The sequence below is a fragment of the Streptomyces actuosus genome (genome assembly GCF_016921115.1).
Taxonomy (GTDB): Bacteria; Actinomycetota; Actinomycetes; order Streptomycetales; family Streptomycetaceae; genus Streptomyces; species Streptomyces actuosus_A.
This window is the reverse complement of record NZ_JAFFZS010000010.1, coordinates 57672-168413: the sequence shown is the minus strand read 5'-3', so window position 1 is coordinate 168413 and position 110742 is coordinate 57672. Positions and strand designations below refer to the sequence as shown.

Sequence of the window (110742 nt, the reverse complement as noted above, 5' to 3'; positions counted from 1 at the left end):
CGTGCAGCATATGGCGTCGATGCGGGGCGACGGGAAAGGCCCCCGGGATCCCTTAGGTTCTGGTGGTCGTTGCAACACCCCAGTTCAGGGGTGGCGATGGACTTCAAGATCCGGGAGAACCGGAGGCCGCAGGGACCCAGGAAGCTGGTCCAGGAGCGGGAGGCATACTTCCGGCTTGTGGATCAAGGAATGGGTTACTCCGAGGCTGCCGCAGTCATCGGCATCGACGTCCGCACGGGCAAGCGATGGCGGAACGGACGCGGCGCCTCGGGCAGGAACAAGGCGGCACCACCGATCAACGCGGTGGTGCCGCCGCCCGTTGGGACGGGCCCGCCCGCGCCCTCGCGCTACCTGGGTGAGGCGGACCGCGTTCACATCGCCGACCGGCTGCGTGAGAAGGCCACCATCCGGGCCGTCGCGGCCGAGCTGGGCCGCAGCCCCTCAACGGTCAGCCGGGAGATACGCCGCAACCGGCACCCCGTGAACGGCCAGTACCGGCCGCACGCTGCCCAGGCCCGTGCCCTGGCCCGCCGGCCCCGGCCCCGGCCCAAGCCCGGCAAGATCGGCCGGAACCCTGAGCTGCGGGACCTCATCCAGGACCACCTGGCCCTGCACCGGAGCCCGGAGCAGATCTGCCACGCTCCGCGCAGACGCTTTGCCGACCGGCCGGAGATGCACGTGACCCACGAGACCGTCTACCAGGCTCTCTACGTCCAGGGCAGCGGTGAACTCCGTCGTGAACCGACCCGCGCTCTGCGCACCGGACGGGCCATGCGCCGTCCGCACCGCCACGCCGCCAAGCGTCAGCCGCGCTTCTCGCACCCCATGGTGATGATCAGCGAACGACCCGCCGAAGCGGCCGACCGCGCTGTCCCCGGCCACTGGGAAGGCGACCGTGCGACACGAAGCAAACACCAACGGCCGACCTGGACGCCGTCGCCGCCGAACTCAACAGCCGCCCGCGCAAAACGCTCGGCTGGGAAACCCCAGCCGAGCGTCTGTCCACACTGCTCGCGGCTTGATCAACTCACCGCGTGTTGCGACGACCCCTGGAATCCGCCTCCTCCCGAGGGCCTTTCCCGCACACGCGGGGGCCGGCGCCCCGACGGGTCGGGCGGTACGTCACTACACCTGGACGCGGCGCTCCACCACGTCGACGAGCTTCGCCAGCGCCTCGTCGCGGGGGATGCCGTTCTCCTGCGAGCCGTCGCGGTAGCGGAACGAGACCGTGCCCGCGTTCATGTCGTCGTCACCGACGATGATCATGAAGGGGACCTTCTGCTTCTGCGCGGTCCTGATCTTCTTCTGCATGCGGTCGGACGAGGAGTCCACCTCGACCCGCAGCCCCTTGCGCCTGGCCTCCGCGGCGAACTGCTGCAGGTACTCCACGTGCGCGTCGCCGATCGGGATGCCGATCGCCTGTACCGGGGCGAGCCAGGCCGGGAAGGCGCCCGCGTAGTGCTCCAGGAGCACTGCGAAGAACCGCTCGATGGACCCGAAGAGCGCGCGGTGGATCATGACCGGGCGCTGCTTGGAGCCGTCCGCGGCCGTGTACTCCAGGTCGAAGCGCTCCGGCAGGTTGAAGTCGAGCTGGATGGTCGACATCTGCCAGGTGCGGCCGATGGCGTCCTTGGCCTGGACGGAGATCTTCGGGCCGTAGAAGGCGGCGCCGCCCGGGTCGGGCACCAGCGGGAGCCCCTGCTTCTCGGCGACCTGGCGGAGGGTCTCGGTGGCCTCCTCCCAGGCCTCGTCGGAGCCGACGAACTTCTCCGGGTCCTTGGTGGACAGCTCCAGGTAGAAGTCGGTCAGACCGTAGTCCCGCAGCAGGCCCAGGACGAAGGTGAGCGTCTTGTCGAGCTCCTCCGACATCTGCTCGCGGGTGCAGTAGATGTGCGCGTCGTCCTGGGTGAAACCGCGGGCGCGGGTCAGGCCGTGCACGACGCCCGACTTCTCGTACCGGTACACGGTCCCGAACTCGAACAGGCGCAGCGGCAGTTCACGGTAGGAGCGACCGCGCGCGTCGAAGATCAGGTTGTGCATCGGGCAGTTCATGGGCTTGAGGTAGTAGTCCACGCCCTCGTCGAGCTGCATGGGCGGGTACATGCCGTCGGCGTACCAGTCCAGGTGGCCCGAGGTCTCGAAGAGCTTCCCCTTCGTCGCGTGCGGGGTGTAGACGAACTCGTAGCCCTCCTCCTCGTGGCGGCGCCGCGAGTAGTCCTCCATGACCCGGCGGACGATGCCGCCCTTGGGATGGAAGACGGCGAGGCCGGAGCCGATCTGCTCCGGGACGGAGAAGAGGTCGAGCTCGCTGCCGAGCTTGCGGTGGTCGCGCTTCTCGGCCTCGGCGAGGAAGTCCAGGTACTGCTTCAGCTCGTCCTTGGACGGCCAGGCCGTGCCGTAGATGCGCTGGAGCATCGGGTTCTTCTCGCTGCCGCGCCAGTAGGCGGCGGCGTTGCGCATCAGCTTGAACGCCGGGATCAGCCGGGTGGTGGGCAGGTGGGGACCGCGGCAGAGGTCCTTCCAGCACAGCTCGCCCGTCTTGGCGTCCAGGTTGTCGTAGATCGTCAGCTCGCCGGAGCCGACCTCGACGTCCGCGCCGTCGTCGGAGGACGCGGCGCCCTTGAGGCCGATCAGCTCCAGCTTGTACGGCTCGTCCGCGAGCTCCGCGCGGGCCTGCTCGTCGGTGACGACGCGGCGCGCGAAGCGCTGGCCGCGCTTCTGGATCTCCTGCATCTTCTTCTCGACGGCCTTGAGGTCCTCGGGCGTGAACGGCTTCTCGACGTCGAAGTCGTAGTAGAAGCCGTCCTTGACCGGCGGGCCGATGCCCAGCTTGGCCTCGGGGAAGATCTCCTGCACGGCCTGGGCCAGCACGTGCGCGGTGGAGTGCCGCAGGATGTTCAGGCCGTCCTCGGAGGAGATCTCGACGGCCTCGACCTCGTCGCCGTCGGACAGCTGGTACGTGAGGTCCTTCAGCTCACCGCCCACACGTGCGGCGACGACCGAGCGTGCGCCGGCGAAGACGTCGGCGGCCGTAGTGCCCGTCGTCACCACGCGCTCTTCCCGCTCGGAATCGCGTTGGATGATCACACGGACGTCTGACACCGGTCTCTCCTGACTGAAGGCGAAGTGCGGCGCCATACCGGAGCGCACGCATGAAAAGCGATCGTACCGACCCGGGGCCGCCCTCCGCTAAACGAGTAGCGGCGGTCAGGCCGCGCCGTCCCCTCCGCAGGCCTCCTCGAAGAAGTCCAGGTTCTCCTGGAGCTCCTTCAGCAGCCGGTCCCGCTCCGCTTCCTCGACCTGCACGGGGACGACATCGCCGGCCCCGCTGAGGCGGCGGAAGCCGCCCCGGCTCTCCAGCCGCCCGTGCACCCGCACCGGCAGTCCGACCAGGTGGGCATGGCCGGCGACACGGTAGTCCTCCTCACCGAGGGTCAGCCGGACGTGCGGGACGTCGGCCCCCGCGAGGACGTGCAGCCGCACCGAGCCCTCGCCGCGCGGCTGGGAGCGGCGCATCCGCACCACGGTGCCGGTGATCCGCACCGGCACGGACGGCTCGGCACACAGGTAGCGGGCGCCGGCCTCGCGCAGCACGGGCAGGTCACCGGGCGAGAACTCGACGGGCTCGGTGCTCGCCGCACCGTCCTCGGGGACACCGGCGGCCGGCGCCCAGGCGACGCCGACCCGGGCGCCCTCGGTGCCGCGCACCAGGGCGATCAGGGCCTCGGTGAGCTCTCGGCTGACCCCGGCCTCGACGGCGGCGTCGAAGGCGTCCATGCCACCGGTGGCCCGCCGGTAGTCCACGGCCTCGCGGGCGGCGTACAGGGCCTGGTGGAGGCGGACGGCGAGCGGGCGGGCCGTGCCGACGGGCAGGAATGCGGCCAGGTGGGCGCCGCCGTCCGCGGCGCCCACCAGCACGGTCTCCAGCAGCGCGGCGGCGGCCCTGCGGTGCCGGGCGCCGTGGTAGCCGGCGCGGGCGCGGGTGGCGAGGGCGCCCGCGAGGAGCATCCGGCGGGCGGCGGTCCGCAACTGCTCCTCCACGGTCCACGCCGTGACGCCCGCCTGCCCGCCGGGTACGTCCCGCCACCAGCGGATCTCGTCGCTGGGCACCGCGAGCGAGAGCAGCACCTCGCGGGCACCGGGCGCGGAGCTGCGGGCGAGGGCGTCGAGGGCCTCGGCGAGCAGGTCCTCGCTGTCGGGGAAGGCGCTGCTCTCGGGCACCAGCAGGCTGGTGCCGGTGTCGGGGCCGGGCGGGGTCCACCGGCCGTAGCGTCCCGGGGCACCGCCGCGCCGCCGCCAGCCGTGCCGCAGCAGCAGGGCACCGAGGACGGCCGGGTCCACGTCGCCGGGCTCCGGGAGCGGTCGCCGTCCGGTGGCCGGGGCGCTGTCGGCGGGGTGCCCGCCGGCCCGCCCGGCCGGCTGCGGGGGCTCGTGGAGGGGGCGGTGGGTCATGGCCTGCCTCCCGTCCCGACCCGCGTCATGATCTCGCACAGCGCGCGGTCGTCGAAGATGCGTGAGGTCGGGATCCGCACGGTGGTGCGGTACCGGCCGGTGACCGGCTGCCCGGCGAGGTTGACCCAGTAGCAGCAGTGCCGCAGGTCGAGGCGGTCGTGGCTGGCGCGCAGCCAGTCGTCCTGGGACCGGGGCACCAGCATGACCACGAGGATCTTGTGCACGGAGACCGGCGTGCGGGCGAGCTTGCGCAGATGGTCGTTGTCGAGGGTGAAGGAGAAGGACCGGCCCGGAGGGTTGGGCGCGACCTGGTAGGTGGCCTTCAGCTGCACCTTGATGGTGACCTCGTCGTCGACGGTGTGGCCGGGGGCGCTGTGGCTGACGTGCCAGTCGATGCCGTTGTCGGGGAACGGCTGGGACAGCGAGCAGCCCGCGGCCGCCGCGACGGCGTGCAGATAGCCGACCTGCAGTGTCTCCATGCAGGCGGTGGTGGCGAGCGTGCCGCGATGGGGGCCCGTGCGGTCGGGCAGCAGCCCGCCCCGCTCGGGCTGCGCTATCGCCATGTCCAACAGCCTTCCACGCCAGGACTTTCCCAACTTCGGGCCGCTGAACTGCAAAGACCCGTACTCCTGTTGTGTCCTTCCGGCGTACGGCGCAAACAGCCCGGGTATCACCGAACGGGGCAGGGGACGGTACGTCGACTGCCGAAGGTGAACGAGGGGTTGTACGAAGATGACGTGCTGGTTCGAGGGGCCTCTGGCCGCTTTCGACACGGAGACCACGGGTGTGGACGTCGAGACCGACCGGATCGTGTCGGCCGCCCTCGTCGTCCAGGACGGTCCGGGCTACCGGCCGCGGGTGAGCCGCTGGCTGGTGAATCCGGGGGTGCCGGTGCCCGAGGCGGCGACGGCGGTGCACGGGCTGACGGAGGATCACCTGCAGCGCAACGGCCGCTGGCCGGCGCCGGTGATGTACGAGATAGCCGAGCAGCTGGCCGAACAGGCCGTGGCGCGCCGCCCGCTGGTGGTGATGAACGCGCCGTTCGACCTGACCCTGCTCGACCGTGAGTTGCGCCGGCACCGCGCGTCGTCGCTGGGCCGCTGGTTCGAGTCGGTGCCGCTGCTGGTGCTGGACCCCCGGGTGATGGACAAGCACCTGGACCGCTACCGCAAGGGCCGCCGCACCCTGACCGACCTGTGCGCGCACTACGGCGTCACGCTCGACGAGGCGCACGACGCCGCGGCGGACGCGCAGGCCGCGCTGGAGGTGGTACGGGCCGTGGGTCGCCGCTTCGCCTCCCGGCTGGAGCGGCTCTCCCCCGCCCAGTTGCACACCCTTCAGGCGACCTGGCACGCGGCGCAGGCGCGGGGGCTGCAGGCGTGGTTCGCGCGCAGCGGCGTGGAGGAGGCGGTGGACCCGGCCTGGCCGCTGCGTCCGGATCTCCCCGCGGCGGCATGAGGGCGGCGTGCCCTGAGGAACGCCGTGCCATGAGGGGCGACGTGCGGAGGGCGGCATGAAAAAACCGGTCCGCCGCCGCGGACCGGTTCTCCCGGTGGTGGGCGATACTGGGTTCGAACCAGTGACCTCTTCGGTGTGAACGAAGCGCTCTCCCACTGAGCTAATCGCCCGGGAACGCACCGAACAATACAGGTCCCCGCGGCCTTCGTTCAAACCGCTCGCAGCAGGGCCAGCAGACCGCGCCGCCCCGAGCGCATCATCAGCCGGTGGTTGAGGCGGAAGAACGGCCGCCCCGGCACGGCCAGCCGCCTGAGCAGTGGCTTGTGCACGTCGACCTCCTGCTCGTAGCGGGCGAGCGTACCGCCGAGGCCTGTGGCGACCGTCCAGCGCGCCCAGCCGTCGAGGTCGCCGGACATCGCGATCTCCAGCACTCCGGCCACCGGATCGCGGCGCACCAGTCGCGCGGTGAACGTCACGGTGTAGGGCAGCAGCGAGCGGACGGTGATCATGCCGGTGATGTCGTCGAGCGGGGTCACCGTGCGCACCTGGCGCCACCAGAGGGGGTAGTCCTCGGCCCGCTCCAGGACGGCGTAGACCGCGTCGGGCGGGGCCGGGAGGGACCAGAGGCTGCGGAAGCGGTAGTGGGTCCAGTCCATGGGGAGAGTCTGCCCACGCCCCCGTCCGTCGCCGCGGACCTGTGGACATGAGTACGTTCTGAGTACCCGCACTCATGCCGCACGGCGTGATGCGGACCACACTTCCCTGGCATGACCTACTTTCCGCCGCCGCCCGAGGAGCTGCGGCTGATCGACGCCGAGCTCCTGCAACTCGACGCCCGCCGGGCTCATTTGCTGGCACGCCGGGCCTGGCTGCTCGGAGTGCTGCGGGCGGTCCCGCCGGCGCCCGGCCCTCCGCCGGCGCCCGCCCCGCCGGGCCCCGAGGCCGCCGCGCCGCGCGTGCAGAACGTGCTGCTCCTGCTGGGCGGTGTCCTGTTGACGGTCGCGGCGATCGCGTTCACCGTGGTCGGCTGGGGCAGTCTGGGCATCGCCGGGCGGTCCCTCGTGCTCGGCGGGGTCACGACCGCGGTGCTGGCCGCGCCGGTGCCGTTGCGGTCGCGGGGGCTGGGGTCGACGGCCGAGTCGGTGGCGGGGCTGGGGCTGGCACTGACGGTGCTCGACGCGTACGCCCTGCACCGGGTCTCCTTCGCGCAGACCGACGGCACCGCCTACGCGGCGGTCGCGGCGGCCGTGCTGGCGGCCGGCTGGGCGGCGTACGGTCTGCTGCCGCCGGCCGGCGGGCTGCGGCTCCCGCTGCCCGCCGCGCTGGCGGCCGCGCAGTTGCCGCTCCTGCTGTGGGCGGTGGCGGCGGACGCGGGGACGTACGGCGTCGCAACGGCGGTGCTGGTGACGGCCGGCGCCGACACGGCCGCGGCGCTGCGGGCGTCCGCACCCGCCGTGCGGGTGACGGCCGCGCTGGGGGCGTGCGGCCTGGGGGCATGGGGTGCCCTGACGGCGGCCTGGCTGTCCTGGACGGCCCCCGGTCCGGGCGCCGCCGCCCGTGCGGCGGCGCTCCTCCTTCTGGCCGCCGGGATCGCCGTCGCGGCGGCCCGGTGGACGGTGTCCGAGGAGCACGTGGCCGGCCTCGCGGCCACGGCCGGTCTGCTCGCGGTCGCCGCGGTCGGCGGCACGGCACGGTCGGCACTGCCCGCCGTGTGGACGGTCCCGGCGTACCTCGCCTGCGGCATCGCCCTGTCGGCGGCGGTGCGCCAGGGCCGGCTGCCGCAGCCGGCGCGGCGCGGCGCGGCCGTCGCCTCCGGAGCGGTGCAGGGCCTCGCCGTGCTGAGTGCGGTGCCCCTCGTGGGGGTCGCCCTGCTGGGCCCGGCCGGGTGGGTGCCGCGGATCTGGTCCGGCGCGCCGGACGGTGCGCGGGAGGCCGTGACGGCCGGGTTGGTCTGGCCCCCGTACGCGCAGACGGTTCCGCTGGTGACGGCGGCCGTCGCCGCCGTGCTGCTGTTCGCGGATCGGCGGCGGCCCGGCACCGCCACGCGGTCCCGGGCCGTCGCCGGTGCGCTGGTCCTGGGCTGGGCGTCGGTACTGGTCCTTCCCCCGGTCCTGGATGTTCCCTACGCCGCGGACTTGGCGGTGCTCGGTGCCCTGACGGCGGGGCTGCTGGCGGCTGCGGCGTCGATGCGGCCGTCGCCCGCGGAGCCGCAGGGCGGTGCGGCGGTGGCGGCCGTCGTACCGGCGGTGGTCACGTCCGTGCCGCTCGTCCTCACCTCCCTGGCGTCGCGGCCCGCGACCCTGGCCGTGCTGGCCACCGTCACCGTGGTCCTCGCGGCGGCGGCCCGGAGACCGCACCTGTCTCCGGTCACCGCGCCGGCCGCCCTCGCCTGCGGCACCGGTCTGGCGTGTGCGACGGGTGCCGCTGCGGGCTGGGAACCGCAGTACACCGCGCTGCTGGTGCTGGTGGTGCCGGCCGTCGCGGCACTGTTCGCGGCGCCGACCGCGCAGGCGCGGACCCGGGTCCCCGTCGAGGCGGCCGGTGCCGGGGCCGCACTCCTGGCGGTCGGGCTCAGCGCGCGGGACGCGTCGATGCTGTCCCTGGTGCTGACGCTCTGCGCGGTCATCGTCTCCGCCACGGCGGTCCGCACCGACCGCCGCCCCCTCGGCCATGCCGCCGCCGCACTGTTCGTGCTGGCCGCCTGGGTGCGCCTGGCGGCCTGGGACGTGACGACACCGGAGGCCTACACGTTGCCGGCGGCGGTCCCGGCACTCGCCGTCGGGGTCCTGCGCCGGCGCCGCGACCCGCGGACCTCGTCGTGGACGGCGTACGGCCCCGGTCTCGCCGTGGCGTTCCTGCCGAGCCTGGCCGCCGCGTGGGCGGACCCGCACTGGCTGCGTCCGCTGCTGCTGGGCGCGGCGGCGCTGGCGGTCACGCTGCTGGGTGCCCGGCACCGGCTCCGGGCGCCGCTCGCCCTGGGAGGCACGGTGCTCGTCCTGGACGCGCTGCACGAACTCGCCCCGTATCTGGTGCAGATCGTCGGCGCCCTCCCCCGCTGGGTGCCTCCGGCCCTCGCCGGACTGCTGCTGCTCGCGGTCGGGGCGACGTACGAGCGGCGCCTGCGGGACATGCGGCGGGTGCGGGAGGTGCTGGGAAGGATGGACTAGTACAGCACTGGAAGTCCTCCCCCTCGGCGGACCGTGGTGCAGCCGCACGCGGTGTTCCATCGGGCGAATCCGACATCGGTCGGCCGGGGCGGGTGCCGTGCGGCCTCACACGCCCGCACGCCGAGCCGTGCCGCGGCCGGTGCGGAACTCGCCGCCGCGATCGCTGTCGTGGGTGTCGGTGCGGCGGCGCTGGTCGACGGCGCGCCGCCGTCTCGCGGGGGCGAGAGAAGAGGTGCTGCGGTGGATCACGGTCGGCAGCGCCTCCGCCGCGTCTGGCCCGGTGCCGTAGCGGATGCGGCCTCCAGGAGAAGCGGCGACGATGGAATGTGCAGGCACGGCGCGATCACCATCCAAGGGGGCGTGGAGAGTGACATGCCGATTCACAAGGTCCGCTCGGACATCAGCGTCCTGAATGACAGCCTCGAGGTGCCGGGACTCGGTCACCTTCCGGTCAACGCCTTTGTGTTGTTCGCCTCCGAGCCCGTTGTCGTCGACACCGGGCTCGGGCTCCCCGACCGGAACTTCCTGGAGGTGGTCGGTTCCGTGCTGGATCCCGCTGATGTGCGATGGATCTGGCTCACCCACCCGGACCGGGATCACACCGGTGGAATCTTCGATCTGCTGGACGCGGCTCCCGAGGCTCGTGTGGTGACCACGTTCCTGTCCGTGGGGCTCATGTCCTGTGAGCGGCCGCTGCCCCTCGATCGCCTCCATCTGATCAACCCGGGACAGTCCGTGGATGTCGGCGACCGTACCCTCACGGCGTTCAGGCCACCCCTGTACGACAGCCCGAGCACAGTCGGCTTCTTCGACGACCGTACGGGGGCCTGCTTCAGCTCCGACTGCTTCGGTGGGCCGATGGCCGATGCCGAGCTGGCACAGGCCGATGACGTCGGTGCCGTCGGCGAGGAGGATCTGCGCGCCGCCCAACTGCTGTGGGCCTCGGTGGACAGCCCCTGGGCGCAGAACGTGGACACCGAGAAGTTCCTCGGCAGCTTCCGGCCGATACGGGAGAGGGAGCCGGAGGTCGTCCTCTCCGCTCATCTACCGCCGGCCGTCGGGATCACGGGGACGTTGATCGACAGGCTGGGTTCGGCGGCCGGGGCCTCGCCGTGGGTGGGGCCGGACCAGGCTGCGCTGGAACAGATGCTGGCGGGGCTCCAGCCCGGCGGCGGACGGTCGGCGTCCTGAGCCCGGGAAGCCCTCTTCCGGCATCGGGCGGCGGATTGCCGTGCGCGGTCGGGCACCGGCCGGGCCGGAGACAGACATCCGATGCGGTTGGCCAGTCCGGTGGTGGGTAAGGCGGTCTGTTCGTCTCGAAGAGGTCGCTCGGCTCGGCCCCTGTCCCGGCAGGCCGGTGCCGTCATGCGCCCCGTGGATCGGAGCCGGCTGTCGTGTGGGCCGGCGCGTCGCCCGCTTGGGCGGGCGAGGAGTTCGGCTTCAGCGGGACAAGGGCGTTCTCGGGGCAGCAACCGGGCGGCGGAGTCGAGATCGCCACGACCGACCACGGGCGAGCGGCGGCTAATCGGACACGCAGTGGGGGGCGGCGAGCAGGGCGCGCAGCGGCGCGGTGTCGGGAGTGTCGGCGACGGCCGCGTCGATGGCATCGTCCATGCCCTTCTCCCACGACTCGGGGAGAACAAGTCCAGGCTGTCCCGACCAGGCGGGGTCCGGCTTCGCGTGTCCGGACTCGGCGAGGCGCAGGTGGACCATGCCCGCGAGCCCTTCGAAGATCCTCGGCCGAATGAAGTTGCGGGCGGACGGTCCGATCAGTCGCGCCGCCTGATCCGGCTTGGGCATGCGGTCGGCGACCGCCATCCACAGCAGGCCGCGGTCGAACGCGTCGAGTATGTCCTCCAAGCCCGGCAATTGGAGCCCGGCCACCTCCTCGGACGTGGCATCTCGGGGCACGGTCACCGTACTGCCTGCCCTTTGCGCCGATGAGCGAAGCGCCCTGGCCACGGCGAGCCGCAGCGGCCGGGACCAGCCCTCGGCGTCAGCAACCGCGCGGGCCATGACGAGGTCGTCCCAGCTCATGCGCCGCGTTCGCGCCGCCTCCGGCGGCAAGGCAAGGGCCTCCGACGCAGCGAACACCCGGCCCGGGTCGTGCAGCAAGGTCAACGCGACCGGGTCATCGACCGGTCCATCGGCCCGGCCATCGGGTGGCAGCGTCTCGATCAGGGAGATCCGTTCGGCGATCGGCGGGTGCGAGTCGTACCGGTGTGGCCGCGGCGGACGCTGCCCGGCAGAGAGGACAGTGAGCCGCTCCCCGGCTCGCGCTGCGAGCAACCGGCGGAAGCCGCCGTGCACCTCACCCACAGGCGGTAGCGCTCCCAGCGACCTGCCCATCGCGGCATACGTCTCCAGGTAGTAGGTGTATGCGGCGGCAATCAGCGGAAGGACGCGCAGTGCAGAGGCCGTGGCGTCACGGCCCGCGTGCCGGGCGGCCATCCGGTCCGCGGCGAGCTCCTGGTGGCGGGCTGCGGACTGCGAGGTGCCCAGAAACACCCGGGCGTAGGCGACGTACAGGCCACCGATCACATCGTGCGACCGAGTGCTGCCTTCCCGGAAGACCCTCACCGTGTGCAGAACTGCCGCCCGACCGCGCATGGTGACACCGCCGAGCCGAGTGTCGAGGTTGCTGTAATGCCCGAACTCGTGGGCGAGTACGGCTCGCAGTTGCTGGACGGTCAGCCCGGCGAGCAGGGGCAGACCCAGGAGCATACGGCGTCGTCCGGGCAGCAACCCCAGAAGACGGTTCTGTTCTGCAACGCCTGCGTTGACCTCTGCGACCAGGTACAGCTCATCCGGCGTTCGCTGCCCCGTCACTTCTGCGGCGGCTCGTATCTGTTCCCAGAGTTCGGGCTGGTCCTGAGGCATGACCGCCAGCGCGTGTGGGACCGAGCCCAGGCGCCCAGCCCGTAGAAAGACCAGCATGCCCCGCAGAATCGCCGCTGCCAGCAGGACGGTGACGGTCAGGACCATGCCTTCCAACCAGGCCCCCCGCACGGTGAACAGCCGTGTCATCAGCAGCCAGTCGAGCACCGCCATGGCCGACAGCAGAACCACGCCGATCAGATGGAAGCCGACCAGCAGCGTGAGCGCGCGGACAGCGCGCAGCCGAAACGTCATCGAAAGATCCCCCACCCACATGGTTCAACCTTGCCCGAACAGGCCAAAACCGCTCGCGGATAGTACCTGTAGCCCCCCGAACGGTCCGCCGTCCCCTTGGCCAAGGCTGCAATCGCAATCGCAACCCGGAACCCTCGCCCTTCGGTTCAGACGATTCGGGAACCACCGATGCGGTCTGTACGCGGCTCGACGACCCAGGCCATCCGGTCCCGCCGCCACAGCGCCGGAAACCGCGCCTCGCGTGCGGTGGGCAAGCCGACCTCCGAGGATACGCCTGGTGGACGGCGACGGTGGAGTCCGTGTTGCGGGCTCGGATCCGGAAGGCGGCACCGCCGGCCCTGGCATCGGCGGCCGCGACGACATCCCGGCGCCGGGGCCATCGACACAGAGCGGGCCCCGAACGTCGAGGCGTCCGCACCGTCCAGCGGCCGTGTCGGCCGCCCCGCCGGTCGACGGCGTGGCGGCCCCATGAAGGTGGGGTGCCTGGATTCCTGAGGCCGGTAGGGGAGTTGACGACGAGTAGGACTTCTCACCCACCACTCGCAGGGAAAGGGGACGGTGTTCCGGAATATGTCCGGCGAATTTCCGCCCGGAGCCGCATCCGGAACTTCTCCTGGAATGCAAGGAGTCCTGGAAGTCGCCCTTCACGCCGATCTTCCGGAACTGGTTCTCGACGATCCGGATGAACCGGTTGATCCCCTTCTGCCGCCCCTGACACCCACTCGAGTAATGGATCGTCACCGACTCGCCCGACGACAAACACCGGCATCGCCTCCCGGCCCGGCGCCGAGGCGGAGCCGGTGCGACCAGTGGGGCCTCGGCCGCGTGGAAGATCACGCGTCCGTCCGGCCGCTCGTGCACCCCCACCTGCGCCCCCACCTGCGGCCGGGCATCCGTGCAGCATCTCCGCCGTCCGCGATCCGCTTGCGGGCAAGCGCCCGCCGGTGCAGCCGCCGGGGCCGGCCGTGCGTCGACGATGCGGGGGATCTTCCTGTCGGGCGCCGCGGGGGCCGCACACGGGGCCGGGGCGGGCGAGGCGGCACACGGACCGAGGATCCCGGCGGCGCGCACCGGATGGGGGCCGGTCAGGGGCGCTGGGGGGCGACGGAGGCGGGCGGGGCCGTCCGACCGGGGAGGGGGAGCAGGAGTACCGCGGGACCGCGGCGCGGCGGCACTGTACGTGTACGACGACACCGGCCCACCTGCCAGTCGGCAGGTGGGCCGGTGTCTCCGGGTGGGCGATACTGGGTTCGAACCAGTGACCTCTTCGGTGTGAACGAAGCGCTCTCCCACTGAGCTAATCGCCCGGGCGCAGGAAGAACATTACCCCATGTCAGGGGGTGGCCGTGACCATCTCCGGCGGGTGGGGGCGCAGGTGCGGGCGCCGCCCGCCCCGCGGCCGTCGTCCGAGGTCACGGCCGGGCCGGGCGCCGGTCGGCCGGCTCGCCGGTCACTGATCCTCGATCTTCCAGGGCATCACGAGACCGAACTTCCACAGGTAGACACCGACGACGGCGGCCACGATCACCAGGCCGGTCACCGTGAGGATGATGTTGCGGCGTCGCACCTCGGGGTCCAGGGCGCGCTGGGCGGCCTCGGTGACCTTGCGTTTGGTCCAGCGGAGCACCAGCTGGGCCCAGACGAACTCCGTCGCCCAGATCGCCATGCCGCCGAAGATCACGACCCAGCCGGGGCCGGGCAGCGGCAGCATGATGATGCCGGCCACGACGACCGCCAGGCCGACGACGAAGACCCCGACCTGCCAGCTGACGTGCAGCGCCCGCCGCGCCTTGACGAACTCGGGCGCCCGCGAACCGAGCCCCTGCTCGCCGGCCGTCCTGCCGGTCTCGTCCTCGCCCACCTTCGCCCCGTCTGTCGCCACGGCCATCTCGCCCGGCTCGTCACTCCCCGTATTCATACGCCGAAACCCTACCGGAGAGAATCAAGTCACCGGAATGGCCGTAGTGGGCGAACGGGTTCTCGGCCGGAAGAGTTACGTAAAGACAGGCAAAACCCTCAGAGGGGTTTACAACGGCACCGTAGGTGGCATGTCGATTTCGCCGACGTGCGAATCCCCGAGCGCACACTGAGCGAAAGGCCCTGGCGCTTATGAACACCACGGTCAGCTGCGAGCTGCACCTGCGCCTCGTTGTGTCGAGCGAGTCCTCCCTGCCTGTCCCCGCAGGCCTGCGGTACGACACGGCCGACCCCTACGCCGTGCACGCCACCTTCCACACCGGAGCCGAGGAGACCGTCGAGTGGGTGTTCGCCCGCGACCTCCTCGCCGAGGGGCTTCACCGTCCCACCGGCACGGGCGACGTCCGTGTCTGGCCGTCGCGCAGCCACGGCCAGGGCGTCGTCTGCATCGCCCTGAGCTCTCCGGAGGGCGAGGCACTGCTCGAGGCCCCGGCGCGGGCTCTGGAAGCCTTCCTGAAGCGGACCGACGCGGCGGTGCCGCCCGGTACGGAGCACCGCCACTTCGATCTCGACCAGGAGCTCTCCCACATCCTGGCGGAGAGCTAGGGACCGAGACCCACCGAGCCGCCCGGCGCCGTCCACTCGGGGAGACGGCACGGGCTTGGACCATCACATACGGTGAGCGCCGGCGCCGCCCCGCGGGATCTCCGCGGGGCGGCGCCGTCCCGTCTCCGCGACCGGCGGGCAGAAGGCTGCCGGAGGCCCGCCGCGGGAACGCCTGCGGCGTCCGCGGCGTTCTACGGGCATCTGGGCGGGGACTCGCCCGGTGCTCCTCGGCCGCGAGCCACTACCATCGGCCAGCATCGGCGGGCGCCCGCCCGACCCCCCAGGCCAGGGAGCGAATCGTGCTGATCACCCACGACACCCGGTGTGCGCTGGAAGCCGTGGTGGATCTGGTGAACACCGCACCGGAGGACGAGTCGGCGGCCGACGGGCTGCCGGACGTCGCCGCCCTCACGGATTTCGTACAGAACCACCAGGTCAGCGACGTCGGTTCGCTGTCGGAGTTCGACCTGTCGGCCGTCCGCAGGGTCCGCGGACGGTTCGCGGGCATCTTCGCGGCGCCGGACGCACGAACCGCGGCCGGCCTCATCAACGAGCTGATCGCCGCCGCGGGCACCACGCCGCGGCTGACGGACCACGACGGCTACGACTGGCACGTGCACTACTTCGCGCCCGGTGCCTCGGTCGCCGACCATCTGGCGGCCGACTGCGGGATGGCGCTGGCGTTCTTCGTCGTGGCCGGTGAGCAGGAGCGGCTCCGCCGCTGTGAGGCCCCCGACTGCCGGCGGGCCTTCGTGGATCTCTCGCGCAACCGCTCGCGCCGGTACTGCGACAGCCGCACCTGCGGCAACCGGCTGCACGTGGCGGCCTACCGAGCGCGTCGCAAGGAGGCCGCGGGCTGAGGTGTCCGGGCCGCGGTGCGGAAGAGTACGGGGTCCACGAAGGCCCGCCGGCAGGTGGATCGCGGTACCCGGCGGGTGGCGCCGGGGACCGCGGGTACGGCTCACAGAAGCAGCAGGTCGTGCAGCGCACCCATGAGCAGCAGACACCCGATCACCGCAAGGAAGATCATCAGCGGTGGCTGGGAAAGGGCGAAGAGGCATCCGCGCGGCTCGTCCTGAGGTGGCGCGGCGTCGCTCTGTGTCGTGTCCAGCATCTCGCGGGCGATGATGGCGCAATCCCGCCACCGTCCGCGATCAACACGCCCGGAAAGAGCGGGAGTTCGCCGGATTCCGTGATGTCCGATTCATGACGCGATCACGGCGCGATCAGGCCCCGCACCGACCCTGACCCCTTTCGGTACGGCGCGATCCTTCTGTGTCGTCCGGCCGCGGCACCGCCCCTCAGATGCCGTGCTTCTTGAGAATGGCCTCGATGTCGGAGAAGTCGTCCGGGGAGCCCTTGGAGTCCTTGCGTCCTGTGACCGCGGGGCGGTCGGACGCACGATCGCCGGGGCCGAGGGAGGGCGCGGACGCGGCCGGGGCCACGGCGTCGCGCTGCGCCTTGCGGGCCTCCTTGCGCTCGGCGGGGGTGCCGCCGCGGCGGCGCTCGACGGCCCGGGTGGTGGCGAACAGGGCCCAGGACCCACCGAGGACGACGACGCCGGCCCAGGCGGTCGTGCTGAAGGCGGTGTCGGCGGCCCACTCGACGACGCCGGTCATCACCAGGCCGATCGGGATCAGGGAGTAGGCGGCGATGCGGGCGGCGGCGAGGAACCGCTTGCGGTACGCGGTGACCGCCGCGATGCCCAGGCCGGCCGCGGACACGGCGGAACAGACGGTCTCGGCAATCATCCGGTCCTCCAGGCGGGCTCGGTCGAGCGGGGCGCTTCCCCCTCCATCCTGCACCGTTCCCGGCCCTTCGGGCCATGTTCCGGGCGGACATCAGGGACATCTCCGGGTCGCCTCCTCGACCAGTGCCGCCCGAGGGCCCGGGAGTCGGCGCTCGGCGGGGCGGGAGCCGCCCCCGCGCCGCGGGCGGGACGGCCGGGGCCGGGGCCGCGGCCGACCGGAATTGGGTGCTGTCCGCCACGGCTGGAAGACTGGGCGCATGAACGAGTCCTCCCCCCTCTCCTCCTCCGCCGCGCCGTCCGGGCCCGTCGTCCTCGACGTCTGGTGCGCACTGCAGTGCCCGGACTGCCGTGCCGCCCTCGACGACCTGCGTGCGCTGCGGGCCCGCTACGGCGACCGGATGGAGCTGCGGCTGCGGCACTTCCCGCTGGAGAAGCACAAGCACTCCTTCGCCGCGGCCCAAGCCGCGGAGGAGGCGGCGGAGCAGGGTCAGGGCTGGGCGTACACGGAGGCGGTGCTCGGCCGGGTCGAGGAACTGGACAAGCGGGGGGAGTCCTTCCTGGTGGAGGTGGCCGGCGAACTCGGCATGGACGCCGAGGAGTTCGACACCGCCCTGATCGACGGCCGGCACATCCTGATCGTCGACGCCGACCAGGCGGAGGGCAAGGCGATCGGCGTCACCGGCACCCCGACGTACGTCATCGACGGGCAACGGCTCGACGGCGGCACGAGCCAGGAGGGGCTGCGCGAGCGGATCACGGAGATCGCGGACCGGCTGCTGGCCGGGCAACAAGCCTGATCAGGCGCCCGCGCTGCCGGTCACAGCAGCGGTTTGTACAGGGTGCACCGGGTCGTCTCGTAGCCCAACGACGCGTAGAGCCGCTCGGCCGGGGTGTTCCCTGCGTGCACGTTGAGGCCGAGGACGCGCAGGCCGGCGGCGATCGCCTGGCGTTCCGCGAGCAGCATGAGCGTCCGGCCGTGCCCCCTCCCCCGGTGCGCCGCGTCGGCCTCGACGTCGAAGACGTACGCGTCGTCGTCGCGCAGGGCCAGCCAGAGGGTGCCCACCCGGGTGCCCTCGTGCTCCAGGACGCTGAAGAGCATGCCCTCGGTGGTCCGGCCCTGCGGCAGCAGTGTCTCGTGGTCCCGGCGCGCCCTGGCGTACGCCGTGTCCTCGGGCACGCCGCGCTCGACCCACATGCGGGCGTACTCCTCGCGGGAGCGGGTGTGCCAGGGCTCGAACTCGGTCGGCGTCATCGGGCGCGCCCGGCTTCCGGCGGGCAGCTCGGTCGCGGTGCCGCCGAGCCGCTTCTCCATCCCGCGGTTGCGCGGCGCGTACCCGAGCGTCTCGAACAGTCGCAGCGCCGCCGTGGCCCCGGCCGGGACGCTCGTCTCGATCTCCCGGCAGCCCCAGCCCCGCGCCACCTCCTCCGCGGCGAGCGCGGCGACGGTGCCCCGGCCCCGGCGGCGGTCCGGCTCGTCGATCCTCAGGTCGACGATGCGGGCCGTGGCATCGCCGAAGGCAGCGGACGTGCCGAGGTGTATCGCGCCGACCGGACGGCTGTTCACGCACACCTGGTAGTGCCGTGAACGCGTTCCGTCGGCGGCGCGCTGAAGCGGCTCTGCCGGCCGCAGGGTCGTGGTCATCACCGGTGTTCTACCCGTCCGGCCGGGTCCCCGTCATCCGGTTGCGCCGGACTCACGGGTCCAGGTCGGCCCCGGAGCGCTCGTCGAAGATCCGCATGGCCTTGGCGGTCACCGGGCCGGGAGCACCCGGCCGTTCGCGGCCGTCGACGCGGTGGACGGCCTGCACGTCGCGCAGGGTCGAGGTCAGGAAGACCTCCTCGGCCCGGTCCAGGACGTCCATCGGGAGGTCGGTCTCCCGGGCACCGGTCCACTCCACGACCAGCCTGCGGGTGATACCCGCGAGGCAGCCGGAGGCGAGCGGCGGGGTGTGGATCTCGCCGTCGAGGACGACGAAGACGTTGGAGCCGGTGCCCTCGCAGAGCTGTCCGACCGTGTTGGCGAAGAGCGCCTCGGAGGCGCCGTGTTCGTGGGCACGGGCCAGGGCGACGACGTTCTCGGCGTACGACGTCGTCTTCAGGCCGGTGAGCGCGCCGCGCTCGTTGCGGGTCCAGGGCACCGTGATCACGGCGGTGGAGTCGGGGCGGCGGGTCGTCTCGCCGACGGCGACGACGAGGGTGGGTCCGTGCTCCCCGCGGTCGGAACCGAGGGGTCCGTGGCCGCCGGTGTAGGTGATGCGCAGCCGGCCGAGCGGCATCGGGTCGGCCCGCAGGACGGCGGTGCAGGCGCGGCGGACCTCGTCGAGGTCGGGGGCGGGCAGACCGAGGCCGCGCGCGGAACGGGTCAGCCGGTCGAGATGCCGCGTCAGCGCGAACGGGACGCCGTCCACCGCCTTGACGGTCTCGAAGATGCCGTCGCCCACGGTCAGCCCGTGGTCGAGGACGGAGACGCGGGCGGACTCGATGTCCTGCAGGCCGCCGTCGAGCCAGATCTTCACGTGTCCGGTCCCTCTCCACTCACGACACTCACCTCGTATGCCCCCGACGCTACCGCGAGCAGCCGCGCGGCCTTCAGCTCGGTCTCCTGCCACTCCCCCTCGGGGTCCGAGCCCCAGGTGATGCCCGCCCCGGTGCCGAAGCGCAGCAGGCCCGCGGCCCGGTCGATCCAGAAGGTGCGGATGCCGACGGCCAGCTGGCCGGTCCGCCGGTCGGCGTCCACCCATCCGATGCCGCCGCAGTACGGGCCCCGCGGTGCCGGTTCCAGGGCGTCGATGATCCGCAGGGCGCTCGACTTGGGCGCGCCGGTGACCGAGCCCGGCGGGAAGGCGGCGTCCAGCAGATCCGGCCAGCCGGCGCCGTCCCGCAGCTCGCCGTGGACCGTGGAGACCAGGTGGACGAGCCCCGGGTGCTTCTCCACGGCGCACAGGTCGGGCACGGTGACGCTGCCGGTGGCGCAGACACGCGAGAGGTCGTTGCGGACCAGGTCCACGATCATCACGTTCTCGGCGTAGTCCTTGGTCAGCAGGTCCGCCTCGGTGCGCCCGGTGCCCTTGATCGGCCCGGACTCCACGATCCGCCCGTCGCGGCGGAGGAACAGCTCGGGGGACGCGGTGGCGATCTCCACGCCGTGCCCGGGCAGCCGGATCGTTCCTGCGTAGGGTGCCGGATTGCCCCGGGCCAGCAGCGCGGTCAGGGCGTCCACGTCCGCGCCGCGTGCGACGGGCGCGGACAGCACCCGGCAGAGGTTGGCCTGGTAGACGTCGCCGGCCGCGATGTGCTCGCGGATGCGGCGCACGCCCGCGGTGTACGCGGCGCGGTCCAGGGAGGAGGTCCACCCGTCCTCGGCCGGCCCCTGCCACCGGCCCGGCACCGGGGCGGGCACCGGCTCCGGACGCACGTCCCGGAAGCGGGCGCAGGTCAGGCGCCCCTCGAAGTCCGCGGCGACCGCCCAGAAGCCGGTGGAGTCCAGGGCCGCGGGGTCGCTGGTGACGTCGAGGAGGCCGGTGGCGAGACGGTCGCCGAAGCGGGCGAGAGGAGGCAGGTCGAGCACGCTGTCGAGTCTAGGGCGGGGCCCGGGGGCAGGCCGCCGGCCGTCCCCTCGGGGGCCTGAGCAGGTGCCCGAGGGGACGCACCGCAGCACGCTGCACAAACGCGTTTTTGTGCTGGCCCAGGAATCCGCTAGAGTTCATCACGTCGCCGGGACGCGGAAGCGGACCGAAACGACAGGCGGACGTAGCTCAGTTGGTAGAGCGCAACCTTGCCAAGGTTGAGGTCGCGAGTTCGAGCCTCGTCGTCCGCTCGAAGGAAGTAGGGGTCTTCCCGATCCCCTACGCTCCTGGTGGAGTGGCCGAGAGGCGAGGCAACGGCCTGCAAAGCCGTCTACACGGGTTCAAATCCCGTCTCCACCTCCAAGGACGATTAGCTCAGCGGGAGAGCGCTTCCCTGACACGGAAGAGGTCACTGGTTCAATCCCAGTATCGTCCACTGGATCTTCGGATCCCCCGCGCGATTAGCTCAGCGGGAGAGCGCTTCCCTGACACGGAAGAGGTCACTGGTTCAATCCCAGTATCGCGCACGCTCTGTGACCGTGCCGTCACAGTGAGGACGATTAGCTCAGCGGGAGAGCGCTTCCCTGACACGGAAGAGGTCACTGGTTCAATCCCAGTATCGTCCACCGCCCGAAGCCCCGGCCGTCTCGAACGGCCGGGGCTTCGTCGTGTGCGGTCAGCTGGAGAACAACATGTGACCGAAGCCCTTGTGACGGCGGTGCCCGTAGTGACCGCCGTGGTGGCCCCCGTGGTGCGGAGCGCCCCACGCGGGGGCGGGCGGGTACGCCTGCGGCGCGGCGGGCGGGGGCGGGGCCGGCTGCGCGTACTGCGACTCCAGGCGGGTCAGTGCCTCCAGTTCGCCGTAGTCCAGGAAGATCCCGCGGCAGTTGCTGCACTGCTCGATCTGCACCCCGGTGCGGGTGAAGGTGTGCATCGGCGCGTGGCACTTCGGACACTGCATGGTTGGGCTCAACTCCTCGCTGCGGCTTCGCTGTCGCCGGGACAGACTTCCGTCCGGCCCCGGTCGGTTGCACCCTACGTCGGGGAAGTTCGGGGTCAACTGCCGAGGGGGGCCGATGCCATGCGGGCGCAGGCGTCCACCAGGTCCTGCTCCGCCTCGTCCGGCAGGCGGCCCGCCGCGGCGGCCTTGGCGAGTGCCTGGGCCGCGCCCTGCACGGTGAGGGCGCGCGCCGGGACGTCGAGGGCGGGCCAGGGATCGCCGTCCTCGGGGACAGCCGGTCCGCCTGCGGCGCGGTAGGCCGACAGGAAGCGGCTCCACTCGTCGGACGGCAGCAGGCCACAGGCGTACCAGGCCGCCGGACGGGCCAGGTCCCAGGCAGGGGCGCCGAGACCGAGGTCGTCGACGTCGATCAGCAACCAGGGGCCGTCCGGAGCAGGGTGGCGGACCAGCTGGCCGAGGTGGAGATCGCCGTGGCACACGGACGCGGGCCCGGGGGCGGGCGTCTCGGCCCGGGCCCAGGCCGGAAGGGCGGACCAGGCGTCGAGGACGGTGCGGGTCGCGGCGCGGTGCGCGCCGGTCCGGCCGACGGCGGCCCGGAGGCGGGCGACCGCCCGGGCCGCCTTGGCCGGGCCGCGCATGAGGGGCAGGCCGGGCGCGGGGGACGTGCGGTGCAGCCGGGCGAGCAGGGCGGCGGCGGCTTCCCAGGGGGCCGCGTCCGGGTCGTCGGGGTCCACGGGGGTGCCGTAGGGCCAACAGGTCACGAGGCGGCCGTGGACGTCGGCGGGGTCCGTGGCGAAGGGGGGCAGCAGGACATCCGGCAGGCGGGCGGCCGTGGCCAGGCGGGCGGCGAGTTCGGCGCGGTCGGTGCCGGGGGCGTGCGCCTTGGCGACGACGCCGGAGTGCCGGACGACCGTGGCGTCCGGGCGGTCGGCGAGGGTGACGGCCGGTCCGCAGGCGATGCACGACGCACCGTCCGAGTGGGCCGCGCTGCCGGCCCGTGCGGCAAGGGCGGGAAGGAGCTCTGGGGGCATGTGTCCTCTGCGGGGCGCGGCGGTGGCGTCGGGGCGAGGGTACGGGGTGCGGGGCGGACGGCGGTGCGGCGGGGACACGGCGAGCGGGGCCGGTGCGGATCAAGGGCGCCGGGGCCAGGGCGTACGGCGTGGCCGGGGCGGGGTGAGGCCGGAGGCTCGAACGAGGGACGGCGGGCCGCAGCCACGCGGACGCCGAGGCGCACCCCCTGCGCGCCGCGGGGGGGGCAGGCACCGCGGGCACGCGGCACGGCACAGGTGGGCACAGAGCAATGCCGGCGCAGCTCCCCAGCTGCGCCGGCATCTGTGCCGTCCGCCGCACCCCCGTCCCCACGGGGTTTCATGGGTGGATGTCCCCGCCCGGACCGCTCTTCCGGGCCTGGGGTCACCGCTCAGCGCCCCAGCACCACACCCACGGACGACGCCTGTGTGACCACTGCCTCCCAACCGCCGAAGGCGTATGCGAGCAGGGCCGCCAGGGGGAGGACCATCGCGGTCGCCACCAAGGGGTGGCGACGGCCCGTACGACGGGGACGGAACGCCGCGCGTCCCGGCCGGCGGAACGTGCTCCGCGGTGCCGTGTGGGCCATGGTCCCTCTCCTGACCGTTGTCGGTTGTCGTCGGGAGCGGCGGGCGTCGGACCTCGGGGGACGAGCTCTCCACCCGCCGCTCGACCTCAAATCTAGGTCCGCGGCGGGGGCCGGGCGTCATGCCCTCGTACCGATTGCCGGGCCTCCCGGAGGATGAGCCGACACCGGCGGAGTACTCCCCTGGGTGGAGACGGAGGGCCGGGCCTCGGGGTCATCCCGGACGGGGCGCGCGATCCGTCCCCCGACCGCCGGACCCTGCGCACCGCTCCCCCGGGTCCGGCGCGCGGAGCGTGCCGGGGACGGCACGAACGGCTCATCGCTTCGAGTGATCTCGCTCACGCGCACCCCGGTCCGGTGCCCCCGCGACGTCGCCGCCGGCACCGTCCCGCCGGGCCTCGCCTCCCGGGTCCGCGTCGCGTTCCCGGCAGCCGGGCCACACGCCGCGCGGTCGCCGCGCAGCGGTCCAACCCCGGCACGAAGAACGGTGGTTGGGAGGCGGGGCGGAGCCGGGTACACCAGTTCGCAGAGCTGCTGACCCCTCTTCAAGTCTCCTGCCCCGCAACGGGAACCGATCCGGACGAGAGGGCGCGGCCTCTGCGCGCGAGCGGCCGGGGACTCGTAAGCTGTGGCACGTCACACGGACCGGGCAGCGGGGATGAACATGGCGATGATGCGCCTGAGGCGCGAGGACCCGCGCGTCGTCGGCTCGTTCAGGCTTCACCGGCGGCTCGGCGCGGGCGGCATGGGTGTCGTCTACCTGGGCTCCGACAAGAAGGGGCAGCGGGTCGCCCTGAAGGTGATCCGGCCCGACCTCGCGGAGGACCAGGAGTTCCGGTCGCGGTTCGCGCGGGAGGTGTCCGCCGCGCGGCGGATCCGCGGCGGCTGCACGGCGCGCCTCGTCGCCGCCGATCTGGACGCCGAACGGCCCTGGTTCGCCACGCAGTACGTGCCCGGCCCGTCCCTGCACGACAAGGTCGCCGCGGAGGGCCCCTTGGGGGCCGCCGACGTCGCCGCCATCGGGGCGGCGCTGTCCGAGGGGCTCGTGGCGGTGCACGAGGCCGGCGTCGTGCACCGGGACCTGAAGCCGTCCAACATCCTGCTGTCCCCGAAGGGGCCGCGGATCATCGACTTCGGCATCGCCTGGGCGACCGGCGCCTCCACGCTCACCCACGTGGGAACCGCCGTGGGCTCCCCCGGCTTCCTCGCTCCCGAGCAGGTACGCGGAGCCGCCGTCACCCCGGCCACGGACGTCTTCTCCCTCGGTGCCACGCTCGCGTACGCCTCCACGGCCGACTCGCCCTTCGGGCACGGCAGTTCCGAGGTAATGCTGTATCGCGTGGTGCACGAGGAGCCCCATTTGCACGGCGTACCGGACGCGCTCGCCCCACTGGTCCGGACGTGCCTGGCGAAGGACCCCGACGAACGCCCCAGCACCCTCGAACTGTCCTTGCGGCTGAAGGAGATCGCGACCCGCGAGGCCCATCACGGCGCGGCGGACGTGCGCCCGCCGTCGCCGCGGACGGCGGAGGCGGAGCGGACCACCGGGCGACTGGCCGACGGCAGTTACCCCGAACGCACCCTGCGCCGTACCCAGCCGGGCGGCGCCGGAACCCCGCCCCGGGGCACCACCGGTTCACGGGCCGGCGGGGTTCCGTCACGCGGCGGTGGCGGCACCGGCGGTGGCGGCACTCGCGGCGGGTCCGGAGCGATGCGGGGCGGCGGCCCGACGTCCCGGCCCGGTGCACCGTCCGCACCCGTCCCGTCCCGCGGCGGACGGCGTTCGGGGAGCCGACCCGCGCCGCGCAGCGGCGCCGGACGCCCGGCGCCACGCGGCACGGGGACCGGTCTGCGGCCCGCCAATCCGCGGCTGCTGCGCCAGCGGCTTTTCGTGTTCGTCGTGGTGACCCTGCTGGTCGCGCTCGGCATCGCCGTGGTGCAGGGTTGCCAGGGACCCGCGCGCGGTCTGGGCGGGGGCGACGGCGTCGCCCCCGGTTCGGGGCGGCAGGAGCAGGTCGGCCCCGACCGCACGCCCCCGATCGACGGCGGCCGTCGACAGGAGGCCGGGCCGGGGCCGAGGCCCGGGGCCGGAAGCAACCTCTGAGGCTTGTCCTCGGACCTGACCGCGGAACCCCTTGAGACACACCCCCGAACCTCACCGCGGGACCCCTCGGGGTGCGTCCCCGGCGCCGGGCGGCGGAACCCCGCGACGTCGCCTCCCGAGGGCCGGGGGACAGAGAATCCGGGGCCTCGGAGGCCGGGTCAGGCCGTGGGGCGCCCCGTCGCCACCGCATAGAAGGCGACCGCTGCCGCTGCGCCCACATTGAGCGAGTCGACGCCGTGGGCCATCGGGATGCGGACCCGGTCGTCCGCCGCGGCCAGGGCCCGCCGGGACAGCCCGCCACCCTCGGCGCCCAGCATCAGGGCGACCCGCTCCATGCGGTGGGGGGCCACCTCGTCGAGGGTCGCGGCCCGCTCGTCGGGGGTGAGGGCGAGCAGCGTGAACCCGGCCGCGCGGACCGGCTCCAGGCCCCCGGGCCAGCCGTCGAGGCGTGCGTAGGGGACGGAGAAGACCGCGCCCATGGACACCTTGACGCTGCGGCGGTAGAGCGGGTCGGCGCAGTCCGGGGAGAGCAGTACGGCGTCCATGCCGAGCGCTGCGGCCGAACGGAAGATCGCACCGATGTTGGTGTGGTCGTTGACCGATTCCATGATCGCCACCCGGCGGGCGGACTTCAGCAGGTCGCCGGCGGCCGGGAGGGGGCGGCGCTGCATGGAGGCGAGCGCGCCGCGATGCACGTGGTAGCCGGTGACCCGCTCGGCGAGGTCCGGGGCGACCGTGTACACCGGTGCCGGGAGCTCGTCGATGACGTCGCGCATGGTGTCGATCCACTTGGCCGACAGCAGCATCGAGCGCATGGCGTAGCCGGCGTCCATGGCCCGCCGGATGACCTTCTCGCCCTCGGCGATGAACAGGCCCTCGGCCGGCTCGCGCCTGCGGCGCAGTTCGACGTCGGTCAGACCGGTGTAGTCGTGCAGGCGCGGGTCGTCCGCGTCGTCGACGGTGATGAGCTCGGCCACGGGTGTCACTGCCTCGTCTGGTGCGGTGCCGGCGGCGCGGCACGGTTTCTCCGGCCGTCGTCGGTCACGCGGCGGGCCGTGGGCCCACGGCGACGACCTCGCCGACGACGATGACCGCCGGCGGCTTGACGTCCTCGGCACGCACGGTCTCCTCGACCGTGGCGAGCGTCGCGTCGACCCGGCGCTGAGCGGCCGTGGTGCCCTCCTGCACCAGCGCGACCGGCGTGTCGGGGGACTTGCCGTGCGCGACGAGCGTCTCGGCGATCCGCCCTATCTTGTCGACGCCCATGAGGATCACGAGCGTACCGGTCAGCCTGGCCAGGGACGGCCAGTCGACGAGGGAGCGTTCGTCCTCGGGGGCGACGTGGCCGCTGACGACGGTGAACTCGTGGGCGACGCCGCGGTGCGTGACCGGGATGCCCGCCGCACCGGGGACGGAGATGGAGCTGGAGATGCCGGGGACGACCGTGCAGGGGATGCCCGCCTCGGCGAGGGCCTGGAGCTCCTCCATGCCGCGGCCGAAGACGTAGGGGTCGCCGCCCTTGAGCCGGACGACGGACTTGCCCTGCTTGGCGTGCTCGATCAGGGCGTTGTTGATGGCCTCCTGGGCCATGAAACGCCCGTAGGGGATCTTCGCGGCGTCGATCACCTCGACGTGCGGGGGCAGCTCCGCGAGCAGGTCGCGCGGGCCCAGGCGGTCGGCGATGACGACGTCCGCCTCCGCGAGCAGGCGGCGCCCCCGGACGGTGATCAGGTCCGGGTCGCCGGGTCCGCCGCCGACGAGCGCCACGCCGGGAGTGCGGGTGCGGTGGTGCGGGGCGACGAGGGTGCCGTCGCGCAGGCCCTCCACGACCGCGTCGCGGACGGCGGCGGTGTGCCGGGGGTCGCGGCCCTTGGCGTCCGTGGTCAGCACGGCGACGGTGACACCCTCGCTGTGACCCGTCGCCGGAGTCCAGGCGGTGGCGGCGTCGGCGTCGTCGGAGCGCACGCACCAGACCCGGTGCCGCTCCGCCTCTGCGGAGGCGGAGCGGTTCGCCTCGGTGTCGCTGGTGGCGATCAGGGCGTACCAGGCGTCGGCCAGGTCGCCCTCGGCGTACGGGCGCCGCACCCAGGTGATCTCGCCGGTGTCCGCCATCGCCTCCACCGAGGGCGTCGCCTCGGGCGAGACGAGGAGGATCTCCGCACCGGCCGCGATCAGGGCCGGAAGGCGGCGCTGGGCGACCTGGCCGCCGCCGAGGACGACCACTTTGCGGCCGGTGAGGCGGAGGCCTACGGGGTACGCGGGGTGTTCGGCCATGAGGTGCGGCTCCTCGTACAGCGATGCGGTGGGGGCGCGCTGCAGCTCCGGAGCGGCCCTGACGTGCGGATTTTAGCGGTGAGCGGGGCCGGGGGCACGGGTGGTCCGGCTGCTGGGCACCGGACCGCCCCGCTGTCGCCTCTGCTTCTCGGTGACGCCCGCTACTTCTCGGTGACACCTGCCGAATCGAACGTCGCCACCTCGTGCATCGCCCGGGCCGTGCTCTGTACCAACGGGAGGGCCAGCAGTGCGCCCGTGCCCTCCCCGAGGCGGAGGTCGAGGTCGACCAGGGGGCGCAGGCCGAGCTTGTTCAGCGCCGCGACGTGGCCGGGCTCGGCACTGCGGTGGCCGGCGATGCAGGCCGCCAGCACCTCCGGGGCGATCGCGCGGGCGACCAGGGCGGCGGCGCCGGCGCTGACGCCGTCCAGGATGACGGGGGTGCGCAGGGACGCGCCGCCGAGCAGCAGGCCGACCATGGCGGCGTGCTCGAAGCCGCCGAGCGCGGCCAGGGTGCCGAGGGGGTCGGCCGGGTCCGGCTTGTGCAGGTCCAGGGCCCGGCGGACGACCTCGGTCTTGCGGGCCAGCGTCTCGTCGTTGATGCCCGTGCCGCGGCCGGTGACCTCCGCCGGGTCGGCACCGGTGAAGACGGAGATCAGCGCCGCGGACGCGGTGGTGTTCGCGATCCCCATCTCGCCGGTGAGCAGCGCCTTGTTTCCGGCCGCCACCAGGTCGCGGGCGGTCTCGATGCCCACCTCGACGGCCTTCTTGGCCTCCTCGCGGGTCATCGCGGGGCCGGTGGTCATGTCGGAGGTGCCGCCGCGGATCTTGCGGGGCAGCAGGCCCGGGGTGGCGGGAAGGTCGGCGGCGACGCCGACGTCGACGACGCACACCTCGGCGCCGACCTGGCCGGCGAAGGCGTTGCAGACGGCTCCGCCGCCGAGGAAGTTGGCCACCATCTGGGCGGTGACCTCCTGCGGCCAGGGGGTGACGCCCTGGGCGTGCACGCCGTGGTCGCCCGCGAAGATCGCGACGGCCGCGGGCTCCGGGATCGGCGGCGGGCACTGGCGGGACAGCCCGGACAGCTGGGCGGAGATGATCTCCAGCATGCCGAGCGCCCCGGCCGGCTTGGTCATGCGCTTCTGGCGCTCCCATGCCTCGCCGAGCGCCTTGGCGTCCAGCGGGCGGATCTGCGCGACGGTCTCGGCAAGCAGGTCGTGGGGCTCCTCTCCGGGCAGGGCGCGGCGGCCGTACGTCTCCTCGTGCACGACCCAGGACAGCGGGCGGCGCTTGGACCATCCCGCCTGCATCAGCTCGGGCTCGTCCGGGAACTCGTCGACGTACCCGACGCACAGGTAGGCGATGACCTCCAGGTGCTCGGGCAGACCGAGGGCGCGGACCATCTCGCGCTCGTCGAAGAAGCTCACCCAGCCGACACCCAGGCCTTCGGCCCGCGCGGCGAGCCACAGGTTCTCCACCGCGAGGGCCGCCGAGTAGGGGGCCATCTGCGGCTGCGTGTGGCGGCCGAGGGTGTGCCGGCCGCCGCGGGTCGGGTCGGCGGTGACGACGATGTTGACCGGGGTGTCGAGGATCGCCTCGATCTTCAGTTCCTTGAACTGCTTCGCCCGGCCCTTCGGCAGCGACTTGGCGTACGCCTCGCGCTGGCGCATCGCCAGTTCGTGCATGGCCCGACGGGTCTCGGCGGACCGGATGACGACGAAGTCCCACGGCTGGGAGTGGCCGACCGAGGGGGCATGGTGGGCTGCCTCCAGGACGCGGAGGAGCACCTCGTGCGGGATCGGGTCGTCGCGGAAGCCGTTGCGGATGTCGCGGCGCTCGCGCATCACCTTCAGGACGGCCTCGCGCTCGGCCTCGTCGTATCCGGGAGCGGCCGGACCAGTGGATTCCGGTGCGCCGTCCGCGGCGGCGGGCCGGTCGGCTGCTGCCCGGTCGGCGCGGTCCTCCTGGTCGGCGGCCGTGGTCGGCAGGTCCTCGGCCTGCTGCACGACGTCGGTGCCCGGGTCCGTCTCGTGGCCGGGCCCGGCCGCGTCGGCCTCGCGGGGCGCGGGGACGGCGGCGGGCTCGGGCGCCTGCGGGCCCTCCGCCGGGAGGACCAGGGGGTGCGGCGGGGTGGGGGCGAGGTGCGGGGCGGTCGGCACGCTGCCCTCGACCGGCACGAACTGACCGATCGACTGCTCCGGCCCGCTCCGGGCCGGCATGTCGTGTCCCTCCGGCGGCACCGCGCCGCCGGCGGGCTGTCCGGCCGCGGACTGCGCGGACCGGGCGGCCTCCACGATCCGCGCCGCCAGGTCGTCGGCGGAGGCCACCGCGGCGCCGGGCTGCACCGCCGCGGGCCCCGTCGGGATCTCCTGCGGGAGGTGCGGGTCGGGTCCGGGCTGTGCGTCGTGCATGGGCTCTGTGTCCTGGGGCTGTGCGGATTCCGCGAGTTGCGGCGAGGGGACGCCCGCGGGCGGCTCGACCGCGGCGGAGACGGGGGCCTGAGCCGGAGCCTGCTCGGTCACCCGGTCGGCGGAGGCCGACTCCGGTGCCTGCTGGGCGGCGTCGGGTGCGGGGGCCGGGGTGGCGTCGGGTGCCTGGACCGGCAGCGCTTCGGGAACGGGGACCGCGGTCGGCCGGTCCGGCTCGGCCGTCGCCGCTTCGGCAGCGGCATCCGGGCCCGGCACGGGCATCGGCGGGAACTGCTGCGCCGCGGGCTCACCCGCGCCGGGGTCCGCCTCGGGGGCCGTGGGTGCCTGCGGCGGCGGGTCCCCGGCCGGGGACTCCTGCGGGGCGACGGTCACCGGTGCCGTGGCGTCGGGCGCCACCGCTTCGGGCGCCGCGTCGGCTGCCGCCGCTTCGGGCGCGGGCGGCTCGGCCGCGGGCGCTTCGGCGGCCGGTGCCTCGGGCGCGGGCACCTCCCCCCGGGCCACGGCCGGCGTGGTCGTCGAGGGGACGGACCCGTCCTCCGGCGCGACCGGCTCGTCCGACGCTGCGGGCTCGACGGGATCGGCGGGCTGCGCCGGGGCGGGCCCCGTGGCCTGCTCGGAGGGCGCCACGGAAGCGTCGCCCGGCTCGGCCGCGGTGGCCGGGGCTGCCTCGGGAGCCTGACCGGCCTCGGGAACGGCCACGGCGTCCGGCACGGCGGCGCCCTCGGACCGGGGCTCGGCCTCCGCCACGGGCTCGGCCTGCGCCGCTGCTCCGGCGGCGTCGGGCGTGCCCGGCTCGACGGCGGGGGCGAGCACGGCGTCCGGCTCGACGGCAGCGGGGGCGCCGGCCCCGGAGGCACCCTCGGGTGCGGGCGCCGGCTCGGCGGCAGGCGCCGCCTCGGTGCCGGACACGGCCTCCGCCTCGGGAACGACGGGCTGGACCGGCACAGCGGCCTCGGGGACGGCCTCCGGGGCCGGTGCGGGAGCCTCGGCCGACCGGGTCGGCTGCTCCGTCTCCGGAACACCCACGGCACTGTCGTCCGCCGCCGCGGCCGTCCGGGCGGCGGCCCCGTCTGCGCCGGGTGCGGGCGTCGCGGGCGCCTCGGGGGCCGCCTGGGCGTCCCCGGCGTCCGGCAGCGGGCCGTCCGCCGGCGGCGTCTCCTGGCCGGCCTCCTGAGGCACGCCCGCCCCGGCCTGCGGGGACTGCGGCATGCCCGGCTCGGCGGCCGGAACGGCGGCCTCGGCGGCCGGATGCGTCGCCTCGGTGACCGGCGCGGGAACCTCGGCGTGCGCCGCCGGTGCGCTCTCGCCCGGCTGTCGCGCGCCTGCGCCGTCAGGGCCACCGACCGTCTGCTGCTGCGGAGTCGCGTCCTCCGGAGCCGCCGGCGTGCCGGCCACAGGGGTTCCCGGCGCGCCGGTCTCCGCGTCGGCCGGAGACGGCCGGGGCGGTGCGGCGGGGGCTGCGGGCCGGCCTGCCGCCGCTGCCGCCTCCGTGGTGAGGCGGGCGACGGCGGCCTGGGCCGCGCCGACCGGCTCGGCGTGCGCGGCGGGGACGGCGGCCTGCGGATCGACCGTTTCGGCGGCGTTCCCTTCCGCGGCGACCGGGGCCGGGGCCCAGGGCACGGCGCCCTGGGGCGCCGCCTGGCGCACCGGCGCGACGTCGAGGTACTCGGGGCCGGCGGGCGGTCCCGGCTGGCGTGCGGGGACGCCGGCGGGGCCGCGGTCGGCGAGGGAGCGGACCGGGCTTGCGGAGGCGTCGGGGATCGGCGGGCCGAGGTGCAGCGGCCGGCGGGGGGTGATCGGCGGGATCGGCGCCGTGGGGGCGGTGGGCGGCGTCGGGTTCGGCAGGCGGACACCGCTGAGGTCGACCGAGCCGCTGTCGCGGCCGGACAGCTCGTGGGGGCCGGGCTCGTGCACGGTCTCGACGACCGGCTCGGGCGCGGGCGGCGCCACCTCGTTGCCCCAGGCTCCGCCGGATCCCGGCAGCAGCAGCTCTTCGTCCTCGGCGGTGGTCTCGGAGAGGTGGGTGGGGTACGCGTCGGGCGCGGCGGCGCCCGGCTGCTCCACCGTGCCTGCGTTCTCCGGCAGCCCCTCGCCCGGGACCTGGCCGGTGTCGGTCATGCGTACCCCTCGCCAAATCGGTTGGTGCCTCTACGCCCGGCTCACGCGGAACGGCGCGCCGACCGCCCGCAGTGAAGAACGAGCGTGCGTGCCCGGCGGCACGAACGACCCGCCCGGGAAAGACGACAAAGCCATCGAGTGGCATTGTCGCGGCCGTTGCGCCGTCGCGACAGCGTGATCCGCGACAGCCCGCTGTGGACTGCGCCACGTTGCGCGTCCTCGGGTTCTGCCGTACCACACCCGCCCCAAAACAAGCGCGTTTTCCGGACATTGACCGACGAAGTGACGGACGACCGGATGTGGTGCGACGATCGGCCAGCCTACCGCGCGCAGTACGACGAGAGGATCACGGGGCGCGGTCCGGGAGCACCCCGCTGAGCAGGAAGGCGACGCTCCGCTCCGTCTCCGTCCAGTGGCGGGTGTCGAGTTCCACGGACTGCAGGAGGGAGCACTCGACGTCGTACCCGTGTTCGGTCAGGTCGCGGCCGACGAGCTCGGCCTCGTCGCGGGTGGCGGCGTGCGTGACGATGCGCTGGGGGCGCCGGTCGGCGACCGCCGAGACCACGGGGGCTCCCCCGCCGCCGATGCGGACGACGTCCGGTTCGGGCAGGTTCTCCAGGACGTGCGGGGCGGTGCCCTGGACGATCTGGAGCTGGACGCCGTGGCGGCGGGCGGCGGCGTCGGTGCGGGCGCAGGCCGCCGGGTCCCGGTCGACGGCGAGGACGCCGGCCCCGGCGCGGGCCGCCTCGGTGGCGAAGGCCCCGGAGCCGCAGCCGATGTCCCACACCAGATCGCCGACGCGCGGCCCGAGGCGGGCGAGCTGCGCGGCGCGCAGGGACGGGGTCTCGCCCTCGCCGAGAGGGCCGTCGTAGGCGCGGGCGGGCAGGACCCAGCCGCGGGGGCCGGCGGACGGGTCCCGGCCGGCGATCCAGGCGTCGCCCTCGGCGGCCCCGGCCGGGCCGACGACGATGACGACGTTGGGGTCGCGCCAGGAGTGGTCGGCGGCCTTGTCCGAGGTGACGACGGTGACCTGTTCGCGCTCGGTGCCCAGGGCCTCGCAGATGACGAAGGTGCGGTGGACGCCCTCCAACAGGAGGCCGAGTTCGGCGGGGCCGGCGCCGGGGGCGGTGAGCACCGCGACCTTGGTGTGGGCGCGGCATACGTTCACGGCGCGTCGCAGGGTGCGGCGGTGTGCGACGACCACTTGGGCGTCGTCCCAGGGCATGCCGGCGCGCGCGAAGGCCGCGGCGACCGAGGAGACGCCGGGGACGACCTCGACCTCCAGCCCGAACTCGGGTGCGCGCAGGGTGCGTACGACGCCGAAGAAGCCGGGGTCGCCGTCGGCGAGGACGACCGCGGTGCCGCGGTGGGCGGCGATGCGGCGGGCGGCCAGGGCGAGGCTGCCCAGGCGGATGCGTTCGGCGGTGGCGGGCACCTCGGGCAGCGCCAGGTGGTGGGGGGCACCGGCCACCAGCGTGGTGGCGCCCAGGGCGGCACGGGCCGTCGCGGTCAGCGGCGAGCCGTCCCAGCCGATCACCGTGACCCGGTCGGCCATCGTCGTCAGTCTCCTGGGGGTGTGCGCAGGTCTGCGGATCGTGCCGGGGGGCGGCACGCACCGCGGGCGGGCCCCGTGAGGTTACCCGGCGTGGCCGGGTGGCGCGGCACGGGTGTCGCCCCGCGGGTTCAGTTCCAGTCTCCGTAGGAGGTGAAACCGGTGTCGGCGAGTTCGGCGTCGACACCCTCCAGGTCCTCGGGCAGCAGGCTCCACACGATGAAGTCGGTGCGGACGTCGCTCCAGGTGCCGTCGTCGTCGCGCACGTGCGCTATGCAGGCGTTGCGCAGCACGCCCTCGCTGATGCAGCCGATCTTCTGGGCGACCTGCTGGGAGGCGGCGTTGTCGGCGGCGGTGCGCACCTCGATCCGCTCGAACCTCTGGTCGCGCAGGAGCCACTGCGCGGTGGCGAGGGCGGCCTCGGAGGCGTAGCCCTCGCCACGGGCCCACGGCGCGATGATGTACGACAGTTCGGTGGAGCGCACGTGCCAGTCGGTCCGGCCGAGTTGGACGACGCCGACCAGGCGCTGGGTGAGGAACTCGGTGACGGCGAGGCCGAGTCCGCGGCCGGCCTCCCGCTCGGCGGGCGCGTACCCGGTGATCCAGGTGCGGGCGCCGTCCTCGGTGAACGGCTGGGGCACGTCGGTCCAGGCCGCGACCTGCTCGTCGTTCATCATCGCCGCCAAGGCGGGGACGTCGTCCTCGTCGAGGGGGCGCAACACCAACCGCTCCGTGCTGATGGAGATGTTGGGGAAGGTGCTCGTCATGCGCCACTCCGTGAACTTCAAAGGCCTTCGGACACTTCGGATCGTGCTGAACTGCCCAGCATGCAGCATGAAAGCACTCGACCGCATCACGGGGTCCGCTCGGGCGGGCCGAGCGGACCCCGTGGGGTGGGGCGGGCGGTCGGGCGGGTCAGAAGGAGGCGAGGACGGAGCCGGCGTACGTGTCCTCGATGAACTTCTTCACCTCGGGGGAGGTGAGGAGTTCGGCGAGCTTCTTGACCCGCGGGTCGTTCTCGTCGCCCTTCTTCACGGCGAGGAAGTTGCCGTAGGGGCTGTCCTTCGGCGACTCCAGGACGAGGGCGTCGTCGGCGGGCTTCAGGTCGGCCTCGATGGCGTAGTTGCCGTTGATGACGGCCGCGTCCACGTCGTCCAGGGAGCGCGGGGTGAGCGCCGCCTCCAGTTCCTTGAACGTGAGGTTCCTGGGGTTGGCGGTGATGTCCGCGGGGGTCGCGTCGTTGCCGACGCCGTCCCTGAGGGTGATCAGTCCGCCGGCGGCGAGCAGCTTCAGGGCGCGGGCCTCGTTGACGGTGTCGTTGGGGACGGCGACGGTCGCACCGCTCTTCAGCTCGTCGGCCTTCTTCACCTCGTGCGAGTACAGGCCGAGGGGCTCCAGGTGCACCGTGACGACGGGCACGATGTGGGTGCCCTTCTTCTCGTTGAAGTCGTCGAGGTACGGCTGGTTCTGGAAGTAGTTGGCGTCCACCGAGCCGTCCTCCGTCGCCGTGTTCGGCGTGACGTAGTCGGTGAACTCCTTGACCTCCAGGTCGAGGCCGGCCTTCTCGGCGAGGTGGTCCTTGACGTAGTTCAGGATCTCGGCGTGCGGGACCGGGCTGGCGGCGACGACCAGCGGACCGGTCGCGCCGGAGGCGGAGTCCTTGTCCGAGGCGCAGGCGGTGAGCCCGAGGGCGAGGGCTCCGGCGGCGAGGACGGCGGTGGTGATCTTGGCGGTGTTACGCACGAAAAGTGCCTTTCCTTGGGTGGTGCGACCCCGTCTTGGGTGGAACGGGGAGTCCGTGGGGGCGTCAGGCCGTCCTGCTGCCGGCCGTGGCGGCCTTGAGGAACCTGAGCGCGGGCGCGGGAGAGGATCGGCCGCCGCGCCGGTACAGGGCGCGGGCCGTGCAGTCGCCGGCGAACTGGATGAGGGAGATGACGACGGCGAGGATCGCCACTGTGATCCACATCAGTTGGGTCTCGAAGCGCTGGTAGCCGTAGCGGATGGCGATGTCGCCGAGGCCGCCGGCGCCGACGGTGCCGGCCATGGCGGAGTAGCCGATGAGGGCGACGATCGTGGTGGTCGTGCTGGAGACGAGGGACGGCAGCGACTCCGGGACGAGGACCTTGCGGACCACGGTCCAGGTGTTGCCGCCCATCGCCTGGACCGCCTCCACGAGCCCGCCGTCCACTTCGCGGACGGCCGTCTCGACGAGGCGTGCGAAGAACGGGATCGCTCCGATGGCGAGCGGCACGATGGCGGCGTCGCGGCCGATGGTCGTGCCGGTGATCCACCGGGTGAAGCCCATCAGAGCGATCATCAGGATGATGAACGGCATCGAGCGGGCGACGTTCACGAGCTGGCCGACGACCTTGTTGGCGACGGTGTTGCTCAGGAGTCCGCCCCGGTCGGTGAGCACGAGGAGGATGCCGAGCGGCAGTCCGCCGGCGACGGCGACGAGGGCGGACCAGCCGACCATGTAGAACGTGTCCCGGCAGGCCTGGGTCAGCAGCGGCTGCATCTCGGACCAGTCGGTCGTGCTCACTTGTGTGCACCTTCCTCCACCGGGACGGGCTGCCGGTCCTGTTCGGTGACGACGTCGACCTGGAGTCCCTGCTCGCGCAGGAAGCCGACGGGTACGACGTTGTCCTCGTAGCGGCCGGGCAGTTCGATGCGCATGCGGCCGATCTGGCGGCCGCCGACGGTGTCGACGGCGGCGCCGAGGATGGAGATGTCGATGTTGTAGGTGCGTGCCAGGCGGGAGACGACCGGCTGGGTGGCGCTCTCGCCGCGGAAGGTGACGTCGACGACGGTGCGGTCGGTGCCGGTGGCCTCGCCGCCGACCGGGAACAGGGCGGAGGCCAGAGCGGAGCCGGGGGTGGCCAGCAGTTCGCCGACGGTGCCGGACTCCACGACGCGGCCCCTCTCCATCAGGGCGGCGCTGTCGCAGATCGACTTCACGACGTCCATCTCGTGGGTGATGAGCAGCACGGTGAGGCCGAGCTGCCGGTTCAGGTCGCGCAGCAGTTGGAGGATCGAGCGGGTGGTCTCCGGGTCGAGGGCGCTGGTGGCCTCGTCGGACAGCAGTACCTTGGGGTCGCCGGCCAGGGCGCGGGCGATGCCGACGCGCTGCTTCTGGCCACCGGAGAGCTGGGCCGGGTGGGCGTCGGCCTTGTCGGCGAGACCGACGAGGTCGAGCAGGTCCAGTGCCTTGCGGGAGCGGTCCCGGCCGGACATGCCGAGGATCTCCAGGGGAAGTTCGACGTTGTCCCGCACGGTCCGCGAGGAGAGCAGGTTGAAGTGCTGGAACACCATGCCGATGCGGCTGCGCGCCTCGCGCAGGGCGCGGGAGGCACGGCGGCCGCGGCCGACCAGGGCGGTGAGGTCCTGGCCGTCCACCGTCACGGTGCCGGCGGTGGGTCGTTCCAGCAGGTTGATGCAGCGGATGAGGGAGGACTTGCCGGCGCCGGACTGGCCGATGACGCCGAACACCTCGCCTTCCCGGACATGGAGGTCGACGCCGTCCAGGGCGGTGACCTCGGGGCCGTGGGAACGGTGGGCCCGGTAGGTCTTCGTCAGGCCCGATGTGGTGATCACTGGGGTTTCCGTCACTGTCGGGTGCACGGGCGTGGGTGTGCCCGTGCGGGAGTGCATGCGGTCATGAGCGCGGCACGGTTCTCGCGGTGGCGTGGAACCGGGGGAGAACAGGTGCGCGGTGTCCCCCCGCGCCGTTCAGGCGGTGGGGGCGGGGGCGGACTCACGTACGGTCGGACCCTACGGACGTGCCCGGGTGGCTCGCTTCGGGGCGCGAGGCTCTGGGGTGGTGCAGGGGCCCTCTAGAAGGCGCACATTCGACACATGCGACGAGCACCGGGCGTCATGGTCGCCTCGGTCGCAGGGATGCGGCAGCTCGTCGTGGTCATGCGAGCAGTAAAGCAGACGTACGGTGCTGACCCGCCGCGACCGTCCACATCGTGGACGGCCGCGGACAGGTGCCGGGCGGAGCCGCCCGGCCTCCCCCTTCCGTCCGGTGGCCGCCCGCCGGCCAGTGCGGACAAGGGCGCGGGGCCGGCGGGCAGCCGGGCCGGCGGCCTTGTCACGGGACGGGACAGGCGGCGACGGCTGTGGCCGAAGCCACGGCGGCCGGGCCTGCCGTGGCGCGCCCGGCGACGGCCGGCCCGGGCCCCGGCCGGCCCCCGTCGCGGGGCGGCGACGGGGGCCGGCCGGGGCCGTAATAGGGTCACTGCATGCTTGATGCCCTGACGCTGGTGACCGGTGTCGCCGCGCTGCTGCTCGCCGCGTGGTGCGGCTGGGCGGCCTACCGCGACCAGCCGACGAAGGACTGGCACTTCATCGGAATGGCCGTGGTCACGCTGCTGGCCACCGTCCAACTGGTGACCGGGATCGTGCTGCTGGCGCGGGGCGGGGAGCCGGAGCAGGGCACGACGATCTTCGTGGCGTATCTGCTGGGCGCGTTCGCCTGCATCCCGGCGGCGGGGTTCATGTCGCTTGCCGAGCGCACCCGGTGGGGGTCGGTGACGGTGGCGGCCGGCGGTATCGTCCTGGCCGTGCTCGAGGTGCGGCTCTACGACATCTGGGGAGGCTGAGGTGACCACCGTGGAAGAGAAGCCGAAGCGGCTCATCAGCGGCCCCGGCATGCTGCTGGTCTGGTTCTACGGCGTGATGGTCGTCGGCGCGGTCTCGCGCTCGGTGTACCAGATCGCCACCGAGTTCGACCGTGCCCCGCTGGCGTACTCGCTGTCGGCGGTCGCCGGCCTGGTCTACGGGTTCATCACGTACACACTGGTGCGCGGCGGCGAGAAGGCCCGGCGGGCGGCGCAGGTGTGCTGCGCCGCCGAACTCGCGGGCGTGCTCATCGTCGGCACCTGGACCCTGGTGGAGCCGTCGGCGTTCCCGGACGCGACGGTCTGGTCGGACTACGGCATGGGCTACGTCTTCATCCCCGTGCTGCTGCCGCTGTCGGCGCTGTACTGGCTGCGCCGGAACCGCACGGTCACGCCGTAGCGGCGTACGCCCCCGCCGGCTTCTCCAGGACGATCATCCGTACGCCGTCGGAGCCCTCCATCGTGCCGACGGCCTCGTAGCCCACGCGCCGGTACAGGCGCAGGTTGCCCTCGCTGCGGTGGCCGGCCTGGAGGCGGAACCTCGTGGCGCCGCGCTCCTCGGCCAGGGCGGACTCGGCCGCGCGCAGCAGGCGCGCGCCGATGCCGTGGCCCTGGAGGCGGGGGTGGACGCAGAGGTTGCCGATGGCGGCCGCGCCGTCCTCGCTCACGCGTCCGCGGACGGAGCCGACGACCTCTTCGCCGAGCCGGGCCACGAAGACGCAGTCGGCGGCGACCTCCGCCCGGACGGAGTCGAGGGTCTGGACGAGCGGGTCGATGCGGTAGTTGCCGTACAGCGCCGCCTCGCTCTGGAAGCACAGGTACTGGAGCCTGAAGATCTGCTCCGCGTCCTGCTCGGTCGCCACCGAGATGGTCACGCTCATGCCCATGTGCGCATGCCTCCCGCTCACCTGATCACCGGTTGTCCCCCACTCCTATCCCCGCACTTCGCGAGCCGCAACCTCCGGCGCGAGCAGGCGGCGCAGACATTCCAGGCATCTGGAACGTTCCGGCCCGAGAGAGCCCTGTGAGATACCCAACTCCCCGGCGATCTCGCGGTAGGTGAGGTCCCTCGGCGACAGGAGCGCCTCCAGCAGACCGGGGCAGCGGCCGGGCAGCCGGCGGACGGCCTCGCGCAGGGCGCGGCGGGCGGCGAGGGCGAGGGCGAGGCCTTCCGGGTCCCGGTCGCCGATGTCGGCGGGCTCGGTGCCGTAGGGCCGTTCCAGGCGGCGCGTGCGCCGGGTGCGCCGGGCCTCGAAACGGACGGCGCGCCGGAGCCAGCCGGGCGGGTCGGCCGGCGGGGCGCCGGAGGCGAGCCGCTCCAGCAGCCGGAGCCAGACCTCCTGTTCCAGGTCGCCGGGATCGGTGCCGAGGGCGTGGGCCTCCGCCCGGGCCTCTGCGGCGAGGAGGGGGCGGAGGGCGGCGAGGAGGTCGTGCTTCATGTGCGGCACGACGCGGCCGCGCGGGCGGCGGGTTGCCCGGGCGGCCTGGGGTCACTCCATCGGGTGGGTCAGCCCTTGACGCAGTCCTCGCGGGCCAGCACGGCGGTGTCGGGGTTGTCGGTGAAGACGCCGTCGATGCCGGTGGCGAAGTACGTCCGGAAGGCGCCGAAAGCGTCACCGTAGGCGTCGGCGTCCGTGCCCGCGCGGAAGTCGGCCGGCAGGAAGGGGTTCTCGTTGCGCATCGTCCAGGGGTGCAGGACGAGCCCCACCCTGTGCGCGTCGGCGACGAGCGTGGTGGGCCGGGTCAGACGGCCGTCGGCGTCCCTGGGGATGACGAGGTCCAGGGTGGGGCCGATGCCCTGGGCGTAGCCGGCGATCTCCCGCAGGCCCCTGGGGGTGATCAGGTCGGCGACCGTGCGCGGGTCACCCGCCTCGACGAAGTCCCAGGGGCGGCTGTTCGCCGAGGACAGCAGCACGACCAGCGGGTTGTCGACGAGCCTGTTCAGCCGCTCGATGCTGCTCGGCTCGAAGGACTGCACGATGACCGGCGAGGTCCGGCGGTCCTTGCGGTGCCTGCGCAGCAGCGCGGCGACCCGCTCCTCCAGGGGCAGGCCCAGCTTGCGGAAGTAGCTCGGGTGCTTGGTCTCGGGGTAGATCCACACCGGCCGGCCGCGCCGGCGGCTCTGCTCGTCCTGCCACCGCAGGACCTCTTCGAAGGTGGGGATCTCCCAGCGTCCGTCGTAGAGGGTGTTGTGCGGCCGGTTGGCCCGGATGCGCTCGACGGCCCGCAGCCGCTTCAGTTCCGCGAGGCTGAAGTCCTCGGTGAACCATCCGGTGGTGGGAACCCCGTCGACGACCTTGGTCGTCCTGCGGTCGGCGAACTCGGGGTGGGAGGCGACGTCCGTGGTGCCGCCGATCTCCGGCTCGTGGCGGCACACGAGGTGACCGTCGCGGGTGGGCACCAGGTCGCCGGCCTCGACGATGTCGGCTCCCAGGTCGAGGGCCAGCTGGTAGGAGCCGAAGGTGTGCTCGGGCCGGTATCCGCTGGCTCCGCGGTGCCCGATGACCGTCGGCACGGGCAGGCTCCCGAGCCCGCCGCCGTGCCCGGCGCCCCGGGCCGCGCTCGCGGTGCCGGGCAGCCCGAGGACGGCGCCGCCCGCACCGAGCACCGCCGCGCCGAGCAGTGCCCGTCGCGCGGTCCCGCCCGCGCGGTCCTCCGACTCCTGCGGTACCCGCGTTCCGTCCGTTGCCATGCGCGTCCTCCTGCCGGCCTGCTGGCTGGGTGTTCTGGCGCGCCGATCGTAGGGGCGTGGACATGACGAACGGGAGGCGTCGGCTCGAACGCGCGGATGACGGCGGATGACGCCTGCGCGCCGCGGCCTGACGGCCCGTCGGCTCCACGGTGCGACGCGGCCGCCGGGCGGCGGTTCGCACGCGATGTGCGTCACACCGGATCCGCCGTGCAACGCGCCGTCCACGGCACGGCACCGCAGGTAAACCCGCATCAACAGTGCGTAAGAACTCGGTGAACCCGATGTGCGTCACCAGGGGGGCCGCGAGTATCGTCCTCACCTGCACAGACTCATACCGCAAACCCTTGACACCGGAGGGCCCGTTGTCCCGCTTCGCGATCATCAAGGCAGTGCTCGGCCCGGTCATGCGCCTGATGTTCCGGCCACAGGTGGAGGGCGCGGAGCACATCCCCGGCGACGGTCCGGTGATCCTGGCCGGCAATCACCTCACCTTCATCGACTCGATGATCCTTCCGCTCGTCTGCGACCGGCAGGTCGTCTTCATCGGCAAGGACGAGTACGTCACCGGCAGGGGCCTCAAGGGCCGGCTCATGGCCTGGTTCTTCACCGGTGTCGGCATGATCCCGGTCGACCGGGACGGCGGCCGCGGCGGTGTCGCCGCCCTGATGACCGGCCGGCGGGTGCTGGAGGAGGGCAGGGTCTTCGGCATCTACCCCGAGGGCACCCGGTCGCCCGACGGACGGCTGTACCGGGGTCGCACGGGCATCGCGCGGCTGACACTCATGACCGGCGCACCGGTGGTGCCGTTCGCGATGATCGGCACTGACAAGATCCAGCCGGGCGGGTCGGGGATGCCCCGGCCGCACAAGGTGACGGTCCGTTTCGGCCCGGCGATGGAGTTCTCGCGGTACGAGGGGATGGACCGGGACCGCTATGTGCTGCGAGCCGTGACGGACTCGGTGATGACCGAGGTGATGCGGCTGTCGGGGCAGGAGTACGTGGACATGTACGCGAGCAAGGCCAAGGAGGCGGCGTAGGACCCGCCGCTCCCGTCGCCCCCGCCGCCCCGTCCCGAGGGCACGCCCCACGCCGCCCGGCGTGGGGCGTCGGTGTGTCCGGGCCCCGGTTCGCGCACGTCCGGTACGGGAACCGGGGCTCGGCGAGCCGGGGCGCGGGGACGCGCAGCGGGCGGGAGCCCGGCGCCGGTGGTGGGCACAGGGTCCGGGGGCGGCTCCCCGCGGGCCGGGCGACCCGGCGCGGCCGCGGCTCAGAGCCGCCGGCGACTGCCGGTGGGCGACGGGTCCCGGCGCGGCTCAGCCGTGCCGACGCCCGCCGTCCTGGGGCCTGCCGTCCAACCACTGGCCGCGGAGCATGAACCAGGCTGCCGCAGCCGTGGCCAGCAGGACGGCCGCGCCGACTCCCGTGGCGACGGTGAGGCCGTGGACGAAGGCCTCCCGGGCCGAGGACAGCAGTGCCTCCGCGGTTCGCGGGGACAGGCCCTGTGCCGCCTCCACCGCACCGCCCAGTGACTCGTGGGCCGCGGCCGGGGCACCGGCGGGCACCGGGAAGGCGCGGTAGGCACCCGTCACGATGGAGCCGAGTACGGCGATGCCGAGGGCGGCGCCGAGTTCGTAGGCCGTCTCCGAGACCGCGGAGGCAGCGCCCGCCTGCTCCTTGGGCACGCTGGAGAGGATCACGTCGGCGGTGACGGTGAAGGAGAACCCCGCGCCGACGCCCACGACCAGCAGGGCGGCGCCGAGCAGCGGGTAGCCGGTCGACCGGTCCAGCGTGGTCAGCACGGCGAGCGCCAGACCGATCGCGGCCAGACCACCGGAGACGACGGTGCGCACCGACAGGCGGCGGGCCGCACGACCGGCGACGAGACCGGCCGCCACCGCGCCGATCGCCGCGGGCAGTTCGGCGAGGCCCGCCTCGAACGGGCGCCTGCCCTGGACCAGTTGCAGGTACTGGGAGAGGAAGAAGACCAGGCCCGACAGACCGAAGACGGTGAGCAGGTCGGCGAGGACCGCCCCGCTGAATCCGCGACTGCGGAACAGGCGCATGTCCAGCAGGGGCGCGGGCAGCGTGAGCTGGCGGCGGACGAAGCCGTACAGGGCGGCGGCGCCGAGCAGGCCGGCGGCGAGGGTGCTCCAGGCGAAGCCGTGCGCGGCGGCCTCCTTCACCGCGTACACGAGGCCGATCATCCCGACGAGGGACAGCAGCACACTGGTCACGTCCCACGGGCCGGGATTCGGGTTCCGCGATTCGGGCAGCGTCCTGATGCCGACGAGGACCAGCACCACCATCACCGGCAGGTTGATGAGGAAGACCGAGCCCCACCAGAAGTGCTCCAGCAGGAAGCCGCCGGCGACGGGGCCGACGGCCGTGCCCGCGGAGGCGGTGGCGCCCCAGATGCCGACGGCGAGACTGCGCTCGCGCGGGTCGTGGAAGATGTTGCGGATCAGGGCCAGGGTGGCGGGCATGAGGGTCGCGCCGGCGACCCCGAGCAGCGCCCGGGCCATGATCATCGTCTCGGGCGTGGTGGCGTAGGCGTTGAGCACGGAGATCGCGCCGAAGGCCGTGGCGCCGCCGAGCAGGATCCGCTTGCGGCCGATGCGGTCGCCGAGGCTGCCCATGGAGACGAGCAGGCCCGCGATGACGAACGAGTAGACGTCGCCGATCCACAGCAGCTGGGTGCCGGACGGCTGGAGGTCCTCGCTGATGTAGGGGGTCGCCAGGCCGAGGACGGTCGCGTCGACGGCCACCAGCAGCACGGCGAGCACGAGGACGGACAGCGCGAGCCAGCGGCCCGGGCGCTTCACCGCCTCGCTCGTGCGTGCCGGCTGCAGGGTGCTGGTCATGGTTCCTCTCTTCGGGGTGTGTCCGCGGGTCGGGTACCGGCGCGGAGTGGTTCAGGCGGTGGGGGTGTCCGTGGGGCGGCGCGCGCCGCCCAGCAGCAGTTCGACGATCATGTAGGTGAACTCGCGGGGCGCGACCCGGCCTTCGGCCACCGCCCAGGCGGCGGACGCCAACAGGCCGTACAGCGCCTCGGTCAGCCACGCGGGGGTGAGGTCGATCCGGAACTCCCCGGTCTCCTGACCACGCCGGAACAGATCCGCGATGCGCTCGTCGATGCGGGCCCAGCCCGCGTTCTGCTCCTCCCCCTCGAACAACTGGTTCTCGGTGTAGAGGAAGGCGAGCAGGCCCGCCTGCGGCTCGATCTCGGCAACGAGCCGGCGTACGGCGTCGCCGACCGGGCCTTCGTCGAGCCGGGCGGCGTCCAGGGCGGCCTCGCACTCGGCGATGCCGAGCGCCTCCAGCGCCCGCACGAGCGCGTCGCGGCCGGCGAAGTGCCGGTGCAGCGTGGCACGGCTGATCCCGGCGGCTCTGGCGACCTCGTCCATGGTCGCGGTGGACTTGCGGGTCAGCAGGGTGGCGGCGCTGCGCAGTACGTGGTCAGGGTCGACAGCCATGACACAACCATACCCCATGTGAGACATCCCTGTCTCACTCAAGGCATGTGAGTCTCACCTTGGGGACAGGGGGACACCGACCGGGGTCCGGCGCGTCCTCGCCGGCCGGTCTGGAGGCGGACCCGTCACCCGGACGCGGAGGCGGGCCCGCTCGGCGTGCAGGCGCCTCGGGGACGGGAGCGGGAACGGCCGGCCGCATCGAGCGCAGGCGGTCATGCGGCCGGCCGCATCGAGCCACGGTTCCGTCGGTGTGCCCGCGCCTCCGCACCGCCGGTGCGGCCGGGCCGGCGTGGGCTCAGTGCCAGGGCAGCTGCCCGCGGCGCGCCCAGTAGGCCCCCGGCTCCTCGACGAGGGCGGCGAGTCGGGCCACCTGGTCCTCGTCCAGGTCGACGGCCGGGGCGTGCAGGTTGGAGGCCAGCTGGGCGACGGTCGCGGCACCCGAGAGGACGACGCCGGCCCAGGGCCGGCGCAGCACGAGTGCGAGGGCGACGGCGTCGCAGCTGAGCCCCGTCTCGCGGGCGACGGCCTGCAACGGCTCCGGCGCGTGCGGCCCGGCGAGCCGCCCGTTGGCCATGCCCTCCTTGACGATCACGGTGAGGCCGGCGTCGTGCGCCTCGGCGAGGGCGGCCCCGGCCGATGTCTCCAGGGCGTTGTACGTGGACTGGACGGTGCGGAAGAGGGGCTCTCCGTCGACCGTGACGGCGAGCGCGGCGCGGATGGCGTCGGCCTGCACGGGGCCGCTGGTGGAGAAGCCGACGGTGACGCCCTCGGCGGCCGCCTCGGCCAGCCGGGCGTGCAGTTTGCTGTCGGTGAGGGCGGGACTGTCCGGGGTGACGGAGTGGATCTGGTAGAGATCGAGCCGGTCACCGAGGAGGGTGTCGGTCTCGGCGCGCTGCCGCTCGTAGGTGGCGAGGCCGTGGTCCTTGACCTCGTGGTGCTCGGCGTCGGTGGACCAGCCCGCGGTGTAGGTGTAGCCCCACTTGCTGCCGACGACGACGTCGTCGAGGGCGGGACGCGCGGCGAGCCAGTCGGCGAGGAACTCCTCGGAGCGGCCGTAGGAGCGGGCCGCGTCGATGTACCTGACGCCTTGGGCGTAGGCGGCGTCGAGGAGTTCGTGGGTGCGCTCGCGCAGGGCCTCGACGCTGCGGTCGGGGGGCAGGTCGTGGTCCCGGCCGAGGTTGATGTAGCCGGGGCGGCCGACGGCGGCGAGACCGAGCCCGATGTGGCAGGTCGGCGTCGTGGCAGCGGCGAGACGTGCGAAGGGCATCGACGGCTCCGTTCGGTCGGGTGACCAACGTAACCGCGAACGGGCACTCCGCCGCCACCTGGGCACGCGTCGCCCGCGGTGCCCTCACCGGACCGCGCCCCTCGGGCCGCTCCCCGGCGCCGGCGTGGGCACGGCCGGTCGGCGGGACCGGCGCACCCCGGCGGCGAGCCGGACCTCCGGCGGGAGGGGGCGGTCAGCCGCCCGGGAGTGGAGTCCCCGACCGGCGCGGCACGGCAGGGGCGGCGGCCCCCGGCGTGCCGGCAGGTGTACGGCCGGCGCCCGGCGGCGGGGTCGCGGCCCCGCGGGAAGCCGGTGCGGGCTACTTCTTCGCCCCGACCCACTCCCGCTGCACCGTCAGGTCGGCCTTCACCTCGGCCAGCTGCGTGGCCACGGCATCGGGTGCCGTGCCGCCGCGCCCGTTGCGGGAGGCGAGGGCGCCGGGGACGTGGAGAACCGAGCGGACCTCCGGAGTGAGGTGGGCGGAGATCTCGGCGAACTGCTCGTCGGTCAGGTCGTCGAGCTCCTTGCCCTCGGCCTCGGCGACCTTCACGCACTCCCCGGCGACCTCGTGCGCCACCCGGAAGGGCACGCCCTGCTTCACCAGCCACTCGGCGATGTCGGTGGCGAGGGAGAAGCCGGCCGGCGCCAGCTCCTCCATGCGCTCGCGGTGCACGGTCAGGGTCGCCATCATGCCGGTGAAGGCGGGAAGCAGGATCTCCAGCTGGTCGATGGAGTCGAAGACCGGCTCCTTGTCCTCCTGGAGGTCCCGGTTGTACGCGAGCGGCAGCGCCTTCAACGTGGCCATCAGGCCCGTGAGGTTGCCGATCAGCCGGCCGCTCTTGCCGCGCGCCAGCTCCGCGATGTCCGGGTTCTTCTTCTGCGGCATGATCGACGAGCCGGTGGAGAACGCGTCGTGCAGCGTCACGAAGGAGAACTCCTTCGTGTTCCAGATGATGATCTCCTCGGCGATGCGGGAGACGTCGACGCCGATCATCGCCGTGACGAAGGCGAACTCCGCGACGAAGTCGCGGGAGGCCGTGCCGTCGATGGAGTTGCCGACGCTGCCGTGCTCGAAGCCGAGGTCCCTCGCGACCGCCTCCGGGTCGAGGCCCAGGGACGATCCCGCCAGCGCGCCGGAGCCGTAGGGCGAGACCGCGGTCCGCGCGTCCCACTGCCGCAGCCGCTCGGCGTCCCTGGACAGGGCCTGCACATGGGCGAGGACGTGGTGGGCGAAGAGCACCGGCTGGGCGTGCTGGAGGTGGGTGCGTCCGGGCATCGCGACGTCCGGGTGTGCCTCCGCCAGGCCCACCAGGGCCTCCTGGAGATCGGTGACGAGACCGCCGACGATCCGGGCGTGGTCGCGCAGGTACATGCGGAACAGGGTCGCGACCTGGTCGTTGCGGGAGCGGCCCGCGCGCAGCTTGCCGCCCAGGTCGGGACCGAGCCGTTCGAGCAGGCCCCGCTCCAGGGCCGTGTGGACGTCCTCGTCGGCGACGGTGCCCACGAAGTCACCCGAGGCCACGTCCGCCTCCAGCCGGTCGAGGCCGTCGAGCATCCGGGTCAGTTCGTCCTCCGTGAGCAGTCCCGCCTTGTGCAGCACGCGCGCGTGGGCACGGGAGCCGGCGATGTCGTACTTCGCGAGCCGCCAGTCGAAGTGGACGGACGCGGACAGCTTGGCCAGGGCCTCGGCGGGGCCGTCGGCGAAACGGCCGCCCCACAGCCGGACGTCACCGCTGTTGCTGCTCACTTGCGTTGCTCCTCGGGAGGGTGGGTCGGTGTGACGCGGGAACCTTGCTTGCATGATTATGCGGAGCAATGCATGATTCGTCAATCCTGCCGGTGGACAGGCCGGAACCGGCTTCCCGGATCTCTTCCTCGGGCAGGTGAACGAGGTGGGCCGATAATCGTCACCCATGGGACAAACCTATGAGCGCATCGACGGCAGGCTCCGCTCCTTCATCGAGGCGCAGCCCGTCTTCTTCACAGCCACCGCCCCGCTGTCCGGCGACGGGACGGTCAACCTGTCCCCCAAGGGTCTGCGGGGCTCCTTCGCGATCCTCGACGAACGGACCGTCGCCTACCTGGACTTCGCCGGATCCACCGCGGAGACCGTCGCCCACCTGAGGGAGAACGGCCGCATCACACTGATGTGGTGCGCCTTCCAGGGGCCGCCGAACATCGTCCGCGTGCACGGTCGCGGGGAGCCCGTCTTCCGCGACGACCGGCGCTTTTGGGGACTGCTCGCGCACTTCCCCGACATCGACCCGGGCGCCCACGGGCTCCGCGCCGTCGTCGTCGTCCGTGCCGAACTCGTGCGGGACTCCTGCGGCTACGCGGTGCCCTTCATGACCTACGACGGCGACCGCGATCTGCACGGCAGGCGCTTCGCACGCGAGGACGACGACTCGCTCGGCGCGTACTTCGAGAAGAAGGAGCACATCGCGACCAGCATCGACGGGCTGCCCGGGCTGCCGCTACCGCTGCCGCCCTCGCCCCCTTCGCCCCCGTCCGCCCGGTGAGCCCGGGACGGCCGGGGGAGGCGGTCACCCCGTGCCGAGCCGGACCGTGAAGGTCGTGGATCCGGGGCGGCTGTCCAGCGCCACGCTGCCGCCGTGCGCCTCCACCACGGCCGCGACGATCGCCAGGCCCAGGCCCGCCCCGCCGCCGGTGCTGTCCGTGCGGCGGCGGTGCTCGGCCCGGGTGAAGCGTTCGAAGACGCCCGGCTGGACGTCGGACGGGACGCCCGGGCCGTCGTCGTGGACGGTCAGCACCGCCTCGCCCCCCCTCGCCCCCGTCCGCCCGGTGAGCCCGGGACGGCCGGGGGAGGCGGTCACCCCGTGCCGAGCCGGACCGTGAAGGTCGTGGATCCGGGGCGGCTGTCCAGCGCCACGCTGCCGCCGTGCGCCTCCACCACGGCCGCGACGATCGCCAGGCCCAGGCCCGCCCCGCCGCCGGTGCTGTCCGTGCGGCGGCGGTGCTCGGCCCGGGTGAAGCGTTCGAAGACGCCCGGCTGGACGTCGGACGGGACGCCCGGGCCGTCGTCGTGGACGGTCAGCACCGCCTCGCCCCCCTCGACGGCCAGGGCCACCTCCACCTCGGTGCCCACGGGTGTGTGCAACCGGGCGTTGGCCAGCAGGTTGGCCAGCACCTGGTGCAGGCGGTGGGCGTCGCCGGGCACCGTCACCGGTTCCTCCGGCAGGTCCAGGGTCCAGCGGTGCCCGGGCCCCGCGGCCCGCGCGTCCGTGACCGCGTCGAGCACCAGCCGGGTCAGATCGACCGGGCGCCGCTCCAAGGGGCGTCCCGCGTCCAGGCGGGCCAGCAGCAGCATCTCGTCGACCATCTCCCCCATCCGGGACGACTCCGCCGCGATCCGCTCCAGCGCCCGGGTCACCTCCGGGGGCACCGGCCCGGGATGCAGCAGGGCCAGTTCGGCGTGGCCGCGCACCGAGGCCACCGGGGTGCGCAGTTCGTGGCTGGCGTCGGCCGCGAAGCTCCGCAGGCGCTCCTCACTGGCGTGCCGTTTGGTGAGGGCGTCCTCGACATGGCCCAGCATGCGGTTGAAGGCGGCGGCGACCCGCCCCACCTCGCTGCGCGGGTCGTAGTCCGGGGCCCGGGACGGCAGCGCCACCTCACCGCTGGCCAGCGGCAGTTCGCTGACCCGTTCGGCCGTGGCGGCGACGCGGCTGAGCGGGCGCAGCGACCAACGCACCCACAGCACGCCGGCCACGCCGGTGAGGGCGAGCGCGACACCGAAGACGACACCGGCCACCAGTTCCAGGCGGTGCACGGCCGACTCCACGGGTTCCATGGGAAGCCCGGTGATCAGCACGTCGCCGTCCAGGCCCGAGGCGGCCGTCACCCGATACTCGTCCAGGGCGGACAGGGACACGGTGTGCGGCCTGCCGTCGACGGGGACCGCGGCGAGTTCCTGCTCGTCCCGGGCAGTCAGGTCGACGCCCTCGACGGCGACGGCGGTGCCGGTGGGGACGACGGCGGCGTGGGTGACGACACCGTCGACCAGGCGGGCTCCGAACGTGCCGGCCGCCTGGTGGCGGGTGTCGCCGTGCTCGTCGCCGTCATGGTCGTCGCGCGGTGCGGAGCCGTTCTCCAGGCTGGCCGGGAAGCGGGTCCCGACGTCCTGCAGCTGCTGGTCGACGCGGCCGGTGAGGAAGTGCTCCAGCTCGACCACGGCGGCGACGCCCACCGCCGCGCAGCTGACCGCCAGCAGTACCACGAGCCCGGCGATGAGCCGGCCCCGCAGCGTGCGGGGCCGGGGCAGGCGTCGCAGCTGCCCTGCCGCCCTCATCGGGTGGCCGGCTTCAGCACGTATCCGGCACCCCGCACGGTGTGGATCATCGGCTCGCGGCCCGCGTCGACCTTCTTGCGCAGGTAGGAGATGTACAGCTCGACGACATGGGCCCGGCCGCCGAAGTCGTAGGACCACACCCGGTCCAGGATCTGGGCCTTGCTGAGCACCCGGCGCGGGTTGCGCATGAGGAAGCGGAGCAGTTCGAACTCGGTGGGCGACAGTTCGATCAGCTCTCCGGCGCGGGTGACCTCGCGGGCCTCCTCGTCCATGACGAGATCGCCCACGGTCAGCCGCGGCCCGTCGTCCAGCAGCCGGGCCATGCCCGCGCGGCGCAGCAGGCCGCGCAGCCGGGCGACGACCTCCTCCAGGCTGAAGGGCTTGGTCACGTAGTCGTCGCCGCCGGCGGTGATGCCCGCGATCCGGTCCTCCACGGCGTCGCGCGCGGTCAGGAAGAGCACGCACACGTCGGGCTGCACCGTGTGCAGCCGGCGCAGCACCGCGAAGCCGTCGGTGTCGGGGAGCATCACGTCCAGGACGACCGCGTCCGGCTGGAGCTCCCCGGCCTCCGCGACGGCCGAGGCGCCGTCCCCTGCCGTGCGCACCTGCCAGCCCTCGTAGCGGAGCGCGCCGGAGAGCACCTCCGCGAGATCGGGGTCGTCGTCGACGACGAGGATGCGCAGCGGGGTGCCGTCGGGGCGGGTGAGGGCGGGCCGGCCGGAGCGGGTGGTGTTCATGGCTCCTTCAAGGATCGTGACTTCTCCCAGGATCCCTCCTGACCAGGGTGACGTGCGTCTGAGAAGCCTCTGAGTCTCCTCTGAGTCGCCCCCGGGAGCCGCTTTCTCAGAGCGCTCTGAGAGGTTCGGCGCGCAGAGTTGCGTCCCGGAACGGCGAAAGGACGCGACTGATGACCACCGTGTACGAGCGGCGGACGGCACCGCCCGTGGTGCCGCCGGCCCGGCGCTCCCCGGCAGCCCCGCTGCTGGCCCTGCTGTGGGCCGGTGCCGCGGCCGTGATCGCCCTGTGGTGGGCGGACACCGGCTCCGTGGTCGGGGCGGCGGGCTGGCTGACGGGGGCGGGGCGGATCACGGGGCTGCTGTGCGGCTACGCGTGCGTGGTCCTCGTCGGCCTGATGGCCCGCGTTCCGCTGCTGGAGCGCCGGATCGGCTCCGACCGGGTGGCCCGCTGGCACGCGATGGCCGGCCGCTACACCATGTTCCTGCTGCTGGCGCACGTGGTGCTGATCCTGGCCGGGTACGCCGCCCAGGACCGGCAGACACTGTGGCACGAGGCGGTCACCGTGGTCCTGGACTACCCGGAGATGCTGAAGGCGACCGCGGCCACGCTGATACTCCTCGCAGTCGGCGTCACCTCCGTGCGTGCCGCGCGCCGCCGTACCAGCTACGAGTTCTGGTACTACGTGCACCTCCTCACCTACGCCGCCGTGTTCCTCTCCTTCGGCCACCAGCTGGCCCTCGGCAACGACTTCGCCGGCAGCACCGCGGCGACGGCCGCCTGGTACGCGCTGTACCTGGGTGTGGCGGCGCTCGTGCTGTGGTTCCGCGTCCTCGTGCCGGTCCGGCTCAACCTCCGGCACCGGCTGCAGGTGGAGTCGGTGCACCAGGAGGCGCCCGGCGTGTACTCGGTCGTGGTCCGCGGGCAGCGGCTGGAGGAACTGGGCGCACAGGCCGGGCAGTTCTTCCGCTGGCGGTTCCTCGGGGCCGGGCTGGCCCGGACGTCGACGCCGTACTCCCTGTCGGCCCCGCCGCGCGAGGACCGGATGCGGATCACCGTCAAGGCGCTCGGCGCGCACAGCGCGGGCGTGGCGCTGCTGCGGCCCGGCACCCGGGTGTGGGCCGAGGGGCCGTACGGGTCCCTGACGGCCGGCCGGCAGCGGGCGCCGAAGTCGCTGCTGATCGCGGGCGGCGTCGGCATCACCCCGCTGCGGGCGCTGTTCGAGACGCTGCCGGGCGAGGTGAGCCTGCTGTACCGGGCGCGCCGCGCGGAGGACCTCGCGCTGGGCGGAGAGCTGGAGGCGATCGCGCGCTGGCGGGGCGGGAGGGTGCTGTACGCGCTCAACGGCCCGCACGGGGAGCGCCCCGACCTGACGGCCCGTTCCCTGGCCGCGACCTTCCCGGACCTCGCCGCGCACGACGTCTACCTGTGCGGTCCCCACGGCTTCGCCCGGGACCTGTACCGGGAGCTGCGCGACGCCGGGGTGCCGGACCGCCGTATCCACCACGAGTCCTTCGAGCTGTGAGGTCTGCCCGTGCACGCGTTGAGGAAGAGCCGCCCGCTGCGCCGGATCGTGCTGGCGAGTGCCGCCACCGTCTCCGGGCTGGTGCTGCTGCTGTCGCTGAAGCCGCACACCGCTCCGGCCCTGGCCGTCGGCACCCCCGCGCCGACCAGCAGCTCCAGCAGTGCGGCCGGTTCGGGCGGCACCAGCGGCACGACCGGGAGCCGGACCGTCACCGGCGACTCGGTGGACACCCGCTGGGGCCCGGTCCAGGTGCGCATCACCATCCAGGACGGGAAGCTGACGGAGGTCACCGCGGTCACCTATCCGACGGAGAACCGCCGCGACCAGGAGATCAGCAGCTACGCCATCCCCCAGCTGCGACGCGAGGCACTCGCCGCGCAGAGCGCGAACATCGACACGGTGTCGGGGGCGACGTACACGAGCACCGGGTACCGCCAGTCGCTCCAGTCCGCTCTGGACTCGGTCGGGCTCTGAACACTCCTGTGGCATGGCACGTATCTGTGGGCCAAGGGTCCCGTCCCCACGGAGGAACCGTGACCACCACGCTCGCCGGCGGCCGTGCCGCCCGCCGTCAGACGATGCGCCGCATCCGCCCGCGGCGCTCCCCCGCCGTCCCGCTGGTGCTCGCCGTATGGGCGGGCGCCGCGGGCGTTCTGTGGCTGTGGTGGCGGAACACGCCGTCCATCGCGGACGACACCGGCCGGATCCTCAACGCCGGGCGCATCACCGGGCTCCTCGCCGGCTACCTCATGGCGCTCGTGGTGCTCCAGATGGCCCGGGTGCCCGCGCTGGAACGACGGGTGGGCTCGGACCGGGTGGCCCGCTGGCACGCGATGACCGGCCGCTACACGATCTGCCTGGTGCTCGCGCACGTCTTCCTGACCATGTGGGGTTACGCGCTCCAGCAGGGCCGGTCGCTCGGCGACATCGTCCGGCAGACGATCGACTCGGTCGAGCAGCTGCCGGACATGGGCAAGGCGGCACTCGGCACCGGCCTGCTGCTGCTCATCGGTCTGGTCTCGGTCGGCGGGATCCGCCGCCTGCTGCCGTACGACGCCTGGTACCACATCCACCTGCTGACGTACGCGGCGGTGTTCCTGACGTTCTGGCACCAGATCAGCACCGGCAACGACTTCGCCGTCGAGCCGGCCGCCAGGACCTTCTGGTACGGCCTGTACGGCTCCGTCACCGCGCTGATGCTGTGGTTCCGCGTGCTGACGCCGATCCGGCTGAACCTGCGTCACCGGATGCGGGTCGAGGCGGTGATCGAGGAGACGCCGGGCATCGTGTCGGTACTGATCGGCGGGAGGCGGCTGCACCGGATGGGCGCGGAGGCCGGGCAGTTCTTCCGCTGGCGGTTCCTGGCCCCGGGCATGCGGTTCAGTTCGCACCCCTACTCGCTGTCGGCGGCTCCGCGCCCGGACGTGCTGCGGATCACGGTGAAGGCGATCGGCGACCACAGCGCCCGGTTGCGGGAGCTGGAGCCCGGCACACGCGTATGGGCCGAGGGCCCCTACGGTGCGCTGACCGCGGGGCGCCGCAGCCGCGGCAAGGTGCTGCTGGTCGCGGGCGGGGTCGGCATCACGCCGATGCGGGCCCTGTTCGAGACGCTGCCGGCGGCCTCGGGGGACCTGACACTGCTCTACCGGGCCAACAGCACCCAGGACCTGGCGCTGTGGGACGAGCTGGCCTCCATCGCCGACGAGCGCGGGGCGCGGCTGATGTACGCGGTCAACAGCCCGGACGGGGCACGCCCCGACATCTCGGCGGAGCGGCTGCGGCAGAAACTGCCCGACATCGACGAGCATGACGTGTTCATGTGCGGGCCGCCCGGTTTCGCGCAGTCGGTCTACGAGGCCCTGCGCGGTGCCGGCGTCCCCGCCCGCCGCATCCATCACGAGTCGTTCGCCATGTGAGCGGCAGACCGTCACCACACCGCGTCGAATGCGGTCTTCAGGAGCTGTGGGAGCGATGAGGAAGAGTCACCCCGTGCGGCGCGTCGTGCTCGCGACCGCGGCCACCGTGTCCGGGATCGTACTGCTGCTGTCGTTGAAACCGGCGTCCGGGCCGTCCGCGCAGGCGGCGGGCGGGGCGCTGCCGCAGGCCACGGCGGCGGGACAGGAGTCGCCGCAGGGCGGCGCCCGGGCCGTCGGCGGCGGCACGGTCACCGGCGAGGCCGCCCGGACCCAGTACGGGACGGTGCAGGTCCGGATCACGGTGAGCGGCGGCCGGATCACCCGGGCCGAGGCCGTCGAGGCGCCCCGGGGCGGGCGCAGCGACCAGATCACGGCGATGGCGGTCCCCCGGCTCAACGAGGAGGCGGTCGCGGCGCAGAGCGCGCAGATCGACGCGGTCTCCGGGGCGACGTACACGAGCACCGGGTACCGGCAGTCGCTGCAGTCCGCGCTGGACCGGGCGAAGACGGCCGGCTCGGGCGGTTCCGGTGGCGCCTCGGCAGCCGCCCGGACCGTGACCGGCGACGTGGCGCAGACCCGGTACGGTCCCGTGCAGGTACGCGTCACCGTCAGCGGCGGCCGGATCACCCGGGCCGAGGCGGTCCAGGCGCCCCGGGGCGGGCGCAGCGACCAGATCAGCGACGACGCCCTGCCCCGGCTCGGCCGGGAGGCCGTCGCGGCGGGCAGCGCGGACATCGACGCGGTCTCGGGGGCGACGTACACCAGCACCGGGTACCGGCAGTCGCTCCAGTCGGCTCTGGACCGGATCGGTGACTGAGCCGGTGGAAGGTTCGGAACAGGCTCCCGCCGCGGTACGTCGGGCGGAGGAGGTCATGGGGACGGTCTTCTCCTTCGACGTCCGCGGCGGGGATCCCGATGCGGTACGGGCGGCCCTCGACGAGGCGGTCGCCGAACTGCATCGCGTCGACGAGGTGTACAGCACCTACCGGGAGAACAGCCAGATCTCCCGGCTGGCCCGCGGTGAGCTGACCGTGGAGGAGTGCGACCCCGAGGTCGCCGACGTGCTGGAACTGGCCGCCGAGGCCGAGCGGGTCAGCGACGGCTGGTTCAGCCGGCGCTATGCCGGCCGCCTCGACCCGACGGGGATCGTCAAGGGCTGGGCGGCCGAGCGAGCGGCGGACACGCTGATGGCCGCCGGCGCGGCCGGCGTCAGCGTCAACGGCGGCGGGGACGTCCAGATGGCCGGGATGCCGGGGCCCGGGCGCCCGTGGCGCGTCGGCATCGCCGACCCGCTGCGGCCGGGCGGGCTGGCAGCGGTGATCTCCGCGGCCGGCGTCGACCGGCTGGCCGTCGCCACGTCCGGTACGGCGGAGCGGGGTGCCCACATCGTCGACCCGCGCACCGGCCGGTCCGCCGTGACGGACCTGGTGGCGGTGACCGTGGTGGGCCCCTCGCTGACCTGGGTGGACTGCTGGGCGACCGCGGCGTTCGCGATGGGGTCGCGGGCCGGGCTGACGTGGCTGGAGTCCTTGCCCGAGGTGGAGGCGCTGCTCATCACCGCGGGTGACGAGGTGCGGTGCACGGACGGGTTGGCGGCGCGGCTGGGCTGAACGGCCCCCGGCCCGGGCTGCCGGGCCGACCGGCTGGGCGGTGCGGCCGGGCCGATCGGTGCGGCCGGGCCGGTCCCGGCCGGGACCGCGCCGCCGCGCGGCCTCCGCCCGACCGGGATCGTCCGGCGACCGGGATCGCCAAGGACGGCCGGTCGCCCCGGAGCGCGTACGGGAACCGGCGGAGTGCCTGCGGGGAGGACCGGGAACGCCGGAGGCGTCCGGCCCCGCAACGGGTGCCGCGGTACCGCGGGTGACCCGCGGCACCCCTCAGTGGCTGTTCTGGGCCAGCCGCAGCAGGTGGTCGGCCAGAGCCTGCCCGCCGCTCGGATCACGGCTGATCAGCAGCAGTGTGTCGTCACCGGCGATCGTCCCCAGGATGTCCTGCAGCTCGGCCTGGTCGATGGCCGAGGCCAGGAACTGGGCGGCCCCGGGCGGGGTCCGCAGCACCACCAGGTTGGCGGAGGCCTCGGCGGAGATCAGCAGCTCCTGCGACAGGCGCCGCATCCGCTCTTCCTTCGCCGACCCGCCCAGTGGCGCCCGCGGGGTGCGGAAACCCCCCTCGCTCGGCACCGCGTAGATGAGATCTCCGTCGGTGTTGCGGATCTTCACCGCGTTGAGCTCGTCGAGGTCCCGGGAGAGGGTCGCCTGCGTGACGCTCAGCCCGTCGTCGGCCAGCAGCTTGGCCAACTGGCTCTGGCTGCGCACCGGCTGCCGGTTGAGGATGTCCACGATCCGGCGGTGGCGGGCGGTTCGGGTCTGCGGCACGGCGGGCCCGGACGTCTGCTCGTGGTCCTGCGCCTGGCTCATCGTCTCCCAATCTCCGGATCATCCGTCCCCGTCGGCCACGTCCAGGATGCCGGGCAGCGCCCCGAGGAAGGCGTCCACCGCGTCGTCGCCGATGTTCAGCGCCGGCATGAGCCGGACGACGTCGGGGGCGGGCGCGTTCACCAGGAAACCGGCCTCCTGGGCCGCCTGCTGCACCTGCTGCGCGTGCGGCCCGGTGAGCACGATACCCAGGAGCAGGCCGGCGCCCCGCACATAGTCGATCAGCGGGTGGCCGAGGCCCTCGATTCCCTCGCGGAGCTTCTCGCTCTGCGCCTTGACGTTCTCCAGCAGTCCCTCGCCCGCGATGGTGTCGAGGACGGCGAGCCCGGCGGCGCAGGCGACCGGGTTCCCGCCGAAGGTGGTGCCGTGCTGGCCGGGCCGGAGCAGGTCGGCGGCCCGGCCGAAGGCGACGGTCGCGCCGAGCGGCAGCCCGCCGCCGAGCTGCTTGGCGAGGGTGACGACGTCCGGCAGCACCCCCTCGTGGGCCTGGTACGCGAACCAGTGCCCGGTGCGGCCGACGCCGGTCTGCACCTCGTCGAGCACCAGCAGGGCGCCGGTGGCGGCGGTGATCGCTCGGGCCGCCTTCAGATAGCCGGCCGGCGGGACCACGACGCCGTTCTCGCCCTGGATCGGCTCGATGACGACCAGGGCCGTCTCGTCCGTCACCGCCGCGGCCAGCGCCTGCGCGTCGCCGTAGGGCACGTGGGTGACGTCGCCGGGCAGCGGCAGGAAGGGCTCCTGCTTGGCGGGCTGGCCGGTGAGCGCGAGGGCGCCCATGGTGCGGCCGTGGAAGCCGCCGGTGGTGGCGACCATGTGGGTCCGGCCGGTGAGCCGGCCGATCTTGAACGCGGCCTCGTTGGCCTCGGCGCCGGAGTTGCAGAAGAAGACCCGGCCCTCCCGGCCGAAGAGCTGGAGCAGCCGCTCGGCGAGGGCGACGGTGGGTTCGGCGAGGAACAGGTTGGAGATGTGGCCGAGGGAGCCGATCTGGCGGCTGACGGCCTCGACGACGGCCGGGTGGGCGTGTCCCAGGGCGTTGGTGGCGATGCCGCCGACGTAGTCGGCGTAGGCGCGGCCGTCGGCGTCCCACACCGTGGTGCCCGCACCGCGCACCAGGGGCAGCCGCGGGGTGCCGTAGTTCTCCATGAGCGCGCCCTGCCACCGCGCGGTCAGTTCCCGGTTGCTCATGACTCCCCCTGTGCGGCCGGTACGGCGGCCGCGGTCCCGTCGGGCACGACCATCGTGCCGATGCCCTCGTCGGTGAAGATCTCCAGCAGGATCGAGTGCTGGACGCGGCCGTCGATGACGCGCGCGGTGCGTACGCCGTTGCGGACGGCGTGCAGGCAGCCCTCCATCTTCGGGACCATGCCGGAACTCAGCTCCGGCAGCAGTTTCTCCAGCTGGGAGGCGGTGAGGCGGCTGATCACCTCGTCCGAGTGGGGCCAGTCCTCGTAGAGGCCCTCGACATCGGTGAGGACCATCAGGGTCTCGGCGCCCAGGGCGGCGGCGAGAGCGGCCGCCGCCGTGTCGGCGTTGACGTTGTAGACGTGCCCGTCGTCCTGGGAGCGGGCGATCGAGGACACGACGGGGATCCGGCCGTCGGCCAGCAGCGCCTCGATCGCGCCCGTGTCGATCCCGGTGATCTCACCGACCCGGCCGATGTCGACCGGCTCGCCGTCGATCTCCGGCCGGTGCTTGACGGCGGTGATGGTGTGCGCGTCCTCGCCGGTCATCCCGACGGCCAGGGGGCCGTGCTGGTTGAGCAGTCCGACCAGTTCGCGCTGCACCTGTCCGGCGAGCACCATCCGTACGACGTCCATGGCGTCCTCGGTGGTGACGCGGAGCCCGGCCTTGAACTCGCTGACGATGCCGTGCCGGTCGAGGGCCGCGCTGATCTGCGGGCCGCCGCCGTGCACCACGACGGGCTTGAGGCCGGCGTGGCGCAGGAAGACCACGTCCTGGGCGAAGGCGGCCTTCAGTTCCTCGTCCACCATGGCGTTGCCGCCGAACTTGATGACGACGGTCCTGCCGTGATGCCGGGTCAGCCAGGGCAGCGCCTCGATGAGGATCTGCGCCTTGGGCAGTGCCGTGTGCTTGCGAGTGCTCATGAGGAATAGGCGCTGTTCTCGTGGACGTAGTCGGCGGTGAGGTCGTTGGTCCAGATCGTCGCGGTCTCGGTGCCCGCGGAGAGGTCGGCGACGATGTGCACCTCGCGGTAGCGCATGTCGACCAGTTCCCGGTCCTCCCCGACGGACCCGTTCTTGCAGACCCGGACGCCGTTGATGGCGACGTTGAGCCGGTCGGGTTCGAAGGCGGCCCGGGTGGTGCCGATCGCGGAGAGCACGCGGCCCCAGTTGGGGTCCTCGCCGTGGAGGGCGCACTTGAGGAGGTTGTTGCGGGCGATGGAGCGGCCCACCTCGACGGCGTCGTCCTCGGTCGCGGCGTTGACCACCTCGACCTTGATGTCCTTGCTGGCACCCTCGGCGTCGCCGATGAGCTGCCGGCCGAGGTCGTCGCAGACCTGCCGCACCGCCTCGGCGAACTCGGCGAGCCCGGGGGCGATGCCGGAGGCCCCGGAGGCGAGCAGCAGCACGGTGTCGTTGGTGGACATGCAGCCGTCGGAGTCGACCCGGTCGAAGGTCACCCTGGTGGCCGCGCGGAGGGCGCCGTCGAGCGCGTCGCCGTCCAGGTCGGCGTCGGTGGTGAGCACCACGAGCATGGTGGCCAGGCCCGGGGCGAGCATGCCGGCGCCCTTGGCCATACCGCCGACGGTCCAGCCGTCCCGGGTCACGACGGACGTCTTGTGGACGGTGTCGGTGGTCTTGATGGCGAGGGCGGCCTTCTCGCCGCCGTGCTCGGACAGCTGGGCCGCGGCCGTCCCGATGCCGGCGAGGACCTTGTCCATCGGCAGCAGGACGCCGATGAGGCCGGTGGAGCACACGGCGATCTCGACGGCGCCCCGGCCGAGCACCTCGGCCGCCTTCTCCGCGGTGGCGTGGGTGTCCTGGAAGCCCTGGGGGCCGGTGCAGGCGTTGGCGCCGCCGGAGTTGAGGACGACGGCCGAGACCTGGCCGCTCCTGACGACCTGCTCGGACCACAGGACCGGGGCGGCCTTCACACGGTTGGAGGTGAAGACGGCCGCGGCGGCGCGGCGGGGCCCGTCGTTGACCACGAGGGCCAGGTCCGGGTTGCCGTTCTCCTTGATCCCGGCCGCGATGCCCGCCGCCGTGAATCCCTTCGCTGCCGTGACGCTCACTGCATCTCCTCGTTCTCTCCCCCGCCCGCGCGGTGCGCCGGCGGGGCCTGCGTCGTCGTCCGCGACCCGGTGGCCGCGGAAGCCGGCCCGGTCGCCGCCGGGAGCTGCCCCCGGTTCACGGTGCGACTCCGATCGTGGACAGCCCCGTGGTCTCGTCGAGCCCCAGGGCGATGTTCATGCTCTGGACGGCACCGCCCGCGGTGCCCTTGGTCAGGTTGTCGATGGCGCTGATCGCGATGATGCGGTTCGCGGCTTCGTCGTACGCGACCTGCACCTGAGCGGCATTGGAACCGTGGACGGACGCCGTCGCCGGCCACTGCCCCTCGGGGAGCAGGTGGACGAACGGCTCGTCGGCGAAGGCCTTCTCGTAGGCGGCGCGGACGCTCTCCGCCGTGGTGCCGGCGACGGCGGAGGCGGTGCAGGTCGCGAGGATCCCGCGCGGCATCGGCGCCAGGGTCGGGGTGAAGGACACCGACACCCGCCGCCCCGCCGCCCCGCTGAGGTTCTGGATCATCTCGGGGGTGTGCCGGTGGCCGCCGCCGACGCCGTAGGGCGACATGGAGCCCATGACCTCGCTGCCCAGCAGATGGGGCTTGGGAGCCTTGCCCGCGCCGGACGTGCCGGAGGCGGCGACGATCACGGCCTCGGGCCGGGCGAGGTCCGCCGCGTACGCCGGGAACAGGGCGAGCGTCACGGCCGTCGGGTAGCAACCGGGCACCGCGATGCGCTTGGACCCCTCCAGCGCAGCGCGGGCACCCGGCAGTTCGGGAAGGCCGTAGGGCCAGGTGCCGGCGTGCGGGGAGCCGTAGAACCTCTCCCAGTCGCCGGCGTCCCTGAGCCGGAAGTCGGCCCCCATGTCGACGACGAGGACGTCCGGCCCGAGCTGCTCGGCGACGGCGGCCGACTGGCCGTGGGGCAGCGCGAGGAAGACCACGTCGTGACCGGAGAACACCTCGGCGGTGGTCTCCTGGAGCACCCGGCCGGCCAGCGGCAGCAGGTGCGGCTGGAGCGCGCCCAGCTTCTGCCCGGCGTTGGAGTTGCCGGTCAGGGCGCCGATCTCGACCTCGGGGTGGGCCAGGAGCAGGCGCAGGGCCTCGCCACCCGCGTACCCGCTCGCTCCGGCCACCGCCACACGTACCGCCATGTCCACCCTCCTCTAGAGGGCATGACTATACGCATTGCCGCACGTTTATGCAATCAACATCGGCCCGGCTCCGGCGGCTCTGCGCGACGGAGCCCGCCAGTGGGCGGAGGAGCGCTCCGCGCGGCGGAGCTGCGCATTCTGGTTGGCGGGTCCGCATCCTCCCCGTCGGGACCGGGGGTGGCCTGTACCAGGCCCCGACGGATCGCGATCTCCACGGGTGAGTACGCGCCGTCGGCCCGCTGCAGTTCGTACGGCGCGGCCGGCAGCAGCGGCGGCTGGGCCATGAATCGCGGTCGCAACCCGTGGTGCGGCTGTGCTGCGTGAACCAGGAACGGATGGCACAGGAAGACGTCACCGGGGGAACCGGTGGCGAGAGCGAGCGGCCGGTGACCGGATGCCGCTACGAGGTCTGGCGCGATGGCCAGGCCGCTCGCGCCCTCCTCCCCGTACGGCTCCAGCACCTTCGGCACGTCGAGGTGAGAGCCGACCCGGATCCGAGTAGGGGCGTCCCCTTCCCCGACCTCGCTGAACAGAAACAGCATCAGCAGGGCTCGGCCGCGTGAGCGGAGGTTGGTGAAAGGCCAGGTCTCGCCCTCCACCGCATAGCTGCCCTCGATGTGCCAACCCGCGTCGTCGGGCTCCTCCTCGTGCGGGAAGCGCAGCGGGAAGGTGCCGAGCGAGTAGCGCGGCTCCCAGCGCCCGGCGCCGACCAGGAGGTCGTACGCCCGGTGCAGGGCCGGGGAGTTGGGTGCGGCGGCGAACGGTCCCTGTGTCATCCCGCCGACCCGGTGCACGGGCTGTGTCCACGTCTCCGGGGCGTCCGGGTCGCAGCCCGTCTCCCGCCACAGCAGCCGCGCGCAGCTCGCGGCCACGCGGGGCGCGACGGCGCCCTCCAGCTTGACGAAGCCGTCGCGGAGAAAGCGGGATACCAAGGTCCTGTCGTCCATGCCTCCATCGTGCGGCGCTGCCCGTCCCGTCACCCGACACTTGTCGCACCGCTTTTCTCGGGTGCTCCGGGCAGGGCGGCATCTGATCGAATCGATGGTCGGGATCTTGGAGGCGAGCGTGCTGGAGCGGCTCAATCGGGCCATGGAGCACATCGAGCGCCGGCTCGACAGCTCCGTCGACGTAGGTGAGCTGGCGCGGACCGCGGCCACCTCGGAGTACCACCTGCGGCGCATGTTCTCGGCGCTCGCGGGGATGCCGCTGTCGGAGTACATCAGGCGCCGGCGGATGACCGTCGCGGGCGCGGAGGTACTGGCCGGTGAGCGGACGCTGCTGGAGATCGCGGTGCGGTACGGGTACGGCTCGGGCGAGGCATTCGCCCGGGCATTCCGCGCGGTGCACGGCGTCGGGCCCGGCGAGGCGCGGCGCACCGGCGCGATGCTCAGCTCCCAGCCCCGGATGGCCTTCCACCTCATCGTCGAGGGGAGCAGCAGCATGCGCTACCGCGTCGTCCACAAGCCGGAGTTCAGAGTCGTCGGGGCGAAGGCCCGGGTGCCGCTCGTGCACTCGGGGCCGAACGAGGCGATCATCGATTTCGTCCGCGGGATCGGCGACCAGGCGAAGGAACTGCTGCAGAAGCTGTCCGACCAGGAGCCGCACGGCATCCTCGCGGTCTGCGACGACCTCGATCCCAGCCGGGCGGAGGGCACCGACCTCGACTACTACCACGGGGTCGTCACTTCGGCGTCTGCGCCGGAGGGCACGTCCACGCTGCCTGTACCGGCCGGGACATGGGCTGTCTTCACCACCTCGGGGCCGGCGCCGAAGGCGATCCAGGCGCTGTGGCGGGAGGTGTTCACCGAGTGGTTCCCCTCGAACCCGTATCGGGGCCGTCCCGGGCCGGAAATCCTTCGTATGCGGATGTCGGCGGACGGCAGCGAGGCGGATGCCGAACTGTGGCTGCCGGTGGAACAGGAGGCCGGTTGACTCTCGTCCCCTCCCCGGCCCTGTTTCGCCAGGGCCGACGTGCCGTTGCAGCGGGAAGGCGGACCGCCGCCCGGCTCGCCGGCCAGAACGCTCCGCTCCGCCGAGTGCAGCGCTCATCCGCCAACTGGCGAGCTCAGTCACACTCTGACGGCGATCCAGCGGTGGCCCTCGACGTCGCCTCGGGCGCTGCGGGGGCCGCTCCGTGCGGTTCCGGGCTCGTTCTCCGATCCGGATCGTCGCATCGGCGCGCAGGAGCGGCGGCCGCGGACCGACGCTCCGCGCCTGGCTCCTGTCCCCGGGCGTGCGGCTCTTGACCCTCACGTGGCGTGAGGGTGCACCGTCGGTGCCGTGACGGATCACTGGACCGTGGGACGCGTGGCCGAGTTGGCCGGCGTGAGCGTCCGCACGCTGCATCACTATGACGAGATCGGGCTCGTCCGGCCGTCGGCGCGGACCGCGGCCGGATACCGGGCCTATGCGCCGGGCGACGTGGAACGGCTGCGGGAGGTGCTGGCCTATCGGCGGCTGGGCTTCGGGTTGCGGGAGATCGCCGAACTGGTCGGCGACCCGTCCGCCGACACGGCCGCGCACCTGCGCCGGCTGCGCGGCCTGCTGCTGGAGCGGCGTGATCGCGCCGACGCCATGGTGGCGGCCATCGACAGGGAACTCACGGCACGAGCGAGGGGGCTGAAGGTGACACCGGAGGAGCAACTGGGGATGCTCGGTCCCCGGCTGTACGACGCGATCGGCGGCGCCTACACCGCGACACGGCGAACCGAGCCGCGGATCGCCGCGCAGATCTGGGACGCGCTCGGTGACGCGCAGCAGGTGCTGAACGTCGGTGCCGGCACCGGTTCCTACGAGCCCGCTGATCGCGACGTGACCGCGGTGGAGCCGTCGGCGGTCATGCGGGGGCAGCGCCCCGCCGGAGCGGCGCCGTGCGTGGCCGCCGCCGCGGAGAGCCTGCCGTTCGAGGACCGGTCCTTCGACGTGGCGATGGCCGTCTCCACCGTTCACCACTGGGGGGATCCGATGGCGGGGCTGCGCGAGATGCGACGCGTGGCCCGCCGCGTGGTGGTGCTCACGTTCGACACCGACGAGCCCGGATGGCAGGACCGGTTCTGGCTCACCCGCGACTACCTGCCCGAGTTCGCCGACGTCCTCGCGGGATTCCCCTCCCTCGCCGGGATGGCCGATGCGATCGGCGCCCGCGTGGACCCGGTGCCCGTCCCGTGGGACTGCGCCGACGGCCTGTTCGAGGCGTACTGGCGCCGACCGGGGGCGTATCTGGAGGCTCATGTGCGGCGCGCGACGTCGGTGTGGACGAGGGTCGGGCCGGAGGCCGAGCAGCGGGCGGTACGAAGCCTCGACGACGACCTGGGCTCCGGCCGGTGGGACGAGCGCAACAGCGACCTCGCCGACCTCGACGCGGCCGATCTCGGCCTCCGTCTGCTCGTGGCTTGAGCGCTCGCCCCCTCGCTGCACCGGATCCCGGCGACGGCACCCGGCGATCCCGGCCCGGGCCGGACGGCGTGCGCGTCGGGTTCGTGCCGCCGCCGTGCCTCGTCGACCACGGCGACGGGGGTTCGCCCCGCGTCGGGTCTCCCGGACCGGGCTCGGCCGTGGTTCGGGAGACCCGACGGCCGTGCCGTCCGCCGTCGGTCGACGCCGCGATCACCTGGCGATGCGTCAGAAGGCGTGCCGCCCCTCAGCATGCCCCGCCCACGACGGATCGGGGCTGCTGCGACAGGAGGGGCGAGGATTACTCTTGGGGCCGACCAGTGTTGCCGACGAGGGGGTTCCGAGGAATGACCGGAAGTGTGACGGCGGTCAGCAGCAACGGGGAGTACTCGTTCAGCAAGCCGAACCGGGACAGCATCAGGCTGCTCGCCGGGCTCGGTGTGGAGGGGGACGTGCACGCCGGCGTGACGGTCAAGCACCGCTCGCGCGTCGCGCAGGATCCCACCCAGCCCAATCTGCGCCAGGTCCACCTCATGCACGAGGAGCTCTTCGCCGAGGTCGGCGACGAAGGGTTCGAGGTGGCGCCCGGCGAACTCGGCGAGAACATCACCACACGCGGCATCGACCTGCTCGGCCTGCCGGTCGGCACCTTGCTGCGCATCGGCGACTCCGCGGTCCTGGAAGTCACCGGCCTGCGCAATCCCTGCCTGCAGATCGACGCCTTCCGGGACGGGCTGCTCAAGCAGGTCGTCGGCCGCGACGAGGCGGGGAACCTCGTGCGCAAGGCCGGAATCATGAGCATCGTGCGGCAGGGCGGCGTCGTGCGCTCCGGCGACACGATCGAAGCGGAACTTCCCAGCGGTCCGCACCGTCCCCTGGACCGGGTCTGACCGGTCTCCGGCGCCGGCCGCGACACGGCGACGACGGAGCGGAGCCCCGTAGCGTCAGCCGGCCCGACCCGCTCGGCGGCGTTCCGAGGACACCGTCTCCCCCGTTCCGTGACGCGGCCGTCGTGCCGCGGCCGGATCACGGCGACGGCAACGGGGCCGGGGAAGGCGTGGCGGAGCGTGGTGCGCAGCCGCGCCCACCGGCTGCCACGCTCGGCTCACCGACGGCGGGTCGCTCCCCGCTCGGCGACGCCACCTGCGGGTGCCACGGCCGAGCGGGTGCATAGGATCGCCGCCATGACTCTGCGACCCGTTCTGGTGAACATCAAGGCTGTCGACGACGCGGCGGTCGGCCGGTTCTGGGGTGAGGCGCTCGGCTGGAGTGTTTCGAGCAACGCACCCGGCGAGACCAACGTGGGGCGCGTCGGCTTCGATTGGCGGGACCCGGTCGGCGTACGCGTCGACGTCGTCGCCGTCCCGGAGCCCAAGACGGCGGTGAAGAACCGTGTGCACCTCGATCTCGCCACGACCTCCGCCGCCCATCAGGCGGACCTGGTCGCACGTCTCCGGTCGCTCGGTGCGACGCCCGCGGACGTGGGCCAGGGCGACGTGCCCTGGACGGTCCTCGCCGACCCGGAGGGCAACGAATTCTGCGTGCTGGAGCCTCGGGAGGTCTACCGGGACACCGGGCCGATCGCCGCGGTGGTGGTCGACTGCGCGGATCCGCGGGCCATGGCGCGGTTCTGGGACGAGGCGGTGGACTGGACCCTGCACGAGGTGACGGACGATCACGCGGTGTTCCGCTCGGCCGAGGGTGTCGGCCCGTATCTCGAGTTCCTCCGCACGCCCGGTGCGAAGACCGTGCCGGACCGCGTCCATCTCGACCTGCTGCGGTACCCCCGTGACGATCAGGAGGCGGAGGTGACCCGGTTGCGGGCCCTCGGCGCCACCGACCTCGACGTCGGTCAGGGCGACGTCCCGTGGAAGTGCCTGGCCGACCCGGAGGGCCACGAGTTCTGCCTCCTCGCCCGATCCTGACGCGGGGCCCCGACGTCGCCCCCGACAGACGCCCTGCCCGCACGACGCTGACCGCCCGCAGGCGCCACCGCCGAACGACGGGCGCCCCCTCGGCCGCACGGGCCGACCGCGGCGCCCGGTGCGGGCGGTGACGTGGCGCCGCGGTCGGTGCGGGGGCGGCCCGGTGTTCCGGTTCTGTTCCGTGTCCCTCCGGCGGACGGCGCCGGCCGCCGGAGGGTCAGTGGGCCGGGTCCGCGAAGGCCACGTCGTCCGCGGCGAGCGCGGCCACCACGCCGGCCCGGGTGACGTGGAGCGAGGTCACGGTGAGCAGCGCGGAGCGCTGGAGCGCGGTCTGCCGATCGGACTGCTCCTGCAGCGCCTCCTCGATGCGGCGGGTGAGGGCCTCGGGGGCGGGGAGCCCCAGAACGCGGGCGTCCTTCAGCTCGTAGGAGACCCGGCCGTCCCGCAGCACCGGGCGCAGCGCGACGGTGGCCAGGCCGCCCTGCGCCGTGACGACGAGGGTGCCGGACGCGGGATCGGGCGTCACCGCGGTGACGGGCAGGCGTGCCGAGGTCTGCCGCAGGGCGTCGGCGACGGCGTCCGGGGGGATGGTGATCGTGCCGCGCACATGGTCGGCGCGCGGCGTGCTCCCGAGGTCCACGCCGGTGAGCCGCAGGTCCACGGACGCGCCGGTCAGCCGCCCCAGGCGGGCCTGGTCGCCCGTCACGGTGATCGCGTCGAACCGGCTCCGGGCGAGGCCCGCCAGCGCGAGGCCGTCCACCTCCACGTGCGTGTCGCCCAGCCGGCTCCGGAGCCGGTCGGAGACGCGGTCGGCGACCAGGCCGCGCGCGACGACCTCGGCGGTGCCCGCGAGCAGCAGCGCCAGGATCGCGGCGAGCACGAGCCATGTCGTGCGGCGGCGCGGTCGGCGCGTGCGGCCGGCAACGCCCGGTCCGGACGCGGGCCGGGCGGACGGCCGGGTGACGCGGCCGGAAGGGGCCGTCACCGGGGCTCCGCGGGGGACGGCGCGGCCTTCTGCTCCGGGGCGGGCGATGCTGTCGGTCCCTCCGGTTCGAGGCGGGGCAGCAGCCGGTCCAGCCGGCGCGGCATCCACCAGTTGGCCTGCCCGAGCAGGTACATCGCCGCCGGGACCAGCAGCAGCCTGACGACGGTGGCGTCGAGGACGACACTCACTCCGAGGCCGAGCGCCAGCATCTTGATGACGACGTTGGTCGACAGCAGGAACGCCAGGAAGACGCTGGTCATGATCAGGGCGGCGCAGGTGATGACCCGGGCGGTGCCGGCCAGGCCGACGGCCACGCTGCGATGGTTGTCCCGGGTCTCCAGCCATGCCTCCCGCACCCGGGACAGGAGGAAGATCTCGTAGTCCATGGAGAGGCCGAAGACGATGGCGAACATCATCATCGGCACGTACGACTCCACCGGCACGGTCTCGTCGATGCCGAGCAGCGAGGCCCCCCAACCCCACTGGAAGACGGCCACGAGCACGCCGAAGGACGCGCTGATCGACAGCAGGTTCAGCACGGCGGCCTTCAGGGCGATCACAGGGCTGCGGAACACGGCGAGCAGCAGGACGAAGGCGGCGGCGACGACGAGGCCGATCACCTGGGGAAGCCGGTCGGCCAGGATGTCCCGGAAGTCCTGCTGGGCGGCGGTCGTGCCGGTCAGGTAGCCGGTGGCGTTGCTGGGTGCCAGCGTGTCCGGCAGGACGTCGTCCTCCAGCCGGTGGACGAGGTCGGTGGTCGCCTCGTCCTGGGGGCCGGTGTCGGGGGTGACGGTGGAGACCAGCAGGGCGTCGTCCGGGGTGGGGGTGGGCTCGGTGGCCGAGGCGACGCCGGGAGTGCCGGTGAGAGCGTCGTACAGGTGCCGGGCGAGGTCGGTGCGCTCGTCCGCGCTGGTGGGCCGGTCCTTGTCGAGGGTGACGACGAGGGTGAGCGGGCCGTTGGCCCCGGGGCCGAAGGCGTCCGTGGTCAGGTCGTAGGCCCTGCGTTCGGTGTAGGAGGTGGGGGAGGCGCCGCCGTCGACGTGGCCGAGCCGCAGGGAGGCCACGGGCACGCCGAGGACGCCGAGGACGAGCAGACCGAGGACGAGGAACGTCCACGGGCGGCGGCGGACGGTGGCGGCCCACCGGTGCCAGACGTCGCCGTCGTCGTCGGGTTCGTCCACCGGGGTGCGCACGTGCCAGCGGTCGATCCGGCGTCCGGCCAGTCCCAGCAGTGCGGGGGTGAGGGTGAGGGCGGCCAGCGCGCCGACGACGACGGTGGTTCCGGCGGCGAGCCCGAGCATGCCGATGAAGCCGACGCCGGACGCGAAGAGGCCCGCGAGGGCGGCGGTCACGGTCAACGCGGCCACCAGCACGGCGCGCCCGCTGGTGGACACCGTTCGCCCGGCCGCCTCGGCGGGGCTCTCCGCGGTGTGCAGGAACTTGCGGTGGCGGGTGACGAGGAAGAGCGAGTAGTCGAGGCCGACACCCAGCCCCATCATCGTGGCCAGCGTCGGGGAGGCCGCGGCGAAGGAGAGCTGCGCCGCGAGCAGCCCGAGTGCGCTGAGTCCGGCCAGCAGCCCGACGATCGCGGTGAGCAGCGGGAATCCGGCCGCGGCGACACTGCCGAAGCCCAGCAGCAGCACGAGCACCGCGGTGCCGATCCCGATGGCCTCCGACGTGTACTCGGCCGCGGCGGGGCGGGCGAGCTGCCCGAGCGGGCCCCCGTACGCGACCGTGACGTCGTCGGCGCGCAGGTCGCGCACGGCCTCGTCGACCCGGTCGACGTAGGACTTCTCGAACGTGGCGGGGTTGCGGTCGAAGCGGACGGTGTAGTGGCCGGTGCGGCCGTCGTCGGCGACCGCGCCGGGTGTGTCGAGCGGCCCGGCGGCGAAGACGACGTCGGGGAGTCCCGCGAGGCGCTCCCGGGTGGCGGTGAGTTCGTCCCTGTGCGCGGTGAGCGCGCCGTCGTCCGACCTGACGACGATCTGTGCGGCGACGCCCCGGGTGCCCTGGGCCGCGTGGGCGTTCAGCAGGTCGGCGCCGGTCTGCGACGGGGTGCCGGACAGGTCGAAGTCGTCGGCGTAGGCGCCGCCCCAGGCGCGATCGGCTGCCACAGCCGCCAGCAGCACCAGCAGCCACACGCAGATCACCCGCCACGGGTGGCGGGCGCAGCCCACCCCCACCCGGTGGAGGAGACCGCGCCCCGGCGGGCCCGAGTCCTTCGTAGGGGGCGCGCTGGTGCGGTCGGTGAGTCCCATGGCTTCCTTCCCGAGGGCGTCGGACGGCGGGCGCCCGTGGCGCGCGGCCGAGGACGGCGGGCCCCCGGGGCCCGTGTCCCGCGGCCGGTCGGGCCCGCCGCGGGGCACAAGGCGGCGCCGCCTGCCCCGCGGACCGTGGGCGTCCCGCGTTACGGGGGTCGATCGTGGCCGCCGGAGGCAAGGGGAACGTTGGCACAGTGTTAGGGAACGATGAGGACTGCCCCCCGGGCCCTGGTCAGGTCCTCGGGCGCGGACGCGTTGACTAGCATCGCGGCAGGCACTCGGGCCGCGCGGGCCGGGAACACGACGATGCAGGGAGGCGGGCATGGGCTCCACCAAGGGACTCGTGCTGATCGTCGAGGACGACCGGAACATCGCCTCGATCCAGGAGCTCTACCTGGCCCGGGACGGTTTCCGCACCCAGGTCGAGACCGACGGACTGCAAGGCCTGGACGCCGTGGAGCGGCTGCGTCCGGTGGCGATCGTCCTGGACGTGACGCTGCCCGGCCTGGACGGTGTGACGTTCTGCCGCCGCCTGCGGGAACGGCAGGACTGGACCCCGGTCCTCATGGTCACCGCCCGGGCCGACGAGCCGGACCGCATCCTCGGCCTGGAACTGGGCGCCGACGACTACGTCACCAAGCCGTTCTCGCCCGGTGAGCTGGTGGCCCGGGTCAACACCGTGCTGCGCCGCGCCCAGGGCCCGCCCGGCGGCCGGCCCCACGTGGTGGGCGCCCTGCGGGTCGATCCGGCCCGCCGGACGGTGCACCGGGACAGCGAGGAGGTCGAGCTGACCGCGACGGAGTTCAATCTGCTCGCCCATCTGCTCGACCACCGGGGCCGTGTCTTCACGCGGCGGCAGCTGCTCGCGCACGTGTGGGGCGAGGAGGCCTACCGCGACCCGCGCGTGGTGGACGTGTACGTGTCCCAGTTGCGCGGCAAGCTCGGCGACGCGAGCCCCATCCGCACCGTGCGGGGGGTCGGCTACGGCGCGACGGACCGTCCGGCATGAGGCCCGACCGGATCCGAGGTCCCCGGCGCCGCCGCCCCGGACTCGCCGGGGAACTGGTCCTCCTGACCGCGGCGGTGACCACCGTCACGGTGCTGCTGACCGGCCTGGTGGCCTGGCACACCCTGCGTGGCGCCGCGGAGGCCCAGGAACGCGACCAGCTCGCCCGGCAGGCCAAGGTCCTCGGCCGGGTTCCCGCGCTCTCGGCCCTGCTGTACGCGGGCGAGCAGCGGATCGCCGGCGCGAACGGCGTCGAGCTCGCCGTCCTCGACCGGTCGGGCGTGCTCAGCGGGCCGGCCGCCCCTGTGCTGAGCACCGCCCAGCGGGACGTGCTGCTGTCCGGGAAGTCCCTGTCGTCCAGTGGGGAACTGCACGGCACCGAGGTCCTCGTCGAGGGCAGCCCGGCCCGCTACGGTGGGGCGGTCGTCCTCACCCGGCCGCTCACGGACGTCGACGCGGCGGTCGCCCGCATGCGCCGCGACCTGCTGCTTCCACTCACGGCCGGCCTGGTCGGAGCGGTGGTCGCGGGCACGGCCCTGGCCCGCCGGCTCGCCCGGCCGCTCAGCCGCGCCGCGGAGACGGCGTCGGAGCTGGCCGCCGGGCGACGCGGCGTGGCCGACCCGGACCCGGCCGCGTCCCCGGGCCCTGCGGAGGCGGTGCGCCTGCGGCAGGCCCTGAGCGTGCTCGACGCGGCGCTGGAACGCGGGGAGCGGCAGCAGCGGGACTTCCTGCTGTCGATCTCCCACGAGATCCGCACCCCGCTGACCAGCGTGCTCGGCTACGCGGAGGCCCTGGCCGACGACGCGGTGCCGACCCATCGGCTGCCCGAGGTGGGCCGCATCCTGCAGGCCGAGGCGCGACGCCTCGACCGCTTCCTCGGCGACCTCCTCGACCTCGCGCGCCTGGAGGCCGACGACTTCCGGCTCGACCTGGCGGCGGTGGATCTCACCCTGCTCGTCCGCGAGGCGGCCGCGACCTGGGGCGAGCGGTGCGCCCGGCACCACGTCGACTTCCGGCTGGAGCACCCTGGACGCGCGGTGGTGGTGCGCACCGACGGCTTCCGCGTCCGCCAGCTCGCGGACTGCCTGCTCGCCAACGCCCTGCGCCTCACGCCCCAGGGCAACCCCGTGGTCCTGGCCCTGCGCGCCGGGGACGACGAGGTGGAGGTGGAGGTCCGGGACAGCGGCCCGGGGCTGACCGACGACGATGTGAAGGTGGCCTTCGAGCGGGGAGCGCTGCACGAGCGCTACCGCGACCTGCGGCCGGTGGGCACCGGACTGGGCCTGGCCATCGCCCACCGCCTGGCGGCCCGCCTCGGCGGCACCCTGACGGCCGGGACCGAAGGCCCCGAGGGCGGGGCGGTGTTCACGCTGCGCCTGCCGACGGACGACTCCGGCGCGGCGGACCGGCGCACGACGCACGGACCGGACGGGCGGGCGACCGACGCGGCGGACGGGCACGGCGGGGAGGGATCACGGCCCGACGGAGCACCGCCCCCGGACACACGGGCATGAGGAGGCGCGGGCGGGGACGTCCGGGCCTCCGCACCGGCCCGGCGCCGCGACCAGCACGCCGATCACCGGGCGCGCCCACCACCGCCCGCGCCGGGATCCGCCGCGTGCGGGACGGGACCTGGCGCGACGCCGGGGCGGGACGGGGCCGGCCGGATTCAACCGGCGCCTCCCACCTGCGGTGAAAGGCGCGGCCACCAGGGCGCCGCGAGCCCCGTCCCGCCACGGATCGTGCGACCCGCCTGCGCTCCGCCGCCTTTGGGTCGTGGGGGCCGGGCGTTGACCTGGAGCGCGCTCCAAGGCCTACGGTCCTGTCCTGTCCGGTGCGCCGGCACGTCCGGGGACGGGTGTGCGGGCCGCGGACCGGCGGCTGCCTCCTGCGCGGCCGCACCGCGCGGATGTGACGCACCGTGTCCGGCGGTCGTGCGCGGCGACGGCGCCGCGCGCCGGGAGCGGCGCTGCACCGGGCGGCACGCACGGAACGTCACCATCGAAGCGCCCCGGCCGGACGGCGCGGGGCACCCCCGACGAGGGGCCGCCGCACGTGCGGCGGCCGGGAACGGACGAGAACTCATGAGCGAGAACACCACCGGCTCCACCCGTGAGGAGCGGTTCGCGCACGGCATGGAGGTGCTCCGGTCCGTCGACGGCTCGGCCGGGCAGCGGGTCATCGACTCCCTGGCCGACATCAGCCCCGAGCTGGGGCACCAGATCGTCGCCTGGGGCTTCGGCGAGATCTACGCGCGGCCCGCGCTCCGGCCCCGCGACCGCCAACTGGTGACGTTGGGCATGCTCACCGCGCTCGGCGGCTGCGAGGCCCAACTGGAGGTGCACGTGGGTGCCGCTCTCAACGTGGGCCTGACGCCCGGGGAGATCGTCGAGGCACTGCTGCACTCCTCCGGGTACTGCGGCTTCCCCCGCGCGCTCAACGCCACGTTCGTGGCGAAGAAGGTGTTCGCCGAGCGCGGGCTGCTGCCGCTCGGACAGCAGCCCGCGCAGGAGCCCCCGGCCGCCCCGCCCACCCCGGCCTGACCGGCCGGGCCGTCGGACGGCAGGATGGGGCGGGACGGGGCAGGACAGGCAGAAGCGGCACGTCCGGGGGCGTGCGGCGCGGGCGGGACGGAGAGCCGTAGACGATGGACGGGCTGTGGCCGGTGCCCGACGCACTGGCCTATCTGGCGGGCCGCTGGCGGGTGGAGCGCTCGGTGCGCGACCTGGCGTCGGGTGGCACGGGCGCGTTCACCGGCGCGACGGGCTTCGAGCCGCTGGACGGGGGCGGGCTGCTGCACCGCGAGTCCGGCACGTTCGTCTGGCAGCGGACCGCCCGGCCGGCCGAGCGGACCCTGCGCTTCCTGCCGGGCGGGGCGCCGGGTACAGCGGATGTGCGCTTCGCAGACGGGCGGCCCTTCCACGGTCTGGACCTGACCGCGGGACGGCACGTCGCCGACCACCCGTGCTCCGCCGATCTGTACCGGGGCGAGTTCACCGTGCTGGGCCCGGACCGCTGGCGCACGGTGTGGCGGGTGCGGGGTCCCGCGAAGGACCTGGTCCTGACGACCGACTACGAGCGCGAGGGGGAACGCGCGTCCGCGGGGTGGTGCGTCCGCGCGGACGAGGAGGGTGGACCGCGGCGCGGGTGAGGGCCGGGCGGCGCCCGGCACCGCGGGGGGCGTGCGCTGCTCCGCGAGGGGATACCGGCGGGACCCCGCTACACGGGTGAGGGCTGGACAGGAGCGCCGCCGAGGTGGAGGTGCCAGCGGCCCGCCCAGCCGGCCAGGGTGGTCGTCGACAGCGGGCCGACGTCGATGTTCCAGTACGCCGCGGGCGGCGCCTTCAGCGCGTACACGAGCGCCGCGCGGATCACGGACGGTTCGGCCACGGCGACGATCCGGCCGCCTTCCTGGCCCGGCCGGGTGTCCAGCCAGCCGCCCACCCGGCCGATGAACGTCAGCAGCGACTCGCCGCCGTGCAGGGTGGAGCGCGGATCGGCCAGCCAGGCGTCCACCAGACGCGGCTCGCGGGCCATCGCCTCGCCCAGGGTCAGCCCGCGCCAACGGCCCATGTCGCAGTCCCGCAGGGCGAGCTGCATCAGCGGCTGGTACCCGAGCGCGTCGCCGGTGGACCGGCTGCGCGGGGTGGGCGAGCAGTAGCGCAGGTCGGCGGCGGCCAGGGACAGCAGGTCGCCGGCCGCGTGCTGCAGGGCTTCCCAGCCCGCCAGGTCCAGCGGGCGATCGTCCTCGAAGCGCTCGGCCAGCAGCGAGGAGCTGCGCGCGGCGGCGACGAACGTGACCCGAAGTGGCATGCGGTGATGGTGTGCCGCCTCGGTGCGCAGGTCAAGGGGTGCCGCCCAGCGGCTACCCGGGGTACACGCACCCTCACTCGAAGGTGTGCAGCAGCCACTGGTCCGGGCGGTCCAGCGGCCGGAAGCCGACCTTCTCGTAGACGCCGTGGGCGTCGTGGGTGGCGAGCATGATGCGGCGCAGGCCGTACGGACGCAGGTGCTCGCGCACGGCCGCCACCATCGCGGTGCCGATGCCCTTGCCGCGCACGGCGCGGTCCACGTACACGTCGCACAGCCAGGCGAAGGTGGCGTGGTCGGTGACGATGCGGGCGTAGGCGACCTGCTCGCCGGAGGCGGTCTCGTACACGCCGAAGTTCAGTGAGCGGGCGATGGCCCGGTCCTGCTTCTCGCGCGGCCGGCCGATCGCCCAGTAGGCGTCGGAGGACAGCCAGTCGTGCACGCGGCCCGTGTCGAGGCGGCCCGGGTCGGTGGAGATCTCGTAGCCGTCGGCGAGGCGAGGGAGGTCGGTCATGGCGCGATCCTGGCAGCGGGACGGGACGGCGTCGATCGAACAGTGGCGACGGGCCGACGGGCCGACGGGCCGACGGGCCGACGGCGCCGCCCGCGGACAGGGGCACCCGCGGGGCGGCTCCGCGCCCGGCGCGGTCGGCGGGGCGCCGTCGTGACCGCGGGCCCGACGGGGCGCGCCGCACGCCGGAGCGCCGGGTTCCGGTGCCCCCGACGTCGCCCTGGCATCACGTCAGCACCTCCGTGAACGCGGTGCGCAGGCGCCGTACGCCCTCGGCGATCTCCTCCGTGCCCGCGACGGCGGCGAAGCTCAACCGCAGGTGGGGGGCGGGTGGTTCGGCGCTGAAGTAGGGACGGCCGGGGGCGAGCGCGACGCCGGCGCGCAGGGCGGCGGCGGTCACCGCGGACTCGTCGGTGCCGTCGGGCAGGCGCAGCCACAGACTGTAGCCGCCCGACGGGACGTGCGGCACGGTGACCTCGGGCAGACGCAGACGCAGCGCTGCCGTCGTCACGTCCCGACGCGTCCTCAACTCGGCGGACACGGCGCGGAGATGGCGCGGCCAGGCGGGCGAGCCGACGAGTTCCAGCGCCGCCTCCTGCAGCGGCCGGGGCACGAAGAAGGAGTCCACCACCTGGATCGCGCGCAACCGCTCCAGCACCGGACCGCGCGCGGCCAGCGCGGCGACCCGGAAACTCGGCGAGGTGGCCTTGGTGAGGGAGCCGACGTGGACGACGACGCCGTCCGGGTCGTCGGCGGCCAGGGGCCGGGGCAGCGGACCCGCGTCCTCGTGGACCAGCCGCCGTACGAAGTCGTCCTCGACGACGAAGGCGCCCGCCTCCCGGGCGATGCGCAGCACCTCGCCGCGCCGTGCGGCGGCGAGGACGGCACCGGTCGGGTTCTGGAACAGCGGCTGGCAGACGAACACCCGGGCCCCGGTGGCGGCGAAGGCGCCCGCGAGGAGGTCGGGCCGGACCCCGTCCGTATCCACCGGGACCGGTACCGGGCGCAGTCCGGCGGCCCGGGCGACGGCCAGCATGCCGGGGTAGGTGGGCGACTCGACGAGGACGGGCGCACCGGGCGGTGCCAGGGCGCGCAGCGCCGTGGTCAGCGCGGCCTGACCGCCCGCGGCGACCAGCACCTCGGCGGCGGTCACCGAGGCACCGATGCCGCGTGCGAACCACGCACGCAGCTCCGGGAGCCCGTCCAGCGGCGGCCGACCCCAGGCCCCGGGACGGCGGCCGGCTCGGGACAGGGCGGCGGCCATCGCCCGCTCGGGCTGGAGGCCGGGGTGCAGATAGCCGCCGTTGAACTCGATGACGCCGGGCGGCGGTGCGGCGAGGGAGACCGTGACACCGGAGGCGTCCACGGTGCGGGGGACCGGGTCTGCGGCTCCGTCGGCGCTGAGCGCGACCTCCTGCCAGGAGGTGTCGCCGGCCGGCTCGGCACTCCGGCGGGGACGGGCCCGGAAGGCACCGGCGCCGGGCCGGGTGACGACCAGGCCCTCGGCGGCCAGCTGAGCCAGGGCGCGGGAGACGGTCACCGGACTGACCCGGTACCGCTCGATAAGGGCCCTGCTGGACGGCAGCTTTCCTCCGGGAGAGTAGCGGTGGAGTTCCTGACGCAGGTGATCTGCCAGCTCGGCCACACTGCTACGCTCGTTCATGAGAACACAGAGTAGCGCTACTGCCACGGCTGCGATAGCGGTCGGCACCCCGTCGCCCCGGGCCTCCGCCGGTCTGGCCCAGGCGGCGCTGGGCGTGACGGCCTTCTCCCTCACCTTCCCGGCCACCGCCTGGGCCCTGGAGGGCTTCGGCCCGTGGGCCCTGGTCGCGCTGCGCAGCGCCCTCGCGGCGCTCGTCGCCGGGGGCTGCCTGCTGGCCCTGCGCGTACCGGTACCGGCCCGCGCCCACCGGCCGGGACTCGCGGTGGTGGCCGCCGGGGTGGTCGTCGGCTTCCCCCTGCTGACCACGCTGGCACTGCGGACCTCCAGCACCGCGCACGCCGCCGTGGTGGTCGGCCTGCTGCCGCTGACCACGGCTCTGTGCTCCGCCCTCCGGTTCGGCACCCGCCCCTCGCGCACGTTCTGGCTGGCGGCCCTCGCGGGCGCGGCGGCGGTGGTGGCGTTCACCGTGCAGCAGAGCGGGGGTGCGCTGACGGCCGCCGACGGTTTCCTCTTCGCGGCGCTGCTGGTCTGCGCGGCCGGCTACGCCGAGGGCGGCCGACTGGCGCGGGTGATGCCGGGCTGGCAGGTGATCGGCTGGGCGCTGGTGTTCTGCCTGCCTCTGGCCGCGCCCGCCGCCGCGCTGTCGCTGACGCTGCAGCCGGCGCAGCCGACCGTGCACGGTGTCGCGGGGCTGCTGTGGCTCGCGGCGGGCTCCCAGTTCCTCGGCCTGGTCCTCTGGTACCGGGGCATGGCCGCCGTCGGCGTGCCCAAGGCCAGCCAGTTGCAGTTGGCCCAGCCCCTCCTCACACTGGTGTGGTCGGTGCTGCTGCTGGGCGAGCACCTGACGGTGGCCGCCCCGCTGACGGCGGCTGCGGTGCTCGTGTGCATCGCCGTCACGCAGCGGGCCCGCGGCTGAGCGGGCTACTTCCCACCAGCGCCCGCCGCCGTAGACTCAAGGCCACGGACCGCTGCTCCCGGAGATCGGTGAGGAGGCCGCACAGATGCGCGCAACCGTGGGCGACCAGCTTGTGCAGCACGGCAGGGTGGTCGGTCAGCACGACAAGGTCGGCGAGATCGTCGAAGTCCTGGGCCAGAAGGGCAATCCCCCGTACCGCGTCCGCTTCGAGGACGGGCACGAGGGCTTGTGCTCACCGGGTCCCGACACCGAGATCCGCCACCGGGGCCGGCACGCGCCCCAGTCCCCGTAGGTCAGCGCGGGGGCGCCGCGGGCAGCCGGTAGTGGTCGGCAGTCACCCGCGCCATGGCTCCTGCCGGGTCGGTGGCCACCTCCCGCGCGGCGAAGAACACGTGCCCGCGCGCCTCCGGGTGGTTCCGGGCGAGGGTCAGGTGACGGGACAGCTCGGCCGGGTCGCTCCAGGCCGCGGGCTGCGCGGGGTCCCCCGCCTTGTACAGCGCCTCCCCCAGGTAGAGCCGCGTCCTGCTGCCCCGGGCGGCCTCGGCCCACCAGGGCAGCAGTTTCGCGTAGTCGGCGGCGGCGAAGCCGATGTTCCAGTACAACTGCGGCACGACGTAGTCGATCCAGCCCTCGCGCACCCAGGTGCGGGTGTCCGCGTACAGGTCGTCGTACGTCTGTACCCCGGCCCGCGTGTCGGAGCCGCGCGGGTCGGAGGCGACGTTGCGCCACACCCCGAAGGGGCTGATGCCGAACTGCGTGCCGGGCCGGACCTCCTCGATCCGGGCTGCCGTCTCGAGCACCAGCCGGTCGATGTTGTCGCGCCGCCAGGCGGCCCGGCTCGGGAATCCGCCGCCGTGGCGGTCGTACGCGGCGGCGTCGTCGAAGATCTGCCCGGCGACGGGATACGGGTAGAAGTAGTCGTCGAAGTGGACCGCGTCGACGGGGTACTGCCGGACGGCGTCGAGGACCGCGTCCTGGACGAAGGAGCGGACCTCCGGCAGGCCGGGATCGTAGTAGAGCCTGCCGCCGTAGGTCACCACCCAGTCGGGGTGCCGGCGTGCGGGGTGGGTGGCGACCAGCCGGCCCGGATCGGAGTGGGCGGCGATGCGGTACGGGTTGAACCATGCGTGCAGTTCCAGCCCGCGGGCGTGCGCCTCCGCCACGGCCGTGCCCAGCGGGTCCCAGCCCGGGTCGCGCCCCTGGGTTCCGGTGAGGCAGGCCGACCAGGGCTCGTAGGGGGACGGCCACAGGGCGTCGGCGGTGGGCCGCACCTGGAGGAACACGGCGTTGAGCCCGCGTCGGGCCGCCGTGTCGAGGTGGGCGACCAGCTCCCGGCGCTGTGCCTCGGCCGTCAGCCCCGACCGGGAGGGCCAGTCGCGGTTGCCGACGGTCGCAATCCACATGCCGCGCATCTCGCCCGGCTCCTGCACGCGCCGGCGTTCTCCGCCGGGGGCCGAGGGTCCCATCGCCAGGGTCGACAGAGCCGCCACCGCGAACGCCCGCCGTGTGATCCGCCCCATGCGCGCCCCGATCCGGCCCGGATCCGCTTCCGTCGCGGATCGTTCCGGGCAAGAATGCCCCACCCGGACGATCGATCATCGATACTTCGGAGTAACGTGCACGATCGGAGCAGGCACCGGACAACGGCGGACCTGCCACAGCCGAGAGCGGCGGCGCCCGACGCAGGGCAGCCGCGCATCAGCCGTAGATCAGCAGCGAAAGGGACGATGTGACCGACATCGAACGCGTCGGAGTGGTGGGCTGCGGCCAGATGGGCGCCGGCATCGCCGAGGTCTGTGCCCGTGCCGGACTCGACGTGAAGGTCGCCGAAACCACCGGCGAGGCCCTGGAGATCGGCCGTACCCGGCTGTTCAACTCCCTGGCCAAGGCCGCCGAGCGCGGCAAGATCAGCGAGGAGGAGCGCCGGTCCACGCAGGACCGGCTGAGCTTCACCACCGACCTGGGCGAGTTCGCCGACCGGGACCTCGTGATCGAGGCCGTCGTGGAGAACGAGCAGGTCAAGACCGAGATCTTCCAGGTCCTGGACCAGGTGGTGACCCGCGCCGACGCGATCCTCGCCTCCAACACCTCCTCCATCCCGTTGGTGAAGCTGGCCGTCGCCACCTCGCGCCCGGACCAGGTCATCGGCATCCACTTCTTCAACCCCGCGCCGGTGCAGAAGCTCGTCGAGCTGATCCCCGCGCTCACCACCTCGGAGGGCACGCTCGGACGCGCGCAGCTGTTCACCGAGAAGCTGCTGGGCAAGCACGCCATCCGGGCCCAGGACCGCTCCGGGTTCGTCGTCAACGCGCTGCTGATCCCCTACCTGCTCTCCGCGATCCGGATGTTCGAGTCGGGCATCGCCAGCCGCGAGGACATCGACAACGGCATGGAGCTGGGCTGCGCCCACCCGATGGGCCCGCTGAAGCTGTCCGACCTGATCGGCCTGGACACGGTCGCGTCCGTCGCACAGAGCATGTACGACGAGTACAAGGAGCCGCTGTACGCCGCTCCCCCGCTGCTCCAGCGGATGGTGGACGCCGGGCGGATGGGCCGCAAGTCCGGCTCCGGTTTCTACACCTACGGCTGATCACACACCGTAGTGGGCACGGGCCCGGCACTCCTGGTGAGTGCCGGGCCCGTCCGTTTCACACACCGTGTGCGCCCCGGGCCCGCATATGCCCGGCGCACACGCTCCCCATCCGTCCACCAGGCGGGTTGACTCACCATGCGCATGCAAGGGAGGTACCACCGACACGGAGAGGAGCGGACTCGTGACCACCGGCCCCGAGCATCCGATCGTCCAGGGAGAACTCGCAGAGTTACGCCGCCGGCTCGATGTGGCCCACGCCCGGGTCGAGGGCGGACTGGCACTGCTGAGCCACCGCACCGAGGAGACCGCCAAGGAAGTCGACGACCTGAGCACCCGGATCGTCTCGCTGGAGCACGCCCGCTGGCCGCTGCCCGCCGTCGCGGCGCTGACCGCGCTGGGCGCTCTCGCTGTCGCCGTGTGGCAGGCCCTCGGACGGTAGCGGCCTCAGGGCGCGGCGTCGTGCCCGAGCCTGAGATGGTGCAGCATCAGTAACGCGGCCGCCATGTTGGCGGCCGGGACCTCCCCCCGGGCGACCATGTCGGGGACGAGTTTGAGTGGGACCCACTCCCGGCGGTCGGACTCGAAGTCGTCCACGGGGTGACCGACGTACGCGCCCCGGTCGGCCCAGTAGATGTGGTGCCGGGCGTCCGTGAGCCCGTTGGAGGGCTCCACGCTCATCAGGTGCCGCAGGGGTCCCGGCCGCCAGCCGGTCTCCTCCTCCAGTTCCCGGGCTGCGGCGTGGGCGATGCCCTCGCCGTCCTCGACGACGCCCGCCGCGAGTTCCCAGCCCCAGCTGTCCGTGATGAAGCGGTGGCGCCACAACAGGAGGACCTCGTTGGCCTCGTTCACCACCGTGGCCACGGCGACGGGGCGCAGCCGTATCAGGAAGTGGTCGAGATGCCGGCCGTCCGGCAGCTCGACCTCCGCGAGATTGACGCTGAACCAGCGATTTGAGTACACATTTTGTTCGTTCAGTTTCGCCCACTGCATGGATCTGCCACCTTCCGCTGAGTAAGGGGCAATATCGCAGCAGGAAGGAGCCGGCAGCAGGCGCACACAGGGCAGCGTGCAGCGCGGCGGGCGCACCCGTACGCACCCGGGAGGACGGCCGCGGTGACTACAGCGGCACGCGCAGCGCCCCGTCGATCAGTTCGGCGGCCTCGACGGTGCCGGCGCAGCCGCTGCGCGCCAGGTGCTCACGGACCGCCCTGAGTCTGTCCCGCAGCCGCTGGGACTCCATGCCGCGGGCCTGCTCGGCCATCTGCACGGCCGTGGCCACCGCCTTGTCGGCGTTTCCCTGACGGAGCTCGATCGTGCTGAGCATCGCCAGCCGGTGCACCCGTCCGCGGTCGTGGGCGGGATTGTCCACCGCCGCGGCGGCGTGCTCCTGCGCGGCCCGGAGCTCGCCGAGGCTGAGCAGGGCCTCCGCCACCTGCACGTTGACCAGGCCCGGCTGGACATAGCCGGTCTCGTCGGGTTCGTGTCCGCGCCGGATGCGTTCGGCGGCCGTCTCGGCACGCCGGATGCACGACAGGGCGCTCGTGCCGTCGCCGAGGTGCGCGTACGCCTTGGCCTGCATGGCGTACAGGTCGGAGCCCAGCGCCGGGGTGATGTGCCTGCCGGCGGCGCGCAGCGCGGCCTCGGCGAAGGCGACGGCCTGCCGGTACTCCCCCATGAACAGCGCCTGGTTGACCAGCAGCGCGATGACGTACGCGCCCAGTCCCCGGTCGCCGCTGGCCTTGGCGAGCCGCAGAGCCTGGTGGAAGTAGCGCTGGGCCAGGCCGTGCGCGTCGGAGTCGTACGCGCAGATGCCGGCGATCGCCACCAGGCCGCCCGTGGCCCGGTGCAGCTGGCGGCCCGTCGCGTCGGTGTAGCTTCCCCGCAGCAGCGGGGCGGCCTCGGCGTTGAGGAAGCCGACGATGCGGGCGCGGGTCGCCACGCCGCCGGCCTTGCGGTACAGCTGCTCGTAGTGGGTGCGGGCGGAGCGCAGCATCTCCAGGTCGGCGGGCGTGACCCGGTGCCGGCCGCCGCGGGAGACGTCCACGTCCTCGGGCGGGTTCTCCCACTCCCACACCGGCATCACGGCGGGCGTGCCGGTGACGGCGGGCGCGCCCAAGATGTGCGGCCGCTGCTGCTCGTCGGAGCGCCACAGGGCGGTGGCCCGCTCCACGAACCCGGACAGCGAGGTGCCGTGCGCGGTGGCGGGCTCGCCCGGTACGCCCAGGCCGATGTCGTCGAGGGTGACCGGCCGGTGCAGCCGGGCGGCGAGCACCTCGCAGATCAGGTCGGGCACCTGGCCGCGCGGACGCTGCCCCTTCAGCCAGCGCGCGACGGCGGTGTGCTCGTAGCGGAGCGCCAGACCGCGCGCCCGGCCCGCCTGATTGACGTGTGCGGCCAGTCCCGCATGGGAGACCCCGGCCTCGTCCAGGATCGCGTCCAGCAGAGTGTTGGGCTGCATCGTGCCCCCCGGTGGCTCGGTGGCGGACAGACTAGTGCGTCGCGCTTCACACGGGGTGTGAACCGAGTGCCCGGATCCGTGCTGTGCGCGCGCTGTCGCGGAGAGTTCCCGAAAGGTTGACTGAACTGCCTCGCAAGAGGCCGGCCGGGCCGCCGGCTCCCCCTCGTACAGTGCGGCGGTCCGCTTGCGCGCCGTCCGCCCGGCTGCCTGCCCGACACTCCGTGGCGGGGCGGACGGCCTGCCGGCTGTCGGCCTCACGCGCCCTTGCGCTCCAGGTGGTCGGCGGGCCGTGGGTGCGCGGTGGCCGGCCACGCGCCCAGTGGGGTGCCCTGGGTCGGCAGGCCGTGGCGCTCGTTTCGCAGCACCAGGACGCCCACGTCGACCGCGGTCCGGCCCGCGGTCTGCCACAGCGGCGCCGCCGTCGTCGTGCGCAACACCGACTGCGGGGCCGGGGAGCGGGCGCGGCGTGGCACGCGGAGAGGGGAAGACGCGGCCCCGGCTGTCGCGGGCGTCCTCCGCGCCGTCCGTGAACAGGACCGGCGTCTCCCCCGGTCGCAGCGGTCCGCAGGGCCGGGGCGGGCCACCCTGCGCGGAAGGGGCGCCCTCGTACGTCGCGTACGAGAGCGCCCCTCCCGGCAACCCGTCGGCGGCACCCGGGGCGTGGTGCGGAGGTCCCGCCGGCCCCGCGGTGCCCCGGTGGTCACCGCCCTAGCTGCGCAGTACCGCCCCGGTGCGATCGCCGGCGAGGGCGACGGCCGCGTCGCGGGCGGCCGATGCCTCGTCCACGGTCAGCGTGCGGTCCGCGGCCCGGAAACGGAGCGCGTACGCCAGGGACTTCCGCCCCGCGCCGAGCTGGTCGTCGTTCACGTACACGTCGAACAGCCGGATGGACTCCAGCAGGTCGCCCGCGCCCTCGCGCAGGGCCGCCTCGACCTCCGCGGCCGGGACGGGCCTGTCGACGACGAGGGCGACGTCCTGTGTGGCGACCGGGAAGGTGGAGATCCGCGGCGCCGGCACGGTGTCCTCACCGACCTGCTCCAGCACGTCGAGGTCGAGCTCCATGGCGCACGTACGGGCGGGCAGGCCCAGCGCCTTCAGCACACGCGGGTGCAGCTCGCCGGCATGGCCCACGACCCGCTCCGCGCCGTCGACCGTGACCGCCAGTTCGGCGCACCGGCCGGGGTGCCACGGACCGTACTGGCCCTTGCGGACGAGCAGGTCGGCGCCGGCCTCACGCGCCACCGCGCGCGCCGTCTCGACCGTGTCGGCCCAGTCGGCCGGACGGCCCCGGCCCCACCAGCCGGCCTGCTCGCGGGCGCCCGCGAGGACGACGGCGACGTGGCGCGGCTGCTCGGGCAGCGCGGCGTCGAGTCCGGCGATCTCCTCGCCGGTGGGGCGCCGGTCCACGGGCAGCGCGGCGGCGGTGGGCTGCTCGGCACGCGGGTGGAAGACCAGTCCCGTCTCGAACAGGGCGAGGTCGTGCGAACCGCGGCCGTCGTTGCGCCGCAGGGCGCCGAGCAGGCCCGGCAGCAGCGACGTGCGCAGCGCGGGCTCCTCGTCGTTCAGCGGGTTGGTGAGCCGCACGACGCGGCGGGCCGGGTCGTCGGCCTCCAGCCCGAGCTGGTCGAAGACCTGCTCGGCGATGAACGGGTAGTTCGGCGCCTCGACGTAGCCCGCCCCGGCCAGGGCGCGGCCGACGCGGCGGTGCAGCCGCTGGCGGTGGGTGAGACCGCGGCCGGAGGGCGGCTTGGGCAGCGTGGAGGGCAGGTTCTCGTAGCCCTCCAGGCGGATGACCTCCTCGGCGAGGTCGTTCGGCTCGGCGAGGTCGGGGCGCCAGGACGGGACGGTGACGATCAGCTCGTCCTGCCCGTACACGTCGCAGCCGATCTCCTGGAGACGCCGCACCACGGTCTCGCGGCCGTAGGTCACGCCCGCCACCCTGTCGGGGTGGTCGGCGGGGACGGTGATGGTGCGCGGTCCCGACGGCGCGACGATCTCGGTGACCCCGGCCTCGGCGGTGCCGCCCGCGAGCAGCACGAGCAGGTCGACCGTACGCTGCGCCGCCGCGGCGGCGGCCGCGGGGTCGACGCCGCGCTCGAAGCGGCGGGACGCCTCCGAGGACAGCCGGTGGCGGCGGGCCGTGCGCGCGATCGACACGGCGTCGAAGTGGGCCGCCTCGACGACCACGTCGGTGGTGGCGGCCCCCGCGTCGGCGGTGCCCGCGGCCGGCTCCGCCGGGGGCTGACGGTCGGCGATCTCGGTGGCGGCGCCGCCCATCACGCCGGCGAGGCCGATCGGGCCGCGCTCGTCGGTGATCACCAGATCCTCGGCGTCGAGGGTGCGTGTGACACCGTCGAGGGTGGTCAGCTTCTCGCCCGGCTCGGCCCGGCGGACCCCGATGGCGCCCTGGACCCGGTGGCGGTCGTAGGCGTGCAGCGGCTGGCCGATCTCCATCATCACGTAGTTGGTGACGTCGACGGCGAGCGAGATCGGCCGCATGCCGACCTTCTGCAGCCGGCGCTGCAACCAGATCGGCGAGCGTGCCTCGGGGCTCAGACCGGTGACGGTGCGGGCCGTGAAGCGGTCGCAGCCGGTCGGGTCGCCGACCTGGACCGGATAGCCGAAGGCGTTCGGCGTCGGCACGTCGAGCAGGGCGGGGTCGCGCAGCGGCAGACCGTAGGCGATGGCCGCCTCGCGGGCCACGCCGCGGATGGACAGGCAGTCGCCGCGGTTGGCGGTGACGGCGATGTCCAGCACCTCGTCGACCAGCTCCAGCAGTTCGACGGCGTCCTTGCCGATCTCGGTCTCCGGCGGGAGCACGATGATGCCGCCGGAGCCGTCGTCGCCCATGTTCAGCTCGTCGCCGGAGCAGATCATGCCGCGGGACATCCGGCCGTAGGTCTTGCGCTCGGCGATCTGGAAGTCGCCGGGGAGCACCGCGCCGGGCAGGGCCACGACGACCTTGTCACCGACGGCGAAGTTGCGGGCGCCACAGATGATCTCCTGGGGCTCGCCGGTGCCGTTGGCCTGTCCGACGTCGACGGTGCAGAAGCGGATCGGCTTCTTGAAGTCCGTCAGCTCCTCGACGGTCAGCACCCGGCCGACGGCGAGGGGGCCCTTGAGGTCGGCGCCGAGGTGCTCGACGGTCTCGACCTCCAGACCGGCCGACACCAGCTTGGCCTGGACGTCCCGGCCGGTCTCGGTCACCGGCAGGTCGACGTACTCCCGCAGCCACGAAAGCGGGACCCGCATCAGATCTCCATCCCGAACGGCCGGGTGAACCGGACGTCACCCTCGACCATGTCTCGCATGTCATCGACGTTGTGGCGGAACATCAGCATCCGCTCGATGCCGAACCCGAAGGCGAATCCGCTGTACTTCTCCGGGTCGACGCCGCAGGCGGTGAGCACCCGCGGGTTGACCATGCCGCAGCCGCCGAGCTCGATCCAGCCCTCGCTGGAGCAGGTGCGGCAGGGCCGGTCGGGGTTGCCGACGGACTCGCCGCGGCAGACGTAGCACACCATGTCCATCTCGGCGGACGGCTCGGTGAACGGGAAGAAGTTCGGCCGCAGCCGGGTCTTCATGCCCTCGCCGAACAGGGACTGGACCATGTGGTCCAGGGTGCCCTTGAGGTCGGCCATGGTCAGGCCCTCGTCGACGGCGAGCAGCTCCACCTGGCGGAAGACCGGGGTGTGCGTGGCGTCCAGCTCGTCGGTGCGGTACACGCGACCCGGGCAGATCACGTAGACCGGCAGGTCGCGCCCGAGCAGGGAGCGGATCTGCACGGGCGAGGTGTGGGTGCGCAGCACGGTGCCCGACTCGGTGCCGCCCTCGGGGCCGGCCACGAAGAAGGTGTCGTGCTCGCCTCGGGCCGGGTGGTCCGGGCCGATGTTGAGGGCGTCGAAGTTGAACCACTCGGCCTCGACCTCGGGGCCCTCGGCGACCTCGTAGCCCATGGCCACGAAGATGTCCTCGATGCGCTCCGAGAGCGTGGTCAGGGGGTGGCGGGCGCCGGCCGGTACGCGGTCGTACGGCAGTGTGACGTCCACGTCCTCCTCGATCAGGACGCGGGCGTCCCGCTCGGCCTCCAGTTCGGCCTGGCGGGCGGCGAACGCCTTGTTCACGGCGCCGCGGGCCTGGCCGACACGCTTGCCGGCGTCGGCCTTGGCGTGCGGGGGCAGGGCTCCGATCTCGCGGTTGGCGAGGGCCAGCGGAGAGGTGCCTCCGGTGTGGGCGACCTTGGCCTCCTGGAGCGCGTCGAGGGAACCCGCGGCGGCGAAGGCGGCGAGCGCCTCGTCCCGCATGCGCTCGATCTCTTCCGGTTTCAACGCCTCGACCTCGACAGGGTCGTACGACTTATTGGGTGCCGACATCTCTTCCCGTGCTTCCGATTGGCTGGCGGACGGTCCCCGTCACCGACTCGCAAGGGCCGCGTGCAGGACACAAAGGTGCCAAAGGCCGAGTCTAACGGGGTGGGGGTGTGCGCATGCGCCCGTGGGGCGTCAGGCGAGATACGCCGGTGCCGCCACGGGCAGGGTAAATCGGAACTGAGCGCCGCCGCCGGGGGCGCGGCCGACGGTGATGGTGCCGCCGTGGGCTTCGACGATGCCCTTGACGATGTACAGCCCGAGGCCCGTGCCGCCGCGCTTGCTGCCCCGCCAGAAGCGGGTGAAGACGCGGCTCATGGACTCCTCCGGGATTCCGGGCCCTTCGTCGCTCACCGTGACCGACGTGCCGGTGTCCTCTCCTTCGCGGGGGGACGCCGTGGGCGTGATGTCGATGGTGACGGTTCCCTCGCCGTGCCGCACGGCATTTTCGATGAGGTTGCTGAGCACCTGGTCGATCTTGTCCGGGTCGGCCCACAGGGCGGGCAGCGGCTGCTCGATCCGCAGCAGGAACCGGTCGGCGGGCTGCCCGGCGGCGACGTACGCCTGGATGTGGCGGCCGACGGCGGCGCCGATGTCGACGGGCTGGCGGCGCACCTCCAGCCGCCCGGAGTCGATCCGGGAGATGTCCAGCAGCTCGGCGATGAGCCGGGTGACCCGGTCGGCGTCGGCGTCGACGGTCTCCAGCATCAGCCGCTTCTGGTCGTCGGTGAAGCGTTCCCACTTGGCCAGCAGGGTGGCGGTGAAGCCCTTCACGGAGGTCAGCGGCGAGCGCAGCTCGTGGGCGACGGTCGCTATCAGCTCGGCGTGGGAGCGCTCGGTGCGGCGCCGGGCCTCGGTGTCCCGGAGGCAGACGACGACGCGGGTGACGGGCCCGGTGGGTTCGGTGCGGACGTAGCGGGCGGAGACGAGGACCTCGCGTCCGCCGGGCAGCAGCAGGTTGCGCTCGGGCTGGCGCACCCGGATGGCGAGTCCGCCGTAGGGGTCGGTCAGCTGCCACCAGCGCCGCCCCTCCAGGTCCTCCAGGGGCAGGGCCTTCTCCAGCGGCTGCCCGAGGGCCCGGGCGGCGGGCACGGCGGTGATGCGCTCGGCCGCGGTGTTGAAGCAGACGACGCGGCCGCGCTCGTCGGCGACGACGACGCCGTCGGGCAGGTCGTCGGGGTCGCAGGGGTGGGCGGCGTGCTCACCGGCCCGCGGCACGGGTGCGGGCGCCGCCTTCGGTGCTCCGGCTGCGCTGCTCGTGCCGACACTCATCCCCGTTCCCCATCTCTCCGACGGAGGGCCCCGAGCGGGTCACCCTACTAGCTCTCGGTGACCGTACGGCACCCTCCTGTGGCCCGCTGCGCACGGGCGGACGCATACAGACATACGGCTGCGGCAGTGGCCAGGTTCAGGCTCTCCGCCCTGCCGTGGATGGGCACGCGCACGACGGCGTCCGCCAGCGCGCGCGTCTCCTCCGGGAGCCCCCAGGCCTCGTTGCCGAAGACCCAGGCGGTGGGCCCGCCCATCGTCCGCCGGTCCAGTTCGTCGTCCAGGTCCCGGTCGCCCGCCCCGTCGGCGGCCAGGATCCGCACCCCGGCGCCCTTGAGACCGGCCACGGCCCGCTCGACGGGCACCCCGACGGCGACCGGCAGGTGGAACAGCGATCCGACGGAGGCGCGCACCGCCTTGGGGTTGTACAGGTCGACGGAGGCGTCGGTGAGGACGACGGCCTCGGCGCCGGCCGCGTCGGCGCAGCGCAGGACGGTGCCGGCGTTCCCGGGGTCGCGGACGTGGGCGAGGACGGCGACGAGCCGGGGCCGTGCGGCGAGGATCTCCTCGAAGGGCGTGTCCAGGAAGCGGCAGATCCCGACGAGCCCCTGGGGGGTCACGGTGGTGGAGACGTCCTCGATCACCTGGTCGGAGGCGAGGTGGATGCGGGCGCCCGCGCTCCGCGCCTCGGCGACGATGTCGGCGTGGCGCCGGGCGGCGTCGGCGGTGACGAACAGGTCGGTCAGCGTGTCCGCGTGCCCGGCCGCCTCCCGAACGGCCTGGGGCCCCTCCGCGAGGAACAGCCGCTCCTTGCCCCGGAAGCTCCGCTTGGCCAGCCGCCGGGCGGCCGAGACCCGGGCTGAGCGGGGAGAGATCGGCTCGGGGCTCGCGGGGTGCATCCTTTTCACCATTCGTCGAGTTCAGCAACTTCTGTGCGCCGCGACGGCGGTCGCCCGCGCCCCGGCTGGCCGGCGGCACCGGGCCGCCGGCGGCGCGGCTGCGGCGCGCCCGCACCGCGGACACGGCCCGCGGGGACGCTCCGTGAACATGCGACGGACCCGCAGGCACAACCCGCGGGTCCGTCGGTGGCGTCGGCTCCGGGCCGGCGCAGCGTCACGCAGCCTTCGGCGCGTTCACGTCGCTCGGGAGCGCCTTCTGCGCCACCTCGACCAGCGCGGCGAACGCGCCGGCGTCGTTGACCGCCAGCTCGGCCAGGATCTTGCGGTCGACCTCGACGTTCGCGGCCTTCAGGCCCTGGATGAAGCGGTTGTAGGTCATGCCGTTGGCGCGGGCAGCGGCGTTGATGCGCTGGATCCACAGCTGACGGAAGTCGCCCTTGCGCTTCTTGCGGTCGTTGTAGTTGTAGACCAGCGAGTGGGTGACCTGCTCCTTGGCCTTGCGGTACAGGCGCGAGCGCTGACCGCGGTAGCCGGAGGCCTGCTCGAGGATCGCCCGGCGCTTCTTGTGGGCGTTGACTGCCCGCTTGACGCGTGCCACTTGTTTAACTCCTTGTAGCGGGGCCGCTGTGGGACTGGTGCGGCCCGGAAACGATTGGGTCCCGGTCGGTGGTCAGAGGCGGGCGTGAGCCGCGCCCGACGTCACTTGCCGAGAAGCTTCTTGATCTTCTTGGCGTCGCCCGGGGCCATCTCGGCGTTGCCGGTGAGGCGACGCGTCAGACGGGACGACTTGTGCTCGAGCAGGTGGCGCTTGCCGGCGCGCTCACGGAGCACCTTGCCGGAGCCGGTGACCTTGAAGCGCTTGCTGGCACCGCTGTGCGACTTGTTCTTCGGCATAGCGCCGTTCTCTCCTCGTCGGTGGCGCTCCGGTGCCCGGTCACGAGAACCGGGCACGGTGGAGCGTCTCTGTTGTATCGGTTACATCCTGGGACTCGCGTCCCGAGGATCACGCCTCGGCGGGCTCCTCGGCGGACGCCTCAGCCTCGGCAGGGTTCTGCGAACGACCGGGGTTGGCCTTCGCGGACGCCTTGCGAGCCTCCTGCGCCTGGCGGGCCTCGGCCATCGCCTCGGTCTTCTTCTTGTGCGGACCGAGAACCATGATCATGTTTCGGCCGTCCTGCTTCGGGTTCGACTCCACGAAACCGAGGTCCTGGACGTCCTCCGCGAGCCGCTGGAGCAGTCGGTAGCCCAGCTCGGGCCGGGACTGCTCGCGACCACGGAACATGATCGTGATCTTGACCTTGTCGCCCTGCTTGAGGAACCGGACGACGTGACCCTTCTTGGTGTCGTAGTCGTGCGGGTCGATCTTCGGCCGGAGCTTCATCTCCTTGATGACCGTGTGCGCCTGGTTCTTGCGCGCCTCACGGGCCTTCATGGCCGACTCGTACTTGAACTTCCCGTAGTCCATGAGCTTGCAGACGGGCGGACGGGCGTTCGCCGCGACCTCGACGAGGTCGAGGTCGTACTCCTGAGCAAGCTCCAGTGCCTTCGCGAGCGGCACGATGCCGACCTGCTCGCCACTGGGACCGACAAGTCGCACCTCGGGAACGCGAATCCGGTCGTTGATGCGGGGCTCGGCGCTGATGGATCCTCCTCGGTAGCACCACACGGCGGCCTGGCAGACAGCCGCGTACGTCTGTTTTCGTTGGACCGAACCGCGCCGGAGCACAAAAAATGCCCCGGACGATCACAGGCGGGGCTCCAATGACTTCCGGAGCACCGCCGCGGTGACCGCGGGGCGCTATCGGGCGGCTCCATCGTCCGTACGGAACGATGGTGGCCGCCTGACCGGTGACCCGCCGTCCGGGGGACGGTCGGGTGGGAGATCGGAGCCTCCACTTGTAGGCCGTACGCTCCGCTCTTCCTCGGTGGCGTTCGGCCGGTCGTCACACAAGGTTAGCAGCTCGCCCGGGGTGGTGCGAACCGCCGTACGCCGGGGCCTATCGTGTGAGGCATGAGTGACACCCCTGCCGAGTCCCCCGAGGCTCCCGACTTCGACGCCATGGCCCGCGACATCGCGGAGGTCCCTGCGGTCGAGGTGATCGTGACGGTCGCCGTCAACCTGATGAGCGCCGCCGCCGTGAAGCTCGGTCTGACCGAGGAGGGCGACACGTACAAGGACCTGGACGAGGCCCGCAAGCTGGTGCACGCCCTCGCCGGTCTGCTCGACGCGAGCGCGACCGAGATCAGCTCCTTCCACGCGGCGCCGCTGCGCGACGGCCTGAAGTCGCTCCAGCTGGCCTTCCGCGAGGCGTCGGTCGTCCCGGACGAGACGGGTCAGGGACCGGGCGAGAAGTACACCGGGCCGGTCTTCGGCTGAGCGCACCGCCGGAGGCGCCGGGGCGTGCCGTCGGTCGTCCGCGGCGCCGGCGGGGCCGGTCGCGCGGTTCCCCCGCCCCGTTCCAGGGGCTGCCGGAGCGGACTCGGCCCCACCGCCGGGTACTGCGGCCGGGAAGCACATCGGTCCCCGGCCGAAGTCACGGGGCCGGCCGGCTCGCGGCCGGGTCCTCCCCCGAGCCGTCGGGCCCTTTGCTCATCCGCGTACGTACAGGGGCTCGCCCGGAGGCGTCGTCCCGGCCGGCAGCAGTGCCAGGTCGAGGCCGCGCACCAGGCGGGCCCTCAGTGTCTCGTCGGCGGCGAGCCGCTCGGCGACGGCCCGGGCGACCTCGGCCGGCGCGTCGGACGGGTCGACGACCAGGACGAGGGTGCCGTCGGCGCGGCCCGGCCCGAGGTGGGCGCGCAGCACCCGCGGCTCGGCGGCGACCGCGGCGCACACGGCGTCGCGGACCACGGGGTCGGCGAGCGGGTCGGTCGTGGTGCGGCCCTCGGCGAGCGCCAGCAGGGCGGGGCCGGTCAGTTCGAAGGGGACCGGGCCGGCCATGTCCAGGACCACCGTGTCCGCCTGCTCGTGTGCCGCCGCCTGCAGGGCCTGGTGCAGGGGCACGGCCACGGGACGCGCCGCGGGATCCCAGCGCGCCAGCGAGTCGGTGGAGGTGAACGCGGGCAGCGCGGTGCGGTCGCCGGCCTTCAGGGTCGGGACGGCCATGTCGGAGGTCTTCTCGCGGCGCAGCCCGTTCTCGTCCTCCTCGACCTCGCCGAGCACCGCCACGACGGGGACGAGCAGCCGGGCGCCCTTGAGCGCAGCCAGGACCGGCCCGACGGCCGTCCGGTCCTCCGCCCACGCGGCGAGCGCCGCGCTCAGGGCGGGGTCGGGAGAGCCGTCGTCGTCGGAGAAGCCGGGGTCGGGAATGTTCTTGTTCGCCACGGTCATGACCCTATCGGGGGGATCCTGCCGGCCTTGTGCGGGGCCGGAAACACGGGCGTGACCGCACTCACGGCTTTCCCAGCGATCCCTAACACACTTCTCACGTCCGTCTGACGGTGGGCACAGGTGGCGCCCCGAGCATCGCGAGCATGACATCCCGCCGCGTCCGCCATCATGTCCTCAGCGCGCTCGCCCTGCTCGTCGTCGCGACGGCCACGGCGGGAACGGTGTACGTGCAGGGGCAGGCGCACGCCGGGGCGCGGAGCCCGGCGTCGGCGCGACCGAGCGTGACGGCACCGCCTGGTGGGGAGGCATCCGTGGAACCGTCCGTGGAACCGGTGGCACAGCCGACGGCCGTGGACCGGCAGGCGCTGCTGGCCGACGCGCTCACCGGCGTCGACGTGCCGGAGGGGGTACGGCTGTCGGTGGCCGTGCTGGACGTCGCCTCCGGCGAGAGCGCCGGGTACGGGGAGGCCGCCTTCGACACCGCCAGCATCGTCAAGGTCGACGTCCTCGTTTCGCTGCTGCTCCGGGCGCAGGACGAGGGACGCCGGCTGACCTCGGCGGAGCGGCAGTACGCCACCGCGATGATCGAGAACAGCGACAACGACTCCGCGTCCGCGCTGTGGCGGACCATCGGGCAGGCGGAGGGGCTGGACGCCGCGAACAAGCGGCTGGGGCTGGTCGCCACCGAGGGAGGGGACGGGATGCTGTGGGGTCTGACCCGGACGACGGCGGCGGATCAGCTGACGCTGCTCACCCGGGTCTTCGGCGAGGACTCCGCACTGAGTGCCGCCTCACAGGCGTACGTGCAGGAGCTGATGGAGCGAATAGCCGAGGGCCAGCAGTGGGGGGTGTCGGCCGCGGCGGACGGCTCGGCGTGGGCGCTGAAGAACGGATGGCTGCCGCGCAGCACGACCGGCTTGTGGGACGTGAACAGCATCGGGCGGGTGTCGGCGGACGGCAGCGTGTATCTGGTGGCCGTCCTCTCGGACGGCAACGCCACGCAGGCGGCGGGGATCGACCTGGTCGAGGCGGCGGCGAAGGCGGCGGTGGGGGTGTTCGCGGAGGCGGCCTGAGCACTCCGCTCGGCGTGCCGCGGCGGGACGTCCGTCGGCCACGCGGCGCCGTCGTGGCCGGTCGCGCCTAGAACGTCCTCCTGCGGTCCCGCCACAGCACCACGGCCGCGACGAGCAGGACGCTCCCGGCGCCGCCGACCAGCGGGCCCGCCCAGTCGGCCGTGCTGCTGTCGGGGGCTGCCGGGTCGGGGCCACTGCCGAAGTACGTCCCGCCGTAGGCCGCCGGGGCCGGGTTCCCGGGCTTCAGCCGGGCCGCCGCCCTGATCGCGGCCGCCGGGTCGACGAAGCCGAAGCCGCGGGAGTCGTCGCGCCCCCCGTCGGGGGCGTTGCGGGCGGTGTCCTCCAGGAGTTTCTTGATCTGCGCGGGGGTCAGGCCGGGGTGGGCGGCCTTGACGAGGGCGACGGCGCCGGAGACGAAGGCGGAGGCGGCGGAGGTGCCCCAGCCCTCGTAGTACTTGTGGTCGGGGTCGGCGATGACGACGTCCACGCCGGGCGCGCTGACGGTGGCGTACCAGCGGCGGGTGGAGAACGAGGCCCGGGTGCCGTACTTGTCGACGGCGGTCGCGGCGATGACGCCGGGGTAGGCGGCCGGGTAGGAGATGTGGTCGCCCTTCTCACCGCCGTTGCCGGCGGAGGCGACGACGACGGCACCCTTCTTCAGGGCGTACTGGACGGCCTCGTCCTCCGCCGGTTCGGGGTGGGCGGAGGCGGAGTCGTCGCCCAGGGAGAGGTTGATGACGTCGGCGCCGTGGTCGGCGGCCCAGCGGATGCCCTTGGCGAGGGCGTTGCCCCGGGTCTTGCGGGCCTGGGCGCGGGCGGGGTCGCCGTCTTCGAGGATCACCCGGACCGGGAGGATCCTGGCCTCGGGGGCGATGCCCATGACACCGTCGGCGTCGCCGGATCCGTGTCCGTGACCGGCGATGATGCTCGCCATCGCGGTGCCGTGCCGGGCCCAGGCGCGGTCGCCCTCCGAGGCGCCGAAGCCGACGAGGTCGGTGCCGGCGAGGACGTTGCCGGCGAGGTCGGGGTGGTCGGCCTCGACGCCGGTGTCAAGGACGGCGACGGTGATGCCAGCGCCCTTGGTGGTCCGCCAGGCCTCCTGGGTGTGCAGGGCGTCCAGGCCCCACTGCTGGCGGCGTATGCCGTCGGCGTACGCGGGGGCGGCGGGCGCGAGGGCCACCGCGGTCGCGAGGAGGCAGCCGATCAGGCCGGCCCGATGCGTGGTGCGACGGCTCATGACGGCTTCTCCGTGGGCGAGGTCGCGGTCTCGCGCAGGCTGCGTTCGATGCGGTTCGCCAGGCCCTGTGCCTCGTTGCCGAGGCCGGCCTGGCCCGCGGCCGAGGTGGCGCCGGGCTCGGTGGCCTTCTCGACGGGCTGCGGGTCGTCGACGGTACGGCCGTCGGCCCAGCCCGAGACGGCGTAGACGACGACGGGTGCGTCGGTGAGGACGGACACCGTCCACGAGGCGCGCTGCCGGTCGCCGAAGCCGGCGGCGTCGGTGCCCTTCGCTGCGTACGGGCGGGGCATCAGGTCGGTGCGGTCGGCGAGGCCCTCCTTCTCGAAGCGGGTCCGCAGGGTGCGCATGGCGGCGGGGTCGGCGGTGGTGAACAGCAGGCCGACGGTGGTGACGTGGCTGTGGGTGGCGTCGGAGTAGGTGGCGCGCAGCAGGCGGTCGCAGCCGACGGGGGCCAGGGCCTTGGCCAGCAGGGGGTCGAAGGCGCCGGTGCAGCCGGCGTCCGGGGCCACGGCGATCCGCGTCCAGGTGCGGTCGGCGCCACCGGGTCCGGCGCCCTGGCCCTGGACGGTGGGCGGGAAGAGTCCGTCGACGGGGACGCTGTGCCACAGGTCGGCCGCCGCGGTGAAGGTGCCGTCCTCGCCCCGGTCCCCGGAGTCGCCGGTGAGCCAGCTTCCCGCCACGGCCCCGCCGATCAGCCCGAGCCCGAGGACCAGGCAGGCCGCGGCGGCGATGCCGCGCCGACGCGACCGCGGGCCGCGGTGCGGCTCCTCGAACCGCTCCGGCTCGCCGAAGGACACGGTGGGCCGGGTCGGGGCGCCGGGCGCGTTCCACGACAGCGCCGGATCGGGGGGCGCGGCGGGGACCAGCGGGCTCCATGGCCCGACGGGCTCGGGCCGCGTCCCGTCCCCCGGGCCGGTGCCGGGCGGTGACGTGGGACGGGTGGGGACCGGCGGTGCGGGGCGCGGGTCGACGCGGTGCGCGGGCGCCTCGGCGGCCACCGCGACGGGGCGCAGCCGGGTGGTGGTCTCGGAGGGGGCCTCGGCAGATGCGGCCGGGCCGCCCGGTATCTCGGCGGCGTTCCGCGGGGCGGGTGCGGACGGCCGGTCCGCCGGCGCGGACCCGCGCCGGGTCCGTCCCGCGGCGTCCTTCGTGGGGGCGGGGGCCCCGGAGGCCGCCGCCGGGGTTCCCGAGGCCCCCGCGGCCCTGCCGGGCTGCGGCGCGGGGTGCTCGCGGCGCGGTGCGGGCGGGGCGTCGGGGAAACGGGCGGAGGCGGGCGGCGGAGGCGGCGCGGGGGAGGTGCGGTCCTGCCCCGGGAAGGGCCCCGGACGTCCGGCGGCGGGGCGGCGGGGCTCGAAGGCGCCGCCGGGTACGGCCGCCTCGCCGGGCCCGGTCCGGTCCGGCGCGGAGGGCTGGGTGTGCGCCGCGGTGCCGGGCCGGGGGTCGGCCACCGGAGCGGTCGGGGGCGTGGTCGGGCGCGGTGGCACAGGGGCGCGGCGCGCTTCCGTGCTCATGCACCCCCCGTTTCCTGGTCCCCGGGCCGTCGTTCTCGTGCGCGGGCCGCACGGCGCGTACCCCCGCAGGCATACCCGCACAGGTGGAGCGGCATCCCCGGCACGGCGACCGGCCGGAGCGGTGAACCTCCGTGCGTGCGCGTCACTCTACGGGTTGCCGCCGGCGGAACGGGAACCAGTCCGCATCGCCGGGGCATCTGCCCGGAACGTCCCCCTACCCTGCGGTAATCCCGCGTGGCAGGCTGCGTGCATGACTGCGCGTGCCGCCGACCGGGCCCGTTACGACAGGGCCACCGCCCATCTCGACGCCCCCGTCGCGATCGTGGATCTGGAGGCCTTCGACGCCAACGCCGACGACCTGGTCCGCCGCGCCGCGGGCAAGCCGGTCCGGGTCGCCAGCAAGTCCGTGCGCTGCCGGGCGCTGCTGGAACGCGTCCTGGCCAAGGACGGTTTCCGGGGGATCATGTCGTTCACGCTCGCGGAGTCGCTGTGGCTGGCCCGCTCGGGCTTCGACGACGTGCTGCTCGCGTATCCGTCCACCGACCGGGCCGGGTACGCCGAACTCGCCTCCGACCCCAAGCCGGCCGCCGCCGTCACCGTCATGGTCGACGACGTCGCCCAGCTGGACCTGATCGACGCGGCACGCGGTGACGGCCGTGAAGTGGTACGCGTCTGCCTGGAGTTGGACACCTCGCTGAGGCTGCTCGGCGGCCGGGTGCGGGTCGGTGCCCGACGCTCCCCGCTGCACTACCCCGCCGAGGTCGCGGACCTGGCCCGGGCGGTGACCCGCCGGCCTGGGCTCCGGCTCGTGGGCGTCATGGCGTACGAGGGACACGTCGCCGGGGTCGGGGACGCGATCGCCGGGCGGCCCCTCCGCTCCCGGGCCGTGCGGCTGATGCAGGCCGCGGCCCGGCGGGAGCTGGCCGAGCGGCGCGCCGCGGTGGTGCGGGCGGTGCGGGCCGTCGCCCCGGACCTGGAGTTCGTCAACGGCGGCGGCACCGGCAGCGTGCAGCACACCGCCGCGGAGGCGGCGGTCACCGAGATCGCCGCGGGGTCGGGCCTGTACGTGCCGCGCCTGTTCGACAACTACACCTCTTTCCGCGGCCGTCCGGCCGCCCTGTTCGCCCAGCCCGTCGTCCGGCGGCCCGGCGTGGGGGCCGTGACGGTCCTGGGCGGCGGCTATCCGGCCTCCGGCGCGCCCGGTCCGGACCGGCTGCCGGTGCCGTACCTGCCGGAAGGGCTGCGCTACGACCCCCAGGAGGGGGCCGGCGAGGTGCAGACGCCGCTGCTGGGTGCGGCTGCGGACGACCTGCTGATCGGCGACAAGGTGTGGTTCCGGCACGCAAAGGCCGGTGAGCTGTGCGAGCGGTTCGACGAACTGCACCTGGTGGCCGGGGACAGGGTGGCGGAGTCGGTGCCGACCTACCGCGGCGAGGGCCGCACGTTTCTCTAGGACGCCCGGCGGAAGTGGCGCCGGGGGTCCGGAGGGCGGGGCCGGCGGGGACCTCGCCACGCGGCCCCTGGACCGCGTCGGGCGGCTTTCGGCTCGGCCGCCCGCGGCCGTCGGGACGCTCCCGCCCGGTGACCGGCCGACCGGACCGGGCGGCCTGCGGCCGGGTGCCGCAGCCGAAGCCACCGGGCGCCGAAGCCGCGGACCGCCGGGCCCCGGTGCACGGCTCCTGCGCCCCGGTGCCCGCGGCGGCGTAGGGCACGCCCGGCGCGGAGGCTGCCGGGCGTGCCCTACAACGGGGTGACGTAGGCCCCCGAGATGCCTCCGTCCACGAGGAAGTCGGTGGCGTTGACGAAGGATGAGTCGTCGCTGGCGAGGAAGGCGACCGCGGCGGCGATCTCCTCGGCCTCGGCGAACCGGCCGAGCGGGATGTGTACCAGGCGGCGGGCCGCGCGCTCCGGATCCTTGGCGAACAGCTCCTGCAGAAGCGGGGTGTTGACCGGCCCCGGGCACAGGGCGTTGACGCGGATCCCCTCGCGGGCGAACTGCACACCCAGTTCGCGGGACAGGGCGAGGACGCCGCCTTTGGAAGCGGTGTAGGAGATCTGCGAGGTCGCAGCGCCCATCCGGGCCACGAACGAGGCGGTGTTGATGATGGAACCCTTGCCCTGGCGCCGCATGTAGGGGATCGCCGCCTTGCAGCACAGGTAGACGGAGGTGAGGTTGACCTCCTGGACGCGTTTCCAGGCCTCCAGGCCCGTCTCCAGGATGGAGTCGTCGTCGGGGGGCGAGATACCGGCGTTGTTGAAGGCGACGTCGACGCTGCCGTAGGTGTCGTGGGCCGCCCGGAACAGGGCCTCGACCTGCTCGGGGTCGGTGACGTCGACCTTGGCGAAGAGCCCGCCGGTCTCCTCGGCGGCCGCCTTGCCGCGGGCCTCGTCGATGTCGGCGCAGACCACGTGCGCCCCCTCGGCGGCGAGCCGGCGGGCGGTGGCCAGTCCGATGCCGCTGCCGGCTCCGGTGACGACGGCGGTGCGGCCGAGCAGGCGGCGGCAGACAGTCTCTTCGGTCACTGTGCGGGACCCTCCGTGCTGATGAAGACGTTCTTGGGCTCGGTGAAGGCGGTCAGGGCGTCCGGGCCGAGCTCACGGCCGATGCCGGACTGCTTGAAGCCGCCGAACGGGGTCCAGTAGCGGACGCTGGAGTGGGAGTTGACGGACAGGTTCCCGGCGCGCACAGCCTGCGAGACGCGCAGGGCGCGGCCCACGTCGCGCGTCCAGATCGATCCGGACAGGCCGTAGTCGGTGTCGTTGGCGAGGCGGACCGCCTCGGCCTCGTCCTCGAAGGGCAGGACGACGGCGACCGGACCGAAGACCTCCTCGACGGCGACCCGGGCCCGCGGGTCCACGTCGGTGAGGACGGTGGGCGCGAACCAGAAGCCGGGGCCCTCGGGCGCCTTGCCACGGATACCGGGAGCCTGCGGGTCGACGTAGGAGCGGACGCGGTCCAGCTGGGACCGGGAGATCAGCGGCCCCATCTCGGTGCTCTCGTCGGCCGGGTCGCCGACGACGACCGACTCGACGGCCGGGGCGAGCAGGTCGAGGAAGCGGTCGTGGACGGAGGCATGGACGAGGATGCGGGTGCGGGCGCAGCAGTCCTGGCCGGCGTTGTCCAGGAAGGACATGGGGGCGGCGGCCGCGGCGGCCTCCAGGTCGGCGTCGGCGAAGACGATGCTGGGGCTCTTGCCGCCGAGTTCCAGCGTCACGCGCTTGAGGCGGGCAGCCCCCTTCGCCAGCACCTGCCGGCCCACGGCCGTGGACCCGGTGAACACGATCTTCGCGACGTCCGGGTGCTCGACGAGCGCGTCCCCCGCGACCGGACCGCGTCCCGGCAGCACCTGGAACAGCCCCTCGGGCAGGCCTGCGGTCAACGCGAGCTCGGCCAGCCGCAGGGCGGTGAGCGGGGTCGTCTCGGCCGGCTTGAGGACGACCGCGTTCCCGGCGGCCAGCGCGGGGGCCGTTCCCCACGCCGCGATGGGCAGGGGGAAGTTCCACGGCGCGATGACGCCGACGACGCCGAGCGGTTCCAGCACGGTGACGTCGAGTCCGCCGGGCACCGGGATCTGACGGCCGGTCAGCCGCTCCACTCCCCCGGCCGCGTAGTCGAGCAGGTCGCGGACGTTGCCCGCCTCCCAGCGGGCGTTGCCGATGGTGTGCCCGGCCTCGCGCACCTCCAGCCGCGCCAGCTCCTCCAGATGGCCGTCGACGGTGACGGCGAACCGGCGCAGCAGGCGGGCCCGGTCGCCGGGCGGCAGGGCAGCCCAACTGGCCTGCGCCCGGACGGCCCGGGCGACGGCCGCGTCCGCGTCGGCCGCGGTGGCGGCGGGGACGGTGGCGACGACCTCCTCGGTCGCGGGGTTCAGCACCCGGAGCCCGGCATCGGGGCCGGGGGTGGCGGAACGCTCGGCGGACGTCTCGGGCAAGGGGGGCCTCACAGGCGTTCGAAGGAGCGGCGCAGCTCCCAGTCGGTGACCGCGGCGTCGAAGGCGTCCAACTCGACCCGCGCCATGTTGCGGTAGTGCCCGACGGCCTCGTCGCCGAAGGCGGCCTTCGCCAGGGGGCTGGTCTCCCACAGCTCGGCGGCCTCCCGCAGGGTCGTCGGGACGTGCGCGAAGTCGGCGGCGTAGGCGTTGCCGGCGCAGGGCTCGGGCAGCTCCAGCTTCTGCTCGATGCCGTGCAGGCCCGCCGCCACCATGCCGGCGACGGCGAGGTGCGGGTTGACGTCGCCGCCGGGCACCCGGTTCTCGAAGCGCAGGGAGCGGCCGTGGCCGACGACGCGGAGGGCGCAGGTGCGGTTGTCGTACCCCCAGGCGACGGCGGTCGGGGCGAACGAGCCGCGCTGGAACCGCTTGTAGGAGTTGATGCCGGGGGCGTACAGCAGCGAGAAGTCACGCAGCGCGACCAGTTGCCCGGCGAGGAAGTGCCGCATCAGCTCGGACATGCCGCCGGGGTCCTCCCCGCCCCTCGCCATGGCGTTGTTGCCCTCGGCGTCGGCCAGTGAGAGGTGGATGTGGCAGGAGTTGCCCTCGCGCTCGTTGTACTTGGCCATGAAGGTGAGCGAGACGCCCTCCTGGGCGGCGATCTCCTTGGCCCCCGTCTTGTAGACGGCGTGCTGGTCGCAGGTGACGAGGGCCTCGGCGTAGCGGAAGGCGATCTCGTGCTGCCCCGGGTTGCACTCGCCCTTGGCCGACTCGACGGTGAGTCCGGCGCCGGCCATCTCGTTGCGCAGCCGCCGCAGGAGGGGTTCGACGCGTCCGGTGCCGAGGATGGAGTAGTCGACGTTGTACTGGTTGACCGGCGTCAGCCCGCGGTAGCCGGTGTCCCAGGCCTGCTCGTAGGTGTCCCTGAAGACGATGAACTCCAGCTCGGTGCCGACCTGCGCGGTCAGCCCGTGTGAGGCGAGGCGTTCCAGCTGGCGGCGCAGGATCTGCCGGGGCGCGGCGGTGACGGGCGAACCGTCGTCCCAGGCGAGGTCGGCGATCATCAGGGCCGTTCCCGGGTTCCAGGGGACGCGGCGCAGGGTGGCCGGGTCGGGACGCAGGACGAAGTCCCCGTACCCCCGGTCCCAGGACGACATGGCGTACCCGTCGACGGTGTTCATGTCGGCGTCCACGGCGAGGAGGTAGTTGCAGCCCTCGGTGCCGTGGTGGAGGACCTCGTCCAGGAAGAAGCGGGCGGCGAACCGCTTGCCCTGGAGGCGGCCCTGCATGTCGGGGAAGGCCAGGACGACGGTGTCGAGGTCGCCGCTCGCGACGAGGGCGTGCAGTTCCTCGACGCCGAGCGGGGCGGTGCGGTCTGCCACGGGAGGGCCTCCTGGGGGCGTCGGTGCGCTTCTCGGCAGGTCCGGAAGCCATAAGGTATTGCCGGGGACCATTGCTTGGGAAGGAGGCGCGGCGGTATGCCGGACAATGCGGTCGGCGCGGCTGCGGACGCCGGCGCCGGTGGCGTGGCGGACCGCCTCGCACCGGTGCTGCGACCGGTGCGGGCGGGCAACGGCTTCGAGGAGGCGCTGGAGCAGATCCTGCAGGTGGTGCGCCTGGGTCTGGTGCCCGCGGGCGAGCGGCTGCCGGCCGAGCGGCAGCTCGCCGACCGGCTCGGTGTCAGCCGGGTGACGCTGCGGGAGGTGCTGAGGGTTCTCCAGGAACAGGGTCTGGTGGAGTCCCGGCGCGGCCGGTACGGCGGAACGTTCGTACTGCCGCGCGAGAGAGCGGCGGGCGAGGCGGAGCTGCGCCGCAGGATCGCCGGCGTCGACATCGAGGACGTCCTGCGCTTCCGTGAGGTCCTGGAGGTGGGCGCGGCGGAGCTGTGCGCGGCGAACGGGCTCGCGCGGGACGGGGCGGCCCGTCTGCACCGGGCCCTGGACGGCACCCGCGACGCCCCGCCGTCCGACTACCGCCGCCGCGACACCCTGCTGCACCTGACCCTGGCCGAGCTGAGCGGCTCCCCCTCCCTGACGGCCCGGTACGCGGCGGTCAGGGCCACGGTGAACGACCTCCTGGACTGCATCCCGCTCCTCGTCCGCAACCTGGAGCACTCCCAGCGTCAGCACACCGCGGTGGTCGAAGCGGTGCTGGACGGGGACGCGGAGGCGGCGCGGGCGGCGATGCGGGAGCACTGCGCGGGGACCGCGGCGCTGCTGCGGGGGTTCCTGGCCGAGCCGGGGGACCGCTGATGGATCCCCGCGGGGCACCGGGCGGCGTCCGGAGCGCGATGCCGGCCCGCGGGGCACGGGGCCGTGCGGCCGAGCCGCCTCCCCCGCCGTGTCCCGCAGACACGCTGTGGGGACGGTGTATGCCGGGCGGCGCGGCGCCGCGGGGAGCCACCGGCAGGACCCCGGTGCCGCGCCCGGGACCCACCGGCGGCCGGCGCCGGGCGCGCCTGCCGGGGCACCGCGAGCCCGGCGCGGCAGGTGCGGACGGGCGCGCACGGCACCGGCCGCCGTGCGCGCCGCGCACCACGACCGCGTGCCCGAACCGGCGCAAAGGTCTGGCCGTGTTCCATTGGGGTGTTCGGGCACAGGGCGCCGGAGCAGCGAGGTGCCGGGAGGGCGCATGGCCGACAGGCCGTTGATCGGGGTGAGCACGTACCTGGAGCCGCGGGCGCGCTGGGGGACGTGGGAGCTGGAGGCGGCGCTGCTGCCGGCCGGGTATCCGCGGCTGGTGCAGTGCGCGGGCGGGCTGGCCGCGATGCTGCCGCCGGACGATCCGGTGTGGGCGGCGGGGACCGTGGCCCGCCTGGACGGCGTGGTGATCGCCGGCGGGCCCGACGTCGATCCCGCCTGCTACGGCGCCGAACGCGACCCGCGCACGGGTCCGCCCGCCCCGGCCCGGGACGCCTGGGAACTGGCGCTGATCAGGGCTGCCCTCGCCGCCCGCACCCCGCTGCTGGGCATCTGCCGTGGCATGCAGCTCCTCAACGTCGCGCTCGGCGGCACCCTCACCCAGCACATCGCCGGCCACGCCGTGGCACCCGGCGTCTTCGGCCGCCACGCGGTCCGGCCGGTCCCCGGCACGCGCTATGCCGCGCTGGTCCCCGAGGAGACCGCGGTCCCCACCGTCCACCACCAGTCGACGGACCGCCTGGGCACCGGTCTGCTCCCCTCGGCTCACGCGGCGGACGGAACCGTCGAGGCGATCGAGCTCCCGCCCGGGCAGGGCTGGGTCCTGGGGGTCCAGTGGCACCCGGAGATGGGAGAGGACCTGCGGGTGATGCGGGCGCTGGTGACCGCGGCCGGCAGCGGAACCTGACGGGTCCGGGAGCGGCCGATCCCAGGCCGCACGACGGGGCCCGAGCGGGCCGGACGGGTCCGGACGGGAAGGAAGGGGGCCTCACCGGCGGGGCGCGTGCGGCGGGCCCTCGCACGGGCTGCGGGCCGCGGCCCGGACACCCACCGGCCGGCCGTCTCAGCCCGCCGGGCCCGGTGGACGGGTGGGCGATGCCCCGCGGGGCGCACGATGGGCCGGGGGGCGGACCCGGGTCAGGGACAGCAGCTCCCGCGCCGGCCCGGCCGGCCGCTGCCCCGTCGGCCACACGGCCCGCAGCTCCCGCCGCAGGACGACTCCGTCCAGCGGCACGCTGACCAGTCGGCGCACCCCCAGTTCCTCCCCGACGGCCAGTTCGCTGAGCACCGCCGGACCCGCGCCGCTCTCCGCCGCCGCCTTCACCGCCGTCGTCGAGGACAGCTCGATCAGCGGCCGTGCCGGACCCAGCCCCGCCCCGCCCAGCGCGGCGTCGAGGACCTGACGCGTTCCCGAGCCCGTCTCCCGCAGGATCAGCGGCGTCGCGGCCAGCTCCGCCATACCCACCGGCCTGCGGCGCTTCGCCCAGGCGTGTCCCGGCGCCGCGACCACGATCAGCCGGTCGTGGGCGATGACCGCCGAGTCCAGCCCGGCCGGCACGGTGAGCCCCTCCACGAATCCCAGGTCCGCCTCGTCGGCCAGCAGCCGCTCCGCGACCGCGGCGGAGTTCCCGGCGAGCAGCGAGACCGCCGTGTCGGGCCGCTCGGCGCGCAGTGCGAGCAGCCACCCCGGCAGGAGGTACTCGGCGATGGTCATGCTGGCGGCGACCCGCAGCCGCGAGTCGCGGCGGTCCCGCAGCGCCTGCGCGCCGGCGTCGAAGGCCTCCGCGGCCTCCACGACCCGCCGCGCCCAGTCGGTCACCAGCGCCCCGGCGTCGGTCAGCCGCGAGCCGCGCGGGGAGCGGTCCACCAGCGCGACGCCCAGCTGGCGTTCCATCGAGCGGACGCGGCTGCTGGCCGCGGGTTGTGTGATGCCGACCTCGCGGGCGGCGGCGCCGAGGCTGCCGAGCCGGGCCACGGCCAGCAGCAGTTCCAGGGCTCCCAGGTCGGGCACCCGGTGGGCCAATGACCCGCCGGGCGCGGAGTCCTCGCTCCCGCCACCTCTGCTCGCGCTGCCCATAAGGCCAGTTTATGTCCTCATAGAGGCATGCTCCCTGGCGGGCCCCGGGACCCGGCGGGAGGCTGAGGACATGATCACCGCCGTCCGCCACCTGGGCCCCAACTGGTACGCATCCGTCATGGGCACCGCCGTGCTGGCCACCGCCGGCGCCGCCCTCCCGCTGCCGGGCCCGCTTCCCGGGCTGCGTCCGGTCTGCGTGGCCGTCTGGGCCCTGTCGCTGCTGATGCTGGTGACCCTCCTGGCCGCCCGCGCCCTGCACTGGCGGCACCACCGCGACCAGGCCCGCGCGCACCTCCTCGACCCGGCCACCGCCCCCTTCTACGGCTGCCTGGCCATGGCGCTGCTGGCGGTCGGCGGCGGCACCGTGACCGTGGGCCGCGACTGGATCGGCACCCCGGCGGCGGTCGCGGTCGACGCCGTGCTGTTCACCGCGGGGACGGCGGTGGGGCTGGCGTCCGCGGTCGCGGTGCCGTACCTGATGGCCGTGCACCACCGCGTCCGGGCCGACCAGGCCTCCCCGGTGTGGCTGCTCCCGCTCGTCGCCCCGATGGTGTCCGCGGCGCTCGGCCCGCTGCTGGTCCCCCACCTCCCGCCCGGCCAGCCCCGCGAGACCCTGCTGCTGGGCTGCGTCGCCCTGTTCGGGCTGAGCCTGCTGGCGACCCTGCTGATGCTGCCGCTCGTCTTCGCCAGGCTGCTCACCGGCGGACCGCTGCCGCTCGCGCTGACCCCCACGCTGTTCCTGGTGCTCGGTCCGCTGGGGCAGTCCACCACCGCCGTCGGCCATTTCGCGGACACCGCCCGCGGTCTCGTCCCGGGCGCCGGCGCCGCGGCCTTCTCCGCCTTCGCCGTCCTGTACGGCGCGCCGGTCATGGGCTTCGCGCTGCTGTGGCTGTGCCTCGCGGGCGCGCACGTGCTGCGGGCCCGGCGGCTCGGCATGCCGTTCACGCTGACGTGGTGGGCGTTCACCTTCCCGGTCGGCACCTGCGTCACCGGCGCGGAGTCGCTGGCCCGGCACACCGGGCTCGCCGTCCTCGACGCGCTCGCGATCGCCCTGTACGGCGTCCTGCTGACGGCGTGGGCCGCGGCGGCCGTCGGTACGGTCCGCGGGCTGTTCAGCGGCGCGCTGCCCGCAGCGCCGCGCCCAGCACCCGCGGCGCCGCGGCCAGTGACGGTCCGTACCACGTCAGGTGCCGCCCGCTGACCAGGGCACAGGGCAGCCCGGGGAAGGCCTCGGGTCCGTCGTCGGCGGTGAAGCGGTACGGCTCGTCGGGCAGCACGACCAGGTCCGGGGCCGCCGCGCGCAGCTCCTCCAGCGTGACCCGGGGGTAGCGGTCGGCATGGCGGGCGTGGAGGTGGCCGACGCCGAGCCGGGCGAGCACGTCACCGGCGAAGGTGTCCCGTCCCAGGACCATCCAGGGCCGGCGCCAGATCGGCACCACGGCCGTCCTGCGCGGTCCGCAGGAGTCCGGTCGCCGACCGTCCGGCGCCACCCAGGCCTCCTCGGCCTCGTCCAGCCAGCGGGGCCGTTCCCGCACGCCGCACGCCGCGAGGACCCGGGCGAGTTCCCGGAAGGCCTGCGGCACGTCGCGGACCTCGGTGACGAGCACCTCTGCACCCGCGGCGCGCAGGGCATCGAGGTCGGGGGCGCGGTTCTCCTCCTCGTTGGCGAGGACGAGGTCGGGGGCGAGGGCGAGGATCTGCTCGGTCCTCGGATTCTTGGTGCCGCCGATCCGCGCCACGTCGAGGCCGACCGGGTGGGTGCACCAGTCGGTGGCCCCGACGAGGGTCCCGGGCGCCGAGACCGCCACCGTCTCGGTCAGGGACGGGACCAGGGAGACGACCCTCACGGCCGCGACCGGTCCCGCACCGCCTCGATGTGCTCGGCCACCGCGACGACGACCACCCGGGTGTCGGACACGGTGGCCCGCCAGCGGTGGCGCACCCCACCGGTCAGGTACAGGCTGTCGCCGCGGCCCAGGCGGTAGGCGCGCCCCTCGGCCTCGATCTCCACGGCGCCCTCGGCGACGTACATCAACTGGTCGTTGCGGTACTGGAACTCCCGGCCGGCGTCGTGGTCCCCGGTGAACTCCTGGGCGTGCATCTGGTGGTGGCCGCGCACCAGCGACCGCACCCGCGGCTCGGGGCCGGTCTCCCCGGGCTCGGCGCGGACGACGTCGACGCTGCACGCGGGGTCGGCGGCGGCGAGGAGTTCGACGGCGGTGGTGCGCAGGGCGTCGGCCACTTTCTCCAGGGAGCTCCGGCTGGGCCGGGCCCGGTCGTTCTCGACCTGGCTCAGGAAGGGCACCGACAGGCCGCTGCGCTCGGCGACGGCGGCGAGGGTGAGCTCCAGGGCCCGGCGCCGACGCCGTACGGCCGCGCCCACGCGCAGGGGCTGTTCTTTGTGGTCGCCCATCGCTCCGGCTCCCTCCTTCGCTCGTCGTACGGTTGCTGTTCGTGCACCCGTTGCACGATGCACTTCTTCTGATGACTTGTCTGCACCCTACGCATGTTCGGCAAACCGATTCATGCGCCTGTCACATCGAGGACACGGCGCAGGGAGTGCGACCTCACAGTTCGCGCCAGTGGATCGGCACCGGCCACGCCCCGCTCCGGGTCGCGGGGCTTCTGTGGGGTTCAATGCGTACCGCATCCCCGGTGTTCCCGCCCATGTGATCGCCGAAGTCCCGGTATCGACATCGCTCTGCGTGGTTGGCTGGATCCTTTTCGCACAGACGGGGCCGGTCCGGACACGATCCGCGAGGGCGTTCCCCGGCGGCCCGGCGGCGAGCACGGCAGTGCCCGGGGTGCGGCGCGAACACCCGATCGGGGCCCGGCCGGACGGCCGGGGCGCGGCGCCCGCGATGACGGGGCGCTGTCGGTGGGGTGCGGCATGATGCGAGCGTGACCGGACGACTGATGCTCCTCGACACCGCCTCGCTCTACTTCCGCGCCTACTTCGGCGTCCCGGAGTCCGTGAAGGCCCCGGACGGCACGCCGGTGAACGCCGTGCGCGGGCTGCTGGACTTCATCGACCGCCTGGTGCAGGACCACCGGCCCACGCACCTGGTGGCCTGCATGGACGCCGACTGGCGACCGCGGTGGCGGGTGGAGCTGATCCCCTCCTACAAGGCGCACCGGGTGGCCGAGGAGCACGCCGCGGGACCGGACGAGGAGGAGGTGCCGGACACCCTGTCGCCGCAGGTCCCGGTCATCGAGGCGGTCCTGGACGCGCTCGGCGTGGCCCGCGTGGGCGTCGAGGGGTACGAGGCGGACGACGTGATCGGCACGTTCACCGCACGGGCCCGGGGCCCGGTGGACATCGTCACCGGCGACCGCGACCTGTACCAGCTGGTGGACGACGCGCGCGGGGTGCGGGTGCTGTACCCGATCAAGGGCGTGGGCACGCTCCGGGCGACCGACGAGGCGGTGCTGCGGGAGAAGTACGGCGTCGACGGCCCGGGGTACGCGGACCTGGCGCTGCTGCGCGGCGACCCCAGCGACGGTCTGCCGGGAGTGCCCGGCATCGGTGAGAAGACGGCCGCCAAGCTGCTGGCCGAGTTCGGGGACCTGGGCGGGATCCTGGCCGCGGTCGGCGACCCGGGGGCGAAGCTCACGCCGACGCAGCGCCGGCGGCTGACGGAGGCGGGGCCGTACCTCGCGGTGGCGCCGCGGGTGGTGCGGGTCGCCGGCGACGTCCCGCTGCCGGACGTCGACACGGTGCTTCCGCGCGCCCCGCGCGACCCCGTGGCGCTGGAGGAACTGGCGGCGCGCTGGGGACTGGGCGGATCGCTGCGACGGCTGCTGACGACGCTGGCCGCGTGAGCAACCTCCGTTCCCGCGTGCCTCTGCGGGCCCCCCGGGGGAGGAGAAGTGTTAGCTTAGGTAAGCCTAAGCAAGGGGAGCATGGGAGGCCGTCATGGCAGAACGTCCGGCACGCAGGCCGCGCAGGGCCCATTCCGCGCAGGTCGTGCGCACCGAGCGGCTGACCCCGCACATGCAGCGCGTGGTGCTCGGCGGGGAGGGGCTGTCCGCGTTCACCGCGGGCACCTGCACCGACCACTACGTCAAGCTGCTCTTCCCCGCCGGGGGCGCGACCTATCCGGAGCCGTTCGACGTGGAGCGGATCCGTGCGGAGTTCCCCCGCGAGCAGTGGCCGGTCACCCGGACGTACACCGTGCGCGCCTGGGATCCCGAGCACCGCGAGCTGACACTGGACTTCGTACTGCACGGCGACGAGGGCCTGGCCGGGCCGTGGGCGGCGCGTGTGCAGCCGGGCGAGACCGTCCACTTCATGGGGCCCGGCGGCGCGTACGCCCCCGACGCGGGCGCCGACTGGCATCTGCTGGCCGGCGACGAGAGCGCGCTGCCCGCGATCGCCGCCACGCTGGAAGCACTGCCCGAGGGGGCCGTGGCCCACGCGTTCATCGAGGTGTCCGGGCCGGAGGAGGAGCAGAAGATCGACTCCGATGTGGAGATCGTCTGGCTGCACCGCGGTGACCGGCCGGTCGGCGAGAAGCTGGCGGCGGCCGTGGCCGCGCTGCGGTTCCCCGAGGGCCGGGTGCACGCGTTCGTGCACGGCGAGGCCCACTTCGTGAAGGAACTGCGCCGTCTGCTGCGCACGGAGCGCGGGGTGGCGCGGGAGGACCTCTCCCTCTCCGGCTACTGGCGGCTCGGCCACAGCGAGGACGGCTGGCAGGCCTCGAAGCGCGAGTGGAACGCGCGCGTGGAGGCCGAGCAGGAGACCGCCACGAGGGCGTGACCGCGTCCGGGAGGGGGCGGCACCCGACGGTGCCGCCCCCTCCCGTGGGTCCGGTGTGTCACCGGCTCGCGCCGCGGCCTCCTCCACGCGGGCGCGGTGCCGCGGCGCACGCGGTTTCCCCCGGGTCCGCGGCCCCTCGTACGCTGGAGCGCGATGAGACGCCGTACCCCCGCCCCGCCCTCCCCCCTGCCCCAGCGCCACGGCGTGGACGCCGTCCGGGTGCGGCTGCCCGCGGCGGGCAGCTGGACGACCGTGCGCGAGCACCTGGTGGACCGGCTGAGCGGTGCCGGTCCCGGGGTCGTCGAGGAGATGGTGGACGCGGGGCGGGTGGTCGGCGCGGACGGGCGGCCGGTGGCTCCGGACGCGGCGTTCGTCCCGGGGATGTTCGTCTGGTTCCACCGGGAGCTGCCCGACGAGGTTCCGGTGCCCTTCGAGGTCGAGGTGGTGTACCGGGACGAGCACATCGTCGTCGCCGACAAGCCGCACTTCCTCGCCACCACCCCCCGCGGCAGCCATGTCGCCCAGACGGCGCTGGCCCGCCTCCGCAGCGAGCTGGGGCTGCCCGCGCTGACCGCCGCGCACCGACTCGACCGGCTCACCGCCGGGCTGGTGCTGTTCACCGTGCGGCCCGGGGAGCGCGGCGCCTACCAGACGCTGTTCCGGGACCGAAGGGTGCGCAAGACGTACGAGGCGGTTGCCCCGTACGACCCCGCGCTCGCGCTGCCGACGACCGTGCGGAGCCGGATCGTGAAGGAGCGCGGGGAGCTGACCGCGCGGGAGGTGCCGGGCGAGCCGAACGCGGTCAGCGGGGTGGAGCTGATCGAGCACCGCGCCGACGGCCCGGCCCGCTACCGGCTGTGCCCGGCCACCGGCCAGACCCATCAGCTGCGGGTGCACATGAACGCGCTCGGCGTCCCCCTGCTCGGCGACCCGCTGTATCCGGCGGTGGCCGCCCCCGCACCGGCCGGCGACTTCCGGCGCCCGCTGCAACTGCTGGCACGGGAGCTGGAGTTCACCGATCCGGTGACGGGTGAGCGGCACCTGTTCCGCAGTGCGCGAACCCTCGGGGCCTGGTCGTCGTACGCCGACTGGGCCGTCCGGAGCGCTCCGGACGCTCAGTAGCCGCGCCACCAGCGCAGGAAGCGCCGCCAGGCTCCCCGGGGACGCTCCGCTTCGGTGACCGCGCCGGGTCGCTCGTCCGCCGCCGGCCCGGACTCCGGCTCGGCCGGGGGCCGGTCGGGAGCGGTCCCGGGCGAGGGCACGGCGGACGCGGTCCCCGGCGCGGGCGTGGCGGGAGCCGCCGCCCGCGGGGGTGCGGGGCTCGCCGGCTGCGGGGGTGCGGGGCTCGCCGGCTGCGGCACGAAGGCGGTGGCCGGCGGAGGCGGTGCGACCGAGCCGTGGCTCGGCGCGGCCATCACGTCCTGCTGCGGCTTGGGGTCGAACCGCACCGGCAGTTCGACCAGGTGACGGGAGGCGATCGACTCGCGGTAGCGCAGTTCCTCCTCGTCGCAGTCGAGTTGGACATCCGGCAGGCGCATCAGCAGCGCGTCGACCCCGACCTCGGCGATGGCGCGGCCGATGTCCTGCCCCGGGCACTCGTGCGGGCCGCCACCGAAGGCGAGGTGGGAGCGGTTGCCCTTCATGTTCGCGGACAGGTCGGGCCGTACACGGGGGTCGACGTTGCCGGGAGCCGGGGCGAAGAGCAGCCCGTCGCCCTTGCGGATGCGCTGGCCGCCCAGTTCGGTGTCCTGCTTGGCGTAGTAGGCGAAGACGGTGCTGAACGGCGGCTCGTCCCACAGGGACTGCTCGACCGCCTCCATCACGGTCATCTGACCGCCGTTGAGCCGGGCGTAGAAGCGGTCGTCGACGAGGACCATGCGCAGTGC

102 protein-coding genes, 7 tRNA genes and 2 pseudogenes (2 of these 111 running past the window's edge) are annotated in these 110742 nt (G+C 73.9%); 43 read left to right on the top strand and 68 right to left on the bottom strand.

Annotation, left to right across the window (positions count from 1 at the left end; genetic code table 11):
- Positions 1–10: the 5' portion of an HIT family protein gene (locus tag JS756_RS15710; RefSeq protein ID WP_205383724.1), read on the bottom strand. Its footprint begins 551 nt before the window's first position; only the first 10 of its 561 coding nucleotides appear in the window; it begins with the start codon at positions 8–10; the stop codon falls past the left edge of the window.
- Positions 11–96: 86 nt separating this feature from the next.
- On the opposite strand from JS756_RS15710, the pseudogene JS756_RS15705 reads away from it, so the two are divergent.
- A pseudogene (locus JS756_RS15705) lies at positions 97–1022 on the top strand (IS30 family transposase).
- A gap of 103 nt (positions 1023–1125) precedes the next feature.
- On the opposite strand, the gene thrS reads toward JS756_RS15705, so the two are convergent.
- The 3 genes from thrS to JS756_RS15690 form a co-directional block, all read right to left on the bottom strand.
- The gene (thrS, locus tag JS756_RS15700) at positions 1126–3102 is read right to left on the bottom strand and encodes a threonine--tRNA ligase (RefSeq protein WP_205383723.1); all 1977 of its coding nucleotides are present in this window, start codon (positions 3100–3102) and stop codon (positions 1126–1128) included.
- A gap of 105 nt (positions 3103–3207) precedes the next feature.
- A complete protein-coding gene (locus JS756_RS15695; RefSeq protein ID WP_205383722.1) occupies positions 3208–4452 on the bottom strand; it encodes a hypothetical protein in 1245 nt (414 codons plus the stop codon).
- Complete coding sequence (locus JS756_RS15690; protein ID WP_205383721.1) at positions 4449–5015, bottom strand: DUF4365 domain-containing protein; 567 nt, start codon at positions 5013–5015, stop codon at positions 4449–4451. Before JS756_RS15690 ends, JS756_RS15695 begins: the two co-directional genes overlap by 4 nt.
- Before the next feature lie 169 nt (positions 5016–5184).
- On the opposite strand from JS756_RS15690, the gene JS756_RS15685 reads away from it, so the two are divergent.
- The gene (locus tag JS756_RS15685) at positions 5185–5910 is read left to right on the top strand and encodes a 3'-5' exonuclease (RefSeq protein ID WP_205383720.1); all 726 of its coding nucleotides are present in this window, start codon (positions 5185–5187) and stop codon (positions 5908–5910) included.
- Positions 5911–6005: 95 nt separating this feature from the next.
- Here JS756_RS15685 and JS756_RS15680 read toward each other — a convergent pair.
- Positions 6006–6080: transfer RNA gene (locus JS756_RS15680), tRNA-Val, on the bottom strand.
- A gap of 39 nt (positions 6081–6119) precedes the next feature.
- Positions 6120–6566, bottom strand: a complete 447-nt coding sequence (locus tag JS756_RS15675; protein ID WP_205383719.1) for an SRPBCC family protein — start codon at positions 6564–6566, stop codon at positions 6120–6122.
- 111 nt (positions 6567–6677) lie between these two features.
- Here JS756_RS15675 and JS756_RS15670 point away from each other — a divergent pair, with 111 nt between their 5' ends.
- Complete coding sequence (locus tag JS756_RS15670; protein WP_205383718.1) at positions 6678–9077, top strand: SCO7613 C-terminal domain-containing membrane protein; 2400 nt, start codon at positions 6678–6680, stop codon at positions 9075–9077.
- A gap of 105 nt (positions 9078–9182) precedes the next feature.
- Here JS756_RS15670 and JS756_RS15665 read toward each other — a convergent pair whose 3' ends face one another.
- The gene (locus JS756_RS15665) at positions 9183–9413 is read right to left on the bottom strand and encodes a hypothetical protein (protein WP_205383717.1); all 231 of its coding nucleotides are present in this window, start codon (positions 9411–9413) and stop codon (positions 9183–9185) included.
- A 36-nt stretch (positions 9414–9449) separates the two neighbouring features.
- On the opposite strand from JS756_RS15665, the gene JS756_RS15660 reads away from it, so the two are divergent.
- Positions 9450–10268 (top strand): MBL fold metallo-hydrolase, encoded by an 819-nt coding sequence (locus tag JS756_RS15660; protein WP_205383716.1) that lies wholly within the window; start codon positions 9450–9452, stop codon positions 10266–10268.
- Positions 10269–10598: 330 nt separating this feature from the next.
- Here JS756_RS15660 and JS756_RS15655 read toward each other — a convergent pair whose 3' ends face one another.
- From JS756_RS15655 to JS756_RS15645, 3 genes are all read right to left on the bottom strand, one after another.
- The gene (locus JS756_RS15655) at positions 10599–12209 is read right to left on the bottom strand and encodes a M48 family metalloprotease (RefSeq protein WP_205383715.1); all 1611 of its coding nucleotides are present in this window, start codon (positions 12207–12209) and stop codon (positions 10599–10601) included.
- Positions 12210–13444: 1235 nt separating this feature from the next.
- A tRNA-Val gene (locus JS756_RS15650) sits at positions 13445–13516 on the bottom strand.
- Positions 13517–13659: 143 nt separating this feature from the next.
- The gene (locus tag JS756_RS15645) at positions 13660–14127 is read right to left on the bottom strand and encodes a TIGR02611 family protein (protein ID WP_205383714.1); all 468 of its coding nucleotides are present in this window, start codon (positions 14125–14127) and stop codon (positions 13660–13662) included.
- A gap of 191 nt (positions 14128–14318) precedes the next feature.
- Here JS756_RS15645 and JS756_RS15640 point away from each other — a divergent pair, with 191 nt between their 5' ends.
- Together JS756_RS15640 and JS756_RS15635 are read left to right on the top strand one after the other, a co-directional pair.
- Positions 14319–14732, top strand: a complete 414-nt coding sequence (locus tag JS756_RS15640) for an SsgA family sporulation/cell division regulator (RefSeq protein ID WP_205383713.1) — start codon at positions 14319–14321, stop codon at positions 14730–14732.
- Between the two features lie 299 nt (positions 14733–15031).
- Positions 15032–15592, top strand: coding sequence for a CGNR zinc finger domain-containing protein (locus tag JS756_RS15635; RefSeq protein WP_205383712.1), 561 nt, complete (start codon positions 15032–15034; stop codon positions 15590–15592).
- Positions 15593–15693: 101 nt separating this feature from the next.
- Here the strand turns inward: JS756_RS15635 and JS756_RS15630 are convergent, their stop codons facing one another.
- Both JS756_RS15630 and JS756_RS15625 read right to left on the bottom strand, forming a co-directional pair.
- Positions 15694–15846 carry a hypothetical protein gene (locus tag JS756_RS15630; protein ID WP_205383711.1) on the bottom strand — a complete coding sequence of 51 codons (153 nt, stop codon included), beginning with the start codon at positions 15844–15846 and terminating at the stop codon, positions 15694–15696.
- Between the two features lie 187 nt (positions 15847–16033).
- Positions 16034–16483, bottom strand: coding sequence for a hypothetical protein (locus JS756_RS15625; RefSeq protein WP_205383710.1), 450 nt, complete (start codon positions 16481–16483; stop codon positions 16034–16036).
- Between the two features lie 256 nt (positions 16484–16739).
- On the opposite strand from JS756_RS15625, the gene JS756_RS15620 reads away from it, so the two are divergent.
- On the top strand, positions 16740–17279 hold the full coding sequence (locus JS756_RS15620; RefSeq protein ID WP_205383709.1) for a DsbA family protein: 540 nt from the start codon (positions 16740–16742) through the stop codon (positions 17277–17279).
- A 20-nt stretch (positions 17280–17299) separates the two neighbouring features.
- On the opposite strand, the gene JS756_RS15615 is transcribed toward JS756_RS15620, so the two are convergent.
- From JS756_RS15615 to JS756_RS15605, 3 genes are read right to left on the bottom strand one after another with little or no spacing between them, the layout of a single operon-like run.
- Complete coding sequence (locus JS756_RS15615; protein WP_205383708.1) at positions 17300–18124, bottom strand: GNAT family N-acetyltransferase; 825 nt, start codon at positions 18122–18124, stop codon at positions 17300–17302.
- 52 nt (positions 18125–18176) lie between these two features.
- On the bottom strand, positions 18177–18998 hold the full coding sequence (locus tag JS756_RS15610; RefSeq protein WP_205383707.1) for an aminotransferase class IV: 822 nt from the start codon (positions 18996–18998) through the stop codon (positions 18177–18179).
- Positions 18995–20050, bottom strand: a complete 1056-nt coding sequence (locus JS756_RS15605) for a chorismate-binding protein (protein ID WP_205383706.1) — start codon at positions 20048–20050, stop codon at positions 18995–18997. The genes JS756_RS15610 and JS756_RS15605 overlap by 4 nt, the downstream gene beginning before the upstream one ends.
- A 176-nt stretch (positions 20051–20226) precedes the next feature.
- On the opposite strand from JS756_RS15605, the gene JS756_RS15600 reads away from it, so the two are divergent.
- From JS756_RS15600 to JS756_RS15580, 5 genes are all read left to right on the top strand, one after another.
- Positions 20227–20299, top strand: a tRNA-Gly gene (locus JS756_RS15600).
- 38 nt (positions 20300–20337) lie between these two features.
- Positions 20338–20411, top strand: a tRNA-Cys gene (locus JS756_RS15595).
- A 1-nt stretch (position 20412) separates the two neighbouring features.
- Positions 20413–20484 (top strand) — tRNA-Val (locus JS756_RS15590).
- 19 nt (positions 20485–20503) lie between these two features.
- A tRNA-Val gene (locus JS756_RS15585) sits at positions 20504–20575 on the top strand.
- 27 nt (positions 20576–20602) lie between these two features.
- Positions 20603–20674: transfer RNA gene (locus JS756_RS15580), tRNA-Val, on the top strand.
- A 50-nt stretch (positions 20675–20724) separates the two neighbouring features.
- Here JS756_RS15580 and JS756_RS15575 read toward each other — a convergent pair.
- From JS756_RS15575 to JS756_RS15565, 3 genes are all read right to left on the bottom strand, one after another.
- Positions 20725–21009: a TFIIB-type zinc ribbon-containing protein gene (locus JS756_RS15575; protein ID WP_205383705.1), complete on the bottom strand. Its 285-nt coding sequence runs from the start codon at positions 21007–21009 to the stop codon at positions 20725–20727.
- 95 nt (positions 21010–21104) lie between these two features.
- Entirely contained in the window at positions 21105–22040 is a 936-nt protein-coding gene (locus tag JS756_RS15570; protein WP_205383704.1) for a phosphotransferase family protein, read from the bottom strand.
- Between the two features lie 389 nt (positions 22041–22429).
- Complete coding sequence (locus JS756_RS15565) at positions 22430–22627, bottom strand: hypothetical protein (RefSeq protein WP_205383703.1); 198 nt, start codon at positions 22625–22627, stop codon at positions 22430–22432.
- 655 nt (positions 22628–23282) lie between these two features.
- On the opposite strand from JS756_RS15565, the gene JS756_RS15560 reads away from it, so the two are divergent.
- Positions 23283–24728, top strand: a complete 1446-nt coding sequence (locus JS756_RS15560) for a serine/threonine-protein kinase (protein WP_205383776.1) — start codon at positions 23283–23285, stop codon at positions 24726–24728.
- Between the two features lie 158 nt (positions 24729–24886).
- On the opposite strand, the gene JS756_RS15555 is transcribed toward JS756_RS15560, so the two are convergent.
- From JS756_RS15555 to JS756_RS15520, 8 genes are all read right to left on the bottom strand, one after another.
- Positions 24887–25705: a TrmH family RNA methyltransferase gene (locus JS756_RS15555; RefSeq protein ID WP_205383702.1), complete on the bottom strand. Its 819-nt coding sequence runs from the start codon at positions 25703–25705 to the stop codon at positions 24887–24889.
- 64 nt (positions 25706–25769) lie between these two features.
- Positions 25770–27002: a uroporphyrinogen-III C-methyltransferase gene (gene cobA / locus JS756_RS15550; RefSeq protein ID WP_205383701.1), complete on the bottom strand. Its 1233-nt coding sequence runs from the start codon at positions 27000–27002 to the stop codon at positions 25770–25772.
- A gap of 161 nt (positions 27003–27163) precedes the next feature.
- Positions 27164–31546: a nicotinate-nucleotide--dimethylbenzimidazole phosphoribosyltransferase gene (gene cobT / locus JS756_RS15545; protein ID WP_205383700.1), complete on the bottom strand. Its 4383-nt coding sequence runs from the start codon at positions 31544–31546 to the stop codon at positions 27164–27166.
- A 346-nt stretch (positions 31547–31892) separates the two neighbouring features.
- Positions 31893–33101 (bottom strand): precorrin-6y C5,15-methyltransferase (decarboxylating) subunit CbiE, encoded by a 1209-nt coding sequence (gene cbiE / locus JS756_RS15540; protein ID WP_205383699.1) that lies wholly within the window; start codon positions 33099–33101, stop codon positions 31893–31895.
- A 128-nt stretch (positions 33102–33229) separates the two neighbouring features.
- Positions 33230–33865 (bottom strand): GNAT family N-acetyltransferase, encoded by a 636-nt coding sequence (locus JS756_RS15535; protein ID WP_205383698.1) that lies wholly within the window; start codon positions 33863–33865, stop codon positions 33230–33232.
- Positions 33866–34013: 148 nt separating this feature from the next.
- On the bottom strand, positions 34014–34841 hold the full coding sequence (locus JS756_RS15530; RefSeq protein WP_205383697.1) for a MetQ/NlpA family ABC transporter substrate-binding protein: 828 nt from the start codon (positions 34839–34841) through the stop codon (positions 34014–34016).
- A gap of 64 nt (positions 34842–34905) precedes the next feature.
- Positions 34906–35616, bottom strand: a complete 711-nt coding sequence (locus JS756_RS15525; protein ID WP_205383775.1) for a methionine ABC transporter permease — start codon at positions 35614–35616, stop codon at positions 34906–34908.
- A 20-nt stretch (positions 35617–35636) separates the two neighbouring features.
- The gene (locus JS756_RS15520) at positions 35637–36692 is read right to left on the bottom strand and encodes a methionine ABC transporter ATP-binding protein (RefSeq protein ID WP_205383696.1); all 1056 of its coding nucleotides are present in this window, start codon (positions 36690–36692) and stop codon (positions 35637–35639) included.
- Between the two features lie 650 nt (positions 36693–37342).
- Here JS756_RS15520 and JS756_RS15515 point away from each other — a divergent pair.
- Positions 37343–37702, top strand: a complete 360-nt coding sequence (locus JS756_RS15515; protein ID WP_205383695.1) for a hypothetical protein — start codon at positions 37343–37345, stop codon at positions 37700–37702.
- 1 nt (position 37703) lies between these two features.
- Complete coding sequence (locus tag JS756_RS15510) at positions 37704–38120, top strand: hypothetical protein (RefSeq protein WP_205383694.1); 417 nt, start codon at positions 37704–37706, stop codon at positions 38118–38120.
- On the opposite strand, the gene JS756_RS15505 is transcribed toward JS756_RS15510, so the two are convergent.
- The 3 genes from JS756_RS15505 to JS756_RS15495 form a co-directional block, all read right to left on the bottom strand.
- Complete coding sequence (locus JS756_RS15505; RefSeq protein WP_205383693.1) at positions 38110–38607, bottom strand: GNAT family N-acetyltransferase; 498 nt, start codon at positions 38605–38607, stop codon at positions 38110–38112. The two genes, JS756_RS15510 and JS756_RS15505, sit on opposite strands and share 11 nt — an antisense overlap.
- Before the next feature lie 45 nt (positions 38608–38652).
- On the bottom strand, positions 38653–39159 hold the full coding sequence (locus JS756_RS15500; protein WP_205383692.1) for an RNA polymerase sigma factor: 507 nt from the start codon (positions 39157–39159) through the stop codon (positions 38653–38655).
- A 68-nt stretch (positions 39160–39227) separates the two neighbouring features.
- The gene (locus tag JS756_RS15495; RefSeq protein WP_205383691.1) at positions 39228–40412 is read right to left on the bottom strand and encodes a glycerophosphodiester phosphodiesterase; all 1185 of its coding nucleotides are present in this window, start codon (positions 40410–40412) and stop codon (positions 39228–39230) included.
- Between the two features lie 362 nt (positions 40413–40774).
- Here JS756_RS15495 and JS756_RS15490 point away from each other — a divergent pair, with 362 nt between their 5' ends.
- Positions 40775–41449: a lysophospholipid acyltransferase family protein gene (locus tag JS756_RS15490; protein WP_205383690.1), complete on the top strand. Its 675-nt coding sequence runs from the start codon at positions 40775–40777 to the stop codon at positions 41447–41449.
- Between the two features lie 276 nt (positions 41450–41725).
- Here JS756_RS15490 and JS756_RS15485 read toward each other — a convergent pair whose 3' ends face one another.
- The 4 genes from JS756_RS15485 to argH form a co-directional block, all read right to left on the bottom strand.
- Positions 41726–43273, bottom strand: a complete 1548-nt coding sequence (locus JS756_RS15485; RefSeq protein ID WP_205383689.1) for an MFS transporter — start codon at positions 43271–43273, stop codon at positions 41726–41728.
- Between the two features lie 51 nt (positions 43274–43324).
- Positions 43325–43885, bottom strand: coding sequence for a TetR/AcrR family transcriptional regulator (locus JS756_RS15480; protein WP_240203803.1), 561 nt, complete (start codon positions 43883–43885; stop codon positions 43325–43327).
- Between the two features lie 295 nt (positions 43886–44180).
- Positions 44181–45152: an aldo/keto reductase gene (locus JS756_RS15475; RefSeq protein WP_205383687.1), complete on the bottom strand. Its 972-nt coding sequence runs from the start codon at positions 45150–45152 to the stop codon at positions 44181–44183.
- A gap of 319 nt (positions 45153–45471) precedes the next feature.
- Positions 45472–46899 carry an argininosuccinate lyase gene (gene argH, locus JS756_RS15470; protein ID WP_205383686.1) on the bottom strand — a complete coding sequence of 476 codons (1428 nt, stop codon included), beginning with the start codon at positions 46897–46899 and terminating at the stop codon, positions 45472–45474.
- Positions 46900–47065: 166 nt separating this feature from the next.
- Between argH and JS756_RS15465 the strand changes: the two genes are divergently transcribed.
- Positions 47066–47671: a pyridoxamine 5'-phosphate oxidase family protein gene (locus tag JS756_RS15465; protein WP_205383685.1), complete on the top strand. Its 606-nt coding sequence runs from the start codon at positions 47066–47068 to the stop codon at positions 47669–47671.
- A 24-nt stretch (positions 47672–47695) separates the two neighbouring features.
- Here the strand turns inward: JS756_RS15465 and JS756_RS15460 are convergent.
- From JS756_RS15460 to JS756_RS15450, 3 genes and pseudogenes are all read right to left on the bottom strand, one after another.
- Positions 47696–47932: pseudogene (locus JS756_RS15460) on the bottom strand (ATP-binding protein); the annotation flags it as partial.
- 50 nt (positions 47933–47982) lie between these two features.
- On the bottom strand, positions 47983–49458 hold the full coding sequence (locus tag JS756_RS15455) for a sensor histidine kinase (RefSeq protein ID WP_205383684.1): 1476 nt from the start codon (positions 49456–49458) through the stop codon (positions 47983–47985).
- Positions 49455–50195, bottom strand: a complete 741-nt coding sequence (locus tag JS756_RS15450; RefSeq protein WP_205383683.1) for a response regulator transcription factor — start codon at positions 50193–50195, stop codon at positions 49455–49457. Before JS756_RS15450 ends, JS756_RS15455 begins: the two co-directional genes overlap by 4 nt.
- A gap of 170 nt (positions 50196–50365) precedes the next feature.
- On the opposite strand from JS756_RS15450, the gene JS756_RS15445 reads away from it, so the two are divergent.
- Genes JS756_RS15445 through JS756_RS15425 form a run of 5 tightly spaced genes read left to right on the top strand, consistent with a single transcriptional unit; the run spans position 50366 to position 55244 of the window.
- Positions 50366–51718 (top strand): ferredoxin reductase family protein, encoded by a 1353-nt coding sequence (locus JS756_RS15445; protein WP_205383682.1) that lies wholly within the window; start codon positions 50366–50368, stop codon positions 51716–51718.
- Positions 51719–51727: 9 nt separating this feature from the next.
- The gene (locus JS756_RS15440; protein WP_205383681.1) at positions 51728–52192 is read left to right on the top strand and encodes an FMN-binding protein; all 465 of its coding nucleotides are present in this window, start codon (positions 51728–51730) and stop codon (positions 52190–52192) included.
- A gap of 59 nt (positions 52193–52251) precedes the next feature.
- Entirely contained in the window at positions 52252–53634 is a 1383-nt protein-coding gene (locus tag JS756_RS15435; RefSeq protein WP_205383680.1) for a ferredoxin reductase family protein, read from the top strand.
- Between the two features lie 55 nt (positions 53635–53689).
- Positions 53690–54451: an FMN-binding protein gene (locus JS756_RS15430; protein ID WP_205383679.1), complete on the top strand. Its 762-nt coding sequence runs from the start codon at positions 53690–53692 to the stop codon at positions 54449–54451.
- Positions 54452–54506: 55 nt separating this feature from the next.
- A complete protein-coding gene (locus JS756_RS15425; RefSeq protein ID WP_205383678.1) occupies positions 54507–55244 on the top strand; it encodes an FAD:protein FMN transferase in 738 nt (245 codons plus the stop codon).
- Positions 55245–55511: 267 nt separating this feature from the next.
- Here the strand turns inward: JS756_RS15425 and JS756_RS15420 are convergent, their stop codons facing one another.
- The 6 genes from JS756_RS15420 to JS756_RS15395 form a co-directional block, all read right to left on the bottom strand.
- Entirely contained in the window at positions 55512–56051 is a 540-nt protein-coding gene (locus JS756_RS15420) for an arginine repressor (RefSeq protein ID WP_205383677.1), read from the bottom strand.
- A gap of 18 nt (positions 56052–56069) precedes the next feature.
- Complete coding sequence (locus JS756_RS15415; RefSeq protein WP_205383676.1) at positions 56070–57254, bottom strand: acetylornithine transaminase; 1185 nt, start codon at positions 57252–57254, stop codon at positions 56070–56072.
- Entirely contained in the window at positions 57251–58174 is a 924-nt protein-coding gene (argB, locus tag JS756_RS15410) for an acetylglutamate kinase (RefSeq protein ID WP_205383675.1), read from the bottom strand. Before argB ends, JS756_RS15415 begins: the two co-directional genes overlap by 4 nt.
- The gene (gene argJ, locus JS756_RS15405; protein ID WP_205383674.1) at positions 58171–59322 is read right to left on the bottom strand and encodes a bifunctional glutamate N-acetyltransferase/amino-acid acetyltransferase ArgJ; all 1152 of its coding nucleotides are present in this window, start codon (positions 59320–59322) and stop codon (positions 58171–58173) included. Before argJ ends, argB begins: the two co-directional genes overlap by 4 nt.
- Positions 59323–59437: 115 nt before the next feature.
- Entirely contained in the window at positions 59438–60466 is a 1029-nt protein-coding gene (argC, locus tag JS756_RS15400; RefSeq protein WP_205383673.1) for an N-acetyl-gamma-glutamyl-phosphate reductase, read from the bottom strand.
- 53 nt (positions 60467–60519) lie between these two features.
- Positions 60520–61413: a phytanoyl-CoA dioxygenase family protein gene (locus JS756_RS15395; RefSeq protein WP_240203802.1), complete on the bottom strand. Its 894-nt coding sequence runs from the start codon at positions 61411–61413 to the stop codon at positions 60520–60522.
- Positions 61414–61531: 118 nt separating this feature from the next.
- Here JS756_RS15395 and JS756_RS15390 point away from each other — a divergent pair, with 118 nt between their 5' ends.
- The 4 genes from JS756_RS15390 to JS756_RS15375 all read left to right on the top strand — a co-directional run bounded on the left by JS756_RS15390 (position 61532) and on the right by JS756_RS15375 (position 65784).
- Positions 61532–62398, top strand: coding sequence for an AraC family transcriptional regulator (locus JS756_RS15390; RefSeq protein ID WP_205383774.1), 867 nt, complete (start codon positions 61532–61534; stop codon positions 62396–62398).
- Between the two features lie 366 nt (positions 62399–62764).
- Entirely contained in the window at positions 62765–63862 is a 1098-nt protein-coding gene (locus JS756_RS15385) for a MerR family transcriptional regulator (RefSeq protein WP_205383773.1), read from the top strand.
- A 344-nt stretch (positions 63863–64206) separates the two neighbouring features.
- Positions 64207–64749, top strand: coding sequence for an MOSC domain-containing protein (locus JS756_RS15380; RefSeq protein WP_205383672.1), 543 nt, complete (start codon positions 64207–64209; stop codon positions 64747–64749).
- Positions 64750–65043: 294 nt separating this feature from the next.
- Positions 65044–65784, top strand: coding sequence for a VOC family protein (locus tag JS756_RS15375; RefSeq protein WP_205383671.1), 741 nt, complete (start codon positions 65044–65046; stop codon positions 65782–65784).
- A 217-nt stretch (positions 65785–66001) separates the two neighbouring features.
- On the opposite strand, the gene JS756_RS15370 is transcribed toward JS756_RS15375, so the two are convergent.
- Together JS756_RS15370 and JS756_RS15365 are read right to left on the bottom strand one after the other, a co-directional pair.
- Entirely contained in the window at positions 66002–66664 is a 663-nt protein-coding gene (locus JS756_RS15370; protein ID WP_205383670.1) for a hypothetical protein, read from the bottom strand.
- Positions 66665–66765: 101 nt separating this feature from the next.
- Positions 66766–69027: an MMPL family transporter gene (locus JS756_RS15365; RefSeq protein ID WP_205383669.1), complete on the bottom strand. Its 2262-nt coding sequence runs from the start codon at positions 69025–69027 to the stop codon at positions 66766–66768.
- A 325-nt stretch (positions 69028–69352) separates the two neighbouring features.
- Between JS756_RS15365 and JS756_RS15360 the strand changes: the two genes are divergently transcribed.
- The 4 genes from JS756_RS15360 to JS756_RS15345 all read left to right on the top strand — a co-directional run bounded on the left by JS756_RS15360 (position 69353) and on the right by JS756_RS15345 (position 73187).
- A complete protein-coding gene (locus JS756_RS15360) occupies positions 69353–70039 on the top strand; it encodes a response regulator transcription factor (protein ID WP_205383668.1) in 687 nt (228 codons plus the stop codon).
- A complete protein-coding gene (locus JS756_RS15355) occupies positions 70036–71550 on the top strand; it encodes a sensor histidine kinase (protein WP_205383667.1) in 1515 nt (504 codons plus the stop codon). Before JS756_RS15360 ends, JS756_RS15355 begins: the two co-directional genes overlap by 4 nt.
- 570 nt (positions 71551–72120) lie before the next feature.
- Positions 72121–72579 (top strand): carboxymuconolactone decarboxylase family protein, encoded by a 459-nt coding sequence (locus tag JS756_RS15350; protein ID WP_205383666.1) that lies wholly within the window; start codon positions 72121–72123, stop codon positions 72577–72579.
- Positions 72580–72683: 104 nt separating this feature from the next.
- On the top strand, positions 72684–73187 hold the full coding sequence (locus tag JS756_RS15345) for a DUF6314 family protein (protein WP_205383665.1): 504 nt from the start codon (positions 72684–72686) through the stop codon (positions 73185–73187).
- 68 nt (positions 73188–73255) lie between these two features.
- Here the strand turns inward: JS756_RS15345 and JS756_RS15340 are convergent, their stop codons facing one another.
- The 3 genes from JS756_RS15340 to JS756_RS15330 all read right to left on the bottom strand — a co-directional run bounded on the left by JS756_RS15340 (position 73256) and on the right by JS756_RS15330 (position 76020).
- Positions 73256–73849: a histidine phosphatase family protein gene (locus JS756_RS15340; protein ID WP_205383664.1), complete on the bottom strand. Its 594-nt coding sequence runs from the start codon at positions 73847–73849 to the stop codon at positions 73256–73258.
- 73 nt (positions 73850–73922) lie between these two features.
- Entirely contained in the window at positions 73923–74360 is a 438-nt protein-coding gene (locus JS756_RS15335; RefSeq protein ID WP_205383663.1) for a GNAT family N-acetyltransferase, read from the bottom strand.
- Positions 74361–74583: 223 nt separating this feature from the next.
- The gene (locus JS756_RS15330; protein ID WP_205383662.1) at positions 74584–76020 is read right to left on the bottom strand and encodes an aminotransferase-like domain-containing protein; all 1437 of its coding nucleotides are present in this window, start codon (positions 76018–76020) and stop codon (positions 74584–74586) included.
- On the opposite strand from JS756_RS15330, the gene JS756_RS15325 reads away from it, so the two are divergent.
- Entirely contained in the window at positions 76019–76936 is a 918-nt protein-coding gene (locus JS756_RS15325; protein WP_205383661.1) for a DMT family transporter, read from the top strand. The two genes, JS756_RS15330 and JS756_RS15325, sit on opposite strands and share 2 nt — an antisense overlap.
- 85 nt (positions 76937–77021) lie before the next feature.
- Entirely contained in the window at positions 77022–77228 is a 207-nt protein-coding gene (locus JS756_RS15320) for a DUF1918 domain-containing protein (RefSeq protein ID WP_205383660.1), read from the top strand.
- A gap of 1 nt (position 77229) precedes the next feature.
- Here the strand turns inward: JS756_RS15320 and JS756_RS15315 are convergent, their stop codons facing one another.
- Complete coding sequence (locus JS756_RS15315) at positions 77230–78456, bottom strand: glycoside hydrolase family 10-like protein (RefSeq protein WP_205383659.1); 1227 nt, start codon at positions 78454–78456, stop codon at positions 77230–77232.
- Between the two features lie 209 nt (positions 78457–78665).
- On the opposite strand from JS756_RS15315, the gene JS756_RS15310 reads away from it, so the two are divergent.
- A complete protein-coding gene (locus JS756_RS15310; protein ID WP_205383658.1) occupies positions 78666–79526 on the top strand; it encodes a 3-hydroxybutyryl-CoA dehydrogenase in 861 nt (286 codons plus the stop codon).
- Between the two features lie 184 nt (positions 79527–79710).
- Positions 79711–79968 carry a hypothetical protein gene (locus tag JS756_RS15305; RefSeq protein ID WP_205383657.1) on the top strand — a complete coding sequence of 86 codons (258 nt, stop codon included), beginning with the start codon at positions 79711–79713 and terminating at the stop codon, positions 79966–79968.
- A 5-nt stretch (positions 79969–79973) separates the two neighbouring features.
- On the opposite strand, the gene JS756_RS15300 is transcribed toward JS756_RS15305, so the two are convergent.
- The 10 genes from JS756_RS15300 to infC form a co-directional block, all read right to left on the bottom strand.
- Positions 79974–80519, bottom strand: coding sequence for an NUDIX hydrolase (locus tag JS756_RS15300; protein ID WP_205383656.1), 546 nt, complete (start codon positions 80517–80519; stop codon positions 79974–79976).
- A gap of 127 nt (positions 80520–80646) precedes the next feature.
- Complete coding sequence (locus JS756_RS15295) at positions 80647–81987, bottom strand: NsdA family TPR-like regulatory protein (RefSeq protein ID WP_205383655.1); 1341 nt, start codon at positions 81985–81987, stop codon at positions 80647–80649.
- Positions 81988–82241: 254 nt separating this feature from the next.
- The gene (locus JS756_RS15290; RefSeq protein ID WP_205383654.1) at positions 82242–82460 is read right to left on the bottom strand and encodes a hypothetical protein; all 219 of its coding nucleotides are present in this window, start codon (positions 82458–82460) and stop codon (positions 82242–82244) included.
- A 235-nt stretch (positions 82461–82695) separates the two neighbouring features.
- Complete coding sequence (gene pheT / locus JS756_RS15285) at positions 82696–85239, bottom strand: phenylalanine--tRNA ligase subunit beta (protein ID WP_205383653.1); 2544 nt, start codon at positions 85237–85239, stop codon at positions 82696–82698.
- Positions 85239–86360, bottom strand: a complete 1122-nt coding sequence (gene pheS / locus JS756_RS15280; RefSeq protein ID WP_205383652.1) for a phenylalanine--tRNA ligase subunit alpha — start codon at positions 86358–86360, stop codon at positions 85239–85241. Before pheS ends, pheT begins: the two co-directional genes overlap by 1 nt.
- A gap of 129 nt (positions 86361–86489) precedes the next feature.
- The gene (locus JS756_RS15275) at positions 86490–87626 is read right to left on the bottom strand and encodes a sensor histidine kinase (protein WP_205383651.1); all 1137 of its coding nucleotides are present in this window, start codon (positions 87624–87626) and stop codon (positions 86490–86492) included.
- Between the two features lie 47 nt (positions 87627–87673).
- Entirely contained in the window at positions 87674–88522 is an 849-nt protein-coding gene (locus JS756_RS15270; protein ID WP_205383650.1) for a TrmH family RNA methyltransferase, read from the bottom strand.
- Positions 88523–88736: 214 nt separating this feature from the next.
- Complete coding sequence (gene rplT, locus JS756_RS15265; protein ID WP_003989074.1) at positions 88737–89120, bottom strand: 50S ribosomal protein L20; 384 nt, start codon at positions 89118–89120, stop codon at positions 88737–88739.
- 101 nt (positions 89121–89221) lie between these two features.
- Positions 89222–89416 (bottom strand): 50S ribosomal protein L35, encoded by a 195-nt coding sequence (gene rpmI, locus JS756_RS15260; RefSeq protein ID WP_007829094.1) that lies wholly within the window; start codon positions 89414–89416, stop codon positions 89222–89224.
- A gap of 109 nt (positions 89417–89525) precedes the next feature.
- A complete protein-coding gene (gene infC, locus JS756_RS15255) occupies positions 89526–90188 on the bottom strand; it encodes a translation initiation factor IF-3 (RefSeq protein ID WP_205383649.1) in 663 nt (220 codons plus the stop codon).
- 345 nt (positions 90189–90533) lie between these two features.
- Here infC and JS756_RS15250 point away from each other — a divergent pair, with 345 nt between their 5' ends.
- On the top strand, positions 90534–90899 hold the full coding sequence (locus JS756_RS15250; RefSeq protein ID WP_205383648.1) for a DUF1844 domain-containing protein: 366 nt from the start codon (positions 90534–90536) through the stop codon (positions 90897–90899).
- 213 nt (positions 90900–91112) lie between these two features.
- Here JS756_RS15250 and JS756_RS15245 read toward each other — a convergent pair whose 3' ends face one another.
- Positions 91113–91844, bottom strand: coding sequence for an SseB family protein (locus JS756_RS15245; protein ID WP_205383772.1), 732 nt, complete (start codon positions 91842–91844; stop codon positions 91113–91115).
- A gap of 149 nt (positions 91845–91993) precedes the next feature.
- Between JS756_RS15245 and JS756_RS15240 the strand changes: the two genes are divergently transcribed.
- The gene (locus JS756_RS15240) at positions 91994–92923 is read left to right on the top strand and encodes a serine hydrolase (RefSeq protein ID WP_205383647.1); all 930 of its coding nucleotides are present in this window, start codon (positions 91994–91996) and stop codon (positions 92921–92923) included.
- 67 nt (positions 92924–92990) lie between these two features.
- Here the strand turns inward: JS756_RS15240 and mycP are convergent, their stop codons facing one another.
- Positions 92991–94160 (bottom strand): type VII secretion-associated serine protease mycosin, encoded by a 1170-nt coding sequence (gene mycP, locus JS756_RS15235; protein WP_205383646.1) that lies wholly within the window; start codon positions 94158–94160, stop codon positions 92991–92993.
- Complete coding sequence (locus JS756_RS36785) at positions 94157–95671, bottom strand: hypothetical protein (RefSeq protein ID WP_240203799.1); 1515 nt, start codon at positions 95669–95671, stop codon at positions 94157–94159. The genes mycP and JS756_RS36785 overlap by 4 nt, the downstream gene beginning before the upstream one ends.
- Before the next feature lie 250 nt (positions 95672–95921).
- On the opposite strand from JS756_RS36785, the gene JS756_RS15225 reads away from it, so the two are divergent.
- The gene (locus JS756_RS15225; protein WP_205383645.1) at positions 95922–97124 is read left to right on the top strand and encodes an amino acid deaminase/aldolase; all 1203 of its coding nucleotides are present in this window, start codon (positions 95922–95924) and stop codon (positions 97122–97124) included.
- Positions 97125–97411: 287 nt separating this feature from the next.
- Here JS756_RS15225 and JS756_RS15220 read toward each other — a convergent pair whose 3' ends face one another.
- Genes JS756_RS15220 through JS756_RS15210 form a run of 3 tightly spaced genes read right to left on the bottom strand, consistent with a single transcriptional unit; the run spans position 97412 to position 100982 of the window.
- Positions 97412–98194 carry a 3-oxoacyl-ACP reductase gene (locus JS756_RS15220; protein WP_205383644.1) on the bottom strand — a complete coding sequence of 261 codons (783 nt, stop codon included), beginning with the start codon at positions 98192–98194 and terminating at the stop codon, positions 97412–97414.
- Positions 98191–99603, bottom strand: coding sequence for an aldehyde dehydrogenase family protein (locus JS756_RS15215; protein WP_240203798.1), 1413 nt, complete (start codon positions 99601–99603; stop codon positions 98191–98193). Before JS756_RS15215 ends, JS756_RS15220 begins: the two co-directional genes overlap by 4 nt.
- An 8-nt stretch (positions 99604–99611) precedes the next feature.
- A complete protein-coding gene (locus tag JS756_RS15210; protein WP_205383643.1) occupies positions 99612–100982 on the bottom strand; it encodes a glutamine synthetase family protein in 1371 nt (456 codons plus the stop codon).
- A 96-nt stretch (positions 100983–101078) separates the two neighbouring features.
- On the opposite strand from JS756_RS15210, the gene JS756_RS15205 reads away from it, so the two are divergent.
- Both JS756_RS15205 and JS756_RS15200 read left to right on the top strand, forming a co-directional pair.
- A complete protein-coding gene (locus tag JS756_RS15205) occupies positions 101079–101852 on the top strand; it encodes a FadR/GntR family transcriptional regulator (RefSeq protein WP_205383642.1) in 774 nt (257 codons plus the stop codon).
- A gap of 379 nt (positions 101853–102231) precedes the next feature.
- Positions 102232–102927, top strand: coding sequence for a gamma-glutamyl-gamma-aminobutyrate hydrolase family protein (locus tag JS756_RS15200; protein ID WP_205383641.1), 696 nt, complete (start codon positions 102232–102234; stop codon positions 102925–102927).
- A gap of 156 nt (positions 102928–103083) precedes the next feature.
- Here JS756_RS15200 and JS756_RS15195 read toward each other — a convergent pair whose 3' ends face one another.
- Positions 103084–104097, bottom strand: a complete 1014-nt coding sequence (locus tag JS756_RS15195; RefSeq protein ID WP_205383640.1) for a LysR family transcriptional regulator — start codon at positions 104095–104097, stop codon at positions 103084–103086.
- Between the two features lie 70 nt (positions 104098–104167).
- On the opposite strand from JS756_RS15195, the gene JS756_RS15190 reads away from it, so the two are divergent.
- Positions 104168–105298, top strand: coding sequence for a TDT family transporter (locus JS756_RS15190; RefSeq protein ID WP_205383639.1), 1131 nt, complete (start codon positions 104168–104170; stop codon positions 105296–105298).
- On the opposite strand, the gene JS756_RS15185 is transcribed toward JS756_RS15190, so the two are convergent.
- Entirely contained in the window at positions 105210–105944 is a 735-nt protein-coding gene (locus tag JS756_RS15185) for a helical backbone metal receptor (protein ID WP_205383638.1), read from the bottom strand. The two genes, JS756_RS15190 and JS756_RS15185, sit on opposite strands and share 89 nt — an antisense overlap.
- Complete coding sequence (locus JS756_RS15180; protein WP_205383637.1) at positions 105941–106510, bottom strand: helix-turn-helix domain-containing protein; 570 nt, start codon at positions 106508–106510, stop codon at positions 105941–105943. Before JS756_RS15180 ends, JS756_RS15185 begins: the two co-directional genes overlap by 4 nt.
- 503 nt (positions 106511–107013) lie before the next feature.
- Between JS756_RS15180 and JS756_RS15175 the strand changes: the two genes are divergently transcribed.
- The 3 genes from JS756_RS15175 to JS756_RS15165 all read left to right on the top strand — a co-directional run bounded on the left by JS756_RS15175 (position 107014) and on the right by JS756_RS15165 (position 109978).
- A complete protein-coding gene (locus tag JS756_RS15175) occupies positions 107014–107919 on the top strand; it encodes a 5'-3' exonuclease (RefSeq protein ID WP_205383767.1) in 906 nt (301 codons plus the stop codon).
- A gap of 94 nt (positions 107920–108013) precedes the next feature.
- Entirely contained in the window at positions 108014–108856 is an 843-nt protein-coding gene (locus tag JS756_RS15170) for a siderophore-interacting protein (RefSeq protein WP_205383636.1), read from the top strand.
- A 153-nt stretch (positions 108857–109009) separates the two neighbouring features.
- Positions 109010–109978 carry a pseudouridine synthase gene (locus tag JS756_RS15165; RefSeq protein ID WP_205383635.1) on the top strand — a complete coding sequence of 323 codons (969 nt, stop codon included), beginning with the start codon at positions 109010–109012 and terminating at the stop codon, positions 109976–109978.
- On the opposite strand, the gene JS756_RS15160 is transcribed toward JS756_RS15165, so the two are convergent.
- Positions 109972–110742 carry the end of a cytochrome P450 gene (locus JS756_RS15160; RefSeq protein ID WP_205383634.1) on the bottom strand. Its footprint extends 813 nt past the window's final position, so only the last 771 of its 1584 coding nucleotides appear in the window; its start codon lies beyond the right edge, outside the window; it ends in the stop codon at positions 109972–109974. The genes JS756_RS15165 and JS756_RS15160 overlap by 7 nt on opposite strands.

What these genes read in the sequence shown, in the direction of transcription:
- JS756_RS15395 (WP_240203802.1), bottom strand. Translation starts at nt 61,413, where the DNA reads ATGGACGACAGGACCTTGGTATCCCGCTTTCTCCGCGACGGCTTCGTC.
- JS756_RS15425 (WP_205383678.1), top strand. Translation starts at nt 54,507, where the DNA reads ATGGGGACGGTCTTCTCCTTCGACGTCCGCGGCGGGGATCCCGATGCG.
- JS756_RS15485 (WP_205383689.1), bottom strand. Translation starts at nt 43,273, where the DNA reads ATGACCAGCACCCTGCAGCCGGCACGCACGAGCGAGGCGGTGAAGCGC.
- JS756_RS15375 (WP_205383671.1), top strand. Translation starts at nt 65,044, where the DNA reads ATGACTCTGCGACCCGTTCTGGTGAACATCAAGGCTGTCGACGACGCG.
- JS756_RS15330 (WP_205383662.1), bottom strand. Translation starts at nt 76,020, where the DNA reads ATGAACGAGCGTAGCAGTGTGGCCGAGCTGGCAGATCACCTGCGTCAG.
- JS756_RS15270 (WP_205383650.1), bottom strand. Translation starts at nt 88,522, where the DNA reads ATGCACCCCGCGAGCCCCGAGCCGATCTCTCCCCGCTCAGCCCGGGTC.
- JS756_RS15200 (WP_205383641.1), top strand. Translation starts at nt 102,232, where the DNA reads ATGGCCGACAGGCCGTTGATCGGGGTGAGCACGTACCTGGAGCCGCGG.
- JS756_RS15660 (WP_205383716.1), top strand. Translation starts at nt 9,450, where the DNA reads ATGCCGATTCACAAGGTCCGCTCGGACATCAGCGTCCTGAATGACAGC.
- JS756_RS15430 (WP_205383679.1), top strand. Translation starts at nt 53,690, where the DNA reads ATGAGGAAGAGTCACCCCGTGCGGCGCGTCGTGCTCGCGACCGCGGCC.
- JS756_RS15180 (WP_205383637.1), bottom strand. Translation starts at nt 106,510, where the DNA reads ATGGGCGACCACAAAGAACAGCCCCTGCGCGTGGGCGCGGCCGTACGG.
- JS756_RS15615 (WP_205383708.1), bottom strand. Translation starts at nt 18,124, where the DNA reads ATGACCACGACCCTGCGGCCGGCAGAGCCGCTTCAGCGCGCCGCCGAC.
- JS756_RS15565 (WP_205383703.1), bottom strand. Translation starts at nt 22,627, where the DNA reads ATGGCCCACACGGCACCGCGGAGCACGTTCCGCCGGCCGGGACGCGCG.
- JS756_RS15325 (WP_205383661.1), top strand. Translation starts at nt 76,019, where the DNA reads ATGAGAACACAGAGTAGCGCTACTGCCACGGCTGCGATAGCGGTCGGC.
- JS756_RS15335 (WP_205383663.1), bottom strand. Translation starts at nt 74,360, where the DNA reads ATGACCGACCTCCCTCGCCTCGCCGACGGCTACGAGATCTCCACCGAC.
- JS756_RS36785 (WP_240203799.1), bottom strand. Translation starts at nt 95,671, where the DNA reads ATGAGCACGGAAGCGCGCCGCGCCCCTGTGCCACCGCGCCCGACCACG.
- JS756_RS15295 (WP_205383655.1), bottom strand. Translation starts at nt 81,987, where the DNA reads ATGCAGCCCAACACTCTGCTGGACGCGATCCTGGACGAGGCCGGGGTC.
- JS756_RS15320 (WP_205383660.1), top strand. Translation starts at nt 77,022, where the DNA reads ATGCGCGCAACCGTGGGCGACCAGCTTGTGCAGCACGGCAGGGTGGTC.
- cobT (WP_205383700.1), bottom strand. Translation starts at nt 31,546, where the DNA reads ATGACCGACACCGGCCAGGTCCCGGGCGAGGGGCTGCCGGAGAACGCA.
- mycP (WP_205383646.1), bottom strand. Translation starts at nt 94,160, where the DNA reads ATGAGCCGTCGCACCACGCATCGGGCCGGCCTGATCGGCTGCCTCCTC.
- JS756_RS15515 (WP_205383695.1), top strand. Translation starts at nt 37,343, where the DNA reads ATGCTTGATGCCCTGACGCTGGTGACCGGTGTCGCCGCGCTGCTGCTC.
- JS756_RS15225 (WP_205383645.1), top strand. Translation starts at nt 95,922, where the DNA reads ATGACTGCGCGTGCCGCCGACCGGGCCCGTTACGACAGGGCCACCGCC.
- JS756_RS15480 (WP_240203803.1), bottom strand. Translation starts at nt 43,885, where the DNA reads ATGGCTGTCGACCCTGACCACGTACTGCGCAGCGCCGCCACCCTGCTG.
- JS756_RS15655 (WP_205383715.1), bottom strand. Translation starts at nt 12,209, where the DNA reads ATGACGTTTCGGCTGCGCGCTGTCCGCGCGCTCACGCTGCTGGTCGGC.
- JS756_RS15165 (WP_205383635.1), top strand. Translation starts at nt 109,010, where the DNA reads ATGAGACGCCGTACCCCCGCCCCGCCCTCCCCCCTGCCCCAGCGCCAC.
- JS756_RS15695 (WP_205383722.1), bottom strand. Translation starts at nt 4,452, where the DNA reads ATGACCCACCGCCCCCTCCACGAGCCCCCGCAGCCGGCCGGGCGGGCC.
- JS756_RS15500 (WP_205383692.1), bottom strand. Translation starts at nt 39,159, where the DNA reads ATGAAGCACGACCTCCTCGCCGCCCTCCGCCCCCTCCTCGCCGCAGAG.
- JS756_RS15445 (WP_205383682.1), top strand. Translation starts at nt 50,366, where the DNA reads ATGACCACCGTGTACGAGCGGCGGACGGCACCGCCCGTGGTGCCGCCG.
- JS756_RS15640 (WP_205383713.1), top strand. Translation starts at nt 14,319, where the DNA reads ATGAACACCACGGTCAGCTGCGAGCTGCACCTGCGCCTCGTTGTGTCG.
- pheT (WP_205383653.1), bottom strand. Translation starts at nt 85,239, where the DNA reads ATGCGGGTCCCGCTTTCGTGGCTGCGGGAGTACGTCGACCTGCCGGTG.
- rpmI (WP_007829094.1), bottom strand. Translation starts at nt 89,416, where the DNA reads ATGCCGAAGAACAAGTCGCACAGCGGTGCCAGCAAGCGCTTCAAGGTC.
- JS756_RS15670 (WP_205383718.1), top strand. Translation starts at nt 6,678, where the DNA reads ATGACCTACTTTCCGCCGCCGCCCGAGGAGCTGCGGCTGATCGACGCC.
- JS756_RS15355 (WP_205383667.1), top strand. Translation starts at nt 70,036, where the DNA reads ATGAGGCCCGACCGGATCCGAGGTCCCCGGCGCCGCCGCCCCGGACTC.
- JS756_RS15240 (WP_205383647.1), top strand. Translation starts at nt 91,994, where the DNA reads ATGACATCCCGCCGCGTCCGCCATCATGTCCTCAGCGCGCTCGCCCTG.
- JS756_RS15495 (WP_205383691.1), bottom strand. Translation starts at nt 40,412, where the DNA reads ATGGCAACGGACGGAACGCGGGTACCGCAGGAGTCGGAGGACCGCGCG.
- JS756_RS15205 (WP_205383642.1), top strand. Translation starts at nt 101,079, where the DNA reads ATGCCGGACAATGCGGTCGGCGCGGCTGCGGACGCCGGCGCCGGTGGC.
- JS756_RS15380 (WP_205383672.1), top strand. Translation starts at nt 64,207, where the DNA reads ATGACCGGAAGTGTGACGGCGGTCAGCAGCAACGGGGAGTACTCGTTC.
- JS756_RS15475 (WP_205383687.1), bottom strand. Translation starts at nt 45,152, where the DNA reads ATGCCCTTCGCACGTCTCGCCGCTGCCACGACGCCGACCTGCCACATC.
- JS756_RS15505 (WP_205383693.1), bottom strand. Translation starts at nt 38,607, where the DNA reads ATGGGCATGAGCGTGACCATCTCGGTGGCGACCGAGCAGGACGCGGAG.
- JS756_RS15300 (WP_205383656.1), bottom strand. Translation starts at nt 80,519, where the DNA reads ATGCAGTGGGCGAAACTGAACGAACAAAATGTGTACTCAAATCGCTGG.
- JS756_RS15360 (WP_205383668.1), top strand. Translation starts at nt 69,353, where the DNA reads ATGGGCTCCACCAAGGGACTCGTGCTGATCGTCGAGGACGACCGGAAC.
- JS756_RS15450 (WP_205383683.1), bottom strand. Translation starts at nt 50,195, where the DNA reads ATGAACACCACCCGCTCCGGCCGGCCCGCCCTCACCCGCCCCGACGGC.
- JS756_RS15625 (WP_205383710.1), bottom strand. Translation starts at nt 16,483, where the DNA reads ATGATTGCCGAGACCGTCTGTTCCGCCGTGTCCGCGGCCGGCCTGGGC.
- JS756_RS15620 (WP_205383709.1), top strand. Translation starts at nt 16,740, where the DNA reads ATGAACGAGTCCTCCCCCCTCTCCTCCTCCGCCGCGCCGTCCGGGCCC.
- argB (WP_205383675.1), bottom strand. Translation starts at nt 58,174, where the DNA reads ATGAGCACTCGCAAGCACACGGCACTGCCCAAGGCGCAGATCCTCATC.
- JS756_RS15690 (WP_205383721.1), bottom strand. Translation starts at nt 5,015, where the DNA reads ATGGCGATAGCGCAGCCCGAGCGGGGCGGGCTGCTGCCCGACCGCACG.
- JS756_RS15315 (WP_205383659.1), bottom strand. Translation starts at nt 78,456, where the DNA reads ATGGGGCGGATCACACGGCGGGCGTTCGCGGTGGCGGCTCTGTCGACC.
- JS756_RS15170 (WP_205383636.1), top strand. Translation starts at nt 108,014, where the DNA reads ATGGCAGAACGTCCGGCACGCAGGCCGCGCAGGGCCCATTCCGCGCAG.
- cobA (WP_205383701.1), bottom strand. Translation starts at nt 27,002, where the DNA reads ATGGCCGAACACCCCGCGTACCCCGTAGGCCTCCGCCTCACCGGCCGC.
- JS756_RS15575 (WP_205383705.1), bottom strand. Translation starts at nt 21,009, where the DNA reads ATGCAGTGTCCGAAGTGCCACGCGCCGATGCACACCTTCACCCGCACC.
- JS756_RS15250 (WP_205383648.1), top strand. Translation starts at nt 90,534, where the DNA reads ATGAGTGACACCCCTGCCGAGTCCCCCGAGGCTCCCGACTTCGACGCC.
- JS756_RS15560 (WP_205383776.1), top strand. Translation starts at nt 23,283, where the DNA reads ATGAACATGGCGATGATGCGCCTGAGGCGCGAGGACCCGCGCGTCGTC.
- JS756_RS15415 (WP_205383676.1), bottom strand. Translation starts at nt 57,254, where the DNA reads ATGAGCAACCGGGAACTGACCGCGCGGTGGCAGGGCGCGCTCATGGAG.
- JS756_RS15535 (WP_205383698.1), bottom strand. Translation starts at nt 33,865, where the DNA reads ATGACGAGCACCTTCCCCAACATCTCCATCAGCACGGAGCGGTTGGTG.
- JS756_RS15190 (WP_205383639.1), top strand. Translation starts at nt 104,168, where the DNA reads ATGATCACCGCCGTCCGCCACCTGGGCCCCAACTGGTACGCATCCGTC.
- JS756_RS15465 (WP_205383685.1), top strand. Translation starts at nt 47,066, where the DNA reads ATGGGACAAACCTATGAGCGCATCGACGGCAGGCTCCGCTCCTTCATC.
- argC (WP_205383673.1), bottom strand. Translation starts at nt 60,466, where the DNA reads ATGGCGGTACGTGTGGCGGTGGCCGGAGCGAGCGGGTACGCGGGTGGC.
- JS756_RS15675 (WP_205383719.1), bottom strand. Translation starts at nt 6,566, where the DNA reads ATGGACTGGACCCACTACCGCTTCCGCAGCCTCTGGTCCCTCCCGGCC.
- JS756_RS15175 (WP_205383767.1), top strand. Translation starts at nt 107,014, where the DNA reads ATGCTCCTCGACACCGCCTCGCTCTACTTCCGCGCCTACTTCGGCGTC.
- JS756_RS15340 (WP_205383664.1), bottom strand. Translation starts at nt 73,849, where the DNA reads ATGCCACTTCGGGTCACGTTCGTCGCCGCCGCGCGCAGCTCCTCGCTG.
- JS756_RS15420 (WP_205383677.1), bottom strand. Translation starts at nt 56,051, where the DNA reads ATGAGCCAGGCGCAGGACCACGAGCAGACGTCCGGGCCCGCCGTGCCG.
- JS756_RS15645 (WP_205383714.1), bottom strand. Translation starts at nt 14,127, where the DNA reads ATGAATACGGGGAGTGACGAGCCGGGCGAGATGGCCGTGGCGACAGAC.
- JS756_RS15345 (WP_205383665.1), top strand. Translation starts at nt 72,684, where the DNA reads ATGGACGGGCTGTGGCCGGTGCCCGACGCACTGGCCTATCTGGCGGGC.
- JS756_RS15630 (WP_205383711.1), bottom strand. Translation starts at nt 15,846, where the DNA reads ATGCTGGACACGACACAGAGCGACGCCGCGCCACCTCAGGACGAGCCG.
- JS756_RS15455 (WP_205383684.1), bottom strand. Translation starts at nt 49,458, where the DNA reads ATGAGGGCGGCAGGGCAGCTGCGACGCCTGCCCCGGCCCCGCACGCTG.
- JS756_RS15195 (WP_205383640.1), bottom strand. Translation starts at nt 104,097, where the DNA reads ATGGGCAGCGCGAGCAGAGGTGGCGGGAGCGAGGACTCCGCGCCCGGC.
- JS756_RS15525 (WP_205383775.1), bottom strand. Translation starts at nt 35,616, where the DNA reads ATGCAGCCGCTGCTGACCCAGGCCTGCCGGGACACGTTCTACATGGTC.
- JS756_RS15685 (WP_205383720.1), top strand. Translation starts at nt 5,185, where the DNA reads ATGACGTGCTGGTTCGAGGGGCCTCTGGCCGCTTTCGACACGGAGACC.
- JS756_RS15275 (WP_205383651.1), bottom strand. Translation starts at nt 87,626, where the DNA reads ATGAGTGTCGGCACGAGCAGCGCAGCCGGAGCACCGAAGGCGGCGCCC.
- JS756_RS15365 (WP_205383669.1), bottom strand. Translation starts at nt 69,027, where the DNA reads ATGGGACTCACCGACCGCACCAGCGCGCCCCCTACGAAGGACTCGGGC.
- cbiE (WP_205383699.1), bottom strand. Translation starts at nt 33,101, where the DNA reads ATGGCCGACCGGGTCACGGTGATCGGCTGGGACGGCTCGCCGCTGACC.
- JS756_RS15570 (WP_205383704.1), bottom strand. Translation starts at nt 22,040, where the DNA reads ATGCCCCCAGAGCTCCTTCCCGCCCTTGCCGCACGGGCCGGCAGCGCG.
- pheS (WP_205383652.1), bottom strand. Translation starts at nt 86,360, where the DNA reads ATGTCGGCACCCAATAAGTCGTACGACCCTGTCGAGGTCGAGGCGTTG.
- JS756_RS15350 (WP_205383666.1), top strand. Translation starts at nt 72,121, where the DNA reads ATGAGCGAGAACACCACCGGCTCCACCCGTGAGGAGCGGTTCGCGCAC.